This window comes from Spirosoma arboris, from assembly GCF_009754945.1.
In the GTDB taxonomy this organism is placed as follows: domain Bacteria; phylum Bacteroidota; class Bacteroidia; order Cytophagales; family Spirosomataceae; genus Spirosoma; species Spirosoma arboris.
In genome coordinates, this window is record NZ_WPIN01000022.1 from 1 (window position 1) to 115,343 (window position 115,343).

98 protein-coding genes are annotated in these 115,343 nt (G+C 45.9%); 46 read left to right on the plus strand and 52 right to left on the minus strand.

All coding sequences use genetic code 11. The features are described from left to right. From GO755_RS35000 to GO755_RS35010, 3 genes are all read right to left on the minus strand, one after another. Nucleotides 1–1,382 (minus strand): hypothetical protein (locus GO755_RS35000; RefSeq protein ID WP_198175028.1); only part of this gene is annotated, 1,382 nt, incomplete at its 3' end. 11 nt (nucleotides 1,383–1,393) lie between these two features. After that, complete coding sequence (locus tag GO755_RS35005) at nucleotides 1,394–1,966, minus strand: hypothetical protein (RefSeq protein WP_157590097.1); 573 nt, start codon at nucleotides 1,964–1,966, stop codon at nucleotides 1,394–1,396. Between the two features lie 180 nt (nucleotides 1,967–2,146). Further along, a complete protein-coding gene (locus GO755_RS35010) occupies nucleotides 2,147–2,629 on the minus strand; it encodes a hypothetical protein (RefSeq protein ID WP_157590098.1) in 483 nt (160 codons plus the stop codon). A 278-nt stretch (nucleotides 2,630–2,907) separates the two neighbouring features. Between GO755_RS35010 and GO755_RS35015 the strand changes: the two genes are divergently transcribed. After that, the gene (locus GO755_RS35015) at nucleotides 2,908–3,510 is read left to right on the plus strand and encodes an OmpW family outer membrane protein (protein ID WP_157590099.1); all 603 of its coding nucleotides are present in this window, start codon (nucleotides 2,908–2,910) and stop codon (nucleotides 3,508–3,510) included. An 87-nt stretch (nucleotides 3,511–3,597) separates the two neighbouring features. Here the strand turns inward: GO755_RS35015 and GO755_RS35020 are convergent, their stop codons facing one another. Beyond that, entirely contained in the window at nucleotides 3,598–7,713 is a 4,116-nt protein-coding gene (locus GO755_RS35020) for a hypothetical protein (protein ID WP_157590100.1), read from the minus strand. A 12-nt stretch (nucleotides 7,714–7,725) separates the two neighbouring features. Then, entirely contained in the window at nucleotides 7,726–8,298 is a 573-nt protein-coding gene (locus GO755_RS35025; RefSeq protein ID WP_157590101.1) for a hypothetical protein, read from the minus strand. A gap of 128 nt (nucleotides 8,299–8,426) precedes the next feature. Between GO755_RS35025 and GO755_RS35030 the strand changes: the two genes are divergently transcribed. Further along, nucleotides 8,427–9,722: a hypothetical protein gene (locus GO755_RS35030; RefSeq protein WP_157590102.1), complete on the plus strand. Its 1,296-nt coding sequence runs from the start codon at nucleotides 8,427–8,429 to the stop codon at nucleotides 9,720–9,722. A 72-nt stretch (nucleotides 9,723–9,794) separates the two neighbouring features. Here GO755_RS35030 and GO755_RS35035 read toward each other — a convergent pair whose 3' ends face one another. The 7 genes from GO755_RS35035 to GO755_RS35065 form a co-directional block, all read right to left on the minus strand. Next, complete coding sequence (locus GO755_RS35035) at nucleotides 9,795–11,201, minus strand: hypothetical protein (protein ID WP_157590103.1); 1,407 nt, start codon at nucleotides 11,199–11,201, stop codon at nucleotides 9,795–9,797. A gap of 2 nt (nucleotides 11,202–11,203) precedes the next feature. Further along, nucleotides 11,204–13,255 carry a DUF5977 domain-containing protein gene (locus tag GO755_RS35040; protein WP_157590104.1) on the minus strand — a complete coding sequence of 684 codons (2,052 nt, stop codon included), beginning with the start codon at nucleotides 13,253–13,255 and terminating at the stop codon, nucleotides 11,204–11,206. Between the two features lie 150 nt (nucleotides 13,256–13,405). Beyond that, nucleotides 13,406–14,743 (minus strand): outer membrane protein assembly factor BamB family protein, encoded by a 1,338-nt coding sequence (locus tag GO755_RS35045; RefSeq protein ID WP_157590105.1) that lies wholly within the window; start codon nucleotides 14,741–14,743, stop codon nucleotides 13,406–13,408. Between the two features lie 376 nt (nucleotides 14,744–15,119). Further along, nucleotides 15,120–15,521 (minus strand): hypothetical protein, encoded by a 402-nt coding sequence (locus GO755_RS35050; protein WP_157590106.1) that lies wholly within the window; start codon nucleotides 15,519–15,521, stop codon nucleotides 15,120–15,122. Nucleotides 15,522–15,565: 44 nt separating this feature from the next. Next, nucleotides 15,566–16,033, minus strand: a complete 468-nt coding sequence (locus GO755_RS35055) for a hypothetical protein (protein WP_157590107.1) — start codon at nucleotides 16,031–16,033, stop codon at nucleotides 15,566–15,568. Next, nucleotides 16,030–16,728, minus strand: a complete 699-nt coding sequence (locus tag GO755_RS35060) for a hypothetical protein (RefSeq protein WP_157590108.1) — start codon at nucleotides 16,726–16,728, stop codon at nucleotides 16,030–16,032. Before GO755_RS35060 ends, GO755_RS35055 begins: the two co-directional genes overlap by 4 nt. Before the next feature lie 3 nt (nucleotides 16,729–16,731). Further along, nucleotides 16,732–17,496, minus strand: a complete 765-nt coding sequence (locus tag GO755_RS35065) for a DUF6712 family protein (protein ID WP_157590109.1) — start codon at nucleotides 17,494–17,496, stop codon at nucleotides 16,732–16,734. Nucleotides 17,497–18,034: 538 nt separating this feature from the next. Between GO755_RS35065 and GO755_RS35070 the strand changes: the two genes are divergently transcribed. The 3 genes from GO755_RS35070 to GO755_RS35080 are packed head-to-tail and all read left to right on the plus strand — an operon-like array spanning nucleotide 18,035 to nucleotide 20,388. Beyond that, a complete protein-coding gene (locus GO755_RS35070) occupies nucleotides 18,035–18,868 on the plus strand; it encodes a TIR domain-containing protein (RefSeq protein WP_157590110.1) in 834 nt (277 codons plus the stop codon). Next, a complete protein-coding gene (locus GO755_RS35075; protein WP_157590111.1) occupies nucleotides 18,846–19,349 on the plus strand; it encodes a class I SAM-dependent methyltransferase in 504 nt (167 codons plus the stop codon). The genes GO755_RS35070 and GO755_RS35075 overlap by 23 nt, the downstream gene beginning before the upstream one ends. Nucleotide 19,350: 1 nt before the next feature. After that, a complete protein-coding gene (locus GO755_RS35080) occupies nucleotides 19,351–20,388 on the plus strand; it encodes an ATP-binding protein (RefSeq protein ID WP_157590112.1) in 1,038 nt (345 codons plus the stop codon). 685 nt (nucleotides 20,389–21,073) lie between these two features. Here the strand turns inward: GO755_RS35080 and GO755_RS35085 are convergent. After that, nucleotides 21,074–21,739 (minus strand): outer membrane beta-barrel protein, encoded by a 666-nt coding sequence (locus tag GO755_RS35085; protein WP_157590113.1) that lies wholly within the window; start codon nucleotides 21,737–21,739, stop codon nucleotides 21,074–21,076. 408 nt (nucleotides 21,740–22,147) lie between these two features. Between GO755_RS35085 and GO755_RS35090 the strand changes: the two genes are divergently transcribed. Beyond that, nucleotides 22,148–22,900 carry a hypothetical protein gene (locus GO755_RS35090; protein WP_157590114.1) on the plus strand — a complete coding sequence of 251 codons (753 nt, stop codon included), beginning with the start codon at nucleotides 22,148–22,150 and terminating at the stop codon, nucleotides 22,898–22,900. 295 nt (nucleotides 22,901–23,195) lie between these two features. Here the strand turns inward: GO755_RS35090 and GO755_RS35095 are convergent, their stop codons facing one another. Beyond that, nucleotides 23,196–23,645, minus strand: a complete 450-nt coding sequence (locus GO755_RS35095) for a hypothetical protein (protein WP_157590115.1) — start codon at nucleotides 23,643–23,645, stop codon at nucleotides 23,196–23,198. Nucleotides 23,646–23,923: 278 nt separating this feature from the next. Here GO755_RS35095 and GO755_RS42255 point away from each other — a divergent pair, with 278 nt between their 5' ends. The 3 genes from GO755_RS42255 to GO755_RS35105 all read left to right on the plus strand — a co-directional run bounded on the left by GO755_RS42255 (nucleotide 23,924) and on the right by GO755_RS35105 (nucleotide 27,683). Continuing rightward, nucleotides 23,924–24,019, plus strand: a complete 96-nt coding sequence (locus GO755_RS42255; RefSeq protein WP_394351059.1) for a hypothetical protein — start codon at nucleotides 23,924–23,926, stop codon at nucleotides 24,017–24,019. 196 nt (nucleotides 24,020–24,215) lie between these two features. Then, nucleotides 24,216–24,887, plus strand: coding sequence for an outer membrane beta-barrel protein (locus tag GO755_RS35100; protein ID WP_157590116.1), 672 nt, complete (start codon nucleotides 24,216–24,218; stop codon nucleotides 24,885–24,887). Nucleotides 24,888–25,241: 354 nt separating this feature from the next. Further along, entirely contained in the window at nucleotides 25,242–27,683 is a 2,442-nt protein-coding gene (locus tag GO755_RS35105) for an ABC transporter permease (RefSeq protein WP_157590117.1), read from the plus strand. 186 nt (nucleotides 27,684–27,869) lie between these two features. On the opposite strand, the gene GO755_RS35110 is transcribed toward GO755_RS35105, so the two are convergent. Then, the gene (locus tag GO755_RS35110) at nucleotides 27,870–31,376 is read right to left on the minus strand and encodes an SBBP repeat-containing protein (RefSeq protein WP_198175029.1); all 3,507 of its coding nucleotides are present in this window, start codon (nucleotides 31,374–31,376) and stop codon (nucleotides 27,870–27,872) included. A gap of 612 nt (nucleotides 31,377–31,988) precedes the next feature. On the opposite strand from GO755_RS35110, the gene GO755_RS35115 reads away from it, so the two are divergent. The 6 genes from GO755_RS35115 to GO755_RS35140 all read left to right on the plus strand — a co-directional run bounded on the left by GO755_RS35115 (nucleotide 31,989) and on the right by GO755_RS35140 (nucleotide 36,538). Next, complete coding sequence (locus tag GO755_RS35115; RefSeq protein ID WP_157590119.1) at nucleotides 31,989–32,351, plus strand: DUF4180 domain-containing protein; 363 nt, start codon at nucleotides 31,989–31,991, stop codon at nucleotides 32,349–32,351. 232 nt (nucleotides 32,352–32,583) lie between these two features. Next, a complete protein-coding gene (locus GO755_RS35120) occupies nucleotides 32,584–33,129 on the plus strand; it encodes an HD domain-containing protein (RefSeq protein WP_157590120.1) in 546 nt (181 codons plus the stop codon). 38 nt (nucleotides 33,130–33,167) lie between these two features. Beyond that, entirely contained in the window at nucleotides 33,168–33,581 is a 414-nt protein-coding gene (locus tag GO755_RS35125; protein WP_157590121.1) for a hypothetical protein, read from the plus strand. After that, nucleotides 33,578–33,976, plus strand: coding sequence for an OsmC family protein (locus GO755_RS35130; protein WP_157590122.1), 399 nt, complete (start codon nucleotides 33,578–33,580; stop codon nucleotides 33,974–33,976). The genes GO755_RS35125 and GO755_RS35130 overlap by 4 nt, the downstream gene beginning before the upstream one ends. Nucleotides 33,977–34,099: 123 nt before the next feature. Further along, the gene (locus GO755_RS35135) at nucleotides 34,100–35,152 is read left to right on the plus strand and encodes a DUF2278 family protein (protein ID WP_157590123.1); all 1,053 of its coding nucleotides are present in this window, start codon (nucleotides 34,100–34,102) and stop codon (nucleotides 35,150–35,152) included. Between the two features lie 171 nt (nucleotides 35,153–35,323). Continuing rightward, nucleotides 35,324–36,538 carry a DUF2252 domain-containing protein gene (locus tag GO755_RS35140; protein ID WP_157590124.1) on the plus strand — a complete coding sequence of 405 codons (1,215 nt, stop codon included), beginning with the start codon at nucleotides 35,324–35,326 and terminating at the stop codon, nucleotides 36,536–36,538. Between the two features lie 80 nt (nucleotides 36,539–36,618). Here the strand turns inward: GO755_RS35140 and GO755_RS35145 are convergent, their stop codons facing one another. Both GO755_RS35145 and GO755_RS35150 read right to left on the minus strand, forming a co-directional pair. Then, the gene (locus GO755_RS35145; RefSeq protein ID WP_157590125.1) at nucleotides 36,619–38,115 is read right to left on the minus strand and encodes a sensor histidine kinase; all 1,497 of its coding nucleotides are present in this window, start codon (nucleotides 38,113–38,115) and stop codon (nucleotides 36,619–36,621) included. Beyond that, nucleotides 38,112–38,825, minus strand: coding sequence for a response regulator transcription factor (locus tag GO755_RS35150; RefSeq protein ID WP_157590126.1), 714 nt, complete (start codon nucleotides 38,823–38,825; stop codon nucleotides 38,112–38,114). The genes GO755_RS35145 and GO755_RS35150 overlap by 4 nt, the downstream gene beginning before the upstream one ends. A gap of 248 nt (nucleotides 38,826–39,073) precedes the next feature. Here GO755_RS35150 and GO755_RS35155 point away from each other — a divergent pair, with 248 nt between their 5' ends. Beyond that, a complete protein-coding gene (locus tag GO755_RS35155) occupies nucleotides 39,074–39,289 on the plus strand; it encodes a pentapeptide MXKDX repeat protein (RefSeq protein WP_157590127.1) in 216 nt (71 codons plus the stop codon). Nucleotides 39,290–39,345: 56 nt separating this feature from the next. On the opposite strand, the gene GO755_RS35160 is transcribed toward GO755_RS35155, so the two are convergent. Then, a complete protein-coding gene (locus GO755_RS35160; RefSeq protein ID WP_157590128.1) occupies nucleotides 39,346–40,368 on the minus strand; it encodes a LacI family DNA-binding transcriptional regulator in 1,023 nt (340 codons plus the stop codon). Nucleotides 40,369–40,806: 438 nt separating this feature from the next. On the opposite strand from GO755_RS35160, the gene GO755_RS35165 reads away from it, so the two are divergent. Then, a complete protein-coding gene (locus GO755_RS35165) occupies nucleotides 40,807–41,400 on the plus strand; it encodes an RNA polymerase sigma factor (RefSeq protein WP_157590129.1) in 594 nt (197 codons plus the stop codon). A 25-nt stretch (nucleotides 41,401–41,425) separates the two neighbouring features. Here the strand turns inward: GO755_RS35165 and GO755_RS35170 are convergent, their stop codons facing one another. The 4 genes from GO755_RS35170 to GO755_RS35185 all read right to left on the minus strand — a co-directional run bounded on the left by GO755_RS35170 (nucleotide 41,426) and on the right by GO755_RS35185 (nucleotide 44,711). Continuing rightward, the gene (locus GO755_RS35170; protein WP_157590130.1) at nucleotides 41,426–41,767 is read right to left on the minus strand and encodes an L-rhamnose mutarotase; all 342 of its coding nucleotides are present in this window, start codon (nucleotides 41,765–41,767) and stop codon (nucleotides 41,426–41,428) included. Nucleotides 41,768–41,912: 145 nt separating this feature from the next. Next, nucleotides 41,913–42,725, minus strand: coding sequence for a sugar phosphate isomerase/epimerase family protein (locus GO755_RS35175; protein WP_157590131.1), 813 nt, complete (start codon nucleotides 42,723–42,725; stop codon nucleotides 41,913–41,915). After that, nucleotides 42,725–43,762, minus strand: coding sequence for a zinc-binding alcohol dehydrogenase family protein (locus GO755_RS35180; protein WP_157590132.1), 1,038 nt, complete (start codon nucleotides 43,760–43,762; stop codon nucleotides 42,725–42,727). The genes GO755_RS35175 and GO755_RS35180 overlap by 1 nt, the downstream gene beginning before the upstream one ends. Beyond that, nucleotides 43,755–44,711, minus strand: a complete 957-nt coding sequence (locus GO755_RS35185) for an aldo/keto reductase (RefSeq protein WP_157590133.1) — start codon at nucleotides 44,709–44,711, stop codon at nucleotides 43,755–43,757. The genes GO755_RS35180 and GO755_RS35185 overlap by 8 nt, the downstream gene beginning before the upstream one ends. A 240-nt stretch (nucleotides 44,712–44,951) precedes the next feature. Between GO755_RS35185 and GO755_RS35190 the strand changes: the two genes are divergently transcribed. The 4 genes from GO755_RS35190 (at nucleotide 44,952) to GO755_RS35205 (ending at nucleotide 51,827) form a co-directional block, all read left to right on the plus strand. Beyond that, nucleotides 44,952–45,719 (plus strand): SDR family oxidoreductase, encoded by a 768-nt coding sequence (locus tag GO755_RS35190; RefSeq protein WP_157590134.1) that lies wholly within the window; start codon nucleotides 44,952–44,954, stop codon nucleotides 45,717–45,719. A gap of 230 nt (nucleotides 45,720–45,949) precedes the next feature. After that, nucleotides 45,950–49,126, plus strand: a complete 3,177-nt coding sequence (locus tag GO755_RS35195; protein WP_157590135.1) for a DUF1553 domain-containing protein — start codon at nucleotides 45,950–45,952, stop codon at nucleotides 49,124–49,126. A gap of 17 nt (nucleotides 49,127–49,143) precedes the next feature. Continuing rightward, nucleotides 49,144–50,592, plus strand: coding sequence for a DUF1501 domain-containing protein (locus tag GO755_RS35200; protein ID WP_157590136.1), 1,449 nt, complete (start codon nucleotides 49,144–49,146; stop codon nucleotides 50,590–50,592). Nucleotides 50,593–50,732: 140 nt separating this feature from the next. Continuing rightward, complete coding sequence (locus GO755_RS35205; protein WP_157590137.1) at nucleotides 50,733–51,827, plus strand: NHL repeat-containing protein; 1,095 nt, start codon at nucleotides 50,733–50,735, stop codon at nucleotides 51,825–51,827. A gap of 31 nt (nucleotides 51,828–51,858) precedes the next feature. Here GO755_RS35205 and GO755_RS35210 read toward each other — a convergent pair whose 3' ends face one another. Further along, nucleotides 51,859–54,162, minus strand: a complete 2,304-nt coding sequence (locus GO755_RS35210; protein WP_157590138.1) for a DUF5703 domain-containing protein — start codon at nucleotides 54,160–54,162, stop codon at nucleotides 51,859–51,861. A gap of 129 nt (nucleotides 54,163–54,291) precedes the next feature. On the opposite strand from GO755_RS35210, the gene GO755_RS35215 reads away from it, so the two are divergent. The 5 genes from GO755_RS35215 (at nucleotide 54,292) to GO755_RS35235 (ending at nucleotide 61,009) form a co-directional block, all read left to right on the plus strand. Then, complete coding sequence (locus GO755_RS35215; protein ID WP_157590139.1) at nucleotides 54,292–55,164, plus strand: AraC family transcriptional regulator; 873 nt, start codon at nucleotides 54,292–54,294, stop codon at nucleotides 55,162–55,164. Between the two features lie 150 nt (nucleotides 55,165–55,314). Further along, nucleotides 55,315–57,804 carry a glycoside hydrolase family 95 protein gene (locus tag GO755_RS35220; RefSeq protein ID WP_157590140.1) on the plus strand — a complete coding sequence of 830 codons (2,490 nt, stop codon included), beginning with the start codon at nucleotides 55,315–55,317 and terminating at the stop codon, nucleotides 57,802–57,804. Between the two features lie 226 nt (nucleotides 57,805–58,030). After that, nucleotides 58,031–59,011: an SGNH/GDSL hydrolase family protein gene (locus tag GO755_RS35225; protein ID WP_157590141.1), complete on the plus strand. Its 981-nt coding sequence runs from the start codon at nucleotides 58,031–58,033 to the stop codon at nucleotides 59,009–59,011. Nucleotides 59,012–59,070: 59 nt separating this feature from the next. Next, nucleotides 59,071–59,868 (plus strand): SGNH/GDSL hydrolase family protein, encoded by a 798-nt coding sequence (locus GO755_RS35230; protein ID WP_157590142.1) that lies wholly within the window; start codon nucleotides 59,071–59,073, stop codon nucleotides 59,866–59,868. 94 nt (nucleotides 59,869–59,962) lie between these two features. Beyond that, nucleotides 59,963–61,009, plus strand: coding sequence for an LLM class flavin-dependent oxidoreductase (locus GO755_RS35235; RefSeq protein ID WP_157590143.1), 1,047 nt, complete (start codon nucleotides 59,963–59,965; stop codon nucleotides 61,007–61,009). 8 nt (nucleotides 61,010–61,017) lie between these two features. On the opposite strand, the gene GO755_RS35240 is transcribed toward GO755_RS35235, so the two are convergent. After that, nucleotides 61,018–62,709, minus strand: a complete 1,692-nt coding sequence (locus GO755_RS35240; protein ID WP_157590144.1) for a VRR-NUC domain-containing protein — start codon at nucleotides 62,707–62,709, stop codon at nucleotides 61,018–61,020. 29 nt (nucleotides 62,710–62,738) lie between these two features. On the opposite strand from GO755_RS35240, the gene GO755_RS35245 reads away from it, so the two are divergent. The 5 genes from GO755_RS35245 (at nucleotide 62,739) to GO755_RS35265 (ending at nucleotide 66,813) form a co-directional block, all read left to right on the plus strand. Then, nucleotides 62,739–63,716 carry a DUF2157 domain-containing protein gene (locus GO755_RS35245; RefSeq protein ID WP_157590145.1) on the plus strand — a complete coding sequence of 326 codons (978 nt, stop codon included), beginning with the start codon at nucleotides 62,739–62,741 and terminating at the stop codon, nucleotides 63,714–63,716. Further along, nucleotides 63,703–64,893, plus strand: coding sequence for a hypothetical protein (locus GO755_RS35250; RefSeq protein ID WP_157590146.1), 1,191 nt, complete (start codon nucleotides 63,703–63,705; stop codon nucleotides 64,891–64,893). Before GO755_RS35245 ends, GO755_RS35250 begins: the two co-directional genes overlap by 14 nt. Before the next feature lie 43 nt (nucleotides 64,894–64,936). Further along, nucleotides 64,937–65,152 (plus strand): type II toxin-antitoxin system VapB family antitoxin, encoded by a 216-nt coding sequence (locus GO755_RS35255; RefSeq protein ID WP_157590147.1) that lies wholly within the window; start codon nucleotides 64,937–64,939, stop codon nucleotides 65,150–65,152. Then, nucleotides 65,140–65,544 carry a type II toxin-antitoxin system VapC family toxin gene (gene vapC / locus GO755_RS35260; protein WP_157590148.1) on the plus strand — a complete coding sequence of 135 codons (405 nt, stop codon included), beginning with the start codon at nucleotides 65,140–65,142 and terminating at the stop codon, nucleotides 65,542–65,544. The genes GO755_RS35255 and vapC overlap by 13 nt, the downstream gene beginning before the upstream one ends. An 81-nt stretch (nucleotides 65,545–65,625) precedes the next feature. Further along, nucleotides 65,626–66,813 carry a phosphoglycerate kinase gene (locus GO755_RS35265; protein ID WP_157590149.1) on the plus strand — a complete coding sequence of 396 codons (1,188 nt, stop codon included), beginning with the start codon at nucleotides 65,626–65,628 and terminating at the stop codon, nucleotides 66,811–66,813. 74 nt (nucleotides 66,814–66,887) lie between these two features. Here the strand turns inward: GO755_RS35265 and GO755_RS35270 are convergent, their stop codons facing one another. The 3 genes from GO755_RS35270 to GO755_RS35280 form a co-directional block, all read right to left on the minus strand. Beyond that, complete coding sequence (locus GO755_RS35270; protein ID WP_157590150.1) at nucleotides 66,888–68,351, minus strand: tetratricopeptide repeat protein; 1,464 nt, start codon at nucleotides 68,349–68,351, stop codon at nucleotides 66,888–66,890. Between the two features lie 88 nt (nucleotides 68,352–68,439). Further along, on the minus strand, nucleotides 68,440–69,195 hold the full coding sequence (locus GO755_RS35275) for a zinc ribbon domain-containing protein (protein ID WP_111349440.1): 756 nt from the start codon (nucleotides 69,193–69,195) through the stop codon (nucleotides 68,440–68,442). A 116-nt stretch (nucleotides 69,196–69,311) separates the two neighbouring features. Further along, on the minus strand, nucleotides 69,312–70,409 hold the full coding sequence (locus tag GO755_RS35280; RefSeq protein WP_157590151.1) for a Nif3-like dinuclear metal center hexameric protein: 1,098 nt from the start codon (nucleotides 70,407–70,409) through the stop codon (nucleotides 69,312–69,314). A 627-nt stretch (nucleotides 70,410–71,036) separates the two neighbouring features. Between GO755_RS35280 and GO755_RS35285 the strand changes: the two genes are divergently transcribed. The 4 genes from GO755_RS35285 to GO755_RS35300 all read left to right on the plus strand — a co-directional run bounded on the left by GO755_RS35285 (nucleotide 71,037) and on the right by GO755_RS35300 (nucleotide 74,796). Then, the gene (locus tag GO755_RS35285; protein ID WP_157590152.1) at nucleotides 71,037–71,930 is read left to right on the plus strand and encodes a carbohydrate kinase family protein; all 894 of its coding nucleotides are present in this window, start codon (nucleotides 71,037–71,039) and stop codon (nucleotides 71,928–71,930) included. An 82-nt stretch (nucleotides 71,931–72,012) separates the two neighbouring features. After that, a complete protein-coding gene (locus tag GO755_RS35290) occupies nucleotides 72,013–73,536 on the plus strand; it encodes a glycoside hydrolase family 32 protein (protein ID WP_157590153.1) in 1,524 nt (507 codons plus the stop codon). Between the two features lie 113 nt (nucleotides 73,537–73,649). Continuing rightward, on the plus strand, nucleotides 73,650–74,027 hold the full coding sequence (locus GO755_RS35295) for a VOC family protein (RefSeq protein WP_157590154.1): 378 nt from the start codon (nucleotides 73,650–73,652) through the stop codon (nucleotides 74,025–74,027). Between the two features lie 373 nt (nucleotides 74,028–74,400). Next, nucleotides 74,401–74,796, plus strand: a complete 396-nt coding sequence (locus GO755_RS35300; RefSeq protein WP_157590155.1) for a hypothetical protein — start codon at nucleotides 74,401–74,403, stop codon at nucleotides 74,794–74,796. A 150-nt stretch (nucleotides 74,797–74,946) separates the two neighbouring features. Here GO755_RS35300 and GO755_RS35305 read toward each other — a convergent pair whose 3' ends face one another. From GO755_RS35305 to GO755_RS35325, 5 genes are all read right to left on the minus strand, one after another. Next, on the minus strand, nucleotides 74,947–75,108 hold the full coding sequence (locus GO755_RS35305) for a hypothetical protein (protein ID WP_157590156.1): 162 nt from the start codon (nucleotides 75,106–75,108) through the stop codon (nucleotides 74,947–74,949). 175 nt (nucleotides 75,109–75,283) lie between these two features. After that, on the minus strand, nucleotides 75,284–75,832 hold the full coding sequence (locus tag GO755_RS35310) for a hypothetical protein (RefSeq protein WP_157590157.1): 549 nt from the start codon (nucleotides 75,830–75,832) through the stop codon (nucleotides 75,284–75,286). 79 nt (nucleotides 75,833–75,911) lie between these two features. Then, nucleotides 75,912–76,103 (minus strand): hypothetical protein, encoded by a 192-nt coding sequence (locus GO755_RS35315; RefSeq protein WP_157590158.1) that lies wholly within the window; start codon nucleotides 76,101–76,103, stop codon nucleotides 75,912–75,914. A 508-nt stretch (nucleotides 76,104–76,611) separates the two neighbouring features. Then, nucleotides 76,612–77,109 carry a hypothetical protein gene (locus GO755_RS35320; RefSeq protein WP_157590159.1) on the minus strand — a complete coding sequence of 166 codons (498 nt, stop codon included), beginning with the start codon at nucleotides 77,107–77,109 and terminating at the stop codon, nucleotides 76,612–76,614. Nucleotides 77,110–77,120: 11 nt separating this feature from the next. Then, nucleotides 77,121–77,567: a hypothetical protein gene (locus tag GO755_RS35325; RefSeq protein ID WP_157590160.1), complete on the minus strand. Its 447-nt coding sequence runs from the start codon at nucleotides 77,565–77,567 to the stop codon at nucleotides 77,121–77,123. A 612-nt stretch (nucleotides 77,568–78,179) separates the two neighbouring features. On the opposite strand from GO755_RS35325, the gene GO755_RS35330 reads away from it, so the two are divergent. Beyond that, complete coding sequence (locus GO755_RS35330) at nucleotides 78,180–79,667, plus strand: glycosyltransferase family protein (RefSeq protein ID WP_157590161.1); 1,488 nt, start codon at nucleotides 78,180–78,182, stop codon at nucleotides 79,665–79,667. Between the two features lie 103 nt (nucleotides 79,668–79,770). On the opposite strand, the gene GO755_RS35335 is transcribed toward GO755_RS35330, so the two are convergent. Together GO755_RS35335 and GO755_RS35340 are read right to left on the minus strand one after the other, a co-directional pair. Next, nucleotides 79,771–81,213 carry a B12-binding domain-containing radical SAM protein gene (locus tag GO755_RS35335; protein WP_157590162.1) on the minus strand — a complete coding sequence of 481 codons (1,443 nt, stop codon included), beginning with the start codon at nucleotides 81,211–81,213 and terminating at the stop codon, nucleotides 79,771–79,773. Nucleotides 81,214–81,224: 11 nt separating this feature from the next. After that, nucleotides 81,225–82,106, minus strand: coding sequence for a nucleotidyltransferase domain-containing protein (locus tag GO755_RS35340; RefSeq protein ID WP_157590163.1), 882 nt, complete (start codon nucleotides 82,104–82,106; stop codon nucleotides 81,225–81,227). Between the two features lie 220 nt (nucleotides 82,107–82,326). Here GO755_RS35340 and GO755_RS35345 point away from each other — a divergent pair, with 220 nt between their 5' ends. Next, the gene (locus tag GO755_RS35345; protein ID WP_157590164.1) at nucleotides 82,327–83,289 is read left to right on the plus strand and encodes an extracellular catalytic domain type 1 short-chain-length polyhydroxyalkanoate depolymerase; all 963 of its coding nucleotides are present in this window, start codon (nucleotides 82,327–82,329) and stop codon (nucleotides 83,287–83,289) included. A 37-nt stretch (nucleotides 83,290–83,326) separates the two neighbouring features. Here the strand turns inward: GO755_RS35345 and GO755_RS35350 are convergent, their stop codons facing one another. The 4 genes from GO755_RS35350 to GO755_RS35365 all read right to left on the minus strand — a co-directional run bounded on the left by GO755_RS35350 (nucleotide 83,327) and on the right by GO755_RS35365 (nucleotide 87,754). Continuing rightward, a complete protein-coding gene (locus GO755_RS35350; RefSeq protein ID WP_157590165.1) occupies nucleotides 83,327–84,754 on the minus strand; it encodes a GDSL-type esterase/lipase family protein in 1,428 nt (475 codons plus the stop codon). Nucleotides 84,755–84,829: 75 nt separating this feature from the next. Next, on the minus strand, nucleotides 84,830–85,657 hold the full coding sequence (locus tag GO755_RS35355) for an alpha/beta hydrolase (RefSeq protein ID WP_157590166.1): 828 nt from the start codon (nucleotides 85,655–85,657) through the stop codon (nucleotides 84,830–84,832). A gap of 55 nt (nucleotides 85,658–85,712) precedes the next feature. Then, on the minus strand, nucleotides 85,713–86,972 hold the full coding sequence (locus tag GO755_RS35360; RefSeq protein ID WP_157590167.1) for an alpha/beta hydrolase family protein: 1,260 nt from the start codon (nucleotides 86,970–86,972) through the stop codon (nucleotides 85,713–85,715). 44 nt (nucleotides 86,973–87,016) lie between these two features. Beyond that, nucleotides 87,017–87,754, minus strand: a complete 738-nt coding sequence (locus tag GO755_RS35365; protein WP_157590168.1) for a class I SAM-dependent methyltransferase — start codon at nucleotides 87,752–87,754, stop codon at nucleotides 87,017–87,019. A 175-nt stretch (nucleotides 87,755–87,929) separates the two neighbouring features. Here GO755_RS35365 and GO755_RS35370 point away from each other — a divergent pair, with 175 nt between their 5' ends. Then, nucleotides 87,930–88,328: a c-type cytochrome gene (locus tag GO755_RS35370; protein WP_157590169.1), complete on the plus strand. Its 399-nt coding sequence runs from the start codon at nucleotides 87,930–87,932 to the stop codon at nucleotides 88,326–88,328. Nucleotides 88,329–88,416: 88 nt separating this feature from the next. On the opposite strand, the gene GO755_RS35375 is transcribed toward GO755_RS35370, so the two are convergent. The 3 genes from GO755_RS35375 to GO755_RS35385 form a co-directional block, all read right to left on the minus strand. Next, nucleotides 88,417–89,970 carry a hypothetical protein gene (locus GO755_RS35375; RefSeq protein ID WP_157590170.1) on the minus strand — a complete coding sequence of 518 codons (1,554 nt, stop codon included), beginning with the start codon at nucleotides 89,968–89,970 and terminating at the stop codon, nucleotides 88,417–88,419. 142 nt (nucleotides 89,971–90,112) lie between these two features. After that, entirely contained in the window at nucleotides 90,113–90,913 is an 801-nt protein-coding gene (bla, locus tag GO755_RS35380; RefSeq protein ID WP_227687212.1) for a subclass B1 metallo-beta-lactamase, read from the minus strand. Then, nucleotides 90,913–92,805: a CocE/NonD family hydrolase gene (locus tag GO755_RS35385; protein ID WP_317166023.1), complete on the minus strand. Its 1,893-nt coding sequence runs from the start codon at nucleotides 92,803–92,805 to the stop codon at nucleotides 90,913–90,915. The genes bla and GO755_RS35385 overlap by 1 nt, the downstream gene beginning before the upstream one ends. A 155-nt stretch (nucleotides 92,806–92,960) precedes the next feature. Between GO755_RS35385 and GO755_RS35390 the strand changes: the two genes are divergently transcribed. From GO755_RS35390 to GO755_RS35400, 3 genes are all read left to right on the plus strand, one after another. Then, nucleotides 92,961–93,398, plus strand: a complete 438-nt coding sequence (locus GO755_RS35390) for a helix-turn-helix transcriptional regulator (RefSeq protein WP_157590171.1) — start codon at nucleotides 92,961–92,963, stop codon at nucleotides 93,396–93,398. A gap of 178 nt (nucleotides 93,399–93,576) precedes the next feature. Continuing rightward, a complete protein-coding gene (locus GO755_RS35395) occupies nucleotides 93,577–94,113 on the plus strand; it encodes a DUF4199 domain-containing protein (RefSeq protein WP_157590172.1) in 537 nt (178 codons plus the stop codon). Nucleotides 94,114–94,381: 268 nt separating this feature from the next. Next, a complete protein-coding gene (locus GO755_RS35400) occupies nucleotides 94,382–97,498 on the plus strand; it encodes an AsmA family protein (RefSeq protein ID WP_157590173.1) in 3,117 nt (1,038 codons plus the stop codon). A gap of 14 nt (nucleotides 97,499–97,512) precedes the next feature. Here the strand turns inward: GO755_RS35400 and GO755_RS35405 are convergent, their stop codons facing one another. After that, nucleotides 97,513–98,688, minus strand: coding sequence for a hypothetical protein (locus GO755_RS35405; protein ID WP_157590174.1), 1,176 nt, complete (start codon nucleotides 98,686–98,688; stop codon nucleotides 97,513–97,515). A 785-nt stretch (nucleotides 98,689–99,473) separates the two neighbouring features. Between GO755_RS35405 and GO755_RS35410 the strand changes: the two genes are divergently transcribed. From GO755_RS35410 to GO755_RS35420, 3 genes are all read left to right on the plus strand, one after another. After that, nucleotides 99,474–102,476: a DPP IV N-terminal domain-containing protein gene (locus tag GO755_RS35410; RefSeq protein WP_157590175.1), complete on the plus strand. Its 3,003-nt coding sequence runs from the start codon at nucleotides 99,474–99,476 to the stop codon at nucleotides 102,474–102,476. A 196-nt stretch (nucleotides 102,477–102,672) separates the two neighbouring features. Further along, on the plus strand, nucleotides 102,673–103,149 hold the full coding sequence (locus GO755_RS35415) for a (2Fe-2S)-binding protein (protein ID WP_157590176.1): 477 nt from the start codon (nucleotides 102,673–102,675) through the stop codon (nucleotides 103,147–103,149). Beyond that, nucleotides 103,146–105,314: a xanthine dehydrogenase family protein molybdopterin-binding subunit gene (locus GO755_RS35420; protein WP_157590177.1), complete on the plus strand. Its 2,169-nt coding sequence runs from the start codon at nucleotides 103,146–103,148 to the stop codon at nucleotides 105,312–105,314. The genes GO755_RS35415 and GO755_RS35420 overlap by 4 nt, the downstream gene beginning before the upstream one ends. A gap of 53 nt (nucleotides 105,315–105,367) precedes the next feature. Here GO755_RS35420 and GO755_RS35425 read toward each other — a convergent pair whose 3' ends face one another. From GO755_RS35425 to GO755_RS35465, 9 genes are all read right to left on the minus strand, one after another. Further along, the gene (locus GO755_RS35425) at nucleotides 105,368–106,477 is read right to left on the minus strand and encodes a serine hydrolase domain-containing protein (protein ID WP_157590178.1); all 1,110 of its coding nucleotides are present in this window, start codon (nucleotides 106,475–106,477) and stop codon (nucleotides 105,368–105,370) included. A 185-nt stretch (nucleotides 106,478–106,662) separates the two neighbouring features. After that, nucleotides 106,663–107,211 carry an RNA polymerase sigma factor gene (locus GO755_RS35430; protein ID WP_157590179.1) on the minus strand — a complete coding sequence of 183 codons (549 nt, stop codon included), beginning with the start codon at nucleotides 107,209–107,211 and terminating at the stop codon, nucleotides 106,663–106,665. Between the two features lie 83 nt (nucleotides 107,212–107,294). Continuing rightward, on the minus strand, nucleotides 107,295–107,483 hold the full coding sequence (locus GO755_RS35435) for a hypothetical protein (RefSeq protein WP_157590180.1): 189 nt from the start codon (nucleotides 107,481–107,483) through the stop codon (nucleotides 107,295–107,297). A gap of 185 nt (nucleotides 107,484–107,668) precedes the next feature. Further along, nucleotides 107,669–108,484, minus strand: a complete 816-nt coding sequence (locus tag GO755_RS35440) for an SDR family oxidoreductase (protein WP_157590181.1) — start codon at nucleotides 108,482–108,484, stop codon at nucleotides 107,669–107,671. 13 nt (nucleotides 108,485–108,497) lie between these two features. Beyond that, a complete protein-coding gene (locus tag GO755_RS35445) occupies nucleotides 108,498–108,938 on the minus strand; it encodes a hypothetical protein (protein WP_198175030.1) in 441 nt (146 codons plus the stop codon). Nucleotides 108,939–109,007: 69 nt separating this feature from the next. After that, nucleotides 109,008–109,859: a sigma factor-like helix-turn-helix DNA-binding protein gene (locus tag GO755_RS35450; protein WP_227687213.1), complete on the minus strand. Its 852-nt coding sequence runs from the start codon at nucleotides 109,857–109,859 to the stop codon at nucleotides 109,008–109,010. A 32-nt stretch (nucleotides 109,860–109,891) separates the two neighbouring features. After that, nucleotides 109,892–111,031, minus strand: coding sequence for an amidohydrolase (locus GO755_RS35455; RefSeq protein ID WP_157590182.1), 1,140 nt, complete (start codon nucleotides 111,029–111,031; stop codon nucleotides 109,892–109,894). Nucleotides 111,032–111,058: 27 nt separating this feature from the next. Continuing rightward, a complete protein-coding gene (locus GO755_RS35460; RefSeq protein ID WP_227687214.1) occupies nucleotides 111,059–111,280 on the minus strand; it encodes a hypothetical protein in 222 nt (73 codons plus the stop codon). A 39-nt stretch (nucleotides 111,281–111,319) separates the two neighbouring features. Beyond that, complete coding sequence (locus GO755_RS35465; protein ID WP_157590183.1) at nucleotides 111,320–112,087, minus strand: class I SAM-dependent methyltransferase; 768 nt, start codon at nucleotides 112,085–112,087, stop codon at nucleotides 111,320–111,322. Nucleotides 112,088–112,341: 254 nt separating this feature from the next. Between GO755_RS35465 and GO755_RS35470 the strand changes: the two genes are divergently transcribed. After that, a complete protein-coding gene (locus tag GO755_RS35470; protein ID WP_157590184.1) occupies nucleotides 112,342–113,781 on the plus strand; it encodes a GWxTD domain-containing protein in 1,440 nt (479 codons plus the stop codon). Further along, nucleotides 113,754–114,581: a 23S rRNA (guanosine(2251)-2'-O)-methyltransferase RlmB gene (gene rlmB, locus GO755_RS35475; protein ID WP_157590185.1), complete on the plus strand. Its 828-nt coding sequence runs from the start codon at nucleotides 113,754–113,756 to the stop codon at nucleotides 114,579–114,581. Before GO755_RS35470 ends, rlmB begins: the two co-directional genes overlap by 28 nt. A 30-nt stretch (nucleotides 114,582–114,611) precedes the next feature. On the opposite strand, the gene GO755_RS35480 is transcribed toward rlmB, so the two are convergent. Beyond that, nucleotides 114,612–115,205, minus strand: a complete 594-nt coding sequence (locus tag GO755_RS35480; protein ID WP_157590186.1) for an HD domain-containing protein — start codon at nucleotides 115,203–115,205, stop codon at nucleotides 114,612–114,614. Between the last annotated feature and the right edge of the window lie 138 nt (nucleotides 115,206–115,343).

The window sequence follows — 115,343 nt, forward strand, 5'->3', positions numbered from 1 at the left end:
GCAGTCCGTTTCCAGCCTGCTGTTGTTTTGACATAGACATAATTGGCATCCCAGGCCACTTGCCCCACGGCTCCGTTGGTGTCTGCCGTGCTGGTGGGCGTGTAGGAAGTCTCTAACCGGAGCTGCTGATGACCCGTTGACCCTTTTACATGTAGGGCGCTGGTAGGCGATCCTGTATTGACGCCCATCTTTCCAGTGGTGGCATTGCCCGAATTGACGTTCACATTGGACCCGTCAATGTTAAGATTTAAGTAGGCTCCAGCCGTGCGGTCGTAACACAAAATACCCCCATTCCCCGGAGAGGCCCCATAAATGATTTCTACCCCAGAATCCGAGGTAGGAACCGTGAACGATTTGACCCGAGTCATCCCCGTCACGTCTACCAACCCATTGCCCTGAATCCGCATCAATTCTTTACTGGTTGCCGGAGTTAAGCCCGCCGAAAAAACATGGGCAGACGCCGAAGAGTCAATCTGATACCGAAACTGACTTGCCAACACCCCAAACCCATAAAATTGGTGGTCATTGTTCAACGGATCGTACAGCGCGATCTTTTTGGCCCCTATCGCATTCGACAGTCTTACCAGCCCATCAGCCTGTAAATTGCCCGTTGTTTTGATGGAGCCATCCCCTTGAAACCAGTGAATCGGGTCGGTCGTTTCACTGCTCCAGACTTGGGTATCAGTCCCAGGCAGACTATCCACCGCCACCACCGTCGAATACACCTGGCAGGTGATATTGATCAAAAAGCTGATATGCACCCAGGCCGAACTACCCGCATTCGTTTTCAGATACACATCCCGTTCTCCGGTGCTTCGTTGGGTGATGACCACATAGGCCCGCTTGTTGGCTTTATCAATCCCGGCATACTGGCTATACTTGAACTTTTGGCCAGTACCTATTTCACGGCTGACTAAGTTATACTGTTCGATCTGGGTGTATTCAGCCACCACGTCGGTAGAAATATGGAGGGCGAAGCGCAAAAAGGCATAACTACCCGAGGTGGGCAAAGTGGCTACTTTCCAGTATTGGGTAGTGGGGTGGCTCACGGAAATGGTTCTATTGAGGCTCAACCCATTCACCAGACCAAGGCTGGCCGAATCGGTTTGCAGCATGGCTCCGCTGCCATCATCGGTAGATCGGCCTAGAATAGTTTTGCCTGTTCGGTACACATCGTCGGTGTTGACCAAAGGGGCGCTAGTGGTACCTACTTTGTACCATGTAGTCAGGTTGCCATTGATGGCCGTCGTTACCCAGTCAATCAGTTGATAAAGTACATAGCGGACAAAAGAGGCCTTGCCTCTCCGCTGTTGGGTCGGAGTGGCATCGGGAATGTTGGAATCAATCAGGCTTTTTAAGCCTGTACTATCGGGTACTGCCATTTAGGTAGTTATTACGCGTTAAAAGAAATGTCAAAACTTAAATCAAAATCCACATCGGCAAAGAGGCTGGCACTGTCGAAGGTTTCCAGAAACCAGGCTGGGTGCCAGCTCCTGCCTTTGATCGTTACCTGCACATAGTTGAGCGCGCCAATCGTTCGGCTTAGTTCCAATCGGAGACCGTTGCCGGGCTCGCCAGCCAGATAAGCCTGGCCGTTTCGGTCTAGCCAAATGGCCAGCCATCGCCGGGCCTGGTTCGTCTCTAACCAGTCGGTGAGCGCTGGCTGGTTTCTGGGTAATGCGGCCTCTAGTGTCAGCTCCCAACTGGTGCCCGCTCCGGCTGGATCGGCCTGGCTGGTTTCCTGCATGGTGCAGCCACCCGCTGGAAACACCAGCTCCGTGAGTATGGAGCCAGCCTCCACATTGAGCCCATTCTTAGAAATGGTTTTTGGGGAGCCCACCACGGGCAGCTCATCGGGGGAAAGGATGGCCAGCACTCGCTCAATGGGCAGGAGCTTAAGCCTGGCCACCTGGCCAGCGTTTGGCTGCTGAAGTGTTAAACCAATCCGGCTCTCTGTTACTTGCATGGCCAAAAGTAACCACCGGCATAGGTGCTGGAAAGGACTGGATTTTAGGCCACTTTCCAAAACAAAAAGAGCCTCTACGCGCTGTAGGGGCTCTTTTGGGGCTACTTTAGCCCGGACAGGTTTGCACTCAGTCGGACACTATTGCTCTCAGCCGGACAATGTTGCGCCCAGCCGGACAGTTTAGGCGAAAATATTTATTTGGGAGGCTCTGGTTTGCTTGTCCACTCGCTCCAGATAATCCCGATAAATTTTGCGTATTGTCTCGAAATCCACATCTACATCAGGCTCGATCTGGTAACGCTCCAGGAAGCTGCGAATAAAGCGGGAATAGTCGCCACCACAAAGGCCATGCAAGGCCCGTACTTCGATAATCAGCGAACGCCTAAAGAGCTCATCCAGCGCTTTGGCCAGGATGCTGATTTTTTCGGGTGGTACCTCGTGGGTTTTATCCCGGCAGCTATACCAGATGGTTAGATTATTGCCGCTTGGTTCTACTCGTTGGTAAACGTAAGGGATTGCCACAATCATACTGGAGATCTGTGCTCGAATCAGCGAACGCCCCCCAACATATAAGCCACCATCGGGCTCGATACTACCAAATTCAGGATTTAAAAGATACTTTTTTAGGTGTTTTGGGACTGAAATAACTACCTTTTTTCTCACAGCATAAACAATGGTTTTTCATAGTTATAACGGTTAATGTCAGGAGATTAAAAGTACACATTAATCACTATAATTGCAACTTATTTCAGTCCCCCAAAGATGGAAATAGCGCCTATGAGTTTATCTAAACGCCCGGCCTGGTGCGTATTGCATACATAACCCCTCAACTCTGTTCATGCCAATCCTTTTAACTTTTATTAACTCATAGAAGAGATTGATTAATTCTAGGTTTTATATAATTGCATCAACATTCATATGTAATTAAAAAAAATCTGGTTATGAAAAACGTCGTCTGTTTAGTGCTACTCCTACTAATCCAATTGTCAGTAAAGGCGCAAACCGAAAAAGGCCGCTGGAATGCTGGCGTAAGTATTGGCTCGTTTTCTTATCAAAAGTACGACTATGGTAATACTTTTTCAGGTTCTATAAATCCAACTGTAGGGTATTTTGTCGCTTCTAATTTACTTGTAGGAACGGGGATACCTGTGAGCCATACCTCACAAAACTATTCTGCTCCCGGTTATATACAAAATGGTAAAACGACTACTATTGGAGTCTCACCTTTCGCGCGCTACTACGTTGGCTCCTCTAAACTAAAGCCATATATTGGCCTTGCATATACATTTTCGCATAACAATTCCCATTCTGAAAATTCAACGAATACCCCCTCAGAAACAAACTCGAACTCAAACGCAACAACGCTAACTCCCTCTATTGGTGTTGCTTACTTTTTGAATAGAAATATCTCGCTAGATGCCCAACTAGGTTATAACTGGTACAGTTCAAAAACGACTTTTAATTCAGTTACAGGCTCCACGCCCACATTTAGGTACACAAATGTTACCTTAGGAATTGGCTTTAACATTTTCTTTGGTGGCTGATAAGCTTACCCATGTTACGAGTTAATAGTGCTAGTCTGAAACGTCCAACAAAGGCTTAATTGACTTTGTTGGACGTTTCTTTTGAAATCACTTAAGTCGGCCAAATACGGAAATGGCCCCTATGAGGTTATCTAAACGCCCGGCTTGATTGGTGTTGTAAACGGCATTGGTGGTGCCATTGACCGAATCCCTCACTTGATAAACGGCCCCCTCCACGGCATTAATTGAGCACTTTAAACTAGCTACCTGGCTACCCATTCCGTTTAGTCCCGTTTTGGTGCTAAAGGCCAGGCTTTCCAAACCGTTTTTGGTGGTGGTGGCCAGGTTGTCCATTGCCTGCGCGTTGGATCGGGTGGATACATCCAGCGAGTAGGCCACTGAATTGGCCAGTCGGCTCATGGCCTGCTGCTGGCTGGTGTCGGCGGCTTTGATGGCGTCCTGGATCTCACCCAATACTTTGAGCTGCTGTTTGCCCTGCTCCACGGCTTGAGCCTGTGCCTGGTTGGCCTGGTCGGCTCCACCTAGCGGCCCCTCGCCATCACTGGAGTAATCGGCCACCCCGCCATCCTCGTAGCGTTTGGGGACATAACCCCCATAGCGGAACATTTTGCCGCTCCAGGCTCGGCCATCCATCAAACCACCTTCTCGGAATGCCGCACCACGGAAAGCGGGCGCTCGGAAATCGGTAACGGGTGAGCTCCGCTTGCCTGGTGTTCGGGCATTGGCAAACATCCGACGGATAAACGGCAGGTTCGCCCTGGTCTGCTCCCTGGAAATAATGGCCTCACCGCCCTCCATTTCGCCCTGTTCCCGGCCTGTGGCTCTATCCACAATGGCCAGCCCTCCAGCGCCGTAGGTGGAACCATGTCGGCCACCGCCTGGAATAAAACCCCCTTGCTCAAAACTTGGCTGTGGCTGGCGCTTGATCATGGCCACCTGAATACCCGTCATGACGGCAGTAGCAGCCGCAAATACCAGGTTCACCGGCCAGAAACCAGAGGCCAGCGCTTTTAACGTGGCCAGTGCTCCCGTGATGACAGCGCTGGCAATATCGGCGTTTTGTTGGGCTTTCCAGGCCTTGAGCTTGGCCGCTGCCTCCACCGCTTTGGCTTTCCTGTCTTCCTCGGCTATCGCGGCCTCCAGATCCTTTTTATTCTGAATTCGGGTGGCCTTTTCCTGCTCCAAGAGTTTGAGTTTGGCTTTCTTCTCCTCTTCTGCCGTTTTGACTTTGGCGTCGGCCTCATCTTTAGCCATCTGGATGAGCTCTTTGGCTCTGTCTTTATCGGCAGTTTCCAGCTCTTTTAACAGCTTGGTTTTGGAGTCGGCTTCCTCGGTGGCATCCTTGATTTTGGCCTCACTTTCCTCTTTGGAGAGTTTGGTTTTGGTCTCGAAATCCTCATTGGCTTGCTTGATCTCCAGCTCGGCCCTGGCCTTGCTTTCTTCGATCATTTGTTTGCGAGTCGCTGAGTCCAGATCTGTCCGCTTTTGAATGCTGGCCATTTCGGCATCCCGCGTGGCCTCGGCGGCAATGATCTTTTCCTCTTTCTCCTCAGTCGCTTTGGCCACGGCGTCATCCAGCACCTGCCCGGCCTGCCTGATCTTATCCTGGCTCTTGGTGGTGGTGCGCTGGATTTCGGCCTCCATATCGGCCGTGCTCTGGCTGTTGCTCATCTCCGAGTACAGTGTTTCCAGATCGGTTACCTTTTGGGTTTCCGTCTCCTTAATGGTCTTGATCTTCTCGCTGGCCTGTTCTTTGGTCTGATTGATGGCCTCCGTTGCTTGGTCGATTCCGAGCTTTTCGGTTTCGATCTGATCGTTTAGAATGGCCACTTTCTCATCCCGCTCCCGCTTGGCTTCGGCAATTTCCTTATCGGCTCGCTCTTTGGCCAGGTTAGCCAGAAACTGAGCCGCTTGTTTGGCCATTTCGCCCACGGCGGCATACTTCTCTGTATTCTCCTGGAGTCGTTTCTGCCAGGCTTCTTGTTCACCCTGAACAATCTTGTTGGCATGGTCAACGAAAGCAGAGAGGTCTCCCTTTAAAAGGGCACCAAAGGCGTTACTGGTTTCTGACCAAATCGCGTTCTTTTTTTGTTTCAGCTCTTGCTCAATTTTCTCAATTTCTGCCGCGTTTTTACCACTGGCCAGTTGGCGATCATTGCGGTAACGATCCTCGATAGACGTAAGCGCTTGCGCCAGTTGGCTCGTATCGGTAATCTCCCTGGCGGCTTTGGCGCGTTCGGCTGCCTCCTCGGCATTGAGCTTTTCGACCGTGGCAGTATACTGGATCGTGAGTCGTTCTTTGTGTACCGCTGCCAGCTTCGTAGCGTTGCCTTTTGCGGCCAGTTCTTTCCAGTCCAGTAGCGCATTTTCGGCCAGCCGTTCCTGCTCCAGAATGAACTTTTTAGCCTCCAGTCTGGCCTTTTCTTCCTCCTCGGCTTTTTTGCGTTTCTTCTCGGCAAACTCCCCGGCCACGCGGGCCACATCCTCCTCTAGTTTTTTATCCAGAGCCGCAATTTCCAGGTTCTTGGTTTGCTCATCCTGGATGCCTCGCATGATAGCCTCCACCTTTAGATCCCGCTCAGAGCCTAGCTTGGCAAACTCGCGTTGCATCTCGTCTTTGATGCTGGCCACGTGAGCAGCAGCCTCCAGTTTGGCCAGATCTTCCAGCGCTTTCTCATTGGCTTTCTCACGTTCCTTAAGCGCTTTTTCGTGCTCCTTAAGATCGGCTTTCCGAGCTTTATCGGCCTCGTTGGCTTGCTTCTCCAGTGCCTTTTTCTGCTCATCGGTCAACCCTTTTCCATGTGCCTCTCCCTGTTTCTTCCCGGCAAACTCGGCCTTTTGCACGTTGGCTGGATCGCTCCAGATGGCCACCACGGCAGCAGCTCCCGCTTTTACGTTGGTCTTTACATCGGTAATCACTTTGGCCCCGGCTGCTTTGGTTTGATCCCAGGCCTTGCCTGCTGCCTCAAAGTTGCCGCTCAAAAACTCTTTGATGGCCACCCCCATGTTTTTCATCACACCACCAGCGCCCACGGCAAAATCTGCCAGGGTTTTGTAGTAGCTCACGGTGCCCGTAATCAGCGTGGCCAGTACGCCCACCAGGTTACGGATCACCGTTATGCCTACGCCCATCAGCGAAAGCAGGCCCGAGAAAACGGGCTTTAGTTTATCGCCAATTTCCACTTTTAAGCTGTCGAAGTTGTCGCCCAAATTGGAGGCCTGCCCCTCCAGGGTTTCCATCATTTTGGCGTTTTGGCCTGCCACCCCGTTCATTTGCCCAAAGGCAATAATGGCCCCTTGTATAGCTTCGGGTGTATTCTTAACCGTGGTATTGACCCCTTTAAAGCTAAACGTGACCTCATCCCCGGCCTTTTTGGCCGATATGCCAAACTCCTTTAAACGCTCGTTCTCGCCGGTCTGTGCATCCAGTGCAGCCTCCACCAGTTGATCGAACGTTTTGCCCTGGCTGGCGGCTAAATCGGTCATGGCCACCATTTCCTTTTGCGAGGGTCGTAAGCCCCGGTTCACCATTTTTACATAACCCTCCGTCAGCTCCTCCACGGAATAGGCTGTTTTGGCTCCCAGATCTTTAAGCGCTGCCATTGCGGCCTTTGCCTCCTCCTGGCTCCCTAGTGCCGTTTCCAGAACCTTACCGTACTTCTCAAACTTGGCCGTGGTCTCAAAAATGCTTTTGCCAATGTCGATAATAAAGCCAATGACCTGGAGAGCCATAAAGGCATTAAAGGCTTTGGCCATCGTGCCCACTCCAGCGCTTATTTTATTCCAGAGCGTTGGTTTTCCCAGCTCATCACCGCCCTCTTTAATCTTGTTTACCTCATCCTTTACGCCCTTAAATTGCTTCTCGGCATCCCCTAGCCGTTTGGCCGCTGTAATAAATTCGTCGGTGCCAGGCTTGAGCGTTTTAAGGTCTTTATTGAGCTGCTTAATGAGGTTATCTAATTGGCCATAGGAGAGCGTGGTAACGTCTACATCCTTTTTGAGTGCTGCCGTGGCTTTCTGTACGTCGGCGAGTTCGTTCTTGTATTTCTGCCAGTTTTCGGAGCCCTTGCCGCCATCGGTCTCAATGGCCTTCAGGGTGGTTTTGAGTTCTTTGGCCTTTGTGTTGAGTGTGTCGATACTCTTGCCCACATCCCCCTGGTTTAGCTGTAGGGTCAGGCTGGCCACTTCGTTTAAATTTACCATTGTGGCGTGGTCTTAAGATTGGGAGAAAACAGCTTTGTAGGCGCGTAGAGCGGTTAGATTGCTGGCCGTGGCTAGATCCCGATACAGATACGGGAGTACATCCTTTAGGAGCGGATCGGAGTAAATGCCTCGATATTCCCGTTTTACCGAAGGATAGCACTGCCGGTTGATTTTGATGGCCCAGGCAATCCGCTCCACGGAGGCCAGCTCACTGGCTGGTTTGATTTTGTGAGCCGTTGGATAGCCTGGCACATAGGCAAATCTGGAAACCCCTACCTTTTCCACAAAAGCCTCCATTGCCACCAGTGGGGGTGTTCGGCTGTAGTTCATCGACCGTAAGTCTTTGAGTCGAAACAGGCCAGCCATCTCCAGCCTGGACTCCACAAATACCCCGGCCTCTTTGGCGGCAATGGCCCGAAATGAGTTGAGCATTTCGCCTGTAAGTTTGAGGCCTGCCTGCTCTATTCGTTGAATAAACGCCCGCTCTGCCTGTACGATGTAGCCGTCTAGTATCTTGGCTGCATCTCGGTTATTGGTGAGCCATTCGGCCCTGGCATCTCCCCGAATGCCGTTGGTTGCTTCCATTGTTTAGCTTTTTTCGGAAAGCTAAAGCAGCAGGCAGGAGGCCAAAAGGACACAAAAAAAACCACGGCTGGCTGGCGGTGGTGCTTTTATTCATATATTTCGAAATATAGATAAAATTATTTGATATTATGGCTATTTTAAGTGAGTTCTCGCTTAATAATTCACTAAAAAAAATTATTAACCCCAAAATTAAACTATACTTTAACGAGATTAAAAGTTCTTATGAAAATCAAAATTATCGTGTTGCAGTAGTAGGATTATTTTCCGTTGCTATTTGTGATATTATTTTTAAATTACAAGAACTGAAAGATAAATACAATGATGAAAGTGCAACAAAAATTATACAAGAAATTGAATCTCTACAAGAAAAAAATATACACTCACCTCAATGGGAAGATAAATTAATTGAACTTACATATAAAAATACTAATCTTATTGAAGTAGCTACTTATGCAAATCTACTAAATCTTCAACGCCACAGACATTTGTGCGCTCATCCAGTTATTGACGGAAACTTTGAACTCTTTCAGCCTAACCAAGAGACAGCAATAGCACATATTAGGAATATGTTAGAAGGACTATTCTATAGGCCAATTTTTGCATCGAACAAAATCTTTGAAATATTACTACAGGATATTGGAGAAAATGAAAATATTTTCCTAAAGAATACTGACTTGTTTAACTATATAAATGATAAATACTTAAAACATACTAGCACAGAAGTTAAAAAATATATTTTTAAACACCTCTGGAAATTATCATACAGAGTAATTAATGAAAAATGCAACCAAAATAGATCAATTAATAGTAGAGCATTAAGGATGATATATGAAGATAATTCTGAATTTTACTTTGAATTAATTAGTTCAGATATAGACCATTATAGTAGTATTTCTAGTGGCGAGCCTACATATTTTCTAACTGCTTTTTTAGCTCATCATCCTCAAGTATTTGGAATATTGAATAGTAGCGCTATTCTCTTACTAAATAGTGCTATAAATTCAGATGTGAATAAGAAATCTTTGGCTTGGTTTACTGCGAATAGTTTGGATGAACACCTTGAATGGTTAATTGAAAATGAAAAACATTTAGATGACTTTGATAATCGCATTGCTAAAGTGCTTTATCAACCATATTTCGAAGCAGGGAAAAAGAACGAATTGTTCAATTGTTTTATTTCTCTTTTTATGAAATCATCAAATGATAGTATGGGAGTTAATCGGATAATAGTAATCTGGAATTACATTGATCAATTTAATGATGAACAACACCTTAAATTGTTAAAGTATTTCGAGTTAAGTCGTAAATCTTCAAAAGATTTATTTCGTCATTCCATTAAAAAAATTATTGAAAAATCATTAAGTGTATTGGGTGCAAAATTTGACATATCTGCCTATCCAAGAATTGCAAGAATAATTGAGTAATTGTAAAATCACTTTTCTTTTATTAAATCTTTGTAAGATAATTAATTATCTTACAAAGATTTAATAAAATTATTAACCTCGTACTAGCAACACCTGCGCTGCTTGTTTTATCGGCAGTGCCACCTGTATCCTGGCCACCAGGTAATCCACGCCATTGATGTGCACTTTCTGGCTCCAGTCCAACGTGGCCAGATCCACCTCATCCAGATCCATCTGCCGCTCCAGGTAGTACATCCGTTTTCGCATGGCCTCCACCGCTGGCCAGAACCTAGCGGCCAGGCCATCGGCCCCCGTCCAGTACAGGGAGTAGTCGCCTGATTTAGCCGTGGCCACCGGCAGGCCAGCCGTGAGCCCATTCCAGAATAAAAGCCGTGGACTAAAGTTACTGGTGAGCTGGCTAAACTGTGCTGTTCGGCCTGCCTGTTTAGTCATGGCCAGGCCAGTGGTGGCATCCGTTAACAGGGTGGAAAGCTGGCAACTTATTGGCGTGGTTCCCGTTTCCTCATCCAGTGCGGGTGTTAGATAATCGGCCAGCTCTGGCGGGTTATCTTTAGCCAGGCCATCACCGCCATCCACCACACTGGAGAGTAAGAGCCTCCGGTTTAACTCTGGCCGTTTTTTGTAGGTTTTTACGGCCTTTTTGCTCCAGTCTTTTGTGGCCGTGTTGCCTAAAAAGTCGCCTAAAAAATCCAGCTTAATGGATTTTTCTGCTGGATTTATCAGCATGGCCAGGCCAAATAGTTTACGGAGCTCCAGCAACAGCACCGGCATGGTGAGCGCTGGCAGGTGCTGACTCAGAATAAGCGTCGAACCGCCATCTAATGCCCTGGTATTGTAGAAAAGCAGCTTTTGCAGCTCCGTATGAGTTAGAAAAGAGCCCGAAATAGCAACTCCGGTTAACTCAAAAAAGCGCTTAATAACTTCCATCAAAAACGGCATTGGTACCTTTGGCCCCGCTGCTGTGTAGGCTCCAGCGGTGTACTCATTCAATTTGCCAGAGTAGGAGATGGATGCTCCATTAGATCCATAATAATCTGGGTTGAGAATAGTAGGGAATGCGGCCACATTGCGCCCAAATTGCTGTACCACTGGCGGCAGCGTAGCCGGTAGGGCAATAGGGCCAAAATCCACCTCGGAGAGTGGGGTGGTGTGCAGATCACCAAACAGCTCACCCAATGCCTGGACTACCTGGAACGTGTAACTATCAGAGGCCTCCGTTAGGATGGCCACGCCTTGCTGGAGGAGCTGACCATTATAGTACTTCTCGCAGTCGTAGCGAAGTCCTACCGCATCGTTTTGGAGCTGTTCGGGAAAGCCTAAGATGATCCGGTTTTTACCCGTAATAGGCAGCGCGGGTATGGTGGCTTTGCTGGTCAGTACATCCTCAAAGGTTAAGAATGGATTGAGCAGCTCTAGCTCGGTGCTCATATCGGGAGCCAGATCCATCTCCTCCCCGTTAATTCGTATTTGCAGGCTCATGGTTAGAGTTGGGTAGCTTTAAAGTACAGTTTATCCATTGAGGCCAGCGTGAGTAAAGCGGATAGGCCTAAGTACGCATAACCGTCTGAGTTCATGGCTACGTCAGCATTATAGCGTAGTGTGCCGTTTTGGTAGATCTTCACATTAACGGAGCTGCTGGCCGTACCATAGACGATAAACCGCCAATCAGAGGAATAAACCGGAAAGTTTAAATCATTGGAATAACGGGGATAAACAAACGCTCGGTTTTGCCCTTGCAGATCCCAGGTGTTGCCAATTTTAGGGTCAGAACTGCCGTACTGATACCATTCGGTTTCAAAACGGTTTCCATCATTGACCCGATAATGCCACTGGCCTGCGGGTACGGCCAGCGTGTAGAGTTCTGGAGCTACCGTACAGGAGCCGTACTGGTCGGCATACGCCTGTGTATTCTTGCTAGTGTATTCGGCCTCCGCTCGGGCATCGGCCTCCGCCTGGCCAATTTCAGAGCCGTATTTTCCGGCAGCAATCACCACCAGAGCAGCCTCCCCAATGTTGCCACCAGTGCAGGTGCTCCGCTTGTAGGTGGTGGCTCTGGAGATGGCCTGGCTAGGATAGGGTGTAGAGCCAGCCGTGATGCCGGGCAGTGGCAAACTCGCTATGTAGTCGGGATCTCCTGGCTGGTTGGGCTTTTCGGTGAGTGGCTTGTAAATCGTAGCATCATCCAAGTAATACTTTTGGAACTTTAGCGGCCTGCCGTTGCCGGTTCGCTTGCCAAACTCATCCAGTACCTGGATAACCCCGATTCCTTTCCAGCCCGTTGGCCTGGCTGGTGCAGGACTGGCCACCGGCAGGCTGGAGAAATTCAGAATAGGCGCTGCCACCTGAAAGGTAAAACTCCTGGCCACCAGATCCGCTCCATCTTCGGCATCCACCAAAGATGTTGTTAACAGCTCCAGCGCCTGATGGCCTTTATTACTCAATAGGTATATGTTTTGAGAAAGCAACAGTTCGTCCAGGCACTTAAGCTGTTGGGCTGCGAATCGCTCAAAAAAGCCCGTACTCACCGAAAGGGTTTGTTTCCCTTCCACGTGCACCACCTTGAGCTCGGAGAAATCGGCAGCAGCACCGGCAGGACGTTCCATTGCGGCCATCGTTCGGAGGGTTTCCAGAGTTTCAGAGCCTGCCCCGGTTAATCGGAGGGTATCCCACCCGCCTAAACTATTTGAGTATAAAATCCAGCGCTCTTGCCCTCTGTATTTTCGATCTAGGGTATAACTCCTTACCTCGCTCAATCGGTTGCGTTCTCCATCGGTGAGCCATACCCGATAGCTGGCCACGGTTTTGGCTCCGCCCAACAAACCCAGCGCTTTGGCTCCCGTAGGAACACAAACCACCTGGTAGGTTTGCCCTCCAGAGAGCAGGCCTTTATCCAGGGTTTCCTCTGTGCCATCGGTGTAGGTAATCTCCACCCTTCGCCGGATGGTGGCAGGCGTAGGCGACATATTGAGCAGGTAAAACAAGTACTCTGGCTGCTGCTCCCCGATTACTTTGTTATCAAGCTGCCAGGTTAAAAATGGCCGCTGTTGGCTCATGTAGGTGGTAAAAAATACATCTCCCCAGGTGGCAAAATCCAGATCGGAGAGCCCTGCTTTGAGAATCCACTGGTTTTGCAACTCTTTGGATGAGCCAGCCAGGAGCGCTCCATTATTTAGGATGGATTCGCGCAACATATACGGCATGGTCAGGCTGGAAATGATACACATATCGACCGTTTCTGCTGTTGGCTTTTGGTACTCCAGGAATCCATCCAGGAGCTCATCCAATCGAAAGAACGCACCCTCGTAAACCGTTGAGCCAAATTCTGTGCGGGGTGGCTTTTCTGCGCCTGGCATCTTTACCAGCCGTTTAAATGTGGTGGAGCCTGGCGAAGTTGGCACCAAAGCCTCCAGGAAGTAACGGAGGCCAGTCCTGGAGACTAGACTGGTATCGGCAGCGTCCAGCACGTGCTCAATTTTATTTCTGGAAAATTGCACCGGCAAAAATACCAGGCCTGTTTTTAACGGATCTATCATAAAAATGCCTCACCTTTTTTGTCAAAGGTGAGGCATCTGGCCAGATGGCAAAAGGACGTTTAACGGCGGTCTTTAATTACCTTAATACTTTTACTACAACAGCTTATTCTAATATTTTTTGATCGAAATAGGGCTTTAGACAGACTCTTCCTATGGATGAACATCGCCATAACCACGATAAACTTTTCCTTGATTGGTAATAACCACTGGATTGTTGTAGTAAAAATAGTCTCCTGTGTTGTACTTCCATTTCAAAAGCCCTGTTTTGGCATCAATGGCAAATAAATAAGTATCACCTCCGGCATAAACAACATCATTAACTATAGTTGGAGTGGAATAAGAAAATCCAGTTTCAAATGACCACTTTTGTTGCCCTGTTTTGGCATCAAAGGCAAAGACATATTTATCTCCATTTATATAAACTATGTTATTTGATAAAGCTGGACTTGAGTATACAAGATCATTACTTAATTTATGCGACCATGCTAATTGACCAGAATTGGTGTCAAGAGCATATAGTTGGCCATCTGCCCCTGCTATATAGACCAAACCATTTAGGGCAATTGGACTTGAAGTTACATCGTATTTTGTATCAAAAACCCATCGTTTTTGACCGGTGGTAGCATCCAGTGCATATAAATTACCATCAATACTACCTATATAAACAATTCCATCTTTCACAGTCGGTTTGCTGAAAAATGATTTTCTAACTGGATATACCCACTTCTGTTGGCCAGTGTTAGCGTCAAAAGCATAGAATTTGTTATCATAATCTCCTGTTCCTGCATAAACAACACTATTATCTATAACTAGAATGGGCTGTATACCAGTAAGAGTCGATATTACTGATTTTTGAGTCCCATCGGAACGATTATATATATATATGTTTTTTTGAGTGCTTCCAGCATAAATTAAGTCGTTTACCAATTCAGGCCTAGATTGGCTATAAGATAGACCATTCACTGCAACACTCCATTTCTTTCTTCCCGTTTCTATATCAAATGCATATATTACACCTCCAAAATCACTAGCATACACATTTTGCTGATCGGCAATTATTCCTATGTAACTGTTACCAGAAAAATCACTTATATTCCATTTTACAGTTCCATCTTTTGCATTGATAGCAAATAGGCCATAACCTCTATTATTGTCGAGAAGTATTATATTACTACTATCTTGAACGATACTGGGTATTGTAGCGTCGAAATGTAAAAAAGCCTGATTACTAAAAGCCAAGCTCCCCCCACTGTAGTTAATGTAGTTGGCCGAAACAGATAGGCTACCAGGTATGGTTATTGTATGTTTCAGCACGACAATATCACCCGCGCCCGGAACGCATCCACACGACCATACCGACGTATCAGTCCAGTTGCCATCGATTAGACTGGTCGTTGTTAGCCCTTGCGCATGACCCCCAAAAGCAATTTGTAATAGTGGAATTAACAATAAAACTACCTTTTTAAGGTACGATAAATATTCTGTCATATAAAACGATTGTGTTTCGGTTCAATTAAAGTTATTGGAACCATAAATATTTTTGGGTTTGTATCGACAAGATAGGTAGTGCCGTGTTTTTTGGATGGACAAGAAGATGGCCAGATGACAAAAGGACGTTTTATCTCGAATAATTAACGTTTGGTAAAGGTTGTCTACTGATTTTATAATTGTGATAAAATAAAGTTCCTAGTATGATACCAACGATTAGCAACCAGGTAACGGTGGCTACTGTCTTGTTTTGGCTAGTCCGACGCATATAAACGAGACCAGCTAAATAAATCGGTACAGCGACCAATACAAGTAAAATATTAAAAAGCATAATTGGTGGATATGTTGGCTAGTATAGCTTTTAAGAGTAGTATATTTAGAATGTTCTTAGGATTTCATCATGTTCCAAATTCAGGTTAGCATTGAAAATTCTATCTTCGCGCTCCCATCTGTTTTTACCTATGAGGCATCCGGCTGCTATTATATAATACTTTCTGCTACCTGATGTTATCTCAAAAATTTTATTTTCTCCAACCTGTTTAACCCCTATTAGCTCTTCTGGCAAATCAGTAAAATTGATTTCTTTTAAAGCAATGCTGGAAATAGATGTTGGAATTGAAATATATTCAACGGCCCAAAACTCCAAATCAATATTATAACTATACCTATCTGAATAACCATCTTCATCTGGCAACAATAAAGGGCTTCTTAATAACAAGGAATAATGGCTAACTGTATAAGCCCAAATTCTAAAATTTCTATCAGATAAATATATCATACTCTTTTTACCCAGAATTAGTACTAGTTAAAATTAAGATGCTTTTAACTATTTGTATAGATAATACTGTTAGCCATTAACCCTACTCTCATTCGTACCTCATAGCCGTAGGATGCCTCTAAGGTAATCATGGTAATCGGCTCCATAAATACCTTTGTGGAAGGATCGACCAGGCAGGTAATGCCGTGGTTCTCTCGGATGGCCAGGGAGATGGCCAGGCCTATCCGTTCGGCCTCATCGAAGGCCGCATCTTCCAGCTCCTGCTGGCCCATTTCGCCCCGGCAAATTACGTAATAGGTGGAGTCGAACCAGGCCAGTGCATTCTCCGCTCCATTATCTTCCAGGGCGTACTTTGGCCGTAGCGCAAAAACTGCCGGGTAAATATCCTCGGAACTGCTTGCTGCCAGGAGTCGATCCATTTTATCGCCACCCGATTGGTGCACCGTCTTAACGCCCTCAACGCTTGCCGCTATCGGCTCAAAAAACGCATAAAATAGCTTTGTGCAGCTCATTGATTTTCCTCCCGTTTATTTCGTTCGTTAGCGGCCGCATCGGCGGACCGTTTAATATCCTTTTTGTTCTCCTCCAGGAATAAAAGTACATCGTGTAAATTGGCCTCTTTGGCTTGTTGCATGGTGCCAAAAATCCCTTTTTCAGCCAGAATGTGCTGATTTTTGAGCCATCCCTGGCCAGGGTATTCCTCTGGATCTCCTTCTTCACCATCAAAGAGCTCGTACCGGGCCAGTACTTTCTGCATGTTCCCCGCAAAATAGAGGAGTACCAACTGCTTTTGGCTCAACTCCATACCGGCCAGTTTCTTAGCCATCTCCCTGGACGTAAATTCATTGTAAAGCTGCCGTTTGTCGCCATTCCAGGATGGCTCCAGGCCATACTCACCCGTTCGCTCTGGTCGGCAGTACATCCGTTTGTTAGCCTCATCCTCCTCTTTGGCTGCTGTTAATCGAAATCCAGCAGCATCCTCCCGCAAATGGTTGTATTCTTCCAACTTTCGGGCTTGCTCTTGCTCTGCCGCTACTTGCAGTTTTACCTCAAGCTCATTCTCCTGCTCCTGGAGCGCTTCTTTTTGCGCCTGGAGCTGTTGAGCCTGCTGCTCCAATGAGAGCACTGGAGCCAGTGGCTCATCCTTGTTCAATGTTCGTACTAGGCCACCTACTTGGTTGCCGGGTAATCGGTTTTGTGTGTTCATGGTTTATAAAATAACTAAGGACTCGTTGGTAAAATCGTCGGTTTGTTGGGTGCCCACTTTGGCCAGTTGGGCCTGGTAGTAGGCTGGAAACAGGCTGGTTGTGGCCGTGGCCTGGAGGTATTCGGTGAGATCGGCCAGGAACTGCTGGCCATCCTGGTAGAGCTGCCGTTTCTGAGTGCCGGTTTTGTTATCACTCGGAGCCACCTGCTCCAGTGTGCCATCCTTCGACCGGCTTTCGGTGATGCCGGTACTATCCAGAGTAAGGGGCAAATACGGGTAGGCCTCAAAGAGGGCCATATGTGCCACCGCTGGCCGAATGAAGTCCAGCAGCATCTGCTCCTCTACGCTCCAGGTGGCTGCTGGATCGCGCCACTTTACTTTTAAGGCTACATACTCGGCATCGGTCAGGATTGGCCGTATATAGTTTTGTTCGGCTCTACGGATGTAGGTAAGGAGCTGCTCAAAGAGTCGGTTTTTTCGGCCTAAGGTAGGTACGTGTTCGGATAGCTCACCGGCAGAGCGGATAAATACCTGCTGGCGTTTTGCATAGGCCGTGGAGCCAGTCCAGGCCGCTGGTTTACTGGATTCCATTGCACTCCAGAAGTTCTCCAGAGCCAGATCCAGCATGGCCAGATTTGCCTCCTTTGAGTCCACGTATTCCCATTTGGAAATGGCCACCGCGTTCTGACCGTTGACCTTTTGCAGCCCTAACTCCCCGGCCTTAAATTTCAGGTGGGGAAATGCCAGCTCGTAACATTTCCAGCTCATGCACGAATGAGCCAAATACAGCAAATCGGCTCCGTCCGGGCCAGGATCATCACTGCCAGCGGCTGGAGTCGTAATTTCCTGGAGGTACTTAGTGTAATATGGAATTATATAAATGGTCGCTTACCAAAGTCCTTAAAATACATACGTTTACTAAAAATGAAAATAAATGTCATTATATATAAAATATGTTTGCTATTATCGCCCATTAAAGAGTATTATAAATGCTCCAGAAAATAGCTTATTAACCAACGAGCCATAAAAGCATACTTTATGAACTCATAAAACTACAAAAACGAGCAATTATAAATTGTGAACAACCTAAATATCAGGCTTACAAGTAATAGGACATGAACTACCACAAGTAAACACATAAGGACAGAAAGTATATTTTTCAACACTAATAGGAAGCTTGAAAATTGACTTTACTGGCTACAATCCCCTTGGTGTTAATATACTTACTGTGGTATAGTGCTAACTTTTAAAACTTAAGAAATGCTTTTAATTTAAGTTTATACTTATAAGATAAGATAATTGACTCATGAAAATTCTTTGGGTAGACGATGATTTACTAAATATTCAACCTGTTATTGAATTTCTAGAAGATAATCGCCATGAAGTCACAGCAACTTCTTCCATCAATGAATCATTGACTCTAATAAAGAATAATCATTTTGATATAGTTTTATTAGATTTAATGATGCCAGACATCGAAAATACTCTTGAAAGAAATAATATTTCAGGAGCTTATACTACTGGAAAAGATTTGGCACGGCAAATGAAAAAAACCGTTCCATCTATAAAAATCGTTTGCTGTTCTATATCCAATGATGAAAAGTCAACAAAATGGTTTATAGATTATTGCAACGGTTTTATAAATAAATTAGAATTATCGTTAACTACTAAATTATTAAAAAAATTAGAGAATATAGTAAACGATGTTAAACAGTGTAATATATTTATTGTACATGGCTATGATTCAACTTTACTTTTTGAATTGAAAAATTTCCTTCAAAATAATTTAAAACTTCCAGAGCCTGTAATTTTAAGAGAGCAACCCTCGCTTGGCAAAACTATAATAGAGAAGTTTGAACATTATTCTGAAGATATTGATATAATTTTCGTATTAATGACACCGGATGACGAAGTAGTAAATAGCTCAGGGGTTAATATTAGGCGAGCAAGGCAGAATGTAGTTTTTGAGCTTGGATATTTCTACGGTAAATTACAAAGAAAGTCTGGTAAAATAATTATTTTGCACAAAGGTACTTTAGATTTACCATCAGATATATATGGCGTTATCTTTCTACAAATAGACAATAGTTTTGAATCAGTTACTGAACAAATTAGAAATGAACTTAGAGGAATCATCTGAACTAGAGATTGGCTTTGGATATAGTTGTATTTTATTTAAATTAGCTAATATATATCCTACAAAAAAATTTTATGGGGTGGATATTGAGAATAAATGCTTTATTTATGACTCCGAGTTAGAAAAGTATAAAAATGTTAAACTTATACAGGGAGATATAAGAGAAGCCATTAAGAAATTTCCTGTCTATTATTTTGAAAGAATTCATATATATTTCCCGTCCCCGGGACCTAAGCAAAAAAGGTATTTAAATAAAGACTTTATACAAACAATTTATAGCTATCTCAAGAAAAATGGCACATTAAAAATAGTTACAGATGAAGTGAACTATTTTCTAGAAATTCAGGCATCCATAATGGCCACAAATTTTGTAATTGTTCCCTGGACAGCATTAGAATTTATACACAATTCAACTCTTTTAGTAAGTACTGATTGCGAAAAAAAATATAATTCAAAATTTTTCATAGAATGTAAAAAAGTTTAACATGAAAGATTTATCAGACAATGTAATTTTCTTATTACATGATCAAGTGGCCTTATTGAGCTTATTGGACAACAATTTAATTCTTTTAAAAGAGTTATTTTTAAAAGATGAAATTTCGTTTTTCATTTCTGACGACGAATCAGTCAATAATTTATTAAAGAAAAGGATAGAGAATCATATAGCGTTAAACAATAATTTTCTTATTAAATCTTGGGCCAAGGGAATAGATAATAAGACTTTAAAGCCCATTTCTATATTTAATGAAAGTATGTCTAACTATATCAATAAAAACACCAAACTTAATCCTTCTTTTTATTATGATAAACTAAAAAATCTCGCAAATAATTTTGAGGATTTTAAAGGAAAAAGTATGACAAATGAAGAGCATAAAATTATTATTAAAGAAATTGATATATCTAAAAAAATAATTTTGGGCTATTTTCTAAAATCATCATTAAGTTTAATAGATAGACTTAAAAATAAGTCAAACAATTTCGTTGATTATATAAAAAATGATTCGGACTCAGAAAATCTTCCTTTTGAAGTATCTTCAATGTTGGAACAAATTTTTGTAGATTTTCAATTAAAATCTAGCTCAAAGAAAATAGAAATAGAAAAAAATTATGAGAATCAAAAATTTTATGCTTCTGGTTCTAAACCGGACATTATACGTGCATTTGAGAATTTAGTAAATAATGCAATAAAATATAATAGAACTTCAGAAAATCATAAAGTTTGGATTAGTGTCAAAATATATGAGGAAAATAAATTTATAAAAATCAGAATTGAAAATTGGGGTGTTGGGATATTGGAAAATGAAATTATTGAAGATTTGATATATAAAATAGGTTACAGGGGGGAATATGCGAGATTAAATAATATAGAAGGTCAAGGATATGGGTTATCGTTCGCAAAAAAAGAAATTGAAAAAAGTGGTGGTCTTTTAAGTATAGAAAGTAAACCATCAAAAATAACTAGTATAGTAAATGAATCAACTAATTTTATAACAGTAGTAACTGTAAAATTAAAAAAAGCCTAATGTTTCTAAGGACAAATAACTTAATTTATTCTATGCACTAAAAGTGCCAAATATTATCGTTATTGGCAACGATAATATTCATCTCCATTTGGTTAACAACATTTTTGGAGTACTTTAGCCAAATACTAATTGGGTCGATTTTTAATATAGCTTAATATTAATCCAGGTTGATTACAACTGCCAAAGTGGTTCAAATATCAAATAATGTTGTAAAACGTTAGCAGCAAGTATGAACAATCCTTCCTAGTTTGTAAGCTTTGAAAGGGTAATTACACTACCTGAATATTAAAGAGTGTTGATCACATTCTAAGATACGCACATTGATCATAAGTCACATAGAAAGGCCGTATTTTGAGGTATTTGGGGGTTGTTGCATTTACTATGATAGCGATTGTCTTTATCTTTGGGTCACAGAAAGTGAACTACTAGGCTTAAACAATTGATATATAGTGCGTTAATAGGTCATTCCATCAGATCCTACGAGTGCAATGGATAGTTTAATTCTAGCTCCTTAAGCCCACCCAAAGTGGGCTTTTTGCGTTTCTAGCCCCTATCTATCTCAAAAGGCTCAAATTCTGATTTAGTCAAAGTTGAGCCTCAAAAAGAGGAAGATAAAGGACGAACTATCTTGTAGATCGATCTTTAATGGCCAGTTATACAAAAGCCAACTATAAGGCGAGGCTTTTTAAAAGGTAAATTTTACCTGAGTCTGTAAGCCCAGCAAATATTCATTCCAGGGAGAATAAGCAAATGAATAGCTTCCCGAAGGTGGATTTATTCGATAAGCTGCGGTCGGCTGGACAATCAAGGCCAGTTTAGGCGTTACTCGATATTGTACGCCCATACCAACCATTCCATAAAGCGAAAAGGTGTATGTAAGGCCATTATCTATTTTATTGTAGCTACTATGCATCGTATTAGTATTGGTAACCAGAAAACTATGATTGGCTAAAAGTCCCGCTGAAAAATAAGGCGATAGTCGATGAGTGGAAGGGATATAATTCAGTAAAAGGGGTAATTGCCAATTCTTATACTGGTATGATTGCGTACTTGCCGGATCTATGAAATTATCAAAATGTCTATCGCCAGAAGATCGGTTGTACAAAAAACCTGCTGATAGAGACCATTTGGGAGTAAAGGCATAGGAAGCCGTTAAACCTACTGAAATTCCTGTGGTCGATTCTGATCCCTTGGCAGCATCAGCATTTTCATACTTTAATACCCAATTAAGATGCTGATAGGAAGGTGAGAAGGTGGGTGCGATAGAAAATCGCCCTTGACCCATCGTAGATGTGGTGACAAGCAAACTGATAAATAGAGCCGTCAATAAAAGAGTAGTTTTGTTTTTCATGGAAGTGAATTTAGAAGCGATAAATTAAGGATTTATTTACTAGACCCTTGCTAAACAAAAAACGTTGTAATTAAGCTAATTTTAGTTGTATTATATTAACAAAATAAACCAACAACACTCTACATAACGTTGGTGTTAGTTTTAGATTTATAACTCATTATTAATTTGATACGTACTCCGTAGCACCCATTGGAGTCGTGTGGCCTTGAGCTCGGCTTTGTAGTTTATCAAAAATTCTCAGTCTTTTCCACTCACCAAATGACCCTATCTTTTATAAAGTAATGTTCAGCTCGGCCCGATACGACCCAAGTGTCTATCCAGCACCCTTATTGTTAAGTCGGCAAAAGCTCCTTTAGACTATAAGCGCCTAATTAATTTACCACTAAATACATCCAATACCCTTATCTTATGAAAACTATTTTTCGGTACTGTATCCTTTTTCTTTTCGGCAGTCTGGCTCTGAGTTGTACTGATCACCGTTTGCGGCCACTGGATTCCCAACAAATGCGATTGAAGACCTCTAACAACATCAATTTTGGGGGATTTCCATTCAGCACCACCTATACCTACGATGCCATGAATCGAGTGGCTTTCTTCACCACTTCGATTGGCTCCCAAGGCACATTCCAGTACGATGCTCAAGGGCGCTACCGACTGTTTGACTATTTCCCCAATGCGGCTGATACCAAGAATGGGGATGAAACCTCCTTTACCTATAACACCAATAATAACAACGTCGTGGTTTACACCGGTGGTTTGTTCAATGGAAGCTACACCTCTACGCGGGAAACGCTATTTTACATGGCTGATGCCAACAAACGGTTTACAAGCTACAACAATGGCCAGAGCAGTTCTTTTGCGGGTGAGGACTTTTACTATACAGGGGAGAATATTACTCGTATAGACGTGAGATCAGGTCATTCTGTGGAGACTTTTTTATACGAATATGATACTAATCCCAATCCCTATTATGGCTTAATCGCGCCCGACATTAGTTCGGTACGGCGTTTCAGTCGCAATAATGTAATAAAAATCACCAATCAAACGACGGGCAAGGTAAATGCCGTGTACACGTATACATATAATGAGTTAGGTCTGCCAACCACTCTCCAGAATGTGACTGGTTCAGGGCAGATTCAATATACTTACGAGTCCTATTGAGGGGAATAATACTGTATTTTCTTTCGATGCTTTGTTATGTGACTCGACCAACTATTGAAATGGCCTTATAAACGCTCAGGCTTTCCATGCCATTTTTTGTGGTGATGGCCAGCCCGTTCATGGCCTATGCGGGTAGCCTATGATCGTTGTGAACTTGGCTGCTGAACCAAACATGGAATAACTAAAACGGCTGCTCTTCACATTGATAGCAGGCATTTAACTTTTTTATAGCGTTTCACAAATTGGTTATAGCGTACACCAGGCCCTCTAGCTAGAATAAGAAGGTGGTTAATTTTCATAACCCTTTAGTGAATTCATAAGCAGGGCCATCTACAGCCATACCTAAATCGAAAAACATTCGATTCTTATTAATATATAAACCGGGATTACGTACATACCAGTTATCGGCTCTAGGTTGGGCATTGGTTTTGATAAGTAAGCCGTAATCTGTCTTAACGATGTCAAAATCAACCTTGTCAGTTTGAATGCCATCTTGAATAAGACTGATCTGGTTCTCATTGATAACCAGTTCTACGATAGGGACAGGTGGATTCGATATGCTCGCATATACCTTTACTAGCTTCCATTTACCAGGTAACCACAACTTTGCCTGTTGCAAATCCAGCGTGTATACTTTTTTAGGATCGTCTTTCGGATCGAGTTCAGGATTGACCTGGGCCGTTTTTTTACAACTTGTGATTCCAAAAGCGACTAACAGCAATAAGCTTAAAACACTATTTTTCATAGTTCAATGCATTAGTTACACGCGGACATGACCCAAAAAAAGAGAATAAGGTTGGATTTTGGGCTGTTTTAAAAGTGCGTATTTATTAAGTATCAGCCAGAAAACGGCTCATACACTCTCCTGATTGGGTAGGGTTCTGTCTAATCAAACCCTGTTGATAAGCTTTCTTAATCAAAGGGTAGTATTGTCGCTGATAGTTTGGGATATGGCGTTACGATGGAAAAGCCTTTCAAAACCTGTCAAAGAAAGATGATTTGACTCATCCCACAGTTTGACGTATTTTAGAAGATAAATCAGGCAATTTTTGGATAGGTACAAGAAATACTGGTTTGTGCCGATATGATGGGAAAACTTTTATCAGTTTTTCGGAATAGAAAAAATAGAAAACAGATACAAATTTGCAAAGAAGACAGGTCAAGTTTTGACTAATACAATTCATACAGGAAATCGCGAACGGGATTAGTAAAGGGATAAAACATTAACGAAATTTTAATTGATTATTTGATGAACAAAAAATGTATAGTAGACTTTAGATAAAAACAATTATCCCGCTATAATTTTTCAAAAAACATGAGGCAATTAATACGCATTATCGGTATTTGGATAGGTTTAGTGGTTAACCACAGTCCTATTTTTGGGCAAAGCAAATTTTCGTTTTCAATTAGTGCGGCTCCAGGTTATACTTATAGTAATACGAACGCGACCATTCTATTACCGGACAACAGTATAACAATACCTGTTGATGTAGAATATCAACAAAAAGGGGTAGGTTATTCGGTGGGTATACTGGCTCGTTATGAACTTTCAACCCATTTTTCAGTTTCTACGGGCATTTGGTTAAATCACAACCATTACAATCAGCCAACGATTAGTACCAATCCAGATTTAACCCTTAATCCTACTGGTGTTCAAGTCGTTGGGGAATCAAGCACTACCCGAAATTATCAGATTCCGGTGTTGGTAAACTACCAATCATCAACCAAGCGTTTATCACCTTATTTTTCGGCGGGTACTTATATTAACTTCCCATACACGAAGATTTATGCAGAAGGTACTGGTACCCTCCCAAATCAGAAAATCCGCATTTATCCAACTTTAGGAGCGGGTATTAAGTACCAGCTGAGTAACCACCTTTCGTTAATTACTCAACCTACATTTACGTACCTAATACCCATTAGAACTTATAATTCCTATCAATATTATCAGTTAAGTCTGCAAACACAATTACTTTATAAATTTTAAAAAAAGCCGTGTTATCAGAAACGACATTCATCTTCTTCAGGGCTTAACAGCTACTTTTTTAGGCTATCAAAGATCATTAGGCTACTTAAACGCTTTATTGCTGAATTTCCTTTAATCATACCCAGTTCCATTTGCCTGGCGTTGCGGTAAAGCCAACAACCACGGGCAGGTTATCACTTGATTTTGTACTGTTTGTTGATTGAGCACATAGCTTCCAACTCTGAATAAATAGCAGCAGAATCCAAAGCAGTCCTTCGTCCCATTTTTAGCCCAATTCATCCCATTTTTTCATTCTGTCTGTAGTAGCCCGGTATTTTTGAAACAGGTTATACGGGCATTTTTATTAACTGGATCATGATCGGAAGCTACATCAAAACATCGAGACGCAACTTACTGCACAACAAGCTGTTCTCCTTCATCAATATTGTTGGCCTTGCCATCAGTATGTCTGTCGGTTTACTGCTGATCGCGTTCGTACTCGACCTATATTCGTACGATAGATTCAATAAGGATGGGGATAGGATCTACCGCATCACTAGCGTACTGACTCCAAATCGGAAACAAAGTGGATCGCGATCAAGCGGCAAGTTTGCAACCACATCCATAAAGACCGGCAAGCTTATCCGCCAGAAAGTGACCGGCATTGATGAAGTGGCTATTATGCACAACGACTTTTCGCAGGATGCGAAGGTTGGCGACAACATTCTCCCGATCAAGGGCTTCTGGGCTGATCCGTCGCTATTCAGGATCTTTACTTTTCCGATGCTGGAAGGCAATCCCGAAACGGCCCTGAAAGACCCTTATTCGATCGTTCTCACGGAGACGGCAGCAAAAAAGCTATTCGGCAACCAGTCTGCGCTTGGCAAGGCAATCAACGTCAATACCGTCGATTACCAGGTGACCGGTGTTATGAAGGACGTTCCCTTCTTTTCGCACATCAATTTCGAAGCATTGGTATCGCTCTCAACGGCTGAGCAGCTCAACAGGAACGACAACAACTTCGAAAAATGGACAAACATGTCGTCGAACTACGTGTACCTTAGGCTGCCGGAACATGCCGATATGGCATCAATCCAGTCGCAGCTCGACGCCATTGCAAAGGAGGAAAATCTCGCCGAAGATGACATGAAGATCCAACTCGAGCTGCTTCCTTTATATAGTATTGTGGTCGGCGAGAACCTCCGTCGCTCTGAGGGGGGAGCTGGCTCCACGGGCCCTCACATGTCTCCGGTTGTGCTTTGGATACTCAGCGGGCTTGCACTCATTGTGATATTGTCTGCCTGTTTTAACTACACCAATCTGTCGATGGCACGAGCCATGCGCCGTTTTAAGGAAGTAGGTATTCGCAAAGCGATTGGTGCCGAAAAGAGTCAGGTATGGCAGCAATTCCTGGCCGAGGCCATCATGATCTCGCTGGCAGCCCTTGTTCTTTCCTACCTCATCTTCCTCGTATTGCGGCCGCAGCTGATAAACCTGGCTCCAGAGATGCAGCGCACGGTGAAGCTTCATCTTGCTCTACCTATGGTCATAGCCTTCATCATCTTTTCGGTCACTGTAGGTGTTATTGCCGGTTTCATGCCTGCACTATTCTTTTCAAAAGTCAGCGCGATCAATGCACTCAGGAATGTATCGACGGTGAAGGTATTCAAACACGTAACCCTCCGGCGCGCTCTGGTGGTGATTCAATACACACTCACCCTGATCTTTATCACAACGACCGCCATCGGCTATGTGCAGTATAAAAACATCCTTGCATTCGACCTGGGCTTCAACACCGAGAATATCCTGAACATCAATATGCAGGGTAATAAACCCGATGCGTTTATGAAAGAGCTAAGCGAAATGCCCGAAGTAACTGCATTGTCCCGCTCGTTAATCGTCACTAGCGTTGGAAACGCCTGGGGCGGTCATATGAAATACAACGATTCGCGCGACTCGGCGCTGGTCTTGACCAACCACGTCGACGAAAACTACCTGACTCTGCATGAATACAAGCTTATTGCCGGAGGAAATTTCAGGGCACGACCCACTACAGCCGATGCTGTCAGCGAAGTGATTGTTAACCAGCAGGTTTTAAAACGATTTAACATCAGTGCAGACAATCCCGAGAAGGCAATCGGGGAGCAGATCACATTTAGTAATTTCAATATACATAACCGGAAGATGACCATAGTTGGCGTACTGAAAGACTTTCACTATGGAAAGGTCGACAACCTCATTGAGCCGGTAGCCTTCATGGCCTGGACACCCGGAGACAGAGCAATCATTAATGTCAAACTACAAAGCAAAGACATACTGGCAACCAGAGCCAAGATCGAGTCCGCGTGGAAGAAAATTGATCGTGTTCATCCATTTAAGGCTGAATTCTATAACGAAGCCATAGAAGATGCCTACAGTGAATTTTCGGCCATGATCAAGATTATTGGCTTCCTTTCATTGCTCGCCATTTCTATTGCATCGATGGGTTTGTTCGGAATGGTGGCGTTCACGACCGAAACCAGACTGAAGGAAATCAGCATCCGCAAAGTGATGGGTGCAAGCTCTGGTAGTCTTATCTATTTATTGAGTCGTGGTTTTCTGGTACAACTGTCGATATCGGCACTTATCGCGCTGCCTGTAACGTACCTTTTCTTCGAAAACGTTGTGCTCACCAATTTTCCGTACCACACACCTGTGCAGATCGTAGAGTTATTAGTTGGCTTGCTCGTGGTATTACTGATAGCATTCCTCATGATTGGATCGCAGACGATGAAGGCGGCAAAAAGTAATCCCGTGGAAGTCCTGAAGAGCGAATAGGGTTAAAATCTACAAAATGAGCTCTGGAAATCAGAGCTCATTTTGTATTGCCATAGAAAAGCCCTTCCTGCATATCTCTCAAACTGATGATATATCAAAGCGGTCCGTATAGAAGCGGCTCTTCGTAATTAATCTCAAAGACAAGATCCCCAATAAACGAGCGATCCGCTGTAGCACAGTCATTTCTTATTCCCGTTTCAACACCTTCACACTTCGCTGCTGAGTGGGCGTACTGACCCCTAAAAACAACAAACCTGCCGACGCTGAATCAAGCCGAAACTCATGCCGCTCGACCTCCTCCGCAGCCGCCACTCGTCGGTGGCTGATTGTCTGACCACGACCATCAATCAAGCTCAACTCCAGCGGATCACCCAAAGCTCCTCGAACTTCTACCCAAACCTCATTCCCCACCACCGGATTGCCCAACACTACAACCTGCAGGTCGCTGGGTTCACCTGGACTAGCCAGCCGCCCCCCATTCAAACAGCCATCCAGCCACCGATAGTTGTAACTTGAGGTCACACTCCCCTGCTGAGCGATCAGGGTGATCAAAGGCTGATTGGTCGGGAGGATCAGCACATAAGGGCCCGGCTGGGTGGTGATCAAACCCGTCGTGATGGCTAGTACGATGCCCTCCCCACTCTCGCCTGTGTACTGAGGAAGGATAGTAACCTGCCGTTCACTGGCACTCACACTCTGACAGTTCAGCAGACTTACTCCTACCAGAGCAAAAGGGGAAGTCTGGATTGGCTGACCACTGACGGTGAACTCAAAGCTCGTACTCACACTCAAACCCAAGGGGTCGAAGGCCGTTACACTCACCGTCGAAACACCCGTCACCGAGGGAATCCCACTGATCACACTCCCCGTCAGGTTCAGACCCGAAGGCAGGCCCGAAGCCTCAAAGTGTAACGCCTGACCATCCGGGTCCGAGAAGTAGTCTAATAAGCCCAAACTATACCCCTGCCCCTGACGGGCCACTTGAGCCGGAATCCCAGGCGTGACCGGTGCCCGGTTGGGCGTCGATGAAGGATTCACGGTCAGCACAAAACTGGTTGTCACACTCAGTCCACCGGGGTCGATTCCCGTCACATTCACCGTCGAAACACCCGGCTCTACAGGGATTCCTCCGATTACACTCCCCGTCAGATTCAGCCCCGAAGGCAAACCTGAGACCTGAAAATGCAAGGCTTGCCCATCCGGGTCCGAAAAATAGTCCAATAAGCCCAGACTATAGGCCTGCCCCTGCTGGGCAGCCTGGGCAACAATGCCTCTGGTAGTGGGAGGATGGTTGTCCACCCCCGTCTGGCAGGCATCCAGCCAGCGGTAGTTGTAACTTGAGAGCTTACTGCCCTGCTGGGCAATCAGCGTCAGCAGAGGCATACTGGTGGGCACTCGAAGCGTGTAGGGACCCGGCCCGGTAGTAATGAAATTGTCATAAGCGATGGCCAGCACGATGGGCTCTCCGCTCAGTCCCTGGTACTGAGGTAGGAAGGTAATTTGCTGCTCGGTAGCACTGACTGGCTGGCAGCTGATCAGGCTCACGCCCAGCAGGGCAAACGTTGCCTGAGCGGGCAGGATCGTCAGGCTGAGGGGTGGGCTGGCGGGGCTGATGCAGCTACCCACGGTGCAGGAAGCCGAGAGGCTATAGGTGCCCGGTGCCGAGAGGGTGTAGATACTCCCACTAGCCGCCCCCGTTCCTCCCTGGGGCATCCAGGTCAGGGTTCCCCCACAGCCGCTGGCGGTCACTGAAATGGGCTGGTTGGTCGTATTAGTGGCACTGGCCAGCAGACTAGGTGGCTCCAGATTGGCGGAAGTAGTGACCAGGGCACTAGCCGTGGCCGTGCAGCCATTGGCGGCTATCACCGTAACCGAATACAGGCCGGGCTGGCTCACTGTAGCGATCGAACTCGAACTACCGCCCTGCTGGCTGGCCAGACTACTGAAGTGATAGCTAGTACCCCCTGACGCCGTCAGGGTCACCGACGACTGAGCACAGGTCAGGGGACCGTTGTTAGTCAGTCCGGGGGTAGGTAGAGGATTGATCGTGACGGAAGTGGAGATGGAAGTCGACTTGCCGTTATTACTCACGGTAAGGGAAATGGACTGATTTCCTGATCCACTAGCCGTCAGGTTTTGACTGAAGCGGGGGTTGGATGAACTCCCGGTTATGGTCGAACTGCCACTGGTGAGGGAGAACGAATAAGTGGTTCCCTGCAAGTTGCTGACCGTAGCGGTGAGGGTAATGGGACTACCCACACAAACAGGATTGGGACTGGCCATCAGGCCCGTGATGATGGGCACTTGCTCCAACTTGCTGATAAAGATATCATAACGTCCCGACGATGTGGTCAGGTTGGCGACTCCATCGCCAGGATCAAAATAGACAGTGCCCGAAAAGTCGCCCGTGGTATAGACATTACCCGAGCCGTCCACGGCAATCGAGTTACCCGAAGCCCCATCGGTTCCGCCCAGTTGTCTGGCCCAGACGTAGTGACCCAATTGATCCAGTTTGCAGATAAAGCAATCCCCATTATTACTATCACTAGCGGTTAGGTTGGCCTCCCCATCGCCAGGGTCAAAATCAGTCGTACCACGGAAGTAGCCCGTTATATAGGCATTACTCGAGCCATCCACGGCGATTGACAGAGCCGTGTTATAAGAATTTTCGGTCAATTCTCTGGCCCACAGAAACTTGCCCGAAACATCCAGCTTACTAACAAAGATAGTACCATCGCTGGTGCCTGTAAGATAGGCAACTCCTTCGCCCGGATCAAAATCAGCCAACCCCTCATTACTACTAAAGAAATGACCCGTCGTATAAATATTGCCCAACCCATCCAGGGCAATTGATCGGCAATTTTCCTCCCCTGGCCCACCCATCTGTTTGACCCAGACAAAGTTGCCATCCTTATCTAACTTCTGGATAAACACATCGACATTGCCTGCTGAGGTAAGGCTAGCCGTGCCAGGTCCCGGATCAAAGTCCACCGTGGCAAAGAAACTACCGGCGGTAAACACATTGCCCGCTCCATCGACGGCCACCGAGAAGCCGAACTCATACTGCGCTCCATCCAGGCTTTTGGCCCACACCAGATTGCCGGTTGCTCCATCGAGCTTGTTTATAGCGCGAACTCTACCACTCTCATCGCCGAGGCCACTGGTGGTATAGGCATTCCCTGCTCCATCCACCACGAGGGTCCGACCGCTTTCCGAACCCACACGTTGCAGTTGTTTGACCCACAGGAAGTTGCCCGAGGTATTCAGCTTGAGGACGAATATCCCGCCCTCTGAAGGGTTAAGTTCCACTTGATCAGGCCCTGGATCAAAATCCACCGTGTTATAGAAATTACCCGTAACGTAGACATTGCCCGAGCCATCTACTGCCAGTGAGGTACCCTGGCTAAAATCGATGCTTTTGGCCCAAACCAGGTTACCCGCCCCATCATGCTTAAACAGGAAAAGACCATCAAAGCCCGAAGCGGTCAGGTTCGCTACTCCGGTAATTGTACCCTGGAAACTACCCGTGGTATAGACATTCCCTGCCCCATCTACCGCGATTGAATTCCCTCCAGCAGAACCCGATCCGCCAATACCCCTGGCCCATTTATAGTTTTGTGCCTGTGTGAAGGAAGGGATGCAGATCAACCCCACCAGAATAAGGCCAAGAAGAATAAAATAGTTGTTTTTCATGGGTAAAGGCTTGAATGGAGCGAGTAAACTAGATAGAACCATCTGTCTATATTCTGATAGTCAGAGTGTTGCCGTAGTGCCAAAAATAAAAAGAGGAAAACCCGTACAGGAAAGAATGTTGTGAACGACCGGTTTCATTAAGTGGGCAACCGAACCATGTATGTAAATGGGAAATAGCGGATAAGCGAATAGCGTTTTGTTGAGGTTCAACGCAATGAATCCTGCTAGCGAATCAATTGCCGCTTTAATACGCCACCAATAAAACTATCGATGAAGGTGAGAATCATCGACTTGTAAAGGCCAACCCTTTTCGGGGTCCTAAATAGCTTATAGCAGTAGCTGCAGTTGGATGCCAAGCTTCACTTTCTCAACGGCTGGCTCGGATTTGGTTCGTCAATCAGCGTAATAACGCAGGTAGATAATATAGCCAATAATGGCAGCAATGAGTATGACTAAAGTAGCATCAATCCAGTTATTTTTTGATAATGAATTCCTTTATTTGCAGCTATAAAAGATGAAATAAAACTCCAACTCTTGACGACCAGAAAATTTACCAATGGTATACTTGCCCTTACTTAGTTTGTAGTAATCTAATAAAAGCGAATTGGCATAATGGAAATCGAAACTCATCAACTAAATGGCATAAAGGCTGCCGAGGTAGTTTCAACAGGAATTGTCATTAAAAGTGCAGAAGATGGGCTAGATTTATTAGGCAACTTATATTATCAGGGTTTTGATACTATAATTATCTATAAGGAAAATGTTACGCCTGATTTTTTCGATTTAAAAACAGGCATAGCTGGTGAATTACTTCAAAAATTCTCGAATTATCGAGTTCGGTTAGCAGTCATTGGCGATTTTAGCAACTATTCCAGCAAAAGTATCAACGACTTCATTTTCGAAAGCAATAAAATTGGGCAAATTAACTTTGTCAATTCAATATCAGAAGCCTTAGAGAGACTTGGGAAGTACTAATTTTCTGTCATTCCTACTAATATCTAAATGGCAGAAATGCTAAATTGTACTCGATTGCTTCTTGGGTTTCGTACGTACCTGCGGCTAACCCGGCCCAACAAACTATTCACAAGCCGGTAGCTAACTAAGGCTGGCAACGGCACAGCTTAGTTGCTAGTTTTGAGAAAACGTACAGCTCCTTATCAGTGCGTTGGCATTTATATAGCAAGCCCCGACAGCGGCTAATCTGACTATGGACATCCAATCTTTATACCAGCAGGCAATCAAGTTTGCTGCGGTAAAACATGTAGAAAAAAACCAGTTGGTTCCTGGAACAAACCTGCCTTATGTGGTTCACTTAAGCAATGTGGCCATGGAAATTCTGGTAGCCGCTCACTACTCGTCAACTTTCAATTTGGCGTATGCTATCCAACTGGCCTTATTGCATGATACCCTGGAAGATACGTCGACCACGTTTGAGGAAGTGTCAGCTGCATTTGGCGTAGAGGTAGCGCAAGGAGTTTTAGCATTGACCAAAAACGACGCATTATCGAAAGCAGAACAAATGCTAGACAGCCTGAAGCGCATTAAAGAATTACCAACAGAAGTTTGGGCCGTAAAATTAGCGGACAGAATAACCAATCTTCAGGTTCCGCCGAGTTATTGGGACGACGCTAAAAAAAGTGGGTACAGGCAGGAAGCGATGATCATACTGCATGAACTGAACGGTGGAAATGCTTACCTTGAAAAGCGCCTGAATGAAAAAATAATGGATTATAAACAATACATCACGGCCTGATTGAATTGAAGCCACTCGAAAGCCTATTAGCTAGAATTATGGAAGCGCATTTTGCATTAAGTGACGATCTGTTTGAGCAACAGTTCAAGTTATGTCGATTAAATCCGACTCTATTTAGCCATGAAGCTCATTTAAGACTGGCCTGGATTCACGTTAAGAAATACGGCGTTGAGCAGGCAATAGAAAACATTTGCGATCAACTGGTCTGTTTTGTTGACTCGTTGGGTGCTCGGAATAAGTACAATAAGACGCTTACGATTGCTGCCATAAGAGCCGTCAACCATTTTATCAATAAGTCTGACACAGACAATTTCAGTGATTTCATCAACCAGTTTCCGCGGCTTAAATTCTCGTTCAAAGAATTGATTGCCTGTCACTATCAAGTAGATATTTATAATTCGAAACTAGCAAAGACAGTCTACGTAGAACCCGATTTACTGCCATTTTCATGAAAATCTCGGCCAGTATAAAAAGCGCATTTAATCAGCAGGAAACCGTTGTGCAGACCAATGATACGGCTAAAGAAATGCATATTTCGGTAAAAGCATCTGGTTTTGGCTCGGCCATCAATGGGGGCGAACTCCTGCTTCTTTCCCTGGCCACCTGCTTCTGCAACGACATCTACCGGGAGGCAACCAAGCGGAATATAACGGTATCGGGTGTGGATGTTGTCTTTAACGGCGAATTCGGCGGTGACGGTGAGCCGGGCTCTAATTTTACCTATACCGCCAATGTAACGTCAGACGCATCGCCAGCAGAAATTGACGCGTTGATCAAGCATACCGACCAAATCGCAGAAATTCATAATACGTTGCGAAAAGGGCTTAGCATAACATTGGCGACCTAAAGGTTCGATTAATTCCCCTCTGCTCTACCGCTAAATAAAGGCAACTATTTGTTAATAAATAGTCGTAAGGATAGTATTGAAAAAGTGCATCCTTTGCCCCGAAACCGTCTAAATTTTAGCACCATGTCCCTCACCAATTATCACCTCTTCGTAGGTCGCTATGACCGTGGCCTTATGGCTCCCGACGCCAATCACTTCGAGATAAAACTCAACACGGGCACTGAGTTTTACCGAATAGCCGTCAATGTACGCTCTCAGGATGGCTCTATGCTAATGGCTTATGTAGATGATAACTATCAACATGAACTATGCGCGCGTCTGCTGGAATCGTTTCCACAAAATGGAAACTTCAATATTAACGATACGGCCAAACGAAAGCAGTTTGGCCTGGATTTTTTACGGCGAAACATGGTGGGCGATTTTAATAAACTGGTCGTTCTTCCCAATAATTTACCTGGTTTAGACAATGACCTTCAGGATAAATTAACCCTAGCCCTGGATAAGTCTAAGGCAGATCCTAATGCCCAAATTTTTGCCTTCGGTGAGCAATGGCCAAGTACCAGCAAAGCCGATCAATATTTCCATGAAATCAAAGATCAGGGTTTACACGACATCCACATGAATCAGGGAAACCCTACAGGTTCATTCGACAAGGACAACGGCGTTTTTCAGGACGGTGGATTATTAATTTACTATCCTAGCTTAAATCGCTGGAGCGCCATTTTGCTAGCCTTTCAAACCCAGTTCAATACGCTTAACCCAGTTACCTTGCACACCGACGACCAGACTGGCAATCGCATAACGAGTACTGCTCCCGGTGGTGGTGTCGTTGTTGATACGCCAGTAGACGGCGAGGTGGTCATCGTAGCTGCTTTGGTGAACCCTAAAGGCAATGAAGCAGGTAAGGAAAAAGTCATTTTGGTAAATACTACTGATGAAGACATTTCCCTAAATGGCTGGAAACTGGTTGACCGAAACCGGCATGAGTTTGCGATCGGTAAGGTAACGATTGGTGCAAGTAGTACGGCCGAGATCACGATTACGGCGGGCAGTAACTTCAATCTCGGCAATAAAGGAGGTACCATCTCGCTGCTTAACAGCCAGGGTATAAAAACCAGTGGGGTGCAGTATACGAAACAGCAGGCCCAGGCTGAAGGCAAACTGATTCGGTTTTAATTTTTGGCAACTGTTTCATCCATCGCTTCTCAATTAACGTTATATCAACCCAGGCTAAGACTACCTTAGCCTGGGTTTTTAACAGGCGCAGGTTTGTGCACCTGCCATTTGCTTTTATGGGCAAAGTAACCGGCAAAGGGTAACTTGCTCATCAATTTTGTCTGACCCATTATGAACCAGGGTGATCTATTGCTTGAGCGAATTCAGAAGGCCAATCAGGACCGACGGGAAGACATGCTGATGCGCAAGTATAAAGCTATGAGCGAAAGTGCTTTTCGATTTTTCAGAGCTACGCCTTCTCTGTTTTATCAGGATGCACCGAGGATTCTGTTTTCGCCCGATTACCCTACTTGCTGGGTTTGCGCCGACCTGCACCTCGAAAATATTGGCTCTTATCGGGGCGAAAATAAACTGGTTTATTTCGACATTAACGACTTCGACGAAGCGCTACTGGCACCCTGTACTGTCGACATTGCCCGGCTGGTAACGAGTCTATTTGTGGCCGCACCGCTGCTGAAGCATTCGCCCGAAACCAGCAGGCAGCTAGCCAGTCAGTTTATATCAGCCTACAATCAAATGCTGTTGCGCAGCAAACCCCGATCGATTGAACGTCAGACAGCAACTGGCATTCTCAAAGAATTTTTGGATCAGGCGACTGAACACACCCGCAAGGGTCTGATAGCTCGATTGACCCGAGGGAGTGGCCTTAAACGGCATCTCCACACGAATGAAAAGCGACTTTTAGCCCTGAAAGGCAATGAACGGGAAGATGTCTGGAATTGGCTACAGAATGCATTGCAGAACCAGGGCGATTACCAATTGCGTGATGTGGCGTTTCGAATTGCCGGTACAAGTAGCATTGGCCTGAATCGCTATGCCGCTCTGGTAGAAAGCCCGAATCGACGGCTACACCTCCTTGATATAAAAGCAACCCGGCCATCGGCTGCGGAACCTTATGTGGGTATAAACCAGCCGCACTGGCCCGATCAGGCTACTCGTATCGTTACGCTACAAAACCGACTTCAGGATGTGCCACCCGCGAAACTATGGACTCTTGCTGGTCCTGATGAGGAATATTACGTCGTACGCTACCTACAACCTCAGGCCGATCGGATGAACCTCGCGGCTAAACATGTTCGGGGTACCCAACGCCTGGGCCAACTGCTGGAGACCATGGCGCAACTGACAGCCTCAGCCCATCTACGTAGCGGAGGTCGCCAGGGATCGGCAACTGCTGACGAATTAATCGCTTTTGCCAACAATCCCTACTGGACGTCTGAGTTACTGGCATGGGCTGAAACATACGCCCAGCAAGTTCAACAGGACCATGCTCAGTTTAAATCGGCTTTAAAAGCTGGTTGGCCAAAGTTAACTGAAAGTCATTGATCCAATTGTACCCACGGTCTTCAGGCCGTGTTTATGTTATGGAAAAACACGGCCTGAAGACCGTGGGTACAACCTATCTTCTACACATCAGACCTTTCTACTTTCGTATAAACCGGTACATCAAACGAAAAGCTAAGTCCCGTTTCTGACAGATGGGCAATGCGTAGTTGAGAAGCATGTAAACCCAAAATTTTCCGCACAATGGCTAACCCCAGGCCCGAATTGGGCGGTCGAACGATGGCGTTCGTACTATCGACTTGATTCACCTTCTCCAAATAAGCCAGAATGGGCGCAGACAAGGGCGAAACCGAATTATTTACCGATACCGTCACAAATTGCTCATTACTAGCCAACTGAAGCTTTACCTGCCCACCTTCGGGCGAATAATTAATGGCATTTTCCACCAAATTCTGCAATACCTGTTCAATCATATTGATGTCTGCATAACAGACTGATGGGACTTCACAATTGATGCAGGAAAAGGTGATCTCTTTCTGCTGCGCGATTAACCGAAAATTCGTGTAGGTCTCCGTAACAAGGTCTGACAACAGAAAGGGCTCCTTTTCGGGAGTTCGTTCTTTAGCATCCAGTTTCGATAGCTCGAATAGTTCATTTATCCGCTTGGTTAGTCGCTCTGTGCTTTGCAGGATCGCTCCCACGTAGTGTTTCTGTGTCTCATCGAGCAACGCATCCATGTCCAGCGTTTCGGCGTAACCACGAATTGACGTTATGGGGGACCGAAGATCATGCGAGACGTTAGCGATCAAATCGCGTCGGAGTTGCTCTGCGGTTCGTAGTTGATCAAAACTTTGACCCAATTGGTCGGCCATGGTATTGAAGGCATTTGCCAGGGGAGCCAGATCACTACTGGGTTTCAGTTGAGTACGAGCAGTTAAAGTGCCCTCGCGGAAGCGCATTACCGTCTGGATAATGTGAGTTAGATCGCGGGTGAGAAGGCTAAATACGACGAAGCCCACCGTCAATGCAGCCAATAGCATAAACAGCGTTGTTTTAAGACCCCATTCCACAGAATAATCCTGTAACAACTGCATTAGTGTGGTGCCATAACTCTCCCCCAGCAAGACCACATATACATACCCCTGCAACTGCTCTTTATCACGTACCTCTGCCGCCGAAAATACCTGTTGCCCGTCGGTTTGTTTAGGATCATCTCCCTGGATGAACACGAGTCCCTTTGTCCGAATAAACTGTCGGATAGGGCTCAGGTTAACCTGATGCCGTTTTATTTTTTCGGGTGGAGCTTCGTAAACCATCACCCGTCCGGTCGTATCGAGCAGGTACACTTCAGCGCTTGGATTAGTTACCATGGCGTCGAAAAAGATGCGCTCGGTGGCTTTATGGTTTACATGCATACCCACAAAGGGCTGGGAAAATCTGGCAATGTGAGCTGCTACTTCCCGATTGAGCCGCTGGTGGGTGGCTTTGAAGTAGCGAATGGCCACAAACCCTGTCAACACACTATATCCAGCCACGAGTAGTATAACCAATAACGACAGCAGAACCGCTAACCGACCATAGGTAGCCGGATATAGTCGACGAGGTTTAGTTCGGTTCATGAAGCTACAGGCTTTATAGATTCGGCAAATCGATAGCCGATACCCCAGGTTGTCAGGATATAGATTGGGCGGGCGAAGTCGGATTCAATTTTATTGCGCAGGCGGTTAATGTGAGCCGTTACGGTGTGTTCGTAGCCCGAAAAATGGTAATCCCAGACCAGGTGAAGTAATTCTTTCCGACTGTAACTCTTCCCCGGATTTTCGGCCAGCAACACCAGCAGATCAAACTCTTTCGGAGTAAGTTCGATCCGCTTCCCGTCGAGGGTCACAATTCGATCTGCCGTATGAATCCACAGGGCGCCGTGTGTGATAATCGACGTAGCTATTGGTGTTGATGCATTTCCCAGACTGCTCCGGCGTAACATGGCACGCACCCTAGCCACAAATTCCTGGATACCAAATGGCTTTGTCAGATAATCGTCGGCACCAGCCTCTAAACCGGCCACTTTATCGGCTTCCTGCGTTTTAGCTGTCAGCATCAAAATCGGTGTAAACGTATTATACTGGCGAATCTGACGGCAAATTTCGATACCATCCATATCGGGTAGCATTACATCCAGAATACATAAATCAACAGCCTGATGAGTTAGTTGCTCCAAACCATCCCGACCCGACACTGCGGTGAAAACCTCAGCCGGTAAAGTACGGAGATGGATACGAACCAGGTCAACAATGAGTGGGTCGTCTTCAATAATCAGTATTTTCTTCATGGAGGTGTTCATACGTGCGGGCTTAGGCTTTGTCAGATTCAGGTTATCCAGCAAAATTCCCGATTCTGACTGAACAGAAAAATTTGATTATCAAAATGTTAGACTTCTGTGATAACTTTTCAACTGAGTCAACGCTTCTATGTACAGACCAATTGGTGGCTTTAGATTACCCAGCGTTATTGGTCATTTACGTTAATACTTGTTTCGATTAACCAGAATTTCACCCTGTAAAATCAATCCATTTTCTCATGAAAAATGTACTCACACTGGCTTTTGTAGCTGCTATGACCATGTCTACCGCCGTCTTCGCTCAGGACAAAATGAAAGCTGACAAAATGAAGAAAGACAAGATGTCGGACGGCAAGATGATGAATGATACGATGAGCAGTAAGAAAATGTCAAAGCATAAAATGAAGAAAGACAAAATGAAGATGTCCGACGATAAGATGAAATCGGGTAATTAGTAAGTGATTAGCTTCTATTTCCACCTGACTTTACCAGGCGAAAATAGAAGCTAATATTACCTCCGCATAGATGATGCCCGGACAATCAGTTGCGTTTCCATTACTTTGGTTTCTTTAGGAATCGCCGTATCAGTCGCATTCAATTCACGCAGGAGCAACCGCACAGTTTCGGTCCCCATCTCCTGAATAGGCTGGCTAATGCTGCTCAGCGTAGGCGAAAAAAGAGCCGAAACGGGTTCATTATTAAAGCTCACAATAGCCACATCCTCTGGTATTCGCATTCCTTTTTGCTTCAACGCATACATAGCTGAATAAGCCATCCGATCGCTGATAACGACGATCCCATCGGGAGGCTGTGGCAGGCTCATCAGCGCCAGTGTCTGTATAATTGTGTTCTCCTGGGTATAATCGCAGTGAAACACATATTGGTCTCCAATCGATAGTCCGTGCTTAGTCAACGCTGCCCGATAACCCGCAACGCGCTGATTACTCAACACTAATTGGGTCGGTCCCGCCAGAAACCCAATTCGCCGGCAGCCATTTTCAATTAAATGTTCGGTAGCTTTAAAAGCAGCAGCATGATTATCGACAATAACTTTTGATACGTCGATGCTCTCCGCGTACCGGTCAAAAAGCACCAGTGGAATATTTTTGCGCACCAGCCTTTCTACGTGCTCATAGTTATCCGTATCGCGCGACAACGAAATAATAAACCCCTCAACCTGGCTTCGCAGCAGGTTCTGAATATTGGTCGTTTCCCGCAAATACGACTCATTTGTTTGGCACACCAACACGCTATAGCCCGCTTGTAAAGCAGCCTCCTCAATGCTATTAAGCATCGCCGAGAAATAATGATAACTCAGATTCGGAACAATGACTCCAATCGTTTTCGTCCGGCTCTTGGCCAGGTTCTTAGCGAGTTGGTTGGGTTGATAATCCAGTTCCTCCGCCAGTTGCATCACCGCACGCCGGGTATCGGGATGAATCTCCTGCATCCCACGCAATGCCCGCGAAACAGTCGAGATCGAAATGTTCAGCGATCGGGCAATATCCTTAATGGTAACCGGGGTGTTTTTCATTGGCTTTAACCTGATAACCAACTATCACTTTTATAAGACAAGGCTTAATTGGCGTAGAACGGCCTCAATTTACACAGCAGGCAGCCTTAGCAAGTATACGAAGAAAACTTTACTTTTTTTAAGTTAAGCGTACTTAATGCAAACGTTTGCGGTAACGTTTGCGGTAACGTTTGCATACAAAAAGTGATTTTATACCCATAAAAACCCTTGACAGCTTGTACTAAGCAGGTATATTAGTAGAGAATACCTAGAAAAAAGTGCGGTAACACGTTTGGCCCAGTATTTTATAACATCCTGAATACAGTCAGCAAAATTGTATTTAATCTGGATTGAAGATTATCAGCAGAGACTGTCTGATAGCCAAAAAGTGGGCGTTATCCAGAAGATTGTGTCTACTGCACTCAACCTTGATCTTTACTAATTTTACCTACAAACGGCATGGCTACTGCCTCCTCAATTCCTTCCGATGAAGTGCTTATGGCACAACTTTGGCTTCGTTTTAAAGCCGATGACAAGAACGCATTTGATCAATTGGTAGAAGCACGGTATCGACTATTGTTTAACTACGCGACCCGATTTACCAAAGACCGTGCCCTGATTAAAGACTGCGTTCAGGATCTTTTCCTGGAACTCTGGAATCGACGCAAAGCCATTGCTGATACACCGTATGTGACCATTTACCTCATTAAAGCATTGCGTAACAACCTGCTACGAAAACTGCGTCGGGAGATGAACTGGCGGTCGACTATCGAAGAAGGGATCGAGTCTGAAACCATCCTTGCTGATAACCTGACAGCTGAAAACGAGTGGATTGCAGGCGAAACGCTGATCAACACGGAGCAGAGACTTCGGCGGGCCGTGTCTCAATTACCTAAACGCCAGCAGGAAGTTGTCTTCCTTAAGTTCTACGAGGGTCTTTCTAACGATGATATTGCGCAGGTAATGGCGGTTGAAAAGCAGACCGTTGCTAATTTCCTCTACCGCGCCATGTCTCAATTACGTAGCTTCCTCCCCGTCCGAGTCTTCTCCTGATTAATATTAAAGGCAGAGAACCTCCTTACTTTTCAAATTGAAAAATCTGATCCATTAACACCCATTTCTCCCCTTCCTTAGCCCACGGCAATGGTTGCTGAAACGTCCACATGAGTCGCTCCCATTCCTGTACATGTGGGCTAAGTAAGTCCAGCGCTGCTTTCTTTTCGAAGGTGAATTGATCATCTGTTTCCAAAATCATGAACATTCGGTTGCCCGTCCGGTAAATCTGAAGATCCAGAATACCCGCCTTCAAATCATTGGCTCGCACTTCCGGCCAGCCACTCCCTCGGGCATGCCAGCGTTCGTATTCGGCAATCAGGTCAGGGTCGTCTTTCAGGTCGAGCGACAAACAAAATCGTTGCATTGGAATAGATGGTTTACAAGTAGTAATAGTATCGTAAAATCAGGTAGCGAAGGTTTTTTTGTCATCTCGACGTAAGGAGAGATCTCTAATGTCTACCTTGAGATCTCTCCTTACGTCGAGATGACAAAAAATATGAGTCCGCTTCTCAGCCGAAATAATGCGTAAAGGACTCGATTGTTTGTTTAGCGGCCTGGTCAGAGTCAGGGTATGGGAAGGCTTCTGCCGATATAAAACCGGAATAGCCAATTTCGTTGATGGCGGTAGCGACTTCGTCCATGGCAAGATGGCCCAAACCAATTGGTCGTCGATTGCTGTCGGCAAAGTGTATATGACCAATAAACGAGCCCGCCATACGGATGCTTTCAGATAGCGAAGGCTCTTCGATATTCATGTGAAACAAATCGGCAAGCAGCGCCACTGCCTTATTATTCAGACCTTTAAGCAAATTAACACCTACATCGAGTGTATTGATCAAATTCGTTTCATAGCGGTTCAGTGGTTCGTAGATCAAGGATACGCCCTGATCCTCCGCCCGCTGCCCTAGTGTATTCAGCCCTTCGGCCAGCCAGCTCAACGCCTGTTCATGATCGACACCCGGCGCTACATTTCCCTGCATTGACCCAATAATCGCTGGTGCGCCAACCTTTGCCCCAAATGCAATCATGTCGGTAATAAAATCTATGGCTTGGGTCCTAATCGCGGGATCGGGATCTGTCAGGGTCAGGCCATGAATAACTTTTCCGGCTCCTGTACCCACTGCCCCGATTTGCAGGTTGTACTGATCGGCCAGTTGAGCCACTCGCTGCGGAGAGATGGCATCGGCCGAAGCGGTAAACAATTCAACGCCATCGAATCCTAAGGCCGACGCTTTCGCCATACTGGCTTCCAGATCGTTCCAATAAATCCAGGGGCCTGTTTTAATTTGAGGGACTAACGCAATGGTTACGCAAGACTTCATTAGTTGGATTCAGTATCAAAATTCACCATGATTTTCGTAATCGGTCCCGGATTTACAGACCAGTCGGCCAGGGCTGCCCCTGCGTCATCCAGCGATACAACGCGACTAATGACAGCATCGACCGGAAATTTTCCGGCTTCCAGATAGGAAATGACATCCGGAAAATCGCCCAGGCAATTGCGCGAACCCAGAATCTCTATTTCTTTCCGAACGAAGGTTCCGGTATTATAGTCAACGGGCTTTTTGGCGTATCCAATGTACACCACACGTCCGGTGTAGGCCACTTCTTCTACGGCAGACCGGTACGTGGCCGGATTTCCCACCGCTTCGATTATGACATCAGGGCCATCGCCATCGGTAATTTCCAGCAAAGCTTCATGCAAATCAACCTTCGTGGTATTGATTGTATGAGCTGCCCCCGCCAGTTTAGCCGTCCGCATTTTCGCATCGTCAATATCAATGGCGATTACCTCGGCACCCCGGTTCACGGAAGCCGCCACAGCGCCCATCCCTACAATGCCACAGCCAATAACGGCCACTTTTTCGCCCGCCATAACCCGCCCTCGGGCAACCGCATGAAAGCCAACAGTGAGCGGTTCTACCAGAGCCAACTCCCGAACCGATAAGTGATCAGAAGCATGCAGTTTTTGCCAGGGAACGCTAATAAAATCGGTCATGGCTCCTGGCCGCCGAACCCCCATTGTTTTGTTGTCCTGACACGCATTCGGTCGACCTTTCCGGCAAGAAAGGCAGATTCCGCAATTCTGGTAGGGGTTCAGGGTAACTTTCATACCAGGTTTAAATTGGTCTGGAACCAGACTGCCCGTTTCCACAATGGTCGCCCCGACTTCGTGACCCAACACGTTGGGGTATTCCTGCAATTCAAATAATCCCCGGAACCCGTTAAGATCACCCCCACAAAAGCCAACCATGTTGATTTTCAAGAGAACCTCTTCGGCTCCCAACGATGGTATGTCAATGGTGCGAACTTCGGTTCTGCCGGGTTCGACCAGCACGAGGGCACGTTGTTTATTCATGGTAAAAAGTTGGCTTAGGAATATTATTTTCTGGTTTTCCCTCAAACCACATCTGATTTTTGACCGGAGCAACCAGGGTTTCGATGCGTTGACGGAGTTCATCGGGAATCGTGAGTTGAAGCGCTCGCAGATTTTGCTCCACCTGCCGCTGCTCTGACATGCCTACGATCGTGGTCGAGATGACAGGATGGTCGACCGCATACCGTAAGGCGACATCACTTAAGGCCAGCCCATATTCACGGCACAAGGCCAGCAATTTGGGCTGCATATCCTTAACGGCCTGCGGTGAACTCTGCCAGACAGGCACCGGCGCATCCGACAGGATTCGCTGCATCAGCGGTGCCGCATTCATCAGACCAAACCCTTTCTCCTGAGCAAGTGGGACTAATTCGTCATTGATTTCGTCTTCCAGCAACGTGTAATGTCCCCAGGATAAAACTGTGTCGACATCCACCTCCTTGGCTATCTGGGCGAGGTAGCGAACTGGCAGTCCGGAGAAACCTACGTACCGGGCCTTGCCCATTTCTTTGAGTTTAAGTACGGCCGGAATGGCTTCGTTAAGCACTTGCTCCCGATCGCCGAACTCAATATCATGTACCTGAAGTAAATCGACATAATCGACCTGCAATCGAGCCAACGATTCATCAATACTCCGCATCACACGCTCGTAAGAGAAGTCGAACACGCCATGTCCGTAGCGGCAACATTTTGTGGCCAGAAAAATGGAATTTCGCTTTGTTTTCAGCGCTTTCCCAAGTCGTGTTTCGGCCAGGGTATCGCCGTAAAAGGGGGCTACATCAAAAAAGTTGATGCCCTGATCAATGGCTGCATGAACGGCCCGTATTCCTTCATCCTCGTTGGTTTCATCGAATACGTTTCCCAGTGGAGACGCCCCAAAACTGAGCAACGAAACGTTCAGATCTGTCTTGCCTAATTTACGATACTGCATGCTCTGCTTTTGTAGTTTACCACACCCATATGTCTATCAATAATCAAAATCCGCTCTGCTCTACTCCTTTTTCACCAAAAAATAACTTGTTGCGTGATTTACGAGAGCTATTTCCAAAAAGCTACCATAAAATAGTTACGCCATACTGGTTATCAATCCTGGTCAAACGACTATTTACAACCAGTTAGTGCAGCTAATTATTTCAAGCGTAAACCGAGTTCATTTAACCAGTAGCATCCAATGAATTTTTTAGACCAGTTCAGCCTTGCAGGCAAAACCGCATTAGTAACCGGCAGCAATACCGGATTAGGACAAGCCATGGCTATTGCCTTAGCCGAAGCAGGGGCCAATATCATTGGCACGTCAAATTCTGACATCATGCAAGGCGGGGACACCGCAAAAGCGATTACTGCCCTGGGCCGTACGTTCGATGGTTATCAGGTAGATATTTCTGATCGGGAAGCATTGTATCAGTTTATAAATGCAGTCAAAGCCGCCCATTCGATTGACATTTTGGTTAACAATGCCGGGATGATTCTTCGCAAACCTGTTGCTGAGCATTCTGATGAATGGTGGGATAAAGTGATCTCGGTCAATCTGGACGCCCAGTTTATTCTGGCTCGGGAATTTGGCAAGGATATGATTACCAGAGGGTCTGGCAAAATCGTGTTTACCTGTTCGTTATTGAGTTTTCAGGGTGGTATCAACGTACCGGGCTACACCGCCAGCAAAAGTGCGGTGGCTGGACTGGTAAAGGCATTTTCGAATGAATGGGCGTCTAAAGGCGTGAATGTGAATGGCATTGCTCCAGGTTACATTGCGACCAACAATACCGAAGCCCTACGTGCCGATCCCGACCGCTCAAAATCGATTCTGGATCGTATTCCGGCCGGACGTTGGGGCGATCCAACTGATTTCAAAGGGCCAATCGTATTCCTGACCTCGGAGGCAAGCGCCTACGTTAATGGTACGATCCTGACTGTTGATGGTGGCTGGATAGGCCGATAGTCGGATTTGTGTAAAACAACCTCTTATTTGTGTATTTCGACCCACCCGTTTAAATCCTATTTTTGCTATCGATTAGACAATTGATCGTGATAATGGGCAAGAATTCGTATTCAAGGTTTGTTACAGGGATTAGATACGCAATATCTCCAGGCTATTGCGTATCTAATCCCTGTAACAAACCTTTCTTTTTGCTATTAACAAGCTTGACTTGCTTTTATATCATTGGCCTGATGCAAGGCTGTAATCGTGTGGAGAAACCAGCTGCGATTGCGAAGTTGGCCGATAAACTCCCCGAAACGGTTGATTATAACCTGCATGTCAAACCCATCCTATCCGACAAATGCTTCTTTTGCCACGGGCCTGACAAAAACAGCCAGAAAGCAGGGCTTGAACTGGCCACTCGCGAAGGCGCATTAGCCGCTCTGAAAAAAGCGAAAGGGAAACACGCCATCGTTCCCGGTGATTTGGCTGGCAGTGAAGTCTATCACCGGATCATCACGGCCGACGAACACGAGATGATGCCGCCCAAAGCGTCGAATCGCGTATTGTCGGATTACGAAAAAGCGGTCCTCATCAAATGGATTGAACAAGGGGCAGCGTACAAACCGCACTGGGCGCTCATCAAACCCCAGAAATCAGAATTGCCGACTGTCAGCGATACGCGGTGGCCCAAAAATGGGATTGACAATTTCATTCTTCACAAAATGGAGGAGAAAGGCCAGGCGTCGGACCGTTTGAAACCTTCTCCTGAAGCTGACAAAGAAACGCTCCTTCGGCGGGTATCGCTCGATCTCACTGGCCTTCCTCCTACGCTCGAGGAGCTAGACAATTTTCTGGCCGACACTTCACCGAATGCGTACGAAAAGGTAGTTAATCGACTGTTACAGTCGCCCCATTACGGCGAGAAAATGGCTGTTGACTGGCTCGATCTGGCCCGCTACGCTGATACACACGGCTATACAGTTGACCGCTACCGACCCATGTGGCCCTGGCGCGACTGGGTCATTAAATCATTCAATCAAAATCAGCCGTTTAGTCAGTTTCTGACCTGGCAACTGGCGGGCGATCTCCTCCCCCGCCCCAACCGTGAACAACGATTGGCTACGGGCTTCAATCGCAATCATTCTCAAAATACGGAGGGCGGAATTATCAACGAAGAGTTTCGGGTAGAGTACGTTGCCGACCGGACCAATACATTGGGCACGGCTATGCTGGGTATGACCGTAGAGTGTGCCCGTTGCCACGATCACAAGTTCGACCCCATTTCGCAGAAGGATTATTACAGCCTGTTTGCCTTCTTCAATAACGTAGACGAAGCCGGACAAATCTCCTGGGACGATGCCATGCCCGTGCCAACCATGCTTCTCTCCGAGAAAAAGCAAGACAGTTTGCTCGCGTTTATCGATACCAAAATCAAAACGGCAGAAGTCGCACTTAATCAAACCAAACAAGCTGAGCAAACAGCCTTTAACCAATGGCAGGCCACTGCTGGCAATAACGTAGCAATCGATCTACGTAAAGGTTTGCAGGCTCGATTTACCTTCGATAAGCTGGTGAATGGGCAGTTCGTTAGTGAGGTTTCTGCAGTCGATAAAGGTACTGTTCTTGAGCCAGTTCTGGCAACGGGTAAGTTCGGTCAGGCGTTCCATTCCAACGGCGATGACATTCTGAATCTCGGCAAAGTGGGCGTCTTCAATCGTGCTCAACCGTTCTCAATCGGCGTTTGGGTGAACATTCCCAACGGCCTGAACAAAGGCGTAATTCTACACAAAGGTCAGGGCGATATTCTGTACAATTTCCGGGGCTATTTCCTGAATATCCGCGATGGCAAAGCCGAACTCCTGATGGCCCACACCTGGCCGTACAACAGCATCATTAAGGTAAGTCAGCAAGCATTGCCCAAGCAGAAATGGGTTCAGTTGACAATGACCTATGATGGGTCGAGCAAGGCAAGTGGTTTGAAGCTATACATCGATGGGAAAGAAGCCGCGATGGTGACCGAAAAAGACAATCTTTACAAGGACATCATCTGGCCAAAAGGCAAACACATGGGGAAAGATCAGCCCGGTTTGCAAGTTGGGGCCGATATGCGGGGAACGGGCTTCAAAGATGGGCTGGTCGATGAATTGGTTGTGTACAGTCGCGAACTCACAGCGTCTGAAGTCGCTTTGTTGCCCACATCAACGAGTGCATCCTCTACTCCTGGCTTACCCAGGCAACCAGACGCTAAGGCTTTGTTTCCGTATTACTTAGCTAATGTCTCGGCATCCTATCAGCACCAACGTGACGAACTGCTGAAACTTTGGGCTGAGCGCAATCGGGTTGTGGAAGAAATTCCTGAAATTATGGTAATGGAGGACATGAAAACGCCCCGGCCAACCTATCTGCTCAAGCGGGGAGTGTACGACGCCCACGGTGAAAAAGTTCGTCCGGATGTGCCGGCCAGCATCTTACCCTTCTCACCCGAATTTCCTCGCAATCGACTGGGGTTGGCCAAGTGGTTATTGCACCCAGATAATCCACTCACGGCCCGCGTAGTCGTCAATCGCTACTGGCAAACCTACTTTGGAACGGGACTACAAAAGTCATCCAACAACTTCGGAAATCAGGGCGGCCTACCTACTCACCCCGAACTACTCGACTGGCTGGCCATTACGTTTAGAGAAAGCGGATGGAATGTGAAGGCGCTGCAGAAGCTGATCGTCATGTCGGCCACGTATCGGCAATCGTCACGTGCCACGCGTGAAAGCCTGGAGAAAGATCCTGAAAACACCTGGCTGTCGCGCGGGCCTATGTCGAGGCTAACTGCAGAAATGATTCGGGATAACGCGCTAGCTGCGAGTGGCTTATTATCAACAAAAATGGGCGGTCCGAGTGTAAAACCATATCAGCCAGAAGGACTTTGGGCCGTCAACAGTGCAGTCTATGAGCAGGGCAAAGGCGAAGATTTGTATCGACGGAGCCTGTACACGTTCTGGCGCCGAACGAATCCGCCCCCGTCGATGAATACCTTCGACGCCCCCTCTCGCAGTTATTGCGTGGTACAGCGACAGAAAACCAGTACTCCTTTACAAGCCCTGATTCTGCTCAACGACCCGCAATTTGTGGAAGCCGCCAAAGTCGTCGCCGAGCGATCTTTTGCTTCACAAAAACCAGTATCAGAAGAACTTACAGAAATATTCCGACTACTGACCAGTCGAAAACCTCAGCCTAAAGAGCTAGCTATTTTGACTCGACTCTACGAGCAGGAATATCAGAAATTCAGGAAAAGCCCCGCTAAAATGCAGGGCTGGCTTCAGGCTGGTGAACATAAATCAATCGGCATCAGCGATCTATCTGCTTTGGCAGCCGGTGCCGTAGTGGCAAGTACCGTCATGAATTCGGAAGCGTTCGTGACGAAGCATTGAATAACCAAAAAAAAGCCATGAACGAGAAACTAGCACAAACTCTGGCCGATACCTTTAATCGGCGGTCATTTCTGACCAAAGCGTCCATCGGCTTAGGCTCATTGGCCCTGGGTTCGTTGTTGCCTCGAAACCTATTCTCGAATCCAGGACCAGAGCCAACGCTGCTGGTCCCGCATCGGGCTCCAAAAGCCAAACGAATTGTGTATTTGTGCCAAAGCGGAGGACCGTCGCAGTTGGAGATGTTCGACTATAAGCCGTTCCTAAAGCAAATGCATGGAAAAGACCTGCCCGCTTCGGTTCGGAAAGGGCAGCGATTGACCAGTATGAGCGCCCAGCAGTCGGCGTTACCGCTGGTGAGTTCGCCTTATGCATTTGCGCAACATGGTAAAAGTGGTGCGTGGGTCAGTGAATTGATGCCGTACACGAGCAAGGTGGCCGATGAACTGTGTTTCATCAAATCCATGTACACCGAGCAGATTAACCACGACCCCGCGCTCACGTTTTTCCAAACAGGAAATCAACTCGCCGGTCGTCCCAGCATTGGTTCCTGGATCAGCTACGGGCTAGGCTCGGCCAATGAGAATCTACCTTCGTTTATCGTACTGGTCTCCAACGACGCCCCAAAAGACCAGCCGCTCTACGCCCGACTTTGGGGAAATGGATTTTTGCCTTCCAAGCATCAGGGCGTGCAGTTTCGCTCGGGCGCTGATCCCGTACTGTATCTGAATAACCCGAACGGCTTCACCACTTCCGACCGTCGTTATATGCTCGATGCGCTAAAAGACCTCAATCAGGTGCAGGAAGAAGTCTACGGCGACCCCGAAGTGTCGAATCACATTGCTCAGTATGAAATGGCGTTTCGGATGCAGACTTCGGTACCGGAAGTTAACGACATGTCTGATGAGCCCGATTGGGTATTTGACCTGTATGGACCCGAAGCGCGCAATCCGGGTACGTTTGCAGCTAATTGCCTGATGGCTCGCCGGTTACTGGAACGCGACGTAAAATTCGTGCAACTCTACCATCAGGGTTGGGACCAGCATGGCGATTTACCCAAAGGCATCGCCCGCCAATGTAAAGCCACCGATCAGGCATCGGCGGCACTGGTACAGGATCTCAAACAACGGGGTTTGCTGGACGATACAGTTGTCGTTTGGGGAGGAGAATTTGGTCGAACGAATTATTCGCAGGGAAAACTGACGAAGGACAATTACGGTCGCGACCATCACCCACGCTGTTTCACTATCTGGATGGCGGGCGGAGGTATCAAGCCGGGCATTACATACGGGGAAACCGATGAATTTGGCTATAACACCGCCCACAATCCAGTGCATGTGCATGATTTTCAGGCTACATTGCTCCACCTGATGGGCATCGACCATGAGAAACTAGTCTACGAATTTCAGGGCCGACGTTTTCGCTTGACGGACGTGGAAGGCAAATTAGTGAAAGGAATACTGGCGTAAATCTTTATCTAGGTCATCTTTCCAAGAATTGTGTTTTGTCGTCCCGACGCCAGGAGGGATCTCAAGTCTCGTATTAGTCAAGCTTGAGATCCCTCCTCATGTCGGGGTGACAAAAAAGGTTCATAAAACCTAAACCAACCATGAATCAAACCCGCAGAACCTTCCTCAAAAACTCCACTGCTCTTGCCGCCAGCTCACTAGCGATTAACCTCATTGGCTATGCCCGAAATACAGATCGGGAAATTATCGGCCATGGCGATTATCGCTACCGGGTCAATAAAGAATGGGGTGTCCTCGACCCGGCTAAAACGCCCGTTTTCAATTGCCACGAAATGGTTAAGGATTCAAAAGGGCGCTTGATCATGATCAATGATGAAGTCAAGAATAACATTCTGGTGTATGATAAATCGGGGAAACTGCTCGATTCCTGGGGTACGCGTTACCCCGGCGGACATGGACTCACGTTGGCACCAGAAGGCGGTGAAGATGCTCTATTTATCACCGATTGCGGTTATTTTTTCGGGCGAGATAACAAGTGGCACGCCCAGTCAGGTGGAATTTTCAAAACTACTGTCGATGGAAGCCTCATTTTTAGCATCGGCCATCCGTCCACGATTGGCATATATAAACCCGAACAGAAGTTCATGCCGACCGAGGTAGCCGTAGCGCCAAACGGTGATTTTTATGTAGCGGATGGCTATGGTTCAGATTACATCATTCAATACAACCATCAGGGTCAGTACATCCGGCATTTCGGAGGACATGCGAATACGAATCCAGATCATAACCTCAACAACGCCCACGGTGTAGCCGTTGATCTGCGCCAGCCGAACAACCCCAAACTCATCTGTACCTCGCGGGAAGACAACGCTTTTAAATTCTTTACCCTCGATGGCAAATACCTCGAAACCGTCCAGTTGCCGGGGGCCTATGTTTGCCGTCCTGTCATCAATGGCGACAACATTTTCGCGGGAGTGTGCTGGTCGAAATCAAAGGAAACGGGCAAGCGATTTGACAACTCGGGTTTCGTGACCATCCTGGATAAGAACAATAAGGTTGTATCGAATCCGGGCGGAACACAACCGGAGTACAAAAATGGGCAGTTACAGCAACTGTTTCAGGATGGCAACACCTTCTACCACGGCCACGATGTCTGTGTTGATGAAGATCATAATCTGTACGTTTGCCAGTGGAACGCCAACCGGACGTACCCGGTGAAACTGGAGCGGGTGTAATTTTTTGTCAGCATGACAAAAAATAAAAATGTCAATTACTCTTTGGCAGAATCACATCCTTGGCCCTCTCCTGCGGGGTTACTTTTAAGTTTTCAAGCTTGCCGTTTACAACGCGACCCTCTACCGTTGTGTTGTAAGGTGCGTGTAGTTTGAACGTTGCGTTCCAATCAGCAGGCCAGGCAGGGAGCAGCCGGATGGTTTTCCCATCGGTTTGCATCAGCATTTCCTGTAGTCCAATCATGGCCGAACCGCCCCAGTTGTGGTCGGGTGTCCAGTCGAAACCGGGGCCCCAGAAGGTGGGAAATCGATGCGTTGAGTTACTGAATTTCAGTTTGGTTAAGCGGGTAGCTTCGTCCGTGAGACCCAATCGGGCGGCAAAAATACTATGCTGTCGCCAGCCAACGTGACTACGGTATTTAACGACCAGCGTATCGTAGTTCCAGGTATTTATGGCTACGTCCAGATCAGGCTTTCCGACTCCGTAAATACCCCACGGATACACCGGATATAACTGTGGCGATTCGGAGTTTTGAATTCTGGCCCAGGCTACGGCAGGTGCTAACGTTTTGTGACCTTCATACTCTTGAAACGGCAGCGGTGGAATCCGTTTCAGCATCGTAGCCCATTTTTCCCGCTGTTTCGCATCTAGATATTTATCGGACAGTTCCAACATACGACCAAGAATCACCTTTAGCGCCGAAATGACCGTAGCTGAATTGTACGTCATTTTGTAGGTTTCACAGGCCGATGTCGGGTACAGGATATAATAACCCTGTCCGTCGAAGGGCCGAATTCCCCGTTGTTTTGCCAGTTGCTGATAGTGCTCATCATAAAACGCGAGGCAACTTTCGATAAAAGGAACATAGTCTGTAATGTCGCGACCTTCGTAACGCTCAGTTTCCAGCATCATCAGGCAAAACTCAAAAACAGTATCCCACTCATATTCCAGCCAGGCATTGTATTCCATGCCGGGATCATAGCCTTCCGGACGTTTTGTCCCATATTCCATGATGTTCGGCAGGCCGAAATTTTCGATTTGTTCGGTAAAGCAGGCCCCGTTATGTTGCCAGTAAACCTGACTCCGTAACTCGGCATTTTTCTGTGTTCGCAGGTAGAAATCGAATTGGGATTTCAGCATATCGAAATCCCCGTTTTTCAGCATTGGGTGATAGACCAGTCGCTGATTCTGAGCCGTCATAGTTCCCCCGCCCCACAACCGAAAATCGGGTGAATAAGGATACTTCGTATCGACAAATTCCGGGTCGAAGGTGAACAGGCCACCGTTGAATTTTGTCGGCCATTTTCCATAGGCGTTGCAGCCTAATTGATAACGAAAGAGTTGGTAATTTTTGGAGATGGCAGCTACTGCCGTGTCTTTACTATCAAGCACTATATAGCTCCGGTTCCAGAATTGCCGCCACCAGTCCCGGCTTTTCTGAAGCGCCGTTTTCTTGGTGCGATCAGCTTCATTCATGATTCCAGCCAAGTCCGCCTTCCAATCATCAAGCGTATTTGCTTGAGCGACATTAAGCCCAATCTCAATCGTTTGCGCACGTACTGGTTTTGGCGTAGTTATCGTCCACGCTTTGAACGGAGCATGGGCATAGGTACTTGTATCCGTGCCAATTGGCCTCATGTTCTGTCCGCGCATCAGCCCCCCGAATGTGTTGTTTTTCAGCGGATCGAACAGTTTATCCTTTACGGAGTCCATGCCTTCCAGTCGTACGGTATAATCAAAAATAGTCTCGGCATCGCTACGATTGCGATGGTAAAACAGGATGCCGTTCCCATTGAAAGTAATGTCATCTTTCCGGGTTACTACGTCGAATTTCTGCGGGGCTTTGTAGGAATTTGTTCTAAATTCGGTGCTTTTCACAACGTGATCTTCGTACCGCCAGGATTCGTAAGCGACTGATATACTGACAGGTTTGGCGCTTTTGACATCAATATGTACTACAGGCCGGAACACATCAACCCACAAGTGAACTTGTGCATTACCTCCGCTTATGGTCACTCCGCCTTCGGCTAGTTTTAGCTCTTGCTTAAAATCCGTTCCACTAAACGGATTGGGCGATAGTTTCAGTCGAACCCGGCCAAGTTTCAGCATGGCGTTGTTCTCATCGAAGGTGCCACTTCTGGCTAGATAAACTAAAATATCACCCTTCTCTACCCACACATTCAACCCAATATCGCCCCCACCACAAGGCATCGACTCCGACGAGTTTTTGCTTTGGCTCGTCCAGATTACATTGGCTGTTTGGCTCGTTTCTGACTGGCCCCAGGCTTGTAAAGAACCAGCGAAAATCAGCAAAAGAATTCGGAGAATGTATTTCATGGAAAACAGAAAAGAATCGAATACAAAAATATGTTGACTTTGTCCCATTAGTAAATCCATGATAACGGCTTTCTTTTACACAAATCCGACTTTCCCTGGCCCTACTCCATTTACTCGCTCCGGCTTCCTATGTTCGATAGTGTAAAAAGTCTGCACCTGAGTCTGCTGCACATGGGATTTATCCAGTTGGATTCCCGCTGGCAATACGATAATGTTGTTAGTCCGTTCTCCAGGCTTTATTTAATTACGGCTGGAGAAGGCTGGGTTTTGCACAACGGACAGAAATTCACCCTCAAACCGGGCTATTTATATTTGATTCCCAGTTTCACGTACAGTCGCTATCACTGCGACCAGTTTCTGGAGCAATATTATATCAGCTTCTTCGATCAGTTGCAGGAAGGTTTGTCCATTTACGACCTAAAGTCAATGGCTTACGAGGTCAAAGCTGAGCCGATTGATTACGCGCTAATGGATCGCCTTTTAGCACAGAATCCAGGGCGAGCCATTACCCAATCGGACCCAAAGACCTACGACAATCGGCCAGAAGTGTTGCCATTTAACCAGCCCAAACCAAATCAGTCGATGAGTCAGTTCGTTGAAACGAGTGGCATTTTGCTCCAATTATTTTCCCGTTTTTTAGGCTCGGAGAATGATCAGGATCAGCAGCGGGCGAAAGGATTTCATCAACTGGCATCGGTCTTACAATACATCGACAGTCACCTGCATGATAAGCTAACGGTGGACCAATTGGCCCGTAACGCCCATTTGAACGCCGATTATTTCTCTCGCTTATTTCTGAGTATTGTGGGCATTCGTCCAATGGATTACATTATCAACAAGCGCCTGGAACGGGCACAACTCCTGATGATGACTTCCTCAATGGCTCTAAAAAGCGTTGCCGAATCAGTCGGCATACCAAGTATTTATTACTTTTCCAGGCTGTTTAAACGTCGGTTTGGTATTCCTCCCGGTCAGTATCGCGAAACGGCCTGGCAGATGTAGACGCCTGCACAGTGCCGTCTGATTCAACAAGGCGCTTTCTTTACTTATGACCAAATTGCGTTGAATTCGTCTAATTCCACCAAACTTTACAAAATTGAAATAGCTAGTGCTTTTTCAGTATCCAGCAAAGTCATACGTCTTTACCCTCCAATGAAGAATTTACTGCTCCTAACGGTACTCCTGCGCTTTACCTTCCCGGTTTTTGCCCAAAATCCGACTTCCTTAAAACTCTGGTACGATAAACCCGCCAACACGGTTTGGACCGATGCCCTACCCGTTGGCAATGGGCGCCTGGGCGCTATGGTGTATGGTAATGTGGCTAATGAGACAATTCAGTTGAATGAAAGTACGGTCTGGACAGGAAGCCCTAATCGCAATGATAATCCCGACTCCAGAGCATCGCTCCCTGAAATCAGGCGATTGGTCTTTGCGGGAAAACAGGGGGAAGCCCAAAAGCTGGCCGAACGCACCATGCAGTCCCAAAAGTCGAACGGGCAGATGTTTCAGCCGGTGGGCAACCTACAGTTGCATTTTCCAGGGCATGAAACTTACACGAACTATTATCGGGAACTGGATATTGAAAAAGCCATCGCCACAACTCAGTATCAGGTCGATGGCGTTACATACACCCGAAATGTCTTTGCTTCTGTCCCCGCCCAAACGGTCGTCGTTCGATTGTCGGCAAATAAGCCGGGTATGCTTTCGTTCACGGCAAGTCTGTCAACTTTGCAAAAGAACGCGACAATCATCGCCCGCAAAAATGAGTTGATTCTTCATGGGATGACGGCGGGTCATGAAGGCGTGGAAGGTCAGGTCAAATTTGATGGCATTGCCCACATCCAAACAGAAGGCGGCTCCCTCTCCACAACCGATTCGACTATTCAGGTACGAAACGCAACTTCGGTCTCCATTCTGATTTCCATCGCCACGAATTATGTAAATTATCACAACCTGAGCGCCGACGCCGTACAGCGGTCGAAGCAATATCTGGCCAAAGCCAGTAAACAACCGTATCTGCAATTGCTGAACGAGCACATACGAACCTATCAAAAGTATTTTAATCGGGTAAAAATTGACTTGGGTAGTTCAGATGCTATTCACAAACCCACCGATATTCGATTGAAAGAATTTGCGTCGGCCAATGATCCACAGTTAGTCAGCCTTTATTTTCAATACGGACGATATCTACTCATTTCAGCGTCGCAGCCCGACGTATCCCTACACGCCAATGACGGCTTTCATAATCAACCCGCGACCTTACAAGGCATCTGGAATGACCGCATGGACCCGCCCTGGGACAGTAAGTATACGATCAATATTAACACCCAGATGAACTACTGGCCTGCCGAAAAAACCAACCTGAGCGAGATGCATGATCCACTCCTGCAAATGGTGAAGGAACTGTCGGAGACCGGTCCAGAAACTGCTCGGGTGATGTACGGCGCCCGAGGCTGGATGGCACACCATAACACCGATCTATGGCGAATTACCGGGCCAGTGGATGCTATTTATTGGGGCGTGTGGAGTATGGGGGGTGCCTGGCTTTCTCAGCATTTGTGGGAACGCTATCTATACTCCGGTGACAAAAAATATCTGGCCGAAATTTACCCGATTCTGAAAGGAGCTGCGACCTTTTTCGTCGATGATTTAGTAGAAGACCCTAAACGCAACTATCTCGTTATCAACCCAGGAACATCACCCGAAAACGCACCGGATTTCCGCAAAGGGATTTCGTTTGATGCGGGCTGTACTATGGATAATCAGATTGTTTACGATATGCTGACGGTAGCGATGCGAGCCGCCCGAGCATTGAACACAGATGATCGATTTGTGGATACCTTACTCACTGTCAGGCAGCGCCTTCCACCTATGCAGGTGGGTAAGTACGGGCAATTGCAGGAGTGGATTGATGACCTGGATGATCCAAATGATAAGCATCGGCATATCTCGCACCTCTACGGTTTATTCCCCTCACAACAGATTTCGCCTTACCGTAATCCAGAATTATTCAGTGCCTCCAGAACAACACTTATTCAACGCGGTGATATTTCGACTGGCTGGAGCATGGGCTGGAAAGTGAACTGGTGGGCACGCATGCAGGACGGTAATCATGCCTACAAACTGATTCAAAATCAGCTTACTCCGGTTGGTGTCAATGAAGGGGGCGGTGGCACGTATAATAACCTGTTCGATGCTCACGCGCCCTTTCAGATCGATGGTAATTTTGGCTGTACGTCGGGCATCACCGAAATGCTCATGCAAAGTCACGACGGTGCTTTGCATCTATTACCGGCCTTACCCGATGGCTGGAAAGATGGGCATATTTCGGGTTTACGGGCGCGGGGTGGTTTCGAGATTGTTTCGCTGGAATGGAAAGATGGTAAGGTGGCGAAGGTCACTATTAAATCGAACCTCGGCGGAAACTGTCGCCTTCGGTTGCCCAATGCGCTTAGTGGCGATGGGGTACAATTCACTACGGCTCAAGGGCCAAACCCAAACCCATTCTACGCCATTGACATCGTTACCAAGCCGCTGATTTCACCCAAAGCGACAGCCATTAAACCGGTTGCTATCGCCGAAACTCAGTTGGTTGATTTTGATACCGAAGCAGGGAAAGTTTATACGCTGGTAATGCGATAGCTAGTGGGAATAAATAAGACGTTGCTAGTTTTTTGTCATCTCTGTGTTTTCGCTTGGCTTCGCCGAGTGAGGGCTATTTTTTTGACGGCCTCTGGCCGGAGTATTATAGCAAAAACGGGCCAGAGGCCCTTGAAACGATAGATCTCACTCGGCGAAGCCAAGCGAGAACGGGGGAACGGGCTGACCCAGTAAATAAAATCAAGATTAGAAATAGACAAAAGCAGCAATGGAACAAGACAAGCCTTCTTTAGGTCGCTTTATTCTCCTTTTCAGTCTCCTCCTTATATCCATCTTTGCTCAGGCACAAACCGCTGCGCCTTTTCCTAAAGGCACGAAACGTGTCCTGTTTCTGGGAAACAGCATCACCTATGCAGGTACGTATGTCACAGACATCGAATCCTATTTCGTTAGCCACTACCCTACCCAATCGTACGAATTTATCAATGTAGGTCTACCCAGCGAAACGGTGTCGGGCCTTAGTGAGCCGAATCATGCCGATGGCCGGTTTCCCCGCCCTGATCTACACGAACGGCTCGATAGAGTGCTGGCCCAAACGAAGCCAGATGTGGTTTTTGCCTGCTATGGCATGAACGACGGCATCTACCTGCCGCTTGATGAAACGCGTTTCCGACCTTACCGGGAAGGCATGAAATGGCTGCATTCCGAACTGGAGAAGACGGGTGCTAAACGGATTGTCTTCCTGACACCACCCGTTCATGACGATAAAGAGCTAGGTACAAAAGGCTACAACCTTACGCTGGATAAATACGCCGAATGGTTGCTTGCCCAACGGGATTCGCTGAAGTGGGAAGTGGCCGACATTCATTTCCCGATGACGCACTATCTGGAAGAAAAAAGAAAGACCGATCCTAGCTTTAAGTTAGCCAAAGATGGCGTTCATCCTGGCGAAGAAGGGCACTGGCTGATGGCTCAAGCTGTATTAAGCTACCTCGGCGAGAACGTAGCAAATGCTCCTGACGTACACGCTACATTGTCAGTCAATCCTAGGGGAGAAGAAATCATGAACCTGGTGAGTCAACGTCAGGCTATTATGAAAGATGCGTGGCTAAGCGCTACGGGTCATAAACGCCCCGAAATGCGTCAGGGAATTCCAATGGCCGAAGCCCGGCAACGTTACGATGAATTGGAGACCCAAATTCGGGCAGTTGTCAAGGGAGCTGCCCCGAAAACAATATCACCGAAATAGGCAAAGCGATTTGACCTAACAACCTGACGTTATACACCAGACTAATCGTACGAATTACCATGTCTTTTAAAGCGTCAAGACGCTCCTTTCTTAAATCGTCTGCATTAGCAGGCTTAGTCCCGAGTTTACCTCCAGGCTTGTTGCCAGCGCATGAACTCACAGACGATTCATCGGTCGAATCTACTAAAGACAAAGGGCTCGTTTTTCTGTTTCAGGGCGATTCGATTACCGACGGTAACCGGGGGCGAACTACTGATCCGAACCATATAATGGGGCACGGCTATGCCTTTTCGATAGCCAGCCGGATCGGCGCCGATTTCCCGGAAGATGGTTTCACGTTTTACAATCGGGGCATCAGCGGAAACAAAGTGACCGACCTTCAAAAGCGCTGGCAAGCCGATACCCTCGACCTTAAACCGGATGTACTGAGTCTGCTAATTGGTATTAATGATGCGGGCGCCGTTATTAATAAATCGGCCGAGGCAATCAGTCTGGAACAGTTCGAAAGTATTTATCGAGGGTTGCTCACCGACAGTAAACGTCAAAATCCAGATACGCTGTTTGTGCTGGGTTTACCGTTCGTCTACCCTGTTGGGAAGCGGAAAGAAAACTGGGAGCTGTGGCGTGATGATACCGCAAAACGACAAGTCATTGTGCAGAAATTAGCCACTGAGTTTAATGCGGTACTTGTCGACTACCCGGCCTTATTCGACAAGGCGATCACAAAAGCGCCCGCCGAATACTGGATTTGGGATGGAATTCACCCGACCGTTTTTGCCCATGAGTTGATGGCACGCGAGTGGATAAAGCAGGTAAGTACCCGGCTTAAATTCCTGAAAAAATATCGGCACAGCTAATGAAGAAAGCCTGTCATCATGTAGTTTTTAACCTGCAATCAGGAACCGTATCCGGGTTTAAAGCGATTGTAAGGGAATATCAGTAAAAACAATCATGGAATTAGGAATCAGTAGTTTTGGCGATGTCAGGCCTGATGGCGTAGCTGGGAAGGCGGTTAATGCGCATCAGCGAATGCAGGAACTTCTCGAAGAAATAAAATTGGCCGATGAAGTAGGGTTGGACGTCTTTGCGTTGGGCGAGCACCATCGACCCGATTTTATTATATCTGCTCCCGAAGTGATACTGGCCGCAGCGGCTACAATCACTAAAAATATACGACTTTCCAGTGCCGTTACGGTATTAAGTTCCGCCGATCCGGTAAGGACATTTCAGAATTTTGCTTCGCTGGATCTCATTTCGAACGGTCGGGCAGAAATTATGGCTGGTCGCGGATCATTCATTGAATCATTTCCTTTGTTTGGCTATGATTTAAGGGATTATGACAAACTGTTCACCGAAAAACTGGATCTGCTGGTCAATATAAATCAGCACGAAGTTGTCGACTGGGTCGGTAAACATCGGGCATCTATTCAGCATCTGGGCGTTTATCCCCGGCCTTATCAGTCGTCTATTCCAATCTGGCTAGCTGTTGGAGGCACCCCTGCATCGGCGGTTCGGGCAGGTACGATGAACTTACCGATGACCCTGGCTATTCTGGGCGGTCCGCCAGATCGATTTGTTTCATTCGTAAACTTATATCGGCAGGCAGCCCAACGAGCTGGACATGATGCAAGCCAATTGCAACTGGCCATCAATTCTCATTTTTACATGGCCGACGATTCGCAACAGGCTTCAGATGAGTTTTTCCCGACTTACGAATTATTGATGAATCGGGTTGGCAAGGAACGGGGATGGTCGCCAATTACCAGAGCACAGTTTGAGCAAAGTCGTCAATACGGACCGCTAATGGTGGGTAGTCCTCAGCAAATCATCGACAAGATTCTGTATTTTCATGAATTGTTCGGGAATACCCGTTACCTGGCTCAGATGATTAGCGGGCATGATCTACCGCATACGAAAATGCTTCACGCCATTGAATTATTCGGAACGAAAGTGGCACCTGAAGTTCGAAAAGCGCTGGCGTCTAAACCAGTAAAATAAACCTGCTTCTACATTAACTCCCAGATTACCCGCATCACTTTTGCCCGCACGCCAATTGTCTGAAAAAATTCCAGCCAATGCAGTTGCTGCGGGCCAAGGTGATCGGTGGGAGATTTTACTTCGACAAAGTCATAATCTCCCTGCTCATTCCAGATGAGTAAATCAGGAAAACCGCGCGTGTGCTCACGGACGTTTCGTGCCATTTCGAGCAAAATCAGTCGGAGCTGGTCAACGCTCAACAACTCAATCATACGCTGAACCAGTGTGAGCAACTCATCCGACCAATCGACCAGAACATTTGTAATACCATATTTGGCGTTGAACATACGGCCCGTATGCCGTCGCCAATCCTCTTTTGTGTCGAGTTCAGAAAGGCGCTTTTTTAGTAAGTCTTCGCGTTTTAAATAAAAATCGGGCAGGTAAAAATCCGATGGAGCCCGTTGCAGCGGGTGATGAATAGCCGATACATTGGCATCATAAATAATGTCCCAGAAAACCAATCCAAACAGGCCACGCCAGGGGTAGTTTTCCGTGAAAGCCGCATCGAAATCCTGCTCCAGGTAATAATTCATCACGCCCGCTTCCACGTGATGGCGGTAAGCTGCTGGTATATTGACACTTTCAGCATCCAACAAAAAACGTGTTGTGGCTTTACGCGTCCGTTTTTTCTCACTCAGCCCCAGGATTTTCTCACGAAAATCATTTGCAAAATAGCGCTCTTCGGCGTTCAATGGGTTTACGGCAATTTCGTCGCAGAGGGCAAGGGCTTCGTCTATCGCACCGTTGCGAAATAATAACCGAACACGCCGTTCACGAGCTGGTACGCGATCGGAGAGTTCATAAACCGATAAGGCCTGTTCCGGCAATTTTTGCCGTTCCAGATAAGCCCCAACCCGACAGACTAATTTCTGATAACCAGGAATGGCGATTTCGGTCAGTTCAGGGCGAGTTTCGTTCCAGTTTAAAAACCAGTTATAAATATCGTCGGCAGGGGTTTCGGCCTCTTTAAGATCGTGAAATTCCTCATTTGTCAGTGAAATCAACAGCTTATCTTCTACTTCTTTGCGGGTACGAAAACGGGCCGTAAGCTTGCTTTCATCATACCGTTCGAAGTTGACCATACCCAAGTCGCGGATCACAAACTCGGTCATATTGTTGCCTCGATTACCGAAAAACAGGTATTTAACCATCATACCCTCGGCCTCGAAATTCATCCTTATGACTGTTTCGCGTGTGGTCAGGCTCGTAACAATCTCGCCGAAATCAAGTTCGTTTAATGCATAGCGTACAACACTTTCTTTCTTCTCTTTGGCCAATGCCTTAACTTCTTCCGGCTCTAAGGGCAGTAGATCGAGCAATTCGGGTTTCGTGAAAACGCTCAATGCAGCCTCACCCATAGCGGTGTGATTGGCGGATAACCGCTCAATGAATCCGGCGCTGAGAAGTTCGCCAACAGCTGCGGGTAAGTCAGTTATTTCGGTATACTGTAGTTTGTTGATGCGAAAAAAGAGTCCTTTGCGATTGCTGAAACGGACATACAGGCACTGGGCATCGAGACTCAACTCGTCAAACCGGCGCACAAAATCCCATTCAGCATCGTTCAATAAACCACCATACAGCCGTTTGACAAAGTCCAGCACATAGCGGAAATTGTCGAGGTAATACCGAGGGGTGAGAATAATTTTCTGTCGTCCAACCATGCTTTATAGTAACAAAAAAATACCTATTTATGTCCCCAACTGACGTTCTAAATGAACTTAATAAGCAGGGTATTTTGCCACCAAAGCAGCAGACCGAAATTGCAGCTATTGAGCAGAAAAGGCCCTTTTCGCTTCATTGGGAGCTCCGGTCAATGCTGTACATGGGCATCCTTCTATTGAGCTCAGGACTAGGACTACTGGTTTATGATAACTTCGACCAGATTGGTCACGGTGCTTTGCTGGCGGCCATTGCATTGGCCTGTGTCGGGTGTTTCTACTTCGCCTGGCGGTATCGACCCGACTGGACACTGAAAGAAACCAAAAGCCGGTCAACTTTCGGCGATTACGCCCTGATTTTGGCTTGCCTGTTATTTCTAACCCTCGAAGGATATGCCCAATATGCCTACAATGTCTTCGGGAATCGCTACGGTCTGGTTACATTATTGCCTGCTTTATTATTTCTGCCACTCGCTTACCGCTTCGACCACCGGGGTATTTTAGGTATGGCCTTAACTGCGCTGATTTCATGGGTGGGCGTTACCGTGCGTCCGTTGGAACTGTATTTTAAAACCAACTTTTTTGACCAGGATACTGTCTTTTCGGCCATTATACTTGCGCTTGTCCTGATTGGTGCCGCATTGATTCTTGATCGAAGGCGAATTAAACCTCACTTCACCTATACGTACCTGACTATGGCCGGAAACCTATTGATGGTGGCACTATTGGGCGGTCTGTTCAACTTCGATGGGATGCGGTTGTGGTTTGCGCTGGGGCTGGCCGTAGCCTGTTTCGCCCTTGATCGCTATTCGAGACAGGATAGCTCATTTTTGTTCCTGCTGATGGCCGTGGTCTACGGTTACATTGGGACCACGTATCTATTTTTTCACTACATGGATTTCAGTAGCGACGATCCCTATTTCTGGTATTTCATCGTGACAGGTATTGCGTTAGTCTATTATCTAATGAACCAGTTCACCAAACGAATCCGCACCAATGAAAGCCTATAACGAACAATGGATTTATAACCGCAACATTCTGGAGCAGGCCGAGCAATGGCATCGGCAAACGCTACTCTCCGACGAGCAGATGACTGCTGTGCGAAAAGCATACCCGGTGGAGTTTCGGCAGACGAACGGCTTCCTCGAAATCGGGTTGTTTCTCTTTACAACGGTGGCTATTCTGGCTTGTTATCTGCTGCCAGCCAGTATGTTCTCGCTATTTTCAGAATCATCAACGACCTATGGTGTATTTAACATCGCATTTGGGATTGCCGTGGGGCTGGTTGGGATGCTACTAATCAATCGGCGATTACTATACCGGAACGGGATTGATAATGCGTTTGTCGTGACGATGGCTGGCTTTTTGGCCTTCGGCTTCAACCAGTTTCTGCCCGATGGCCTTTCCCTTAGCGTCCATTGTTTCCTGACGCTGCCTTTACTGGTACTTATTCTCTGGTATTACGGCGATACGCTGATTGCTTTTCTTACGCTGGCGACATTCTATACTGCTGTTTTCGATGGATTGCTCAACTATAACTGGGGCAAAGGTGCCTTGCCGTTCGTCATGATGAGCATTTCACTTATCATATATGTAGTTGTTCGTCAGGTTATCATTCAAAATCCAAAGCAGGTATATTATACCGATCCGCTGAATCTGGCGCAGTGGATTGCGCTGATTGTGTTGGTCGCCAGTAGTAATTATTTTGTAGTGCGGGAATTGAACGGAATACTGCTGAAAACCAGCCTGATCGGTTCCAGACATATAGATGCTCCTGAACTTGGGTTACCATGGCTGTTTTGGTTTCTAACATTTGGCATTCCAGCCGTTTATGTATGGCAGGGATTAACCAAGAAGAACCGGATGTTGATAATTCTGGGCGTTTTGGGATTGATTGCTGCCGTGGCAACTGCACATGAATACACGGCTCTTGTACCGCTCAATGTAGCCCTAACGATCGGTGGCTTGGTTTTGATTGGGATAGCTATTGTCGGTGTCCGCTATCTTCGTCAGCCAAAGTATGGCTTTACTGATGCACCCGACGACGATTCGCCAAACGAGTTTTTTATGAATGCGGCTACCGCTACTGTGGTTCAGGCTACAAGTTCGATCCATCATGGTCCAAAAAACGATCTTCGATTTGGCGACGGAGACTTTGGCGGGGCCGGCAGCGAAGGGAAGTATTGATGTGTATAGAAATCGTTATCTTTGTGTATAAATAAACTATCGTATGCGAACTAATATTGATATAAGTGATGAACTGCTTCAGGTGGCAATGGAGATTAGTCATATAAAAACGAAGAAAGCAGTTGTTGAGCTGGCTCTGCAGGAATATATCAATATGATGCGTCGTAAGGATTTAGCGTCATTGTTTGGCCAGGTTGAATGGGAAGGTGATTTAAACCAAATTCGGACAGACACAACCTTAAATGAATGGGATCAATAATTGTTGATACATCTGTTTGGGTAGATTGCTTTCGAGGTGTTCAAGATGCTCGGACTGGCTTGGTTGCTGAATCATTGGCAGGTAAAGATCTGATTTGTTTAACGCCAACTATTTTGCAGGAGGTTTTGCAGGGTATACGTGATGATGGCCAGTTTGAACGAGTAAAACGGAATTTATTAGCATGCAAATTCCTACATATTGCCCCCGAAGATGCCGCTATTGAAGCTGCCAAACTATATCGCTTGCTTCGTAAAAAGGGCGTTACGATACGTAAACCCAATGATTGTCTCATTGCCCATTACGCCATCTTTTATGGTATTGAGGTATTGCATAATGATATTGACTTCGATCAGATTGCCCTTCATACAGCCCTTCGAGTAACCGTTTTGTAACGACAGCGATAAACTTCGCGTTTGCGTCTGCCGAAAAACTGCTAAGTTTGGCCTCGCAAACCAACGACCATACGCAGTCGCATGAAAACCGTAGATTCCTACAACTTTGCTGGCAAGAAAGCCCTCGTTCGGGTAGACTTCAACGTACCCCTCGATAAGGCGTACAATATTACCGACGACACTCGTATTAAGGCCACCATTCCAACCGTTCTGAAAATTGTGAACGACGGTGGCTCTGCCATTTTGATGTCACACCTGGGTCGGCCAAAGGGTGGGCCTGAAGAAAAATATTCGCTTAAGCATCTGTTGCCCGCGTTGAAAGAAGCGTTTGGCCGCGAGGTAAAATTTGCGGACGATTGCATTGGACAGTCGGCTACTGATTTGGCAGCTAGCTTGCAACCGGGCGAAATCCTGCTGCTCGAAAACCTTCGTTTTTACAAGGAAGAGGAAAAAGGCGATATAGAATTCGCGAAGAAACTCGCTAGTCTGGGCGATGTCTGGGTTAATGATGCCTTTGGAACCGCTCACCGTGCTCATGCCAGTACTGCTATAATGGGTCAGTTCTTTACGGATCGTGTGGCGGGTTATGTAATGGAAGCCGAGCTAGAGAATGCTAAAAAGGTGTTAGGCAATGCCGAACGTCCGTTCACGGCCATCATGGGCGGAGCTAAAATCTCCGACAAGATCCTGATTATCGAGAAACTACTCGACAATGTGGACAACCTGATCATTGGTGGTGGTATGACGTATACCTTCACGAAGGCACAGGGTGGACAGATTGGAAATTCGTTACTCGAGGCTGACAAACAAGAGCTAGCACTCGAATTGTTGAAAAAGGCGGAAGAGAAAGGCGTGAAAATCTACATGCCGCTCGATAATCTGTGTGCTGACTCATTCTCGAATGATGCCAACCGGCAGATTGTTCCGACGGGTCAGATTCCGGATGGCTGGCAGGGTCTGGACATTGGCCCCGAGACCATTAAACTATTTAGTGAGGTCGTTGCCAACTCTAAAACGGTCCTTTGGAATGGTCCAATGGGTGTATTTGAATTTGAAAATTTTGCCAAAGGCACCAATGCCATTGCCGAAGCCGTCGTGAAAGCAACCGAAGAAAACGGCGCTTTCTCGCTCATCGGCGGAGGTGATTCAGCGGCAGCTGTTAACCAGGCTGGTTACGGCGACCGTGTCAGCTACGTTTCAACCGGTGGTGGTGCGTTGTTGGAATACATGGAAGGCAAAGTACTGCCAGGTGTAGCAGCTCTGGAGTAGTTAGTAATAAAAATAGATACGGCCAAACATACGCCATATCTTCAGATATATGGCGTATGTTTGGCCGTTTTGCCTTACAACCCACTTAGTCCCGCTCTCGCTTTATTGTCTACGCTGTTTTTATACTCGTGGTGCTTGAAACTGAGGGCTTTCTGAAAAAACGATCGGGCATGCGTCCGGTCGTTTTTTTGTTGGTAAATATAGCCCAGTTGTAAGGCTGCCGTTGCTCCAAATGACAACTGATCGGGCTCACTGAGGGCGAGAGCACGGTTGAGGTAAGGAATGGCCGAGTCGGGCTCATTCCGACGTTGGTAGATGCGTCCCAGGCGGTAATTGTATTCTGCTTTTTCAGGTGTTAGGGAAAAGTTCGCATCACTATATGGGCGAAGGTAAGCCAGGGCACTATCCGTAAATCCACCATCCGAAGCTAGTCGTGCCCGCATCAGAATTTTCTGGTTAGGCGAGGCACCCTTTTTAAAATAGGCTTCAGCGAATTTCTGAGCAGCCTTGTCTGACTCGACCGTTGTCCGACCAACTGCTAATACCTTTTGCAAAAGAGGTGCGGCCTGCACGTCGATTTGATTAGGAGCTAACCACTGACAGAGAAACAACTTGTAATACGAATCCTTTAGGAAATTCTGACCTTTATAGGTGGCTAAAAATTGCCTGAAATGAGTCGTTGCAGTTGCATAGTCGCCTTTTTGAAGGTAAATATCGCCCAGGATATTTTCGATAACCGGCAGGGATTGATAGGCTGAACTCATGGGTCGTTTCGTCAGATAGGCAAGTGCTTGTTCGCTATGTCCATTTTTCTGTTCGATAGTGGCCCCGAAAAAATGCAGCAGTAGATTATCCGCATGCTCGCTAACTAACTGTTGAAGAGCTTGTTCATCAGAATCACCAAATTTCAGTACGTAAGCGCGCACCATCAAGTCGATCAGCCGGGCTTCGAGCTGGAAGGTCGGGTCCTGTTGCGCCCGTTGGAGTTCCTGTTGTCCCTGTTTGATATTACCATGAAGGCCCAGCAAATTGGCTACCCAACTATAATTGTCGGGTACCGAGCCAATCATAACATGTAGAGTACCAAGTGATTTGTAGGTCGGCAGGAAATTCGGAAACAGCTTCTGGTTTTCACTAAGTAGCTTGTAGGCCCGAATAACATCCCAACTTGCGCTAAGTTCTTTGCCAAATTTGAGTTTACTGAAAGCCCAGTGCAAACGTACTTCAGCCAGGAAGACCCGTTGCCAGGGCGAATTGTTGTCTAATTTTTTTAGCGCATCCAGCCGGTCGTCTTCACGGTCGCTCAGAGTAGCAAAGGCTCGGTCATCGTCGGAGGTGACGAGAAGGAGCATATCGGCATAATCATCCAGAAAGATGCGAACTCCATTTTGTCCGATTTCCGTTGTCAGTGCCTGTTTAGCTGACTGAACTTTTAATTTTTGCAAATCGGCATAGGCGCGTTGTAAACCGGGAGTCCACACAAAGTCCTGAGCGTGGGCAGCGCTAATTGTCAACAGGAAAAGGAATAAATAGCGCATTGTACCGGCTGGTTCAAGCCATAAAAACTGTAGGAAAGCAAAAAAGGTCGCCAATGGACGACCTTTTTCATTCAATGACTTAGTGAAACTACCGTCCACGGCCCGTTGGAGCAGGCTCGGGAACACCTTCGACATCCGCGAAAATCCGTCCGCAGTGTTCGCAAACGATGATTTTCTTTTTGTCTTTAATATCAGCCTGACGCTGGGGTGGTACCACATTGAAGCAGCCACCACAAGCTCCGCGTTTCACCATAACAACGGCCAGACCGTTGAGAGCGTTACCACGAATTTTGTTGTAAGAATTCAACAAACGTGGCTCAATGGTAGTCGCCTGATGATCGCGTTGCTTGATGATTTCTTTCTCTTCTTCCTGGCTTTCCGACGTGATCTGATCGAGTTCCTGCTTTTTAGCTTTCAGGTCTTCTTTCCGCTCGTTAAGAGCCGCCTGGGTCGTTTTGATTTCTTCTTCTTTGCCCCGAACGCGGAATTGAGCTTCGTTCGCCCGTTTTTCAACCAGTTCGATTTCAAGCGATTGTAGTTCAATTTCCTTAGAAATAGCGTCGAATTCGCGGTTGTTCCGAACGTTCATCTGCTGATCCTTATATTTAGTGATCAGCTTTTCGGCATCTTTTTTAGCAACGCGATTGCGCTCAATTTCTTCTTCTAATGTCTTGATTTCGCTTTGAAACTTACCAATCCGGGTTTCGAAGCCAGCGATGTCATCTTCCAGATCGCGTACCTCTTCAGGCAATCCACCGCGAATTTTGATTAGTTCATCTAGTTGAGAATCAAGAGATTGTAGTTTCAGGAGAGCATCTAATTTTTGCGCAATCGTCAGTTCCATTCGGAGATTTGTGTTTTAATGTATAATGAATAATGTTTAATGTATAATGAGATCTATGCTAACTGTCTGAAAATTAATAAATTCAGGGTTTTACATTATTCACTATACACTATTCATTAAAAGTATCGAACCGGATTTGTGTCGGTTTCAGATAAAATTACCGCAAAAGTAGTAAATTTTTTTGCCAAATGCCCGAAAATCAATTCTTTCGTAAATACCTCGCTTTCATAGTGCCCAATATCGCAGATACAAATACGACCGTCGGCGTCGAAAAACTCGTGGTATTTGTAATCGGCAGTAACAAACACGTCGGCTCCAGCCCGAAGTGCATCGGGTAATAGGAAACTTCCTACACCCCCACACACGGCTATGCGTTTGATCGGATGGTTAGGCAAAGGGGTGTATCGGATCAGGTTCAACGCCATATGCTGTTTCAGGTACGAAAGCCACTGTGCGCTTTCCAGCGGTTCAGTCAGTTCACCTACCGCCCCCGAACCAACTGTCTGATTGGCATTATTAAGTGGATAGAGATCGTACGCTGGAACCTCATACGAATGGGCACTCTTCATGGCGGCCACGATAGAGTTTTCCAGGTACGTTGGCAGAAGCACTTCCAACCGTTGTTCATTGACCGTTTCATCCTGATCAATTACCCCAACCGTTGGGTTGGCTCCGGGTAATGGTTTAAACGTCCCTTCGCCATTTACGCGAAATGAACAGTGCTCATATGTATCAATGCGCCCCCCTCCTGCTTCATAGATAGCAGTCAATACGGCACTTAAATTGGAATCGGGTACGAACACGACCAGTTTGCTCAATACCTGCGATTTAGGGGCTAATACCCGCACATTTTGGAGCTTGAGTTTTTCCGCAATCTTGAAATTGACGCCACCAGTTACATTGTCTAAGTTAGTGTGCGCGGCATAGATGGCAATGTCATGTTTTATGGCTTTGATTACTGTTCGCTCAACGTAGGTTTTACCATTCAGCTTTTTTAAGCCTTTGAACACAATCGGATGGTGTGCCACAATAAGATTACATCCTTTGGCAATAGCCTCATCCACAACGGTTTCGGTTGTATCGAGCGTCACTAAAACTCCCGTAATTTCGACCGAAGGGTCCCCCACGATTAAACCTGAATTGTCGTACGATTCCTGGTAGGCAAGTGGAGCGAGCGATTCGAGATACGAAGTCAGTTGACGAATTTGAGGCATATGGGCAATACAGGCTAACTTGGATAAGTGGCAATAAAGTTTGCAAAAGTAACGACGTTTATTGGAAGGCCTCAGTACAACGGTTGAACTTTAGCGTCAATTCGCGCTGCTGCGTCGAATTGCACGATCAGTCTAATTTGTCAGTTTTATTTTCCGCTTTTTTAAACAGCATACAGCAAAGTAAGACTTTCGCTCAGCGCCGTGCCACGGTTCTAGTAAGCGCCATAACTAACCGTGGCACGGCGCTGAGCGAAAGTCCTGAAAAATATAACTTTTGGTGGTGGATTTTCTTAAATGAATCGCTGCAACAAAATTGAAATTTTATAGAACAAAATCGAAAGTAGGGCGAAAAAACTAGTAGGCAACTAGTTGATTGCTAACAGCCTAGATACCTGATCATAAATGAAAGAGTTTGAACGACTTTCAAAGCTTCTGTGAGTTGGGTATGACCTAAGTTTGACTAGAAATTCATAAGCCTGTCGACTGTGTCGAATCGGCTATGAGTAAACAACAGCCTATCTTTTTTTTGTTTAGTAAAATCGCTTGCAATTTACCTGATGGCTGAACGCATAGCATCGGCCTCGGAAAATTAAGAAAACTGTATTACGCTTTCTAAACCACCTTCTAATGACACAAACAATAACCTGTTTCGGCGAAATTCTTTGGGATGTACTGCCAACGAGCAAACAACCCGGTGGAGCGCCCATGAATGTAGCTGCCGACCTACGTAACTTCGGTCTGAACGCCCAGCTCATTAGCCGGGTTGGTAGCGACGATTTAGGAAAAGAACTTCTGGCCTTTTTAGCCGAAAAACAACTTCCACTCGATCTGGTTCAGGTTGGTCAAACTCATCTGACAGGTATAGCCAAAGCCAACCTTTCAGATACCAACGAAGTGACTTATAAGATTGTCCAGCCTGTAGCCTGGGATTATATTTTCCTGGAACCCCTGCTACTCGAAGCTGTTCGACAAAGTACACTGTTCGTTTATGGAAGTCTGGCTGCACGTAGTCCACAATCGTATGAAACGCTGCTCGCCCTGCTGGAAGTGGCACCCCGGAAAGTATTTGATGTGAACCTCCGCGCCCCGCACTACGAGCGAGAAACAGTCGAAAAACTCCTGCATCTGGCCGACATCGCCAAATTAAACGAGCATGAACTGGTCGAGTTATCAGATTGGTATAGCGATGAAATTGATCTAAAACAAGCCATGCTACACCTGCGGGAACGCTATCAACTGGAAACTCTTTGCGTAACCCTTGGCGAAAAAGGGGCTGCTTTGCTGGATAAAAATGGCTTTACACAGCAGTCAGGCTTTCCAGTAGAGGTGGAAGATACCATCGGTAGTGGTGATGCGTTTCTGGCTGCCTTTCTCTATAAGACACTGCAGGGAGACACCCCACAAAATATCCTCGAATTCGCCTGCGCGACAGGGGCTTATGTGGCGACGCAACAAGGCGCTACTCCTACATTTACTGAAGAGACGATTAAGAATAAAATTCTACGAACCGAAGTACTCTAACCGCTGCATGAGTTAGCGACAAAAGATCTTTCACATCAGGTCATTTTACTTGGTCGTTTACTGACTGTACCTACTACTAATCATGCGAAAAATACACCTAACTAGTCTCTTATTAGCAGTTTTGAGCCAGCTTTCATTTGGGCAAGGGAATCAAGTGGGTACAAAATCGGAACGTTACCGGCCTCAGTACCACTTTACACCCAAAGCCCATTGGATGAATGATCCGAATGGGATGGTCTATTACAAAGGGACGTATCATCTATTTTATCAGTATTACCCTGGAGGAACGGTATGGGGGCCTATGCATTGGGGCCATACCACCAGCAAAGACATGGTGCATTGGCAGGAAAAACCCATTGCTTTATATCCAGACAGTCTGGGCTATATTTTTTCGGGAAGTGCCGTAGTTGATGTGCATAATACCAGCGGTTTCGGGAAAAATGGACAAGTGCCTTTAGTTGCCATTTTTACGCATCACAACCCTAAACTAGAGAAGCTGAAATCAGACAAAATTCAGTACCAGAGTCTGGCATACAGCCTCGACGACGGAAAGACATGGACCAAATATGCCGGGAACCCAGTATTGCCTAATCCCGGAATCAGCGACTTTCGCGACCCTAAAGTGCGGTGGTATGAGGCTCAGAAAAAGTGGATTATGACCCTGGCAACCAAAGATCACATTACGTTTTACTCTTCACCGAATTTGAAATCCTGGTCGAAGGAAAGTGAATTTGGTCGTGATGCAGGGGCACACGGGGGCGTTTGGGAATGCCCGGATTTGATTCCATTGAATCACAACGGCAAAACAGTGTGGGTGCTCATTGCGAACATCAATCCTGGTGGACCTAACGGAGGTTCGGCAGCTCAGTATTTCGTGGGTGATTTTGACGGCAAAAACTTCAGGGCCTATTCTAAAAAAACCAAGTGGATGGACTATGGGGCAGACAATTATGCAGGCGTTACCTTTTCCAATACCGGCAATCGAACCATTCTTATGGGTTGGATGAGCAACTGGCAATATGCTACCGTAGTACCCACCGTAGCCTGGCGTAGTGCAACTACAGTACCCCGCGAACTCGGATTGAAAGAAGTAGGCAAAGAACTACTCCTGACTTCCAAACCAATAAAAGAACTGAATACCCTGAATGAGCAGAGCTTTTCACTGAAAAATCTGGCGGTGAAAGACTCTTATGATTTGACGGCCAAAACCAAAAATAACACAGGGTTATTCAAACTGGAGCTGTCTACCCAAAACACCGACGATTTCTCCATTGTACTGGCTAACGAACAGGGAAATGAGGTACTAATTGGTTATGACAAAAGTGCAAACCAGTACTACATAGATCGTAGTCATTCGGGCAAAGTTGATTTTGAGAAAGGCTTCGGAAAACGGCATACGGCCCCACGTTTTCCTAGTGACAAAACAATTTCGCTCACGCTTATGGTCGATGTAGCGTCGGTAGAGTTGTTTGCCGATAGCGGCCTTACCATTATGACCGACATCTTCTTCCCCGAAAAGCCGCTCAACAAGCTGTTTATTAAGTCGACTACGGGTATATCCATTCCGAATCTGACCTATACCAGGTTAGCGTCTTCGGTTTTGTAGCCTACCCAAGCTACTCAAAAACGTGTCGCAATTAGACCTTAAATTGACGTATTTACACCCGTTGTTTTAATCTGATAGGGGATAAATTTGCTGCTCTACTAAACAACAAGACTATGTTTGAGCACACAAAAGCGTTTAGCGGATTTTCAGTCGACAATCTGCAAAAAGCAAAAGACTTTTATCAGCAAACCCTGGGATTGAAGGTAACGGAGGAACCGATGGGTTTACTCCTCTTACACATCAGCGGTGGAAACACCATTCTAATTTATCCGAAACCCGATCATACCCCGGCCACATTTACCATACTTAATTTCCCCGTGGCTGATGTAGAAAAAACGGTGGACGAACTGACAAAACTGGGTGTCCAGTTTGAGCATTACGAAGGCGACATTAAGACGGACGAAAAAGGAATTGTTCGTGGGTATGGCCACACTGTCGCTTGGTTCAAAGACCCGGCTGGTAATATTTTATCTGTATTAGAGGAAGAATAGTTCTAGTGAGTTGCTTTGAGCAGAAATACCTGACTCTATTTTTCAGGTCTTCCAGCGCTTACACGGCAAAAACGTGTCTGAAGAGCCCAATCATTTGTAAAAAAGTAGCCACAAATTGCGGAAGCCCCACTACTGCCACAAGTCAGCCTGGGTAAGAAGCTACATTTAGTGTTTACTTACCAACACAAGAATCTATATGTAACTGAATGAAATTAATATAGATCATTACCAAATCATTTCTATATAACACACTTGCTGGAACCGTAATTGGCTAGCAAAAAAATGACTCAATCACCTTTTAAGGGCGTTTGAGTCATTTTTTTGTTTAACTTTTGACCTGTATAGATAGTTATAGGTTAAACAAAATTGAAAAATGGATATTCAACCGCCCGAAGATGATTCCGGTTCGTTCGATGGCATAAATTCTAGGCAGATAGTAATAGATTGGACAGAAGCAGTTACCGATTTATATAAAAACTACCGTGAACTGTCTACTTATATTTATCAATCTTCAAACCAAAACTCGCAATGCAATGATGATAATAATACCTATATCGGGCAGTGCCCTGTGAGTCAATTAATAGCACTAGTTACCACCATGCAGGTTGAATTAGAAAAACTGCTTCGAGACGTCAGCAAGGAAGATAATTCCAGGAGATCAGCTTCTCTAAGGCATTATAAAAAGCTGATAGATCATACGTTACGTTTAGATCATTTAAACCAGCAGGCGCAATCAAGGCTTCATTTACTTTCGCTATCTACTTCTTAGTCCGCCTTCTCAAATGCAGAAAAGCAGCCAATCGGGCTTTTAGCGACTTTGGCTGCAATATAGTATGCACTAAATGGGGTTTTACGATTCATCAACCCGTCTTTCACTTAGTTAAAATCGGCTAGACTTTCCTTTCGTATATGTCTACCGTTAGTCGTTTTTCTTTATTGTTTTTTCGAGTCTTTTTACGGCTAGCTGAACGGATTTATCGGATTGGTAATTCATCCCAACTTGCCGAATATAGTTTATCATTAATTGATCGAATGAATCGTTACGTACTGATGAAGTGCCTTTCTTCTCTAACTCGTTCATTGAGGTATAGGATTCGCTGGAATTAGTACCGTAAATGTACTATAATCTATTGAAAAATAGAAGATTATAGGCTTTTTCCCTTTCGTAAGTACACTAGGTGTTACTATAGTTAACCAAACACTGATCTTCAAGCAGTTGGAGTAGTCCTAATTCTTCACAGAACCTGGTCAGTCCTCTATAAATCGTTGATCTCTTTTTTGGCCTTCCAGCTACCTTTCGTTTGTGAATCTACTTTGGGATCTCCCGAACAAACCCGGCACAGATACACAATTTCTAAAGACCAGCCTCTATCTACATTGCCAAGTGCAAGGCGGATTTGGGTTCTGGGAGTTAGCCAGTTTACGGTTCGGAGTTCGCCCACCTGGACTATTTTCCCTGGACCATATTTTTCTGCTAGCAATCCTTCCAGCTCAGTTGATGCTGCAGTCACATCCGACTGGGTGATAGAGGGTGTAGTATAATAATAGTAAGTAGCTGATAGGAGCGAATCACCGTTAAAGTCATACTCAAGACCCCCTGTTCGATTTACTAGTGGTACGCGCGAATAGACGATTTTATCTTTCCTGGTCGAGGTCGGTTTTAGCGATTCCGCTTCTTTAACGAGCTTGGGCGAGAAACCCCAACGCACCTGGCGTACATCGGCTGTTTGCTGTGCCCTAAGTTGCCCAGCCATAGTTAACTGCACCAATAGCGCGTAAAACAGGTGTTGATAAGTAATCTGCATATTGACTTGTTAGTAGCCTTACGTTGTTAAAATTCTACCCGAACAGCTTTCTTGGCTTAATACATAGGCCAAGAAAGCATCACTCAGGCCACTTTTCTAAACCAGCCGCAATGCGCAAGGCCCTCTGTACATCTTCCCAATAAAATCCACTGTCGTAACTCGTTGACAAGCGATCGCAGGCTGCCAGAAAATCATTAGCTGCATCTATATTTCCCTGCTCGGATGATGATTGACCTTGTTCCGGCGGCAATTGATCCGATAATCCTTCCATAGCTACTAGTAAGGCATAAGTTTGTCAAATAGAGCTCCTATCCAGATAATCCAGAGTGATAGTTTAGTTCCCTTCTTTATAAACTCAGAAAGTCGTATAAATGATTTCGATTTTCAACTACCCTACCAGTAAGCTGTCTTCTGAAACTGAGTATCATAATCGGCAATCATTCCTGAGTAGACGAAACAATTGTAGGTAATCTAGTCGAAACCTTCGTTGTTGGCCTGATTGTTGCCTTAATCCTATTGATTGCTACCGAAACTCGAAGGCAAGATATTATGGGTTAGGTAAAAACGCTGATTCTGATGGAGTCGGCGTTTTTTGTTACCTATAGGAACATTTTGGAGTCAAAAGGGTACGTTTTCGAACGCTAACCCATAAGACCGCCATTCGTATAAAAAAGCAGCCCCGTCGTAATTGTCGGGGCTGCGCTATAATAACTAATTGATAGTAAGATTGTTAAACTAGCCACTGATTGGCTAATTATCAAGTGCGTTTACTAAGTTTGTCAGCGGTTGATGGGCGCTGTTTGCCGAGTTTCGGCTTTAAGACGAGTAACTTCCTGCTCCAGACTATTGGCTTTAAAGTAATAATAAAGCCCTGCGATCAAAAATATCTTTGATAAGATAAAGACAGCAATAAAGGCAACTTTCCAGTGTTTATGAACCCGAATGTACGTATTGTCAACTTCGACATTGATATATTGTGGCTCAGTTGAAGGGGACTCGGTCGATTTCTGATTGGAATCTTCAGGAATCGGTTGTTCCCATTTTTTGATTTCGGTTTCGCTGATTCGTAGCTCAATTTTTTCTCGAATGCCCGGTGGTGGAGGGACAGCATTACGTAGAAAGTAGGCTTCCATTTCCGTTTCCAGTTCCTTTAACTGAGACAAAACAGTTTCATCGGCAGCCAGTACTTGCTCAAGTTCCTCTTTTTCGTGTTCAGTAACCAATCCTAACAGGTATGCTTCCAGAACACCGTTTGTTAAATAGTGATAGTTCTTCAAAGTCAAGACAGTTAAGATGAGCGTTGCTGCTTAAAGTAAGTATAAATCGTACTTAATACGTTCGTTTTTGACAATTGCAGTTTATCAGCAATTTCTTCGATCGTGAATCCTTTATAGAAGGATAAATCGAAAACGAGTTTCCCCATATCATCGTTCACACTAGCCTCCTGAATTGATACAGACTTATTGAATCCGTCAGGCCTGGCTTCAAGTGCTTTGGCCCTGGCTAAACGAATAATTTTACTGCTCACCTGACGAGAATCTTCAGTGTACGACAATACCTGTGATGAAGAGAATAAGTCAATTAATACCGTCTGAGCTATCTCAGGTTCAGGAATGATTTGCAAGATAACTCCGTAAGCCAGAGAGCCGTAACGATCGTATAATAAAAGGCGGTCGGTCTCACGGGCAACTTCCTGAGAAGCCCGTGAGCTATCTATGCGTTTAAACGTACCCATTTCTTGTCATTATTAAACAAACAACAATATCGGCAGAAGGCCGATGTTTTTCCATAACTGTACTACTTTTTACAAGGTAGTGATTAAGCTTAATAGTATGGAAAAGCAAAAAGCAATCGGTCAGCTACTAAAATTAACTGGCCACTTAAGCGCAATGTACTCAAATGTTAGAATTGTTGTTCTGTATTTGCTAAAAAAGTAAACTTACAAAATGACCTCAACGATACTTACTGACCAATATAATTCACTTAAGATCATCCTGTTAAGCTATAAGCTACGCTTTGGAATCTTCTGGAAAGCACTAGGTTCTCAATAAAATGACCCACAAAATTCGTGCCCTGCTTACTATTTTTGTGAAGCGTTTGTGGCAAACGGTTAGCTATGAGCATGTATATTTACCGCCTATTTAAACGGCTATAGTTCTTTGTTATAGATTATCATATCAATGCGAGCATCAAGCATGGAGTTCGTAAACACCAACCCAATGCTATTATGATGAACTCGCTTTGCCAATCTCAAACCGATTAAAGCCAAAGTCAGCAATAGATAGCATTGCACCTGCTGACATTTCACAGCTTAGTGCTGCTATACGTCAAACTTTAGAAAATTTTAATGGAAACAAATTCACAATTTACGATTTACGATTCACGGTTACGATGGCTATTATTTGTTTCCTTACTTGTTCAAATCATTTTCTGCATTACTGAAGTAGGTTTCTTTCATCCTGATCAGCATTTTCAACTAATTGAATTTTCTTCCTGGCAAATGGGTGAACCTTCAGGCGCTACCAGTGTCTGGGAATTAACTAGCCATATCCGGCCAACACTACAGGTTTATTTATTCTCAGGATTCATTGAATCATGTCGATTTTTCCATATAAATGACGCCTATACCCAATTGACAATCCTGAGGCTCATCATTGGGTTAGTGGGCTTTGCACTATTTAATGCGCTTGGCATTTATTATTTTAAATCCAATAGAAAATTACTATACGTAGTATTGCTATTAATCAATTTATCATGGTCGTTACCTTATATCCGTACATTATTTAATTCTGAGATGGCTTCGTCACTTGTCTTTTTTGGAGCCATTTTATTATATGAGATAAAAAAAGAGAAATTTCTATATGTATTACTAACTGGCTTTTTATTTAGTCTTGCATTTTACTTTCGGTTTCAGATAGCATTTGGTATCATTGGTTTTGCATTATGGATGCTTCTAATTGAACGAAAATATACGCAGATAACACCTATGCTAATCGGCTTTAGCATAGGTGTCGCGTTAAATATATGTTTAGACTTTTATTTTTATCACCAGTTTGTTCTTACTCCATACAATTATTATCGGATAAATATTACAGAAGGTAAAGCTGCTGAATTTGGCACATCCAGCCCTCTGTATTATATCGTAGAGTTGCTATTGGTTATTGGCACTCCCCCACTTAGTTTTTTCTTATTTTATTATAGCTTAAAAGGAGCCTTAAAGCAATATAGTCAGCCGCTGGTTTTTGCGGTGGTATTTTTCATTATAGGTCACTGTTTAGTAGCCCATAAAGAAGAACGTTTTCTATTTCCAGTGTTGAATGTACTGCCAATTATAGCTGGGTGGGGATTATTATCATTCGCTAATTATTATCAGCAGGCAAAAAATAATATCCAAACTTTCCTGAAAGGGGTTCTATATTTTAGCACAGTGCTCAATATAATAGTGCTGATTTTGGTAAGCTTAAATCCAATTTCTCAGGCAGTTGAGTTTTCTCGTAAGTTAGCTAATACGTTTAAGGATTCGAATCCAACTATTTATTGTCTACATCGCACACCTTTTGAAACGGAGAACAAACTTCCATTAGCTTTTTATCGGAGAAGTGTGACCAATATTAATCTCATTAGAATTCAGGACGCTGATTCTGCACGATATTTAAAAAATGCCTGGTTAGTCACGACCTATAACGATGCAAAAGATAAACTACCTTTTTTACAAAGCCTGGGCTTTAAGCCTCAGTTTTATTCATCTTCGGCATTATGGAATATCAATCAATTTTTAGAATCTAAAGAAATAAATACCATTAACGAAATTTGGGTATTATATAAAAAAGAATAGTATAGACTATACCAGATTAGGTATCAAAAATTATTTCGGTGTTTTTGGCAAATCCTTAACAATTTTTCAGTGTTTGAAACTATTATTCCTATGTCGGCATAGCTTAAATTTGATTAGTTCTTAGTTCTCTATTTAATAATATGGCCATTTTTCTAGTACTTAGTTGCTCGCGAATCCATAAATATGGAATTTTTAGTGCTGTTTTAATAGATGTATTTGCTAAATTTCTTAACGCTTGCTCCTTTCGATAAACTCGGTGCGTATGCTTGTGTAATTGTCGATAAAAGCCAGGGGAAAAAGTACCTCTGTACATCATATCTAAATCATTAGAGTTTTTCCAGTTTTGCTTATTTTTTAGTTGAGCTTTTACTTTTTCATAGAAAACAGTACCAGGTAACGGATATGAAACAGAAATACCTATATCTGATGGCAGTAATTTTTTTATCATCGATAGTGTCTTTTGGATGTCTTCCCATTGCTCCCCTAAATAGCCATATTGAATAAAGAAAGCTACTTTAACTCCTTTCTCGTTTAGTAGCTTAGTGGATTTTTCAATTTCATTTATTGTAATTCCCTTATCCATAGCATCTAAAATCCGCTGCGAACCACTCTCCGCTCCTAGCCAGACCTCATCGAGACCTGCATCAACTAAATCCTGGATAGTATCTTCTTTGACTAATAAATCCGCTCTCGATTGTATTTTTAACCTTGGCTTTAACTTATTGGCTTGTAAGATTTTTTTAAACTCTTTTACCCAACCCGGTTTTAAGCCAAAAATGTCATCGCATATCCAAAAATGAGTAGCTCCCAGATTCATTAAATAAGCGAGTTCATCCGCTACACTTTGAGGAGAGCGAGAATTGTAGCGATTTCCGTATATCGGCTTTGCACACCAGTTACACTTAAAAGGACATCCTCGTGTAGTCGCTATATTTAATGAAAAGTATCCCTGTTCTTTCTGCCATATCGTTTGATAAGCTGATAAGTTCACCAAATCCCATGCTGGCAAAGGGTAATTATCAAAGACTTCAACCGAATTAGTCTTTTTGGTCTGCGTTATTAAATCATCTTTTAGGAAAGCAACACCGTTAATAGTTTCAAGGTTTTGTAAATCATTATTAAGTAACTGAACCAGCGTTTGTTCCGCTTCACCTAAAAGAACTACATCTGCTCCATGCTGAAGATATTTATCAAAATGATCGGTAGCATCTGCACTATTTACGAATACCTTACAGCCTGCTAATTTGCCCAATCGAATTAGCTCGAAACATGCTTCTCGCATTACAGTTAGGCACATCTTACTCAAATAATTAAAATTATCATCAACGATTATTAAATAATCAGGCTTAAACGTATTTAGTACAGTATTAATTTCTAGTGGAGACTTAGCAAGATTCGTGTCGAATAAGGATACGTCGAAACCTGCTTCACGCATAATTGATGCGGCCAGCATTGTTCCGTAAGGCGGATAAGGCTTCTTCGATTCCCATTGCTTCTGGTCAAACCGATAAAAGTAGGTATTGCTGAATAAGAGTTTCGGCTTCATTTTCAGTAATTTTAATAGCTGTATTCTTTTACTTTTCGGCAATACTCTTTTATGATATTAGGATATGTATCGGTAATATGTGCTTTCGCGATATGGCTTTGTAGATTAGTATAAAAATTAGGATTTGCAAATAATTTAGGCTCAAGTCTTTTTCGTCTTCTTTTTATAGACCATGTCAAAAATTCTCTATCAATAAAATCGCCTATTGGGTTATTCAGACAGAATTCTATTATTTTTTGGATATAAGTCTGTTTTTTTGCTACATCAACATTAGACAAAACCGATTGATTCGGAAAATAGTTATTTGCCCATTCGTTTTGTTTTAACAATAACTCATAATAAGAATACCCATAAAGTGGAATTAATGTTTTAATTTCCATTGCAGTATAAATACTTTCATGATCTATCCTTAAATGATCACTATCGAGAAAAAAATTATAGCAAAAATATTTCTTATCGTTCAGTAAAAATATTTTCTTAAAAAGGCTACAAAATAAATGTGCAACCCAGAGCTTTCCTGGCTCTGTAATAATAAAAAAATCAATATCACTATCTTCATCCATGCAATTTTTCGACATAGATCCTGAAAGAAGTATGCCTCTTATAAAAGGGAAGTTGATGATTATTTTTGTTATTAGCTTAGCTCTAATCATAAATTCCTGAGCTAATGCATTACGTTTTAGTCTATTTTCAACGATTTCTTTATTATTCTGTAGTGTATAAAAATCTCCGAATAAGAATACTTTATTTTCCTGAATCAGGGTACGTAGACAAATTTCTACGTCTGCCATCTCTATTTTTCCTCTTTCATAAATTTCCTTTTTTGTAAGTGGGTAATGGAAAATATCAGAATAAACAAGAATATTTAAGGTTTCCTGTTTATTGTTTTTCAAAGCTGAGTCCTTGTTACTAATGTATCCCATAGTTGCTCGCTCTTTACTGCGTGTTCTCGGTACGAGTGCGTAGCCAGGATGGTTGCGTAGTGACTTAAAAAGACTTTTGCGTACATGGCGAGTAGTTTAGGAAAACAACTCTTATTGCTTATCTTGGTGTATGAACCTTCGTTTATCGTGGCGACAGCTTGCACAGTAAACACAAACTCGTTCTTTTCTCATGAGTAAGTTACTTTTTGTTATTCTGAGCCTCGGTATTACGCTGGGTACGTATCTGTTTGGTGAACATCGATCAGCAAGTCAACCAGCTCTACCCATTACGTCCGTTGACGCCAGCGTTCGTGATACCTTACGGCACGCTGGGCAGACCAGACTGTATTGGCTGCATGTGCCACCCGTTTACAAGCAGAATGATGAGTTATTACCACTGGTTATTGCTCTGCATGGAGGAGGAGGCAGTGGTCAACAGTTTGAATCACAATCGAAACTGAGCGAAAAGGCGGATCAGGAAGGGTTTATTGTGGTGTATCCTGATGGTTTACAAAACCCCGGCGTTTTAGGCTTACGCACCTGGAATGCGGGCAATTGTTGTGGTCAAATTGCATCGGTTCAGCATGTTGATGATGTTGGATTTATGCGAAAATTGATTGATAAGCTAGTCGCTACACGTCGGGTTGATCCTAAGAAAGTCTATGCGCTGGGGCATTCTAATGGCGCTATGCTTTGTTACCGACTGGCCTGTGAATTGCCCGATAAACTGGCGGCTATTGCAGCCAACTCAGGAACCATGCAAGTCAAAACCGCCTGTAAACCCAACCGAGTTATGCCGATCCTTCATGTTCATTCGCAACTAGATCGGAATGTACCTTATACCGGTGGCGTTGGCACCAAGAGTATCAACAAACAATGGAATTCGCCGGTGGATAGCACCCTGACGGTGTTTGCGCAACTGGCTAAGTGTACAACCACAAAGCAGGTTGTCAAAGCCACAGACAAGTACACCTTTTATAAATGGGCGGATTGCCAGAATGGTACCGAAATTCAGTACTACCTGACCACAGATGGTGGCCATTCGTGGCCAGGTGGTACAAAAGCAGTCCGTTTCATCGGCGACTCACCATCCGATGCCTTCGTGAATAATGATCTTATCTGGGCGTTTTTCAAAAATTATTCGCTGCCGTAGCAAACACGAGATGGCGAGCCAGCTAAAAGAAGGATACCTACTTGCCCGTCGCTTTTAGAATGAAATCAACGATGGGCGTTGGATTCGGTAGACTGTGTGGGTGGTGATTGACGCCGGGTTTATGAATAACTGTAATTTGGCCACCCAGCGCCAGTGCCTGTTTTTCAAAAGGTTCGGTATTTTCAGCGACGGGCACGGCATCATCGGCATCACCCACAACATGCAGCATTGGGAAATTTCCTTTCACAATCTGAGGCACTCGATCCAGCGGATTTCCCTTGAATTGCATGGCTTCTTCTTCCGAAGTGAACCCGTAGTCTTTCTTAAAAATCTCCCAGTCAGTTGGGCTTCCTTTGCTTTTTCCTTTGCCACCCGGCCAGCTTTTCAGATCCAGTACGGGCGCATCGACATATACGCAGGCTACTTTTTTGGGATTTTCGACCGCCCAGTTGTAGGCATATATACCACCCCGGCTCATCCCTTCCAGACAAACTTTAGTATCCAGGCCAGCTTTGTGCATGTATTTATAGAATTTGTTCCATAGCTCAACGGCTTCTGCATTGCCAAAGAGTTCGGCGACATCGCAATACACCACATGAAAACCGCGATCCAACAGCGCAATGTCGGTCTGTGGCTCGTGTCCCCAGAAACGAGCCCGCCATATCCAGGGCTTTCCAACGGCCACAACTCGTGGTTTTACTACTTTACAGGCTCGTCCCTGAAACGTGAAATCGGCACAGTCATAGCCGTAAAAAGACGATACTGTAATGGGCTCCTTGATTTTTGGGAAGATATCGAAATTCGGTTGTGTTTTGAGCGTAACAGTTTCGTATAGTCGCCGGGCAATTGTGGTCATTACAGGCGATGACGGATGCAGCTTATCGGGGAATGAAAGGCTGTCTGTTACGGTCAGGGAGTGTAAGTCGATTAGCTCCAGTTTTTCCTCAAACGCAACCTGCCGAATCCGGGGAATAATCAACTTCCTGATAGCGGCATCGGTTTGGCGGGTAGTATCGGTCAGAAATGAGGTTACAGGCAGGAGCAGAATGATGCGGGGATTGGTCGGCAGCGTTTTAAATGATTGAATAAGTACCTTATAATCACCAATAAACTGGTCAATTTTCAAACGATAAGGGAGTCTGCTGTCGTTGGTGCCGAGCTTGATAAATACAATGTCGGGATTACTTTTCAGGGCTTCTTTGTACTGGTCTGTCGTGGTATAGGCGCTTGGTGTATCCCGAAGCAAGGTGCGGCCACTGACGCCAAAATTCGTTACCTCGTAGCCAGTTCCCAGTAGGTTTTGTAATTGACTCGGATACGAATCCCGCGCCCGGTTCGTCAGGGTAGCCCCATACGTAATGCTATTGCCTACACAGGCAATGCGAATCGGCTTTTGGGCATACACCGATAGGGAAAGCAGAACGAATAATAGACTAGAGAACCAACGATATGAATGTGAAGACATACGATTTCGATATCAGTAGAAAGGCTAAAAAGTCCTTCCCTTAGTCTGCTTACTGCTTATTAATGCAGCGACAACCTACTCCCGTTTCTGTTTGTCGAAAAACTGACGCATAAATAGCAGTTGATACGTTACTGAGTTTGCCCAATAGTTCCAGTTATGAGCGCCGGGACGGGTGATATAGTCATGGGCAATGTTTCGCTCCAACAGCTTGTCGTGCAGGTTGTTGTTAACGCGGAAGAAGAAATCATCGGTGCCGCAGTCAATAATCAGCGACAATGCCCCCGGTGTGAGTAAATGCAGGAGATTGATAACGGTATTTTGCTCCCATCGGTCGGGAAACTGGGCGTATGTACCCAGCCGTTTGGCCATATCCCAGTTATTCGGAAACGGGCGTATATCGACGCCACCACTCATACTACCCGCTGCTCCAAACACATCCTGATGCCGGAACGCCAGATACAATGCCCCATGTCCGCCCATACTTAGGCCTGTAATGGCACGCGCCTGCCGGTTTTTGATGGTTTTATAATGACTGTCGATCCACGGCACCAGCTCACTGGCTACGTAGGTTTCGTACTTAAACGAAGGATCTGCCGGACTGTCGAAATACCAACTGCCATAATTGCCATCCGCACAAACAATAATAAGTTGGTGCGCATCAACGACCTGACCAAGGTTTGGTACTTTTTTCGCCCAATCGCTATAGTTTCCGCTGTAGCCATGCAGCAAGTATACTACCGGAAATTCGCTGCCAAGTGTATACGAATCTGGGGTCATCACTACCGCTTTAATCGTCTTTTTCATCGACGAACTATAGGTATCAACCGTATCGATTTTAGCCGCCTGAACATGGAAGGCAAGTAATAAAAGGATACTGATTAGTAAAGTACGAAAGGCAATCATATTAAGGTTGAGATGGTATTTATATCCGTTTCTAAAGCAGATGGTAAGCAACTGCCTACTTCTTTTTAATGTGATTATCCATAAATCGGAGGTACTGCGCCCAATCATAATCGGTTACATCATGTCCGCCGGGCCGGATATGGTAGCCGATTTGCCCCTGCACAGACTGGTTAAGTGGAGGCATGTCAGCTATAGGTAATCCTGTCGTTCCCAGAAATTTATAGACTTCACTGGCAGCTTTTGCTCCCTCAAATTCACCTTCAGGATCAGAGCCTTTGTCTTGCTCGGCACTCGCGACGTAGACTGGTCGGGGCGCAATCAATGAAATCACCATATGCTGGTCGAATGGAAGGAGCGTATCCTGGTCCATGTATTTTTTGAAATTACCAGCGAACCAATGTGGAAAAACCGTGCAGAGCCGCCGAATATTTTCACCCACACCCCGATGAAATAACTTAGCTCCGCCTGCTCCTGATTCATGGCTGATAACCAGCGCAAACCGTTTATCGGTAGCACCGGCCCAAAGAGCTGCTTTGCCCAACCGCGACCAGCCAAATACAGCAACGCGTTTGGCATCAATGGCCTTATCGGTTTGTAGATAATCCATGATCCGGCTTAGTCCCCACGCCCAGGCAGCAACCGTACCGAAGTTATCGCCCCGGTTCTGAAATTCAGGATATAAAGGATGAACGCCTGTTGTGAACTTAGTAGATGGTTCGTCGGAAGCGATGTCTTCGCGGTAGGCTGTCACCAGCGCATATCCTCTGCTCAAGATACTATCGACAGGCCATTGGCGGGCGTTCAGGCCCCGGCAGGCTTCAGTAGCCTGATGGTTGACCACACAGGAAACATCAATGTAAGGATTCCCCTTGCCTGACTCTATCCAACTGGTCGAAATACGAATGGCGGGATCGGAATTGACACTTTGGTTGCCCCAAAAATTCAGGCTAACGATAGCCGGAACGGGGCCTTTCACCTGATTCGGACTATAGATCAGCACGTCCATTCGTGGGCCATCTGGCTTCCCATTAAAATAGATAGCAACCTGTTTTCGGGTTGCTTTGCCGCCCAGTGCTTTAGCATCTGTATCGAAAACTTTGAACGTCATGGCAGCCGGTTTGCCCGGCGAATGGCCGTACATCTCGCTCGCAAAGCGTTCCAGTAGTTCTGGTCTGCGTTGGGTCTGCCATTCTTTTGCACTTGTTACCCGCCCGCCATTGTTGAGCATTAGTGGATCGGGTACTGGATGTTTCTGAGCAAGCATCGGCAGCGTCACCAGACAAAAAAGGGAATAGAGAGGAGCTTTCTTTAGCATTACAAACTCGTTATTAACAATTATTTATAGGGCTTTCCCCATCTCTACACATGACCAATTCGCAAAAAAATTGGAAATTGAAGTTCACGTTCCTCTTCACCCCAAATTGATTTCAGCTCCTCTCCTAGCCCATTAACAGGATCTTCTTCATTCTCGTGAATGTATTGACGCACTGCCGACCAGGTACGCAGGTAGTTTAGGAAACGCGCCAACGACCAGGTACGTCGGGCGATGAAACCTGCTCGTTGCGCATTGGCAAATGGGAAGGGCAAGGTAGCATAGGCATTATCAATGTATTTTCGTTGCGGGTCCCAGTAAGGACCGATACGGTTACGGTAAAAATCCAGTAAAATGGGATCGAGGTCTGAGCCGATTTTGACTAAGCCATAGCCCCATTCGGCGATTACCGCGCCCGGTTTGGCTACCCGGCGAACCTCCTGATGAAAGGCGCTTATGTTGAACCAGTGGAGCGACTGAGCCACCGTAATCAGGTCGAAGGTGTGGTCGGGAAAGGGTGTTTGTTCGGCGGGACTCAACTGATAGTGGATATTCGGCTTTTTAACCGCCAGAATGAGTTGAGTTTCGCTGATATCAGTGGCCTCGACCTGCTCAAAAATAGCCGCTAATGCTCCGGCGACCTGCCCATTTCCAGTAGCGCAATCCCAGGCGCTTTGCCGATTTCTAACAAACGAGAGAACAAAATCATATAACTCTGCCGGGTAGTCGATTCGGTATTGGGCGTATAGATCGGCATGGCCAGAGAAGCGGTCGATAGGCTGCATAGTTTTTTGTTTTGGCAAATTTTAAACGTTTTCGGGGAACAACTGTCTAATGTTTAGTTTAATAGGAAAAACCGTAGCCAAAATTGGGTTATCATCTGAAACAGTCTATTTTTGCGAGGCTGACCTATAGGCCGATTATCAATCAATTCGTCCATTTATTGTTTACCCGATTCTCATGAAAAAAACGTTTGGCATTCTCTTCGCTTCGGCTGCGCTCGCCGTTGCCTCTTTCGACGCTAACGCTCAGGCACCAGCCGATATTCCGGCAGATATGAATGCCCTGATGCAAAAATACACCTGTATTGCCTGCCACCGCCCAAATCAGCGGCTGGTTGGCCCAGCTTATGCCGATGTAGCCAAGAAAAAATATTCTACCGACGAAATTGTTAAGCTAATTTATACACCTGTTCCTTCCCACTGGCCAGGTTATCCTCCAATGGCTCCAATGACACAGGTACCGAAAGAAGATGCCACGAAACTGGCTGTCTGGATTAATTCGCTGGATGATAGCCCGAAGACGACTACTAAGAAAACCACGAAGACAACTACCAAGAAAACCAAGAAATCAGCCTAGTCTGCTTTCTGGTAACGTTTTCTAGTATAAAAAAAGCACTGGGCCGAAATCCAGTGCTTTTTTTATATATCGAATGAGTCTCTTGAAATCAATGCTTCTTACGGTTAATCGGGTGTTCAATACGGCGAACTCTGGCCTGCAACCGCTTAATCTGCTGCTGCTGATCCAGCATATATAAGGTTAATTCTTCGATCTTCTCCAGTAGTTTGGCGTTCAGCTCAGCCACATCAACCCCTTGTTGCACCACCTTCTGAGCCGACGGCAAATCTGGCAAATGGCCATGCTGACCCACATACAAGCCCACTTCAGTTAAGGGTCGCAAGTGGTAGTTAGCGGAAAAAACCTTATCAGCCCACTCGTTTGCATGCGTATACTGAAGTCGATATCGGGCCAGCACCACGTCACCATGTTCATTGACGCTCAGAAACTTATCTGTCTGCCCGCTCGCCACACTCTGATTCGTCAGATTTTCCAGCCGAATACCTGATTCGTCTGGCTGCTCACTGCGCACATGCAATCGAGCCGTTGGCGCGCTGGTGCCAATACCCACGTTGGCATTCTGCCCTAATACAACTGCATTACTTACAGCCACGCGTGCACCATAGCCCAGCGCCGTAGCATTAGTTAAATGGGGAGTCTGGACATCAGCCGCTGTACCCAGCAACGTATTCCCAAAGCCATCATCATGCTCCCCCGTATTGAAACCAATGAAGACGTTGTCATCCGAATTGGCCGAAGCAGGCCCAGCCCCACGACCAACGAATGTATTATGGTTACCGGTTGTATTACCGTAGCCAGATTTGGTTCCAAAGAACGTATTCCCTTTACCTGAGGTGGTGCTGTAGCCCGCCTGAAAACCGACGAACGTATTGGAATCGGCTTCGGCCGTATAACCTGCCTGATTGCCAAGCAGCGTATTGGCCGAGCCTGTTGTATTGACATATCCTGATTGGAAGCCGTGATACGTATTACTGTTTCCTGACGAGTTATTTGCCCCAGATCCAGATCCAATAAACGAATTCCCTGAACCTGTCAAATTCCAGTAACCCGCCTGCTCACCCAAAAATGAGTTATTCGATCCGCCATTATTTGAGAAGCCTGCCTGATGACCTATAAATGAATTACTGAAGCTCGTTGTATTAGAATACCCGGCCTCATAGCCCAGAAAAACGTTACTATATCCTGATGCATTATAATATCCCGCAGCATAGCCCACAAACACGTTTTCAGGCGCTAATGCATTGGTATAGCCCGCCGAAGATCCGACAAAAACATTACTGCTTCCTTTATTATTTTTACCTGCCTGATAACCAATAGCCACGCCATCGGAATAAGATCCAGCCCCAACGCCTGCCTGATGACCCACCAGCACATTACGGCTCCCGGTTACATTATTGTAGCCCGTTCCTAAACCCAAATACATATTGAACGAACCCGTCGTATTCGAAAAGCCTGCCTGATAGCCGGTAAATACATTGCTTTGGCCCGTCGTAGCAATACTGGCTCCCGCCTGCAGACCAACCAGTGTATTGAAACTACCGGGAGTTCCAGAATTGGGGCTCACGGCAACATAGTTATTCTGAGCCCAAAGGAAGGTTGGTATGAGCAAACCAGGCAGAAGTAAGCGTTTAAATTTAGTCATAACGATCAGGATTAAAACTGACAAGCGTTCTCCCAGTGAGAAAAAACAGCTCTAATATAAACAGTTACACCCTGACAGACAACAACTTAATTCAATACAGCACTAATGAGAAAAGTACTGGAATATGCCCAGCTCTGATCGTTCATTTTTGAGAGGCCGCATGCTTTTTCAATAAACTTAATGTATGCTCCAGCGACTTTGTATCGCCCCAATCCTCATGGCCGGGAACCACAATACGAGCGCTCCCAAATTGTTTCATTACATTCTGAATAGTAGCTGCCCATGCGTTCAGGTTCGCATCGGCAAGGTTTCCCATTCCAAAGGCGACTACACTTTTGATCAGACATCCCCCGTGCAAAATCTGCTGATTCGGTAGCCAGACCACAATATTATCGCTGGTGTGTCCTTCCCCCGGAAAGTAGCAGCGAATCGGCTCCTGGCCAATCGTGAACGTTGTATCATTGGGCAAAATGCCTTCGGGAGATTCATAACCGAGTTTAACCGATTTCCGGGCAGTCAAGGGCGTGCTAACAACCCGGATGCCCGCTTTATGGAGTTCCCGGATACCCCCTACACGGTCTTCGTGCGCATGTGTGACAATGCAAAGCCGCACAGGTTGATGCAGATTATCAGCAACCCATTTAAGTAAGTCTCGGGTATTATCGGTATTGGTATCCGTATCCCAACCCGTATCGACCAACACAACGCCATCTTTCGTGTTGACAATCAGACCATTGGATGGAACAGGCGTTCCCTTGTATAGGCCATAGGTTATATGAACGTACACATGGTCGTTCAGTGGCGTAACCGTTAGTTTAGGCTTTTGTGCAGGTTGCGCTTGAGCAAAGCTAAGTAGTAGCCCAAAACAGGCCGTTAGAATAAGCGTGGATTTTAGGACTATAGACCACGTTGACGAATACAGTTGCATTGATTGACAGGCCATTATGGATTCGTTAATACGCCAACTTTTAGAAAACTCGCCCCCGATTTGCCATGATAAACCCGGTGGGTGGCTTTCTGATAATCAGACTCTTTAGCTGAGAAAACAGGTACAAACGTTTGGGGGTTTCGGTCGGCGAGGGGAAAGCATGAACTTTGCACCTGCACCATGAGTCGATGCCCTTTTTTGAAGGTATGCAAGACATCCTGCAACTCTACGGCAACCTGTGTCGGCTGATTGGGTTTGAAGGCTTCGGGTTTGCTGATATTGTTCCGGTAACGTCCCCGGATAATTTCGCTCCGGATAAGCTGTTGATAATCGCCATAGATTACATCTTTCTTTTGCGGATTCTCCGGCGCATCCGACGGATACACATCAATCACTTTAACCATCCAATCGGCATCGGTACCGGTGGTTGAGACGGTGAGTTGAGCCAGTATTGGGCCGGTAAGGGTCAGGTCTTCGGTAAGAGCGTCCGTTTGGAACGTCAACACATCGGGTCGGGCGGAGGCAAATCGCTGATCGTCAACCATGTATTCCGCAGAAAAGCCATCGTTAATTTTGCTTGCAAACGGAACCGGGTGCGCCGGATCAGATGGAAATTCGGAGAAGGGTGCGCCTGCTGCTATCGGCGAAAAACTGAGTTTCCCGCTGCCACCTAAATACAACTGTTTCTGCACGGTTCCCTTTGGTGGATAGGTATCGAAACTCCGCCAGCGATTGGTACCTGTTTCAAAGAGCGTGGCTTCAGGCAGAGTCAACGGAGTCGTTTCGTTGAATAGGTAGTGTTTGAAAAACTTAGCTTCAATATTCTCCTGATAATAGGGCGATGTTTTCGAACCGAAGTCTACGTCGGCAAGGGTTTGCCCCGATTGCCTGGCCCAGCCACCGTGTACCCAGGGGCCTACGACAAAAATGCTCTGAATGCCCGGATTCTGCTTTTCAATGGCTTTATACGTATTGAAGGTACCGTACAAATCCTGTTCATCGTACCAACCGCCTACTACCATTACGGCGTGTTTGATACCCTTAAGGTGCGGTAAAATGTTCCGTTTTTTCCAATGATCGTCGTAGTCGGGATGCTCGAAATTTTCATGATAGTACACATTCCGACCTTTGTAATACTGGCTCTCCGAGTTGGCGGTTGGCCCCATGTTCAGGTAAAAATGATAGCCATCGGGGTCGTCGATAGAAAATAAGCGTTGTGGCCGCTGCTTTGTTGGACCGGTTTGCTCCTGAAAACCAGTATAAAAGCCAAAGTTGGCCGCAATTTGAAAGGCACCGTTATGAAACGCATCATCACGCCACAGATCGGCCATTGGCGCCTGTGGCGACGAGGCTTTTAGGGCAGGATGTCCCGAAACCGATCCCGCCGAGGTAAAGAAGCCGGGATAGCTGATACCCCATTGACCCACGTTTCCGTTATGGTTGGGGATGTTTTTCAATAGCCAGTCGATGGTGTCATAAGTATCTGAGGCTTCATCGTGATCGGCATTTCCTTTCTTGGCGTCAATGTGTGGCGTCATTTCGACAAACTTGCCTTCAGAAGCCCATCGACCACGAACGTCCTGATAAACAACTATGTAATTATCGCGGAGCATAAACGGATTGGGAGCCAATCGTGGTCGAAAGAGACCAACGCCGTAAGGCTGGCAACTGTAAGGTGTCCGTTGCATGATGATCGGGTGTTTCACCGACTGATCCTTGGGTGCATAGACCTGCGTAAACAGCTTGGTGCCATCGCGCATGGGCACCATAAATTCAGATTTCTGGTAGTTCTCGCGTACATAAGCGGTGTCTTGTACAGGCGTGAACGGGTATGGATTTGCGGGTGGAGTCGACTGGGCGACAACGAGGGCTGGGAGCAGCAGTAGGAAAAGAAATAGTGGTCTCACAGAATGTTGGAAGTCATTTTCGGTACAAAATAGCGCTAAATTGCACTAGATAAATCGGTGACCTGGCAATTTCCCCTATGGGTACCTTTCTTCTCCTTGTTGATCGAGGAAGTAATTAGTCGGCGAAACTTATTCTCTATCGAGATTAGTAACCCATGAAACGAACGATTCTTAGCTATAGCCTCGCCCTGGCAGCTCTGATTAGTATGCTGAAGCTGCTGGAATATCGTTTTTTAGTACATACCCTGTCGCTGGAAATTTACCTCGGCCTAATTGCCATTCTGTTTACCGTATTGGGTGTTTGGGTAGGGTTGAAACTTACCCAAACAAAACCTTTACCTGTTAGTCAGCTCAATTATCAGGTTGATTTTCAGTTCGACCCTGCCCGGTTAGAAAAGTTCGGGATCAGCAAACGCGAATACCAGGTATTAGACTTAATGGCACGGGGGCTCTCCAATCAGGAAATAGCCGATACGCTGTTTGTCTCCCTCAATACCATTAAAACCCATTCCTCAAATTTGTTCCTCAAACTCGATACGAAACGCCGGACACAAGCTGTTCAGAAAGCGAAGGAACTCCGGCTTATTCCTTAAAAGGTTTTTGACAGGATTTACAGGATAAAACAGGATTAATGAACAGAAAGAAACCCTGTTTTATCCTGTAAAAAAATATCTAATACGTTGGTATGATTCAGGCGGTCAGGATTAAAATCATACTTTCGGGTGATGCGACTCGGCGCGTGGCTTATTTGCTTTGATCAAAAAAACAATCATGAGAAAAGTCGTTTTGATTTATGGCCTTTTAGCCGGCACAATTGTGGGCGGCATGTTTCCCATTACAGTTCCGTTCTGGCGGAGTGGACTCATTACATTCGACAATGGCATGTGGGTGGGATATACCACTATGGTCATTGCGTTATCCCTTGTTTTTTTCGGGATCAAGTCCTACCGCGATAATCATTTAGGTGGAGGAATTACGTTTGGCACGGCCTTTAAAGTAGGCATCCTTATCACCCTGATTGCGTCCCTTCTTTATTGCATAGCCTGGGAAATCTGCTACACGACAATTTTCCCTGATTTTATGGAAATGGCGGCTAAACACACGCAGGAAAAAATGAAAAGCAGCGGAGCCACAGAATTGGAAATGAGCAAGGCGTTAGCCGACTTTCAGGCGAGTGCAGAATCGTACAAAAATCCGTTCGTGCGGCTTGCCATCACATTTATAGAAGTTTTCCCAGTCGGGTTGCTCATCACACTATTGAGTGCTACCCTTTTACGAAAAAAAGATTTTTTGCCGGTTGCGTCATAAAACAGTATTTCAAGTTCATGATTAGTGTTCTTATAGGCCATAAAAAGGAATTGGGGTTAGCCCTGATTCCTTTTTATTTTATAGACAGGTTCTTATCCTAATCTCGTGCACTAACAGTCAGCAAATTTTTTGTTTTGCTAAATCCTCTATTACGTATAGGGCAAATACGTTAGTTATTAATGCCCTATACTAACTTTGTGGTTCGCAAGGAGGCAAACCAGTTGTTTGGCAAGCACAATTTCCCCACGTGCGTTACCAACTCACCGTAATGAAACATACGTTAAAATCTGTAGCAACAGGACTCAAACGGTTGAGCCTTGGCATAGGTGTTCTAATTCTGCTGATCGGTTTGTTGATTGGCGGGCTGCCTTATTTGTTCCCCGAATTTATTGCCGAAAAGCTGAGCGACTGGACAGCTGGCAACCTGAAAGGGAAACTGGTGTTTTCGGAGGCTAAACTCTCGTTTTTTGCTCGTTTCCCTAACCTGACGCTAACCCTTCGCGACGTTACACTCAATGGATCGGCTCCGTTTGAGCAGGATACTCTGTTAGCCGCCAGCGAGATTAGTCTTGGGGTCGATCTGGCCAGTCTGCTTGAAAAACGAATTCAAATTGATAAAGTATTCCTAGCTGATGGACGGATTAATGTCCAGGTGGATAAAGAAGGACGTGCTAATTATAATGTATATGTAGCCTCAACCGATTCGTCGGCTGCCCCGACCGATACGAGCAGTACTGCACTGATCATCAACAAGATACAGATTGAACGAACTTCTATTCTTTACAATGACCTATCGATTCCAATCCTGATTCGGGCAAAAGGCGTATTCTATGAAGGCAAAGGCGATTTGAGTAAAGACATCTTTGATCTCTACACACATACACACATCGACTCAGTCGATCTCTATTACGATAACCAGCCCTACGCGCTTGGGAAACAGGTCAATGCCGATTTGATTACACAGGTAAATACGAATTCGCTGGCGTTTGTCTTTACTAAAAATGACCTAAAAATTAACAAGCTACCTGTTCAGTTTAAGGGTAAGTTCGCCTTTTTTCGCGACGGTTACACAATGGATTTTAAAGTAAAATCTGTTGAAACTGATCTGCACAATATAGTCACCGCCTTGCCTCCTGATCTGGTACGCTGGGCTGATAAAACCGACATAAATGGCTTCGGAGCATTTGGCGTATCGCTATCGGGTGAATATAGCGCCGTTAACCATACCAAGCCCGCTTTGCAAATCGATGCTACCCTGCGCGACGGGTCTATTGCCTACGAAAAAGCCCCCGATCCTGTCCGAAACCTACGGCTCGATTTATCAGTCAAGCTGCCTAACCTGAATCCTGAAGAGCTGGATCTGGACATGGATTCGCTCTATTTCACGATTAATAAAGACTTTTTTAGCTCGCGTTTACGGGTGAAGGGCTTTAGCAAGCCAAACATTCACGCCTTGGTCAATACGGATATTGATCTGGAAAAGTGGGACAAAGCATTAGGCATTCCATTGCTCGATGTAAAAGGCAGGTATCGACTGAACTTACAAGCTGATGGTGATTATACCGTCACACAGAGACGCATCAGCTCGCGCAAAGTGGAGCAGGTCATTACAAGTATTCCGCGATTTACGATGAAGTCCTCGCTTGAAAATGGCTACATCAAGTACGATTCGTTACCGCAGCCGGTCAGGGATATAAGCTTTAAACTCGATGCGTCCTGCCCTGACCAGGATTATCGGCATGCCAATCTGGAGTTAAAAAATCTCCGCATGAAAGCCCTGCAAAATGTCGTTAACGGATTTGTCCAAATTAGTAATCCGAAGGATTTGTCTATCGTCGGAAGACTGGACGCCATTGTTCACTTAGACGAAATAAAATCGTTTTATCCACTCAATGATAGCCTGAAACTAGCTGGTAACCTGACAATTGTGGCCGAGACAGAAGGCCACTATGTACCTGCAAAACGCCAGTTTCCTGCCGTCAAAGCGCTTGTTAAATTAACGGATGGCCTTATCCAAACGAAATACTATCCGCACCCCCTTGAGCGCATTCATGTGGATGCCAGAATAGTCAACACAACACCCTCACTGAATACACTCAGAGTTAACCTCAGTCCGATTGCATTTTCGTTTGAGGGAGAACCGTTTCGGGTTCGGGCCGACCTCAAAAATTTCGATAATCTGACCTATGACATTACCTCACAAGGCACAGTCGATGTTGGTAAACTCTACCAGGTTGTCGCACAAAAGGGCTACGACGTAAAGGGCCTTCTCAAGACAAACTTCTCCTTACGTGGTAACCAGAGCGATGCCACGGCTGGGCGCTATGACCAGCTTTTTAATAAGGGAACCGTACAGGTAAAGGACTTATTACTTTCATCTGATTTGTTTCCGTTGCCTTTTCTGATCAGGGCGGGCCTATTCCGATTCGATCAGGACAAAGTTTGGTTCGATAAATTTAGAGCTACCTATGGCACATCGTCGGTAGTTATGAGTGGTTACCTGACCAATCTAATCGATTATTTAACCAGGCCATTGTCACCCCTACGCGGCAATTTTACATTGAACAGCAACAGGATCAACGTCGATGAATTCATGGCGCTCGCTAATAAGTCAACAGCCTCAGGTAAACCCACAACGCAATCATCAGGCGTCGTAATGGTTCCACCCAATTTAGCAGTTGAGGTTAAGGCCGAAGCCAAACGAGTGAGCTATAACGGATTGATACTTCAGGATGCGCACGGCCAAATGACTGTCGATAGTGGCCGGATCAAACTTCAACAAACTGGCTTCACCGTGATTGGCACACCCGTTACGATGGATGCAACCTATCAGAGCCTATCCCCCCAACGGGCGTCATTCAACTACCACATCAACGCCATTGATTTTGATATCAAACGGGCTTATCGCGAGATTACTTTGTTCAGGGCTTTAGCCACCTCTGCGGCCAAAGCAGAGGGGCTGGTTTCGCTGGATTATCAACTCGGTGGGAATCTGGGTGCCGATATGCAACCAATTTATCCATCGCTGGTAGGAGGTGGCGTATTATCGGTTCGTATGGTAAAAATGAATGGATTTAGTCTGTTTGGAGCGGTGAGCAAAGAAACGGGACACAACATCAACAATCCAGACATATCGGAAGTGGCCATTAAATCTACAATTGCCCACAATACCATGACCATTGCCCGTACTAAACTGCGCGTGGCCGGTTTCCGCCCCCGGCTGGAAGGCAAAGTGGGTTTAGATGGTCGTCTAAATCTGAACTTCCGATTGGGCCTCCCTCCATTGGGCATTCTGGGTATCCCGATGACCATTACGGGTACGCAAACCAATCCGAAAGTCAAATTAGGGAAGAATAGAGAAGATAAGGAAGAGGCCGATCAGTAAGATTAGATCGCCTTTTATTTTGCTACTTGAATACCCTCTGTATCATCCAGGCGGGCAATAATACCCCATCCGTAAAAATAATTAGCAAGACCAATCATTATTTCGTTCTTGCCTTCTTTCAGAGGCAGTTTGATAGCTGCATTTTCGATTGTACATCGGCCTCTTGGTGCTTTTTGCTGGGCAGTACCAAAATAGTTTTTGTCGACATATAAAACTTGCCCATTGATGAATACCCATACTTCATCGCTGAAGCCTAAGTTTAGGATTCGTTCCTGAGCTTTATCAGATTGGATAGTTGTCTTAAGCCAGGCTAACAGGCGGGCCTCCTTGTCTTTATGCGAATATAGTCTGCTCAAATTGATAATACCTCGGCTTTCGGCCTTAACCGGCGACCATTGTGTGGTGCTATCGGGTAATTCTGAACCACCAACTTTACCATACGTGCTAAATAGCCCCAACATCAATTCTTTACCGACAGGAAAAACGACTGGTGCACTGACCATCCAGTTTCTCAGATAGCGTGTATCGTTATAGATTGACGCATAGCCCGCTTCTGGGCTTAATCCTTCGGTTGCATCGGGTTTGATCAGTAAATTGGCATAGTTGACCAGCCCACTCAATGATAGATTTCCAGCAGTTTCTGTACTTTCCAGTTCAGGGACAATTAGAGCAGGTTTGCTCATGTCGTTTACATACGCCTTCATTTGTTTGCCCGAAATAACCAGCTTTACGTGATTCCAACCATTTTGATAGATTGTAGCTCCAGCCTGGTACTCATCGGTTAAATCCCACATGCTCATGCCATTGATTATGGGGGCATATTGTAAAGTGGTTCTTACATCTGGTGTTACCTTGCCAAACGAACGCAGATAAAAATTCTCTCCGTTTTTATGATCCGACGACATTCTGAAATTGATGCCTGGAAAGCCTGTCCCCTTTAGTTCGATATCAAACTCAATAGTGCCATTGCTAAAATTGATGTCTTTCAACATCACGTTACCGGCGCCTTTTAGGATTTTCATAACAGGCCCGATTTTATCGGTCACAAATTCAACCTGTCCCGGTTCATACACCCACTGTTGGGCGACCATTGGGACGTGTAGCTCCTTTAATTTTTGAGAAGAGACTTTTTGCGCGTGAGTAGGCCGAATTAAACTAAACAAGAGTAGGAGAGAAAGGAGTCTGAGCATATCGTTTGCCGTCTAAGTTATTGGATGACGAGACAAACATAGACGCATCAGTACGCATAAAATCATTCATTCCTGTTCAAGTTTATACAAGTCTGTTCAAAATCTTAAGCACCTAACAATCAAGATATTATTCCGCCGTTTAAATTTTCACATGATCTGGTCCAATCAGTTGAAATAGGCCAGGTATAACTCCTCCAATTCGCAATTCGGATTAGGAAAGAATAAAGTAGATAAGGGCGCGACGAATCAGTAACGTTGTGTCTTTGGACGATTAAACACAGTTATGGCTTACTTCTAACTTCAGGTACCGAAGGAAGAGAATCCGATGTATCAACTTGAGAAGTATACCCACCATTGACCGAGAACCACATCTCATGATCGCCTTCGATTTTGAAAAACTACCCTGGCTCATCGACACCCCGAAATCGAAACTATTCCCTTTTAGAAAGGCCTATTGATTTAGATGCACTTACTGAAAACGTCCACACAACACAGCGTTTGTAACCCCTATTATTCAAACTATAAAAAGAGTAAAACAATAAGCCTAAACAGACTTTTATACTTATTATTTATAATAAATTGAATTTATATTTTCAAAAAATCATAATATATAAAATATAATTTGTAATTATTATTTTGCGACATATATTGCCTTGCCTCGAATCCAGCTTCATCAGTTACTGCTTTGGTGATCAATCTTTGGATGGCTTTGTTCTCAAACTCACTACCCGAATTACTCAGTTTACAGTACAAGTGTTCTCTTTTCAACCTAACTAACTCACTTCATGAGGACTCCTTTAATGCTTGCCAAATCCTTACTGCTATGTCTGCTCGTGCTATTCGGTGCGAGTCGGGTACGTGCACAAGATTCACTACGAATTACCGTTTCGGAGGGTACTAATATGGCACTAGCTCTATCACCCGATGGACAGTCGATTGTGATTGATATGCAGGGAACCATCTGGTTACTGTCCGCCAAAGGGGGTGTGGCCAAGACTTTAACGGATTTTCGGGATGATGCGCACCAACCCGCCTGGTCGCCCGATGGGAAGCGGATTGTATACTCATCGTTCAGGGATGGGACTTTTCACATTTACAGCATTAAACCCGACGGGTCGGATTTACAAAAACACACAACTGGCGAATTTGACTATCGGGAACCCAGCTATTCTCCTGATGGAAGTAAACTGGTTTTTTCGTCGGATAAAGGCGGGAGTTATAACCTATGGGAACTGACCTTAAAAACACAGGCGCTGAAGCAACTTACTGAGCATGCGGGTAATGAGTATTCACCATCGTACTCGCCCGATGGGAATCGAATTGCCTATGTTGTAACCCGCCCTGACGCGTCGGGACTGTATGTTTGGGAAGGTGGCAAGGAAACATTGATCTGGAAAACAACGGCAACACTAGGTCCTCCGGCCTGGGCGAAAGACGGCAACTCGTTAATTTTACAAACGGTTGCTGATGGGGCTACGACCTTGGTTGTTAAAGAACTAAAGGCAGATGCGGCTCCTAAAGTCATTTCCACAAAGGGTGAAGATGTATTTCCATTCCGTCCTTCCGTAGCCGCCGACGGGTCGATCTGGTACACAGCCGACGGAGCGATAAAGCACAAAACCGCCGATTTTGCTAAAACAGAAAAGCTGGCCTGGCAGGCCACGTTTGCGCTGAATCGCAAACCGTATACGCGCAAAAAATACCTGCTCGATAACCCCAAGCCACGTCCTGTCAAAGGTATTCGGGCACCAGTAGTTTCGCCAGATGGGAAAGCCGTTGTTTTTACCGCACTAGGCGATTTGTACTGGCTGGACATAGGTTTGTCGACCCCTCAGAAATTAACCAACGATTCCTTTATTGAGGCTGACCCCTGTTTCTCTCCTGATGGCCGGTTCCTGATTTTCACCTCCGACCGTTCGGGGGGTATTAATCTGTGGGCCAGAGACTTGAAAACGGGTCAGGATCGCCAACTGACGAATGGTACAGAGGAAATTAATACCCCATCTTTTGCGCCCGATGGCAAACGTATTGCCTTTTTTATGCTCGACCGGGCAGCTTTCGGGCGGAGCGTATTGCACACTATCGCCTTCCCAACCTCAGAAGATCAGCCGTTTGCTGCACCCCAAAAAGTGTATGACGCACTCTTTGGTCCCGGCGTACCGAGTTGGTCGCCTGATGGCAAGCAAATCGCCGTTTCGGCGCTGGATATTTACTCCACCCGTTTCCGGGAGGGGTTGAATCAGTTTCTCATTATTCCAAGTCAGGGTGGAGGCAATGCGTTGGAAATGAAGCCTGATTCAGCCAATCAGACCATTAGTTTTCGGGGACGTAGCGGCCCTAGCTGGTCGCCCGATGGCAAATGGATGGCGTATGTACTCGATGGCAAGTTGTGGACATTGCCCGTTGCACCAGATGGCAAACAGACCGGTCCGGCCATTCAGCGTACGAAGACACTGGCAGACAATATGACCTGGACCGCCGATTCGAAAACGCTGGTGTACCTGGCTATCGATACGCTCAAGCAGATGGATATGACAACAGGCCGTGTTTCAACCATTCCGTTAGCGTTTACGTATCAGCCCAAATTGCCTACAGAACCAACAATTATTCACGCGGGAAAACTCTTCGATGGAAAAACGAATAAGTATCAGGAAAACGTAGACATTATTCTGGCAGGTAGCCGAATTCAGGCGATCGAGCCACACAAGGCTGGCCGCAAAGGCAAACTGGTCGATGCTTCTAAACTTACCGTTATGCCTGGTCTGTGGGAAATGCACACCCACCAAACCATTTTATCGGGTGAAAAGCAGGGGCGTATCTGGTTGAGTCATGGTATTACCAGCATTCGCGAAACGGGCTCCGATCCGTATGATGCGCTGGAACGACGTGAATCCTGGGATGCAGGTATCCGGCCGGGGCCGCGTTCGTTTTATACCGGCACCCTGAATGAAGGCTATCGACTTTATTATGGATTGGCCACGAGTATCCGAAGTGAAGAGCAACTGCGTATGGAGCTCGACAGGGCAAAGAAATTAGATTATGACCTACTGAAATGCTACGTCCGCTTACCCGATCGCTTGCAGCAACTAGCTGCCGATTTAGCGCATCAGATTGGCATACCGGTCACCTCGCACGAATTGTATCCAGCCGTGAAATACAATATCGATGGTGTTGAACACGCGTCTGCAACCAGTCGTCGGGGTTACTCGATGAAGCTGACATCGACCAACCACATCTACGCCGATGTCTTGAATCTGGTGGCGAAGTCGGGCATGAATATGACGCCTACAGCGAGTTTGCAGGGCGGTTTTTCGTTCCAGACTCGTCGTGACACGAGCCTGTTGAGCTACCCGCCATACACTCATTTTTACAATGAAACCTATCGTACCAATCTGATGGCGCAGCAGCAAACGATGCGTCGGATGATGCCGGGAGCGATCGAGAATTTTAAAACGCTGGCCGGAAATGTGAAGAAATTCATTGATGCGGGCGGACGAATGACACCCGGCACCGACTCGCCCTTGATTCCCTATGGATTGAGTTTACAGGTCGAGCTGCAAAACTGGGTAGAAGGTGGCGTAACGCCTTTCGAGACCCTTCGCGGGGCTACTCTCTGGTCGGCAGAAGCGGCTGGTGTTGGCAACGATCTGGGTAGCATAGAGGTCGGTAAAGTAGCCGACATAATTGCCGTTGAAGGTGATCCACTAAACAAAATTCGAGACTCCATGAACGTTCGGTATACGGTTAAAAACGGGAACGTCTGGACATTAGCCGAGTTGTTGAAATAGAGTTTTTAAACGCAGACGTGAACTGGCGCGGGTAAATACCTGCGCCAGTTCACGTCTATTCTCGTGCCTGTAGTCAATCAATGACTGTCGTTGACACGCCTTATCGTGCAGGTCGTCAAGATAATTTCCCCGAAGAATAGGTAAAGGCTATTTTTATGAATACCCATTGAGTCGGGTACTTTTCATAATCGCTCATATGCCTTTATACACGTTAGCCATCAACGGAAAGAAATACCCGGTTAATGCCGATGCCCAGATGCCTTTGTTGTGGGCCATTCGGGAACTGGTTGGCCTTACCGGAACAAAATACGGATGCGGAATGGCTCAGTGTGGAGCTTGTACAGTACATCTCGCGGGTGCTCCTATACGCTCCTGTTCATTTCCCGTGTCTGCTGTATTGAATCAACCAATCACAACCATTGAAGGCATTTCGAAGGATAACTCTCATCCCGTGCAAAAAGCGTGGATTGCCGAACAAGTGCCTCAATGTGGATACTGCCAAAGCGGGCAAATCATGTCGGCCGTTGCTCTGTTGAAGACCAACCCCCACCCTACCGACGAAGACATCGACGCGGCCATGCAGGGGAATATCTGCCGCTGTGGCACCTACCCAAGAATCCGAAAAGCGATTAAAATGGCTGCTGGTACACTCGCAAAAACCAATGGCCAATGAAAAACAGTAGCGAGTTGTCGCGCCGAAAGTTTATCCAACAGGTGAGTCTGTCGGGCATAGCCTTAACGCTTGGAGCTTACTTTCCTGCTTCGGGTAAAACGGAGGTAGAAATTGTTAACGCCCAACTAGTAGACAAGGCGAGTACCGAACTACTCTCCTGGATTTCTATCGATACATCCGGCAAAGTGACCATCAGGAATCATCGCTCGGAAATGGGACAGGGTACATTCCAGGCAATTCCGCAAATGATTGCCGAAGAACTGGAAGTAAATCTGGATCAGGTTACCATTTTGTTCGCTCCGGCCAATCCCAAAAAATTTGGTCCTCAACCGCAGGAGGGAAGTTTTTCTATACGGGGCTGGTACAAACAACTGTTACAAGTCGGGGCTTCGGCCCGGGAAATGCTCATTGGCGTAGCTGCTAAACAATGGGCCGTTGACCCTTCAGACTGTTATGCGCAGAACGGCCAGGTAATTCATCGTTCGTCTGGCAAAAAGCTTGGTTACGGGCTGCTTGTTGAAGAAGCTTCTACATTGCCACCCCCTCAAAACGTGCCGTTAAAAAGTCGGAAGGACTATAAAATTATTGGAAAGTCGCTACCCCGGCAAGATATTCCACTGAAAATCAATGGCACTGCTCAGTTCGGGCTGGACAAAAAAGTGCCGGGTATGTTATACGCGGTGGTTGAGCGGAGTCCTCGATTTCGCGGAAAAGTCATACGGTTTGACGATTCAAAAACGAAAGCAGTAGCAGGTGTAAAGAACGTCTTCATGGTACAACGCGCTGTTTTCGGTAATCTGACTGAAGGTGTTGCCGTAGTAGCCAATTCACTCTGGGCGGCCATGCAGGGACGAAAATTGCTGACCGTAGAGTGGGACGATTCGGGCTTTGATCACCTGGATTCCGACCAACTAGCCTCGCAGATGCGAGCAAACCTCGGAAAACCCGGCCCTTCCCAAAAATTTGAAGCTGCCTGGCAAACCTCTGCGAAAAAAATTGACGCGATTTATGAAACGCCTTATCAATCGCATAGCTGTATGGAACCCCTCAATTGCATTGCTCACGTGCAGGACAATCGCATTGACATCTGGGGGCCAATTCAGGAAGCGAACTGGATTCAAGCCGATTTGAGTGATCGAATGGGCATTCCGAAAGAAAATGTAACCGTCAATATGACTTTTCTGGGTGGAGGCTTTGGTCGCAAAGGATTTACCGACTATCCGCACGAAGCAGCGCTAATCTCGAAAACCATGAAAGCGCCTGTTCAGGTGGTATGGACGCGAGAAGACGATATGCGTACGGGGCCATTTCGAACCGGTGCCTTTTATGCCTGCAAGGGTGGTGTTGACAGTACTGGCCAAATCCTTGCTTTTCAGATGATAACGGCGGCTCAGTGGATTGGGCAGGAATGGAGCCCTAAACCTTATCCTGACCCGGAACCGCCTTCCTATAATAACGGCAATACAGAAGGAATGCTACATCCTTATCTTAAAGCTATTCCGCATTATAGCTTCGGTGGTGTGGGAACCCGCGCACCCATACCCGTACTATGGTGGCGATCTGTGTATGCCTCTACCAACGGCTTTGCGGCCGAGAGCTTTATCGATGAACTTGCTCACTTAGCTGGACAAGACCCATTAGCTTTCCGTCGAAACCATTTGCCTGACAAACGTTACCAGGACATCGTTGATCAACTGGAAATGATCAGTGGCTGGAAATCAAGAGGTAAAAACGCCGGTTGGGGAATAGCTATTACAGAATGCTTCAGTGGAATCTGCGGACATATCGTTCAGGTTTCACGTAAGGCAGATGGAAAACTTAAGATTGATAAAGTGATTGCACTGATCGATTGTGGCTGGTATGTAAACCCGGATATCATCCGCGCTCAGGTAGAAGGAAGTATCATTATGGGGCTGGGAGCGGCTATTAAACATGCGACCACTTTTAAAGACGGGAAGGCCGTGGAGCAAAACTTTAATACTTACGAAATGCCACGGATGACCGACACTCCAGAAATCGAGGTGCATATCATGGAAAATGATGAAAAAGCCGGTGGCGTGGGCGAACCCGGATTACCGCCCTTCGCACCCGCTTTGTGCAATGCAATTTTTGACCTGACGGGCAAGCGAATACGTACCTTACCCTTTAAGCTGGAAGACGTATAGATTATCATGGTCTGTGAGGACACAGACCATGGAATTAGATCATGTAGTCAGCGTTATTTTCCGCTAACTGTTTTTCCTGTTGCAGAACGTAGATACAGAGCTGCGATTTCCTTGGCGATACTTTCGGGATTTGCTTCTTCACCATTCGTCAGGACAATAACAGAAAGGCCAGCTTGTGGAAAACGGGCGTATTCTGTCCGAAAACCAGGCAGTGAACCACCGTGATGAATCCATTGTGTTCCCAGAAACGAATCAATCCGCCAGCCTAACCCGTAGGGGTAAGGAGTGCCATCTTTGAGTACAAACGGAGTCAACATCTGTTTCTGGCTGGCTTCTGTCAAAAATTTGGTGGTGTACAACGCGGCATCCCATTTCGCCAAATCCAGTACCGTCGACAAAAAGGCACCGCTGGGCCGTAGAGCCCGGTAAGCCAGCGCGCGCTGAAGGTGGTCCTTGTCCCATTCATAGCCGTCGACTCGATTGGGTACGATTTCGCTGAGCGTTGTAGTACGAGTGGCGGCCATGCCTACCGGCGTAAAAACCCGTTGTTTCAAAAAGATTTCCCAGGGCTGGCCCGAGACTTTACGGATGATGTCGGCCAAAGCAAAATAGCCTACATTGCAGTACTGCCATTTCGTGCCAATCGGGAACTGTAAAGGCAACGGGAACGCCGATTGCACCACAACAGAATCGGGCTGAATCTTTGCCGGATCAAACGCAGGAGCCTCCCGAACGATCCCAGATGTATGCGACAATAAATGACGTAAGGTAATTCCCTGCCAGATTTGGGGTGCCTGCGGATAGTATTTATGAATGTCATCGTCAAGGGTTAGTTTACCTTCCTGCGCCAGGATCAGAATACCTGTCGCAAGAAACTGCTTGCTAACCGACGCAATGGCATACACGCTTTGCGGAGTCGCAGGTACATTCAGTTCGACATTGGCCAGACCGTACCCTTTGGCCAGTGTTACATTTCCCTGGCGAACAACCGCAATCGAAACACCCTGAATATGCTTGCTAGCCATGTGGGTTTTCACAATCGCATCCACACTGTCCGCAGAAACCTGATTGACAGACTGCGCCCATCCCCAATGTTGAAAGAGGAGCAATACGATAGCTGAAAGCAGATGGATACGGTACTTTGGGAAAGTGAGGAGGGCCATAGAGCGTGAAGAGGAAGTGAAGGTTGTAGTTCAGTAAAGTTAACGCTCAGAGAAGAGATAAACCACCCGAGTTTCTGCTTTTGCCGGCTATAACCGATCAAATGAACGTAACTAACCTTATTCTCCATGGCTTTACGCTGCTGCGACAGGCTTTCGATAGCGCTATCGAAAGCCTAATTCGGCAATCATTTTTTACTAGCTTTTCGGGCTTGCTGAAGACACTTGTATTTCTGATTCTGAGCGGAATGGACACTCGCATAACCGTCGTCCTCAACAATATTGGCAATCTTTTTTCGACCAAAAAAAATGGCGGCTAGTAATGCCTGACAACGGATGGTTAGCTGTGCTAAAATCGCCAGTACTCTTTCGTAAGCTGATGGTGGCGTTTCCAGTTCGGTAGGCGCTACTACACTACACGTTTCGTCTGCATCTTCCAGGCTCGTCCAGCGAGCCGACTTTTTTAGCTGTTTGAGCCATAAGTTCTTACTAATGGAAAACACATAAGTTTTTAAGGAAGAGGTCAGCAGGAAATCAGGAGCCTCAAGGTTGGTTAGTAAAATCAACAACGTCTCTTGAAACAGGTCTTTTGCTTCATCCTGATTACCGCTATTTTGAACGACAAAACGCTCTATCGACGGATAACACTGTCGATAAAGCATGTCAAAACCTTGATTGTTACCCATCCGCAACTGATTGAGCAGTTGGGTATCTGGAGAGTCAGCTAGCATAGGCATGATGAAAATTAAATTTAACCACAGCCGTACAGAGAACACAGAATTTTTTAAACTTTTTCGTTGTGTTCTCTGTACGGCTGTGGTTAGTCTAGCTTCGAAACTGGTCGAATCATTCGAAAAATGCTATAAACCACGCTGGTTGTCACACACAAAGGGCAAATGCCAAACCGAAAAAAGAACAGCCCAACTTTCTTGTACCAAGGCAAATGAATGGGCGTAATCGGACAACTGACGCCGTCGCCTTCGTATTCCTGAATGTTCCAGATATTCATAGCTGTGTTTGGCTAGGCCCGACCGAAGAGCATGTAGATACAACAGGTAGTCATCAATAAGGCCGCGATAATAAGGATGAATTTCGTGCTGGATTTCATAAGAGACAATTGGTTTGTTTCTTATTAATACTCCGCTTGACTATTTATCACCTGCCTACCCATAGTTTATTTTCTGCTCGTCATTTCTAAACGTTCTGTTGAGAATGACCATATCGTTCTGCCAAATAAATCGCCCAAGTCTGAGTACCTGTAGCGCTTTCCGAGCAGGTAGCAAATCCCTGGGCGAAGCTCTTCATTACTAACCCAACGGTCGGAATCGGTATAATTGGTTTGGAAATCTTCTGGTAGTGCATCCAGAGTTGAGCCAATGTTCCTGCATCGTAGACCTGAAGACCACCCAGATTTAGTATCATTTGCTGGCTTCCTGCCTGCGCCAGTCGATACAACTCATGCGCTACAGCTTCAACCTGAATGGGCTGAATGAGCAGCTTTTTTGGGACAAAACCAATCGGGAAGCGCAGCAGTTTGCTCAGCACAAAATCGACGAAATTATGAAACTGGGTCGCGCGCAGAATTGTGTAGGGTATTCGACTTTCCCGAATCAACGTTTCGGCATTGAACTTGGCTTGATAATAACTGTAGGGAATTTTATCGACGCCAACGATTGAGCTGTAAATCAGTTGCTTTACATCCGACTGTTTAACCGCATTCAGTAAATTACGGGTGATCACGACCTCCGCCGATTCGCTCCCTATTTTTCCCTGACCACTGGCTAAATGAAAAACGGTATCGACGCCCACCAATGCTGTTGTGAGCCCTTCACCTGTAAACAAATCAATATGTGCCCATGGCAAATCAGATGCCTGATTGACAGTACTATACGCATCCTTCTTGAGTTGATTACGACTGCCGATCTGGAAGCTTACATGATTCTTTTGTAGTTCATTAACGACCGCCGAACCCAATACGCCTGAACCGCCGATTACTAATACTTTCTTCATGATTTACAGCTAATTAGGGAATTGCAGATTGGATCGTTTGAGTGACAATGGGCTTGTGGAACAAGAGCAGAACAGGAAGTAATACTCCAGCGGATAGGGCCACAACGTTTCCGATTTGATCGATGACCGGAAGCATGTGTAAGTGTTTCAAATGATACAATAAATGGGGAGTATTAAAGGTCAGCAGGCAGATTGCCGTTGCCCGAACAGACACCAGGCGGGGAGCCAGTAACGTCAGAAAACTGAGTAGGGCAAGTGCCAGAAAGAAACCGCCTACGTCCCGAATCAGGTGTTCATTATAGGGGCCATCTACCGCCACCCACACCCGACCTAAACCAGGAAATGAGTCATAGAAACTGTGGGGCATGAACAACGCCCATACGCCCGGAAAAATGTTCGTCAATCCTAAATAGAGAAGGGTGGCCTGCACCCAACGGACTTGCTTGATTTGCATATGAATGAAATGTTGAAAATCTCACACAAGACAAACCAAAGCCGCGGATTGTGACAGCCTCGCTAAAATTTATTGAAGGTGCGCGAGTTTATCCGGATTACGAACGAAATAAAACCGCCTGATGCCAGCCTCATCAACGTCAATAATCATGACTGTAGTCAGCATATGACTATCCTTTTGGCTGAATAATAAGGCCATTTCGCCATTGACCAGAGCAGGTTTAACATCCAACTGACTGTATTGCTGTCTGACGAGGGAACGCATAAACTGTTCAACGATTGCCGAACCAACGAGTGGTTTGAGCGCGGCAATAACCTTACCACCTCCGTCAGAATAAACCTCAATGTCGGTTTTGAATAAGTGAATCAGCGGGTCAATATTTCCCGTTTCACTGGCTTCGGCAAAGGCTTCCAGAAGGATCTGCTGTTGTTGAGGATCAATCGGGAAACGACGATTCGTACCCGAAACTTTTTCCTTGGCCCTATGGTAAAGCTGTCGGCCGTTAGCTTCTGTCGTATCGAAAAGTTTGGCTAATTCAGAATACCCAAAATCGAAACTTTCTTTTAAGATGAAAACGGCACGTTCCAGTGGTGCAAGCTTTTCAAGAAGGAGCATGAATCCGTAGGAGATATCTATTTTGGCATCAATAGCGTGGCTATCTGCTAAAATCGGCTCCGGTAACCAGGGTCCTTTGTAGGCTTCCCGTTCTCGTTTCACCTTCTCCAGGTGATTGAGCGCCGTGTTTATAACACTCTTGGCCAGATAGGCTTTATCATCCAGAATGGTCTCTTCGGGCCGATTCATCCATTTCAGAAACGCTTCCTGTACAATGTCTTCGCTAACCATTACCTCCCCGGTCATGCGGTAGGCAATCGAAAATAAAGTGGCCCGATAGGTAGCGACAGCGTCGGATGAAGTCAAGGCTAACGTTAATTTTGGTGCGCCATCTGATCTCAATTGTGATGACTCATGATCAACTCTAAAAATAATTGTGCAGCTGGCTCAATCAGCTTATCATTGAAATCGTAATCGTCGTTGTGCAGGGCAGGCGAGTCTTCACCATTACCAATACCAAACATCGCACCCGGATAATGCTGGGTAAAAAGCCCAAAATCTTCACCCCATTTGAACGGTTCCTGTTTGTCGACAAAGTCATAGCCTAGCTTCTGCGCACTTTGCCTGATTTGGATAAAAGCCTCAGTATCATTTTCGTTCGCAACGAACGCTTCGGTGTAGCTGGTTTGTATAGCAATGCCACTCTCAGCCGAAAGCGTTGATAGTAAGGTCAATAACTGAGCCGTTAGTGCTATCATGCGTTTGGCATTTCGGGTTCGAAGCGTTAAATGAACCTCACCGTAACCAGCCGATATACCGTAGGATTTTTCGCCCATTGTCGTGTATACCGGCGTTATCAGTGCGAACCCGTCAGACTGAGGATTAGGATTCTGTATTTGTTTCGTTCGTACCATGAAATCCGCCATAACGTAGGCGGGATTGAGTCCTTTTTCGGGTTCGGCCGAATGCGAGACTTTGCCTGTAAAGGATACAATGATGCTTAGAACCGACGAGGTAAATGAACCCGGTTTGCACACAATGGTGCCTAGTTTGAAGCCGGGTAAATTATGCAACGCAAAAGCCCGATCGGGGCAAACAGTTGCAAAGAGGGGATCATTTAAAACCGCTTCCGCACCTTTGCCGGTTTCTTCGGCAGGCTGAAAAAGCAAATACACCCGACCAGTCGAAACAGGATTTTCGACTAACAAAGACGCTAGTCGAGCCAGGATTGCCGTGTGACCATCATGCCCACATTTGTGCGAAACGCCTTCAGTCTGGGATCTATAGTCAAATGTATTGACCTCTTGCATGGGTAGCGCATCGATATCCGCCCGGATTAATGTGACGGGCCCTTCCGCATTCGTTCCATATTGCAGCAACAAGCCCGTACCACCCACCTCGCTGATCGCAACCGGATTAAACTGACTGACAAAAGCTTTGATCCGTTTCTGGGTTTCAACTTCCTGACCCGAAACTTCAGGAAACCGGTGAAGTTCGTGCCTGAATTGACTAAATAAGTTGGTATAAGCGACGGTCATCTGTTGGGCATACAAAGGCGCGTACTATTACATTTTCAACCATTCCCGAAAACTGGTTGGCTGGCGATCAATGCAGCTATAATAGGCTGCCAGAATACTGTTGAGTATAAGGCAAATAAGGACGGTTACCACCTGGCCCCGGCTGCTTTTCATCGGAATAACCATGGCGAACATAACACCCCAAACAATCACCATCAAGCTGCCAACTACTATTTTCTTGAATTTCGCCATACCGGTGATGAGTTGCATGAAAGTAGTTATTTCTGGGAAAATTAACCTGAACCTTACCTACTTCGTTGCGACATAAAAGAAATCCAGACTTCCGGCGGGGTCGTTGCTGACGAGGTAGTCGGTGTAGTTAATTTGCGCGGCTAGTCCATCGGCTTGCAGAAGTCGGTTTCGGTTAAGGCGATTCATGAGATCGTAAGGAACCTGAAGTAATCGCCGGGGAAGTCGGTATTGCAGATTGAAAATATCGAAGCGTGTCAACTTTTTGACAGACTCTTTATTCTGCTCATAATACGTCATCACCTTATCATTGCCGTGAATACCCCGCGTTTCAACTTTTGGAAAATACTTGGCCATCAGTGATTTTAATCCGTCGGCATAGTATTCCCGAACGTGCCATGGATTGCGTGTGAGCGAGAAGGTTTTATTCACCGTCGTCAGCAACAGTTTGCCGCCCGGTTTCAACACACGATGAGCTTCTTTGATAAATAAATCATCGTTTTCGATATGTTCGATCACCTGAAACGTTACGATATAATCGAACGTATTGTCTGCAAGCGTACTGAGTGGAGGGATATTGGCAGAGATGAACGTAGAGGTAGGATATTCGGCCTGAAGTGCCTTGATTAACTCCTCGTTTTTATCGATACCCATATAGTGTTTAGCGGCTTTGGTCAATAACTCTAGCCCCCGGCCCCAGCCGCAGCCGATTTCGAGTACGTTCCCGCCGACTATAGCAGCTGCTTCTACATAGGGAAACAGTAGTCGCTGATGGACAGGATTATCGGATGCGATTTCGGCTGAGGTAATTTCTGTGGTTTTATACATAGCTTGTTCGGGACGCTAGCTGTAGCATATAGTTAACGTCTTTGTTGCAAATCAATCTGTAAAATTACTCTTTTGTGTAAGCAAAGAAAAATGAAGCGGATTCATAAGTCGAACCAGCCTGTTTTTTCGTTATCAATAAACTAGTTCAACGAAAGAATTACCTTTAGAACCAGACGCATAAACGGAGCCGTCGTTGCGGTTGTCAAAAATCGCGAAAGCGACCCGGATTATGTGTCTGAAATGTACCGTTGATTATGCGCATTCTGTCTGCCCTACTTATTATTACCATGCTGTCTGCCTGCTCAAGCAACAAAAAAACACAGCAGGCTAAAGTCAATGCGGCCTATGATGCCCGCACAGAAGCTCAACGCAATCAGGCCAGCCGCCCAAGTACTCCTCGTGCCGACGATGGCCAGCGTACGACAATAGCAACGCCAACCGAGTCAAGGCCAGCTACAACTCAGGCTCCAGCGCCTGCGAAAGCGAATGAGGGTCCAGCTATTGGGACAGGACCAGCCATGTCGACAAAAGGGGGCGAATGGGTTGTCACCTCGATCAAAGGGAAGTTTCTGGCCATCGATACATCCAATGTGCGGATTTATATGGACCTGACAGCTAAAACACCCACGGGCGAAGCGGTTCTGAATCCAGTTGATTTTACCGAACATTTCCTGATTGCCTACGTCATGTATCCCGATTATAACAACCGCGAACGGTTGGGTTACGGAACAGTGCCGTTGACGATTCAAAATGTAGGCCATGATGGCGATCATCTAACCCTAACATTTGACATAAAACGGCCTAAGGGAGCCGCAAATGCCGTTCTGCTTACTGAAATTACCGAAACCAACAGCGGCACTAAAGCTAGGAATGACCTGTCATTACGGTTTAGCGCATCTAAACTAAGTGATCGGTTTACCTTGTTTAGCAAGGACAGCAAACAGCCACAACTGCGTAATTATGTGAACGTTGGCGATACAGTCATTATTCGCGATGTGAACGGGACGAGTAAAACTCTATTTGGGGTTCGTTACCGACATGATTTCGATGCTGCTTCGTCGCCAATGAACACATCGCCCCGCCCGGCGTCTAAATCGCTGACGATAGATTCTACGTTAAATATTACAACCAATCAGCCGTTTGTAATGCCTCACGAGGGACTGTATTACTTTGTCGAAGATACGACCGATGCATCGGGTATTGGGTTAGTAGTCGCCGACAAACGATTCCCGAAATTGACACGCCCGTCGAAACTCATCAAGCCCGTGTTGTACATGAGCACCAGTAGCGAAATTGGCGAGTTAAATCAGGCGCAGGATGTTAAGAAAGCCTTCGACCGGTACTGGCTGAGTATGATGTCGGGAAATGAAGACGTAGCCCGAAAGACGCTCAAAGCGTATTTCGATCGCGTTGAAGAAGCCAATCGGTTGTTTACAACCTACAAGGAAGGTTGGAAAACCGATAAGGGGATGATTTATATTGTGCTGGGTGCACCCGATCGTGTACAGCGGAACCGGGAGCGCGAAGTGTGGGTTTATAATCGCCGGGCCAATGTCTCGGAGGTTAATTTTACATTCACAAAGAAACCGAATCAATTTGTCGAAGACCATTACGAACTGGTACGCTATATTGAGTATCAGCCAATTTGGTATCCGATAGTCGAAGCATGGAGAACCGGCACAATCCGCGAGTAAATCGCCCTAATCATAATCGAACGAATAAGTCCCGTCCCCAGTTTCGTCCCGAACCCGACGAGATGGTGTTTGGTATTCAATCTGTTATCGAGACCTTAAAGTCTGACCAACAGATTGATAAACTGTACATGGATAAGGAGTTGAGTAATCCTGATATCCAGAATCTGGCTTTCCAGAAACGCGTTACGATTCAGCGTGTACCGGCCGAACGGCTTGATCGGTTTACCCGAAAAAATCACCAGGGAGTTGTCTGCCTGATTGCTCAGGTACAATACGTTAAGTTGTCTAACGTAATTGCCGATGTGTTTGAGCGGGGAGAACAGCCGTTTTTTCTACTACTCGATCGCATCACCGACGTTCGGAACTTTGGGGCCATTGCCCGCACCGCCGAATGTACGGGCATTCAGTGCATCGTAATTCCGGGCCGGGGCGCTGCTGCTATTAATTCCGACGCCATGAAAACGTCGTCGGGTGCATTGAATCATATTTCGGTTTGTCGTGAGCCAGATCTGACCGAGACCGTAAAATACCTTCAGGCATCGGGCATTACGGTTGTGGCCTGTACCGAAAAATCGAGCCGCGATCTTTATGAGCGAAACACGGATCTAACCGGCCCTATTGCCATTATTATGGGGTCTGAAGAAGATGGAATATCGCCCGAATTGCTCCGCATAGTCGATACCCATGTTAAGATTCCGCTTCTGGGATCGGTTGGTTCATTAAACGTATCTGTAGCCACAGGTGTGGTGCTCTACGAAGCAGTCCGCCAGCGAAGTTTGACAATTGACGTTGTCGAATAATTGAATCGGGTTAAGCCTGCTAGTACCAGTCTACTGTTTTTTCAAAATTCCACGGTCCACGCTATCATTTAGTAGTTGCTCTGCATACTGCCAAATGGTAGCGGACCCATTTTTGATAACCTGTTTCTTTTTATAAACTTTAGCGAAGTCGACACCAAATTCCTGCCATGTACCACCATTGTTCGATACGTTTTGAAGCAACGGTTCTAATCGATCCATAGCTCTGGCGAACATTGCCTCATCGGTTTTACTTTCTTCAAATTCTTCCCAGATAGCAATAAATTCTTCCGCCTGTTCTGCGGGCAACAGACCGAAAATTCGTTCGGCAGCCAGCCGTTCTTCAGCCGTGTTGTCATGGCTTTTTTGCGTATCATAGATAAAGGTGTCTCCGGCATCTATCTCAACGATGTCATGAATCAACAACATCTTCAACACTTTCAGCAGATCGACGGGAGCATTCGCATGTTGCACCAGAACGATAGCCATCATCGCTAAATGCCAGCTGTGTTCCGCGTCATTTTCGTTTCTGTCGCTGTTAAATAGCTTGGTCTTCCGTTGAATGTATTTGATCTTATCAATCTCTTTGAGAAATTCGATTTGCTTTATTAACTGATCGGGCTGCATGATTTAACTGATTAGAAAGCTTTTCAGGCCGAATTTATTGGTTTATTTCTGTTGGCATAAAGCTAGTTGTTTTACCCGTAGTTGAGAAATGTAGTCCGAAAAATGAATCCTACTAGTAACCTTGTTCATCGTTTCTTC

Bases quoted from the DNA above. Each gene is read 5' to 3' on its own strand.
- GO755_RS35005 (WP_157590097.1), bottom strand. From the start codon at position 1,966: ATGCAAGTAACAGAGAGCCGGATTGGTTTAACACTTCAGCAGCCAAAC.
- GO755_RS35015 (WP_157590099.1), top strand. From the start codon at position 2,908: ATGAAAAACGTCGTCTGTTTAGTGCTACTCCTACTAATCCAATTGTCA.
- GO755_RS35020 (WP_157590100.1), bottom strand. From the start codon at position 7,713: ATGGTAAATTTAAACGAAGTGGCCAGCCTGACCCTACAGCTAAACCAG.
- GO755_RS35025 (WP_157590101.1), bottom strand. From the start codon at position 8,298: ATGGAAGCAACCAACGGCATTCGGGGAGATGCCAGGGCCGAATGGCTC.
- GO755_RS35030 (WP_157590102.1), top strand. From the start codon at position 8,427: ATGGCTATTTTAAGTGAGTTCTCGCTTAATAATTCACTAAAAAAAATT.
- GO755_RS35035 (WP_157590103.1), bottom strand. From the start codon at position 11,201: ATGAGCCTGCAAATACGAATTAACGGGGAGGAGATGGATCTGGCTCCC.
- GO755_RS35040 (WP_157590104.1), bottom strand. From the start codon at position 13,255: ATGATAGATCCGTTAAAAACAGGCCTGGTATTTTTGCCGGTGCAATTT.
- GO755_RS35045 (WP_157590105.1), bottom strand. From the start codon at position 14,743: ATGACAGAATATTTATCGTACCTTAAAAAGGTAGTTTTATTGTTAATT.
- GO755_RS35050 (WP_157590106.1), bottom strand. From the start codon at position 15,521: ATGATATATTTATCTGATAGAAATTTTAGAATTTGGGCTTATACAGTT.
- GO755_RS35055 (WP_157590107.1), bottom strand. From the start codon at position 16,033: ATGAGCTGCACAAAGCTATTTTATGCGTTTTTTGAGCCGATAGCGGCA.
- GO755_RS35060 (WP_157590108.1), bottom strand. From the start codon at position 16,728: ATGAACACACAAAACCGATTACCCGGCAACCAAGTAGGTGGCCTAGTA.
- GO755_RS35065 (WP_157590109.1), bottom strand. From the start codon at position 17,496: ATGAGCTGGAAATGTTACGAGCTGGCATTTCCCCACCTGAAATTTAAG.
- GO755_RS35070 (WP_157590110.1), top strand. From the start codon at position 18,035: ATGAAAATTCTTTGGGTAGACGATGATTTACTAAATATTCAACCTGTT.
- GO755_RS35075 (WP_157590111.1), top strand. From the start codon at position 18,846: ATGAACTTAGAGGAATCATCTGAACTAGAGATTGGCTTTGGATATAGT.
- GO755_RS35080 (WP_157590112.1), top strand. From the start codon at position 19,351: ATGAAAGATTTATCAGACAATGTAATTTTCTTATTACATGATCAAGTG.
- GO755_RS35085 (WP_157590113.1), bottom strand. From the start codon at position 21,739: ATGAAAAACAAAACTACTCTTTTATTGACGGCTCTATTTATCAGTTTG.
- GO755_RS35090 (WP_157590114.1), top strand. From the start codon at position 22,148: ATGAAAACTATTTTTCGGTACTGTATCCTTTTTCTTTTCGGCAGTCTG.
- GO755_RS35095 (WP_157590115.1), bottom strand. From the start codon at position 23,645: ATGAAAAATAGTGTTTTAAGCTTATTGCTGTTAGTCGCTTTTGGAATC.
- GO755_RS35100 (WP_157590116.1), top strand. From the start codon at position 24,216: ATGAGGCAATTAATACGCATTATCGGTATTTGGATAGGTTTAGTGGTT.
- GO755_RS35105 (WP_157590117.1), top strand. From the start codon at position 25,242: ATGATCGGAAGCTACATCAAAACATCGAGACGCAACTTACTGCACAAC.
- GO755_RS35110 (WP_198175029.1), bottom strand. From the start codon at position 31,376: ATGAAAAACAACTATTTTATTCTTCTTGGCCTTATTCTGGTGGGGTTG.
- GO755_RS35115 (WP_157590119.1), top strand. From the start codon at position 31,989: ATGGAAATCGAAACTCATCAACTAAATGGCATAAAGGCTGCCGAGGTA.
- GO755_RS35120 (WP_157590120.1), top strand. From the start codon at position 32,584: ATGGACATCCAATCTTTATACCAGCAGGCAATCAAGTTTGCTGCGGTA.
- GO755_RS35125 (WP_157590121.1), top strand. From the start codon at position 33,168: ATGGAAGCGCATTTTGCATTAAGTGACGATCTGTTTGAGCAACAGTTC.
- GO755_RS35130 (WP_157590122.1), top strand. From the start codon at position 33,578: ATGAAAATCTCGGCCAGTATAAAAAGCGCATTTAATCAGCAGGAAACC.
- GO755_RS35135 (WP_157590123.1), top strand. From the start codon at position 34,100: ATGTCCCTCACCAATTATCACCTCTTCGTAGGTCGCTATGACCGTGGC.
- GO755_RS35140 (WP_157590124.1), top strand. From the start codon at position 35,324: ATGAACCAGGGTGATCTATTGCTTGAGCGAATTCAGAAGGCCAATCAG.
- GO755_RS35145 (WP_157590125.1), bottom strand. From the start codon at position 38,115: ATGAACCGAACTAAACCTCGTCGACTATATCCGGCTACCTATGGTCGG.
- GO755_RS35150 (WP_157590126.1), bottom strand. From the start codon at position 38,825: ATGAAGAAAATACTGATTATTGAAGACGACCCACTCATTGTTGACCTG.
- GO755_RS35155 (WP_157590127.1), top strand. From the start codon at position 39,074: ATGAAAAATGTACTCACACTGGCTTTTGTAGCTGCTATGACCATGTCT.
- GO755_RS35160 (WP_157590128.1), bottom strand. From the start codon at position 40,368: ATGAAAAACACCCCGGTTACCATTAAGGATATTGCCCGATCGCTGAAC.
- GO755_RS35165 (WP_157590129.1), top strand. From the start codon at position 40,807: ATGGCTACTGCCTCCTCAATTCCTTCCGATGAAGTGCTTATGGCACAA.
- GO755_RS35170 (WP_157590130.1), bottom strand. From the start codon at position 41,767: ATGCAACGATTTTGTTTGTCGCTCGACCTGAAAGACGACCCTGACCTG.
- GO755_RS35175 (WP_157590131.1), bottom strand. From the start codon at position 42,725: ATGAAGTCTTGCGTAACCATTGCGTTAGTCCCTCAAATTAAAACAGGC.
- GO755_RS35180 (WP_157590132.1), bottom strand. From the start codon at position 43,762: ATGAATAAACAACGTGCCCTCGTGCTGGTCGAACCCGGCAGAACCGAA.
- GO755_RS35185 (WP_157590133.1), bottom strand. From the start codon at position 44,711: ATGCAGTATCGTAAATTAGGCAAGACAGATCTGAACGTTTCGTTGCTC.
- GO755_RS35190 (WP_157590134.1), top strand. From the start codon at position 44,952: ATGAATTTTTTAGACCAGTTCAGCCTTGCAGGCAAAACCGCATTAGTA.
- GO755_RS35195 (WP_157590135.1), top strand. From the start codon at position 45,950: ATGCAAGGCTGTAATCGTGTGGAGAAACCAGCTGCGATTGCGAAGTTG.
- GO755_RS35200 (WP_157590136.1), top strand. From the start codon at position 49,144: ATGAACGAGAAACTAGCACAAACTCTGGCCGATACCTTTAATCGGCGG.
- GO755_RS35205 (WP_157590137.1), top strand. From the start codon at position 50,733: ATGAATCAAACCCGCAGAACCTTCCTCAAAAACTCCACTGCTCTTGCC.
- GO755_RS35210 (WP_157590138.1), bottom strand. From the start codon at position 54,162: ATGAAATACATTCTCCGAATTCTTTTGCTGATTTTCGCTGGTTCTTTA.
- GO755_RS35215 (WP_157590139.1), top strand. From the start codon at position 54,292: ATGTTCGATAGTGTAAAAAGTCTGCACCTGAGTCTGCTGCACATGGGA.
- GO755_RS35220 (WP_157590140.1), top strand. From the start codon at position 55,315: ATGAAGAATTTACTGCTCCTAACGGTACTCCTGCGCTTTACCTTCCCG.
- GO755_RS35225 (WP_157590141.1), top strand. From the start codon at position 58,031: ATGGAACAAGACAAGCCTTCTTTAGGTCGCTTTATTCTCCTTTTCAGT.
- GO755_RS35230 (WP_157590142.1), top strand. From the start codon at position 59,071: ATGTCTTTTAAAGCGTCAAGACGCTCCTTTCTTAAATCGTCTGCATTA.
- GO755_RS35235 (WP_157590143.1), top strand. From the start codon at position 59,963: ATGGAATTAGGAATCAGTAGTTTTGGCGATGTCAGGCCTGATGGCGTA.
- GO755_RS35240 (WP_157590144.1), bottom strand. From the start codon at position 62,709: ATGGTTGGACGACAGAAAATTATTCTCACCCCTCGGTATTACCTCGAC.
- GO755_RS35245 (WP_157590145.1), top strand. From the start codon at position 62,739: ATGTCCCCAACTGACGTTCTAAATGAACTTAATAAGCAGGGTATTTTG.
- GO755_RS35250 (WP_157590146.1), top strand. From the start codon at position 63,703: ATGAAAGCCTATAACGAACAATGGATTTATAACCGCAACATTCTGGAG.
- GO755_RS35255 (WP_157590147.1), top strand. From the start codon at position 64,937: ATGCGAACTAATATTGATATAAGTGATGAACTGCTTCAGGTGGCAATG.
- vapC (WP_157590148.1), top strand. From the start codon at position 65,140: ATGGGATCAATAATTGTTGATACATCTGTTTGGGTAGATTGCTTTCGA.
- GO755_RS35265 (WP_157590149.1), top strand. From the start codon at position 65,626: ATGAAAACCGTAGATTCCTACAACTTTGCTGGCAAGAAAGCCCTCGTT.
- GO755_RS35270 (WP_157590150.1), bottom strand. From the start codon at position 68,351: ATGCGCTATTTATTCCTTTTCCTGTTGACAATTAGCGCTGCCCACGCT.
- GO755_RS35275 (WP_111349440.1), bottom strand. From the start codon at position 69,195: ATGGAACTGACGATTGCGCAAAAATTAGATGCTCTCCTGAAACTACAA.
- GO755_RS35280 (WP_157590151.1), bottom strand. From the start codon at position 70,409: ATGCCTCAAATTCGTCAACTGACTTCGTATCTCGAATCGCTCGCTCCA.
- GO755_RS35285 (WP_157590152.1), top strand. From the start codon at position 71,037: ATGACACAAACAATAACCTGTTTCGGCGAAATTCTTTGGGATGTACTG.
- GO755_RS35290 (WP_157590153.1), top strand. From the start codon at position 72,013: ATGCGAAAAATACACCTAACTAGTCTCTTATTAGCAGTTTTGAGCCAG.
- GO755_RS35295 (WP_157590154.1), top strand. From the start codon at position 73,650: ATGTTTGAGCACACAAAAGCGTTTAGCGGATTTTCAGTCGACAATCTG.
- GO755_RS35300 (WP_157590155.1), top strand. From the start codon at position 74,401: ATGGATATTCAACCGCCCGAAGATGATTCCGGTTCGTTCGATGGCATA.
- GO755_RS35305 (WP_157590156.1), bottom strand. From the start codon at position 75,108: ATGAACGAGTTAGAGAAGAAAGGCACTTCATCAGTACGTAACGATTCA.
- GO755_RS35310 (WP_157590157.1), bottom strand. From the start codon at position 75,832: ATGCAGATTACTTATCAACACCTGTTTTACGCGCTATTGGTGCAGTTA.
- GO755_RS35315 (WP_157590158.1), bottom strand. From the start codon at position 76,103: ATGGAAGGATTATCGGATCAATTGCCGCCGGAACAAGGTCAATCATCA.
- GO755_RS35325 (WP_157590160.1), bottom strand. From the start codon at position 77,567: ATGGGTACGTTTAAACGCATAGATAGCTCACGGGCTTCTCAGGAAGTT.
- GO755_RS35330 (WP_157590161.1), top strand. From the start codon at position 78,180: ATGGAAACAAATTCACAATTTACGATTTACGATTCACGGTTACGATGG.
- GO755_RS35335 (WP_157590162.1), bottom strand. From the start codon at position 81,213: ATGAAGCCGAAACTCTTATTCAGCAATACCTACTTTTATCGGTTTGAC.
- GO755_RS35345 (WP_157590164.1), top strand. From the start codon at position 82,327: ATGAGTAAGTTACTTTTTGTTATTCTGAGCCTCGGTATTACGCTGGGT.
- GO755_RS35350 (WP_157590165.1), bottom strand. From the start codon at position 84,754: ATGTCTTCACATTCATATCGTTGGTTCTCTAGTCTATTATTCGTTCTG.
- GO755_RS35355 (WP_157590166.1), bottom strand. From the start codon at position 85,657: ATGATTGCCTTTCGTACTTTACTAATCAGTATCCTTTTATTACTTGCC.
- GO755_RS35360 (WP_157590167.1), bottom strand. From the start codon at position 86,972: ATGCTAAAGAAAGCTCCTCTCTATTCCCTTTTTTGTCTGGTGACGCTG.
- GO755_RS35365 (WP_157590168.1), bottom strand. From the start codon at position 87,754: ATGCAGCCTATCGACCGCTTCTCTGGCCATGCCGATCTATACGCCCAA.
- GO755_RS35370 (WP_157590169.1), top strand. From the start codon at position 87,930: ATGAAAAAAACGTTTGGCATTCTCTTCGCTTCGGCTGCGCTCGCCGTT.
- GO755_RS35375 (WP_157590170.1), bottom strand. From the start codon at position 89,970: ATGACTAAATTTAAACGCTTACTTCTGCCTGGTTTGCTCATACCAACC.
- bla (WP_227687212.1), bottom strand. From the start codon at position 90,913: ATGGCCTGTCAATCAATGCAACTGTATTCGTCAACGTGGTCTATAGTC.
- GO755_RS35390 (WP_157590171.1), top strand. From the start codon at position 92,961: ATGAAACGAACGATTCTTAGCTATAGCCTCGCCCTGGCAGCTCTGATT.
- GO755_RS35395 (WP_157590172.1), top strand. From the start codon at position 93,577: ATGAGAAAAGTCGTTTTGATTTATGGCCTTTTAGCCGGCACAATTGTG.
- GO755_RS35400 (WP_157590173.1), top strand. From the start codon at position 94,382: ATGAAACATACGTTAAAATCTGTAGCAACAGGACTCAAACGGTTGAGC.
- GO755_RS35405 (WP_157590174.1), bottom strand. From the start codon at position 98,688: ATGCTCAGACTCCTTTCTCTCCTACTCTTGTTTAGTTTAATTCGGCCT.
- GO755_RS35410 (WP_157590175.1), top strand. From the start codon at position 99,474: ATGAGGACTCCTTTAATGCTTGCCAAATCCTTACTGCTATGTCTGCTC.
- GO755_RS35415 (WP_157590176.1), top strand. From the start codon at position 102,673: ATGCCTTTATACACGTTAGCCATCAACGGAAAGAAATACCCGGTTAAT.
- GO755_RS35420 (WP_157590177.1), top strand. From the start codon at position 103,146: ATGAAAAACAGTAGCGAGTTGTCGCGCCGAAAGTTTATCCAACAGGTG.
- GO755_RS35425 (WP_157590178.1), bottom strand. From the start codon at position 106,477: ATGGCCCTCCTCACTTTCCCAAAGTACCGTATCCATCTGCTTTCAGCT.
- GO755_RS35430 (WP_157590179.1), bottom strand. From the start codon at position 107,211: ATGCCTATGCTAGCTGACTCTCCAGATACCCAACTGCTCAATCAGTTG.
- GO755_RS35435 (WP_157590180.1), bottom strand. From the start codon at position 107,483: ATGAATATCTGGAACATTCAGGAATACGAAGGCGACGGCGTCAGTTGT.
- GO755_RS35440 (WP_157590181.1), bottom strand. From the start codon at position 108,484: ATGAAGAAAGTATTAGTAATCGGCGGTTCAGGCGTATTGGGTTCGGCG.
- GO755_RS35445 (WP_198175030.1), bottom strand. From the start codon at position 108,938: ATGCAAATCAAGCAAGTCCGTTGGGTGCAGGCCACCCTTCTCTATTTA.
- GO755_RS35455 (WP_157590182.1), bottom strand. From the start codon at position 111,031: ATGACCGTCGCTTATACCAACTTATTTAGTCAATTCAGGCACGAACTT.
- GO755_RS35460 (WP_227687214.1), bottom strand. From the start codon at position 111,280: ATGCAACTCATCACCGGTATGGCGAAATTCAAGAAAATAGTAGTTGGC.
- GO755_RS35465 (WP_157590183.1), bottom strand. From the start codon at position 112,087: ATGTATAAAACCACAGAAATTACCTCAGCCGAAATCGCATCCGATAAT.
- GO755_RS35470 (WP_157590184.1), top strand. From the start codon at position 112,342: ATGCGCATTCTGTCTGCCCTACTTATTATTACCATGCTGTCTGCCTGC.
- rlmB (WP_157590185.1), top strand. From the start codon at position 113,754: ATGGAGAACCGGCACAATCCGCGAGTAAATCGCCCTAATCATAATCGA.
- GO755_RS35480 (WP_157590186.1), bottom strand. From the start codon at position 115,205: ATGCAGCCCGATCAGTTAATAAAGCAAATCGAATTTCTCAAAGAGATT.